Origin of the sequence: Cupriavidus sp. UYPR2.512 (assembly GCF_000379565.1) — a bacterium.
In the GTDB taxonomy this organism is placed as follows: Bacteria; Pseudomonadota; Gammaproteobacteria; order Burkholderiales; family Burkholderiaceae; genus Cupriavidus.
On the sequence record NZ_KB902852.1, the window covers coordinates 169,125 to 283,985 of the forward strand.

At 66.8% G+C, this 114,861-nt stretch carries 97 protein-coding genes and 2 pseudogenes (2 of these 99 running past the window's edge); 53 read left to right on the top strand and 46 right to left on the bottom strand.

Annotation, left to right across the window (positions count from 1 at the left end; all coding sequences use genetic code 11):
• Positions 1-548, bottom strand: the 5' end (the start) of a protein-coding gene (locus A3A5_RS0100785) for an alkene reductase (protein ID WP_018308759.1). It extends 556 nt beyond the left edge of the window; 548 of the gene's 1,104 nt are visible here — the first part of the coding sequence; its start codon is at positions 546-548; its stop codon lies beyond the left edge, outside the window.
• 133 nt (positions 549-681) lie between these two features.
• On the opposite strand from A3A5_RS0100785, the gene A3A5_RS0100790 reads away from it, so the two are divergent.
• Positions 682-1,596, top strand: coding sequence for a LysR family transcriptional regulator (locus A3A5_RS0100790; protein ID WP_018308760.1), 915 nt, complete (start codon positions 682-684; stop codon positions 1,594-1,596).
• A 63-nt stretch (positions 1,597-1,659) separates the two neighbouring features.
• Here the strand turns inward: A3A5_RS0100790 and A3A5_RS0100795 are convergent, their stop codons facing one another.
• Together A3A5_RS0100795 and A3A5_RS0100800 are read right to left on the bottom strand one after the other, a co-directional pair.
• The gene (locus tag A3A5_RS0100795) at positions 1,660-2,643 is read right to left on the bottom strand and encodes a tripartite tricarboxylate transporter substrate binding protein (RefSeq protein ID WP_018308761.1); all 984 of its coding nucleotides are present in this window, start codon (positions 2,641-2,643) and stop codon (positions 1,660-1,662) included.
• 107 nt (positions 2,644-2,750) lie between these two features.
• Positions 2,751-3,719: a LysR substrate-binding domain-containing protein gene (locus A3A5_RS0100800; protein ID WP_018308762.1), complete on the bottom strand. Its 969-nt coding sequence runs from the start codon at positions 3,717-3,719 to the stop codon at positions 2,751-2,753.
• 124 nt (positions 3,720-3,843) lie between these two features.
• On the opposite strand from A3A5_RS0100800, the gene A3A5_RS0100805 reads away from it, so the two are divergent.
• Both A3A5_RS0100805 and A3A5_RS0100810 read left to right on the top strand, forming a co-directional pair.
• Positions 3,844-5,016: a CaiB/BaiF CoA-transferase family protein gene (locus tag A3A5_RS0100805; protein WP_018308763.1), complete on the top strand. Its 1,173-nt coding sequence runs from the start codon at positions 3,844-3,846 to the stop codon at positions 5,014-5,016.
• Between the two features lie 11 nt (positions 5,017-5,027).
• Complete coding sequence (locus A3A5_RS0100810) at positions 5,028-5,849, top strand: CoA ester lyase (protein ID WP_018308764.1); 822 nt, start codon at positions 5,028-5,030, stop codon at positions 5,847-5,849.
• 10 nt (positions 5,850-5,859) lie between these two features.
• On the opposite strand, the gene A3A5_RS0100815 is transcribed toward A3A5_RS0100810, so the two are convergent.
• Both A3A5_RS0100815 and A3A5_RS0100820 read right to left on the bottom strand, forming a co-directional pair.
• Positions 5,860-7,185, bottom strand: a complete 1,326-nt coding sequence (locus A3A5_RS0100815) for an MFS transporter (RefSeq protein WP_018308765.1) — start codon at positions 7,183-7,185, stop codon at positions 5,860-5,862.
• Positions 7,186-7,251: 66 nt separating this feature from the next.
• Entirely contained in the window at positions 7,252-8,421 is a 1,170-nt protein-coding gene (locus A3A5_RS0100820; protein WP_018308766.1) for a M20 aminoacylase family protein, read from the bottom strand.
• 121 nt (positions 8,422-8,542) lie between these two features.
• Here A3A5_RS0100820 and A3A5_RS0100825 point away from each other — a divergent pair, with 121 nt between their 5' ends.
• On the top strand, positions 8,543-9,502 hold the full coding sequence (locus tag A3A5_RS0100825; RefSeq protein WP_018308767.1) for a LysR family transcriptional regulator: 960 nt from the start codon (positions 8,543-8,545) through the stop codon (positions 9,500-9,502).
• Positions 9,503-9,583: 81 nt separating this feature from the next.
• Here the strand turns inward: A3A5_RS0100825 and A3A5_RS0100830 are convergent, their stop codons facing one another.
• Complete coding sequence (locus A3A5_RS0100830) at positions 9,584-10,204, bottom strand: flavodoxin family protein (RefSeq protein ID WP_018308768.1); 621 nt, start codon at positions 10,202-10,204, stop codon at positions 9,584-9,586.
• Positions 10,205-10,515: 311 nt separating this feature from the next.
• Here A3A5_RS0100830 and A3A5_RS0100835 point away from each other — a divergent pair, with 311 nt between their 5' ends.
• Positions 10,516-12,714 (top strand): TonB-dependent receptor, encoded by a 2,199-nt coding sequence (locus tag A3A5_RS0100835; protein WP_026200326.1) that lies wholly within the window; start codon positions 10,516-10,518, stop codon positions 12,712-12,714.
• Between the two features lie 17 nt (positions 12,715-12,731).
• On the opposite strand, the gene A3A5_RS0100840 is transcribed toward A3A5_RS0100835, so the two are convergent.
• Genes A3A5_RS0100840 through A3A5_RS0100850 form a run of 3 tightly spaced genes read right to left on the bottom strand, consistent with a single transcriptional unit; the run spans position 12,732 to position 16,259 of the window.
• Positions 12,732-13,157, bottom strand: coding sequence for a universal stress protein (locus A3A5_RS0100840; RefSeq protein ID WP_018308770.1), 426 nt, complete (start codon positions 13,155-13,157; stop codon positions 12,732-12,734).
• 11 nt (positions 13,158-13,168) lie between these two features.
• Positions 13,169-13,354 (bottom strand): hypothetical protein, encoded by a 186-nt coding sequence (locus A3A5_RS43935; protein WP_018308771.1) that lies wholly within the window; start codon positions 13,352-13,354, stop codon positions 13,169-13,171.
• 58 nt (positions 13,355-13,412) lie between these two features.
• Positions 13,413-16,259, bottom strand: coding sequence for an AMP-binding protein (locus A3A5_RS0100850; protein ID WP_018308772.1), 2,847 nt, complete (start codon positions 16,257-16,259; stop codon positions 13,413-13,415).
• Positions 16,260-16,542: 283 nt separating this feature from the next.
• Here A3A5_RS0100850 and A3A5_RS0100855 point away from each other — a divergent pair, with 283 nt between their 5' ends.
• Together A3A5_RS0100855 and A3A5_RS44330 are read left to right on the top strand one after the other, a co-directional pair.
• Positions 16,543-17,109 carry a hypothetical protein gene (locus A3A5_RS0100855; RefSeq protein WP_018308773.1) on the top strand — a complete coding sequence of 189 codons (567 nt, stop codon included), beginning with the start codon at positions 16,543-16,545 and terminating at the stop codon, positions 17,107-17,109.
• Positions 17,110-17,141: 32 nt separating this feature from the next.
• Entirely contained in the window at positions 17,142-17,438 is a 297-nt protein-coding gene (locus A3A5_RS44330; RefSeq protein ID WP_232431237.1) for a metal-dependent hydrolase, read from the top strand.
• Here A3A5_RS44330 and A3A5_RS44335 read toward each other — a convergent pair.
• Complete coding sequence (locus tag A3A5_RS44335) at positions 17,416-17,889, bottom strand: FAM174 family membrane protein (protein WP_232431238.1); 474 nt, start codon at positions 17,887-17,889, stop codon at positions 17,416-17,418. The two genes, A3A5_RS44330 and A3A5_RS44335, sit on opposite strands and share 23 nt — an antisense overlap.
• A 167-nt stretch (positions 17,890-18,056) precedes the next feature.
• Positions 18,057-18,563, bottom strand: coding sequence for a hypothetical protein (locus A3A5_RS0100870; protein WP_018308776.1), 507 nt, complete (start codon positions 18,561-18,563; stop codon positions 18,057-18,059).
• A gap of 1,616 nt (positions 18,564-20,179) precedes the next feature.
• On the opposite strand from A3A5_RS0100870, the gene mdtD reads away from it, so the two are divergent.
• Entirely contained in the window at positions 20,180-21,565 is a 1,386-nt protein-coding gene (gene mdtD, locus A3A5_RS0100885) for a multidrug transporter subunit MdtD (protein WP_018308779.1), read from the top strand.
• A 106-nt stretch (positions 21,566-21,671) separates the two neighbouring features.
• A complete protein-coding gene (treF, locus tag A3A5_RS37460; protein ID WP_018308780.1) occupies positions 21,672-23,459 on the top strand; it encodes an alpha,alpha-trehalase TreF in 1,788 nt (595 codons plus the stop codon).
• A gap of 154 nt (positions 23,460-23,613) precedes the next feature.
• On the opposite strand, the gene A3A5_RS0100895 is transcribed toward treF, so the two are convergent.
• A complete protein-coding gene (locus A3A5_RS0100895; protein WP_026200328.1) occupies positions 23,614-25,578 on the bottom strand; it encodes a ligand-gated channel protein in 1,965 nt (654 codons plus the stop codon).
• Between the two features lie 250 nt (positions 25,579-25,828).
• Between A3A5_RS0100895 and A3A5_RS0100900 the strand changes: the two genes are divergently transcribed.
• The 11 genes from A3A5_RS0100900 (at position 25,829) to A3A5_RS0100950 (ending at position 43,905) form a co-directional block, all read left to right on the top strand.
• A complete protein-coding gene (locus A3A5_RS0100900; protein ID WP_026200329.1) occupies positions 25,829-26,548 on the top strand; it encodes a response regulator transcription factor in 720 nt (239 codons plus the stop codon).
• Entirely contained in the window at positions 26,545-27,987 is a 1,443-nt protein-coding gene (locus tag A3A5_RS0100905; protein WP_018308783.1) for an ATP-binding protein, read from the top strand. The genes A3A5_RS0100900 and A3A5_RS0100905 overlap by 4 nt, the downstream gene beginning before the upstream one ends.
• A 291-nt stretch (positions 27,988-28,278) precedes the next feature.
• On the top strand, positions 28,279-28,821 hold the full coding sequence (locus tag A3A5_RS0100910; protein ID WP_018308784.1) for a fimbrial protein: 543 nt from the start codon (positions 28,279-28,281) through the stop codon (positions 28,819-28,821).
• Positions 28,822-28,919: 98 nt separating this feature from the next.
• Positions 28,920-29,690, top strand: coding sequence for a fimbria/pilus periplasmic chaperone (locus tag A3A5_RS0100915; protein ID WP_018308785.1), 771 nt, complete (start codon positions 28,920-28,922; stop codon positions 29,688-29,690).
• A gap of 109 nt (positions 29,691-29,799) precedes the next feature.
• Positions 29,800-32,370: a fimbria/pilus outer membrane usher protein gene (locus A3A5_RS0100920; RefSeq protein ID WP_018308786.1), complete on the top strand. Its 2,571-nt coding sequence runs from the start codon at positions 29,800-29,802 to the stop codon at positions 32,368-32,370.
• Positions 32,371-32,660: 290 nt separating this feature from the next.
• Entirely contained in the window at positions 32,661-35,990 is a 3,330-nt protein-coding gene (locus A3A5_RS0100925; protein WP_018308787.1) for an ATP-binding protein, read from the top strand.
• A 137-nt stretch (positions 35,991-36,127) separates the two neighbouring features.
• Complete coding sequence (locus tag A3A5_RS0100930; protein ID WP_018308788.1) at positions 36,128-36,769, top strand: response regulator transcription factor; 642 nt, start codon at positions 36,128-36,130, stop codon at positions 36,767-36,769.
• A gap of 234 nt (positions 36,770-37,003) precedes the next feature.
• Entirely contained in the window at positions 37,004-37,660 is a 657-nt protein-coding gene (locus tag A3A5_RS0100935) for a response regulator transcription factor (RefSeq protein ID WP_026200330.1), read from the top strand.
• 90 nt (positions 37,661-37,750) lie between these two features.
• Positions 37,751-41,071: a hybrid sensor histidine kinase/response regulator gene (locus A3A5_RS0100940; protein ID WP_026200331.1), complete on the top strand. Its 3,321-nt coding sequence runs from the start codon at positions 37,751-37,753 to the stop codon at positions 41,069-41,071.
• A gap of 811 nt (positions 41,072-41,882) precedes the next feature.
• Positions 41,883-43,409, top strand: a complete 1,527-nt coding sequence (locus A3A5_RS0100945) for an MFS transporter (protein ID WP_232431251.1) — start codon at positions 41,883-41,885, stop codon at positions 43,407-43,409.
• Positions 43,410-43,443: 34 nt separating this feature from the next.
• The gene (locus A3A5_RS0100950) at positions 43,444-43,905 is read left to right on the top strand and encodes a MarR family winged helix-turn-helix transcriptional regulator (RefSeq protein WP_018308792.1); all 462 of its coding nucleotides are present in this window, start codon (positions 43,444-43,446) and stop codon (positions 43,903-43,905) included.
• Positions 43,906-43,931: 26 nt separating this feature from the next.
• Here the strand turns inward: A3A5_RS0100950 and A3A5_RS0100955 are convergent, their stop codons facing one another.
• Together A3A5_RS0100955 and A3A5_RS0100960 are read right to left on the bottom strand one after the other, a co-directional pair.
• Positions 43,932-44,597 carry a response regulator transcription factor gene (locus A3A5_RS0100955; RefSeq protein WP_018308793.1) on the bottom strand — a complete coding sequence of 222 codons (666 nt, stop codon included), beginning with the start codon at positions 44,595-44,597 and terminating at the stop codon, positions 43,932-43,934.
• 400 nt (positions 44,598-44,997) lie between these two features.
• Positions 44,998-45,957, bottom strand: a complete 960-nt coding sequence (locus A3A5_RS0100960) for a LysR family transcriptional regulator (RefSeq protein ID WP_018308794.1) — start codon at positions 45,955-45,957, stop codon at positions 44,998-45,000.
• 839 nt (positions 45,958-46,796) lie between these two features.
• Here A3A5_RS0100960 and A3A5_RS42960 point away from each other — a divergent pair.
• The 4 genes from A3A5_RS42960 to A3A5_RS0100980 all read left to right on the top strand — a co-directional run bounded on the left by A3A5_RS42960 (position 46,797) and on the right by A3A5_RS0100980 (position 49,790).
• A complete protein-coding gene (locus A3A5_RS42960; protein ID WP_018308795.1) occupies positions 46,797-47,087 on the top strand; it encodes an IS3 family transposase in 291 nt (96 codons plus the stop codon).
• 69 nt (positions 47,088-47,156) lie between these two features.
• The gene (locus A3A5_RS0100970; protein WP_018308796.1) at positions 47,157-47,531 is read left to right on the top strand and encodes a hypothetical protein; all 375 of its coding nucleotides are present in this window, start codon (positions 47,157-47,159) and stop codon (positions 47,529-47,531) included.
• Between the two features lie 48 nt (positions 47,532-47,579).
• Positions 47,580-48,926 carry a DUF3300 domain-containing protein gene (locus tag A3A5_RS0100975; protein WP_018308797.1) on the top strand — a complete coding sequence of 449 codons (1,347 nt, stop codon included), beginning with the start codon at positions 47,580-47,582 and terminating at the stop codon, positions 48,924-48,926.
• Positions 48,927-48,929: 3 nt separating this feature from the next.
• Positions 48,930-49,790, top strand: a complete 861-nt coding sequence (locus tag A3A5_RS0100980) for a DUF2950 domain-containing protein (protein ID WP_018308798.1) — start codon at positions 48,930-48,932, stop codon at positions 49,788-49,790.
• Between the two features lie 32 nt (positions 49,791-49,822).
• Here the strand turns inward: A3A5_RS0100980 and A3A5_RS45535 are convergent, their stop codons facing one another.
• Both A3A5_RS45535 and A3A5_RS45540 read right to left on the bottom strand, forming a co-directional pair.
• Positions 49,823-50,239: a Crp/Fnr family transcriptional regulator gene (locus A3A5_RS45535; RefSeq protein WP_369797724.1), complete on the bottom strand. Its 417-nt coding sequence runs from the start codon at positions 50,237-50,239 to the stop codon at positions 49,823-49,825.
• Positions 50,240-50,405: 166 nt separating this feature from the next.
• Positions 50,406-50,600, bottom strand: coding sequence for a hypothetical protein (locus A3A5_RS45540; RefSeq protein ID WP_369797725.1), 195 nt, complete (start codon positions 50,598-50,600; stop codon positions 50,406-50,408).
• A 240-nt stretch (positions 50,601-50,840) separates the two neighbouring features.
• On the opposite strand from A3A5_RS45540, the gene A3A5_RS0100990 reads away from it, so the two are divergent.
• Positions 50,841-51,929 carry a PHB depolymerase family esterase gene (locus tag A3A5_RS0100990; RefSeq protein WP_018308801.1) on the top strand — a complete coding sequence of 363 codons (1,089 nt, stop codon included), beginning with the start codon at positions 50,841-50,843 and terminating at the stop codon, positions 51,927-51,929.
• Between the two features lie 334 nt (positions 51,930-52,263).
• Positions 52,264-56,256, top strand: a complete 3,993-nt coding sequence (locus A3A5_RS0100995; protein WP_018308802.1) for a DUF748 domain-containing protein — start codon at positions 52,264-52,266, stop codon at positions 56,254-56,256.
• A gap of 79 nt (positions 56,257-56,335) precedes the next feature.
• Here A3A5_RS0100995 and A3A5_RS37470 read toward each other — a convergent pair.
• Together A3A5_RS37470 and A3A5_RS0101005 are read right to left on the bottom strand one after the other, a co-directional pair.
• Positions 56,336-56,827, bottom strand: a pseudogene (locus A3A5_RS37470) (Fe2+-dependent dioxygenase); the annotation flags it as partial.
• Positions 56,827-57,414: pseudogene (locus A3A5_RS0101005) on the bottom strand (TonB-dependent receptor); the annotation flags it as partial. The pseudogenes A3A5_RS37470 and A3A5_RS0101005, both read right to left, overlap by 1 nt.
• Before the next feature lie 323 nt (positions 57,415-57,737).
• Between A3A5_RS0101005 and A3A5_RS0101010 the strand changes: the two are divergent.
• Positions 57,738-57,920 carry a rubredoxin gene (locus tag A3A5_RS0101010; protein WP_018308805.1) on the top strand — a complete coding sequence of 61 codons (183 nt, stop codon included), beginning with the start codon at positions 57,738-57,740 and terminating at the stop codon, positions 57,918-57,920.
• A 34-nt stretch (positions 57,921-57,954) separates the two neighbouring features.
• On the opposite strand, the gene A3A5_RS0101015 is transcribed toward A3A5_RS0101010, so the two are convergent.
• The 3 genes from A3A5_RS0101015 to A3A5_RS0101025 are packed head-to-tail and all read right to left on the bottom strand — an operon-like array spanning position 57,955 to position 61,561.
• Entirely contained in the window at positions 57,955-59,196 is a 1,242-nt protein-coding gene (locus A3A5_RS0101015; RefSeq protein ID WP_018308806.1) for a Zn-dependent hydrolase, read from the bottom strand.
• A complete protein-coding gene (locus A3A5_RS0101020) occupies positions 59,193-60,224 on the bottom strand; it encodes a histone deacetylase family protein (protein ID WP_018308807.1) in 1,032 nt (343 codons plus the stop codon). The genes A3A5_RS0101015 and A3A5_RS0101020 overlap by 4 nt, the downstream gene beginning before the upstream one ends.
• A gap of 26 nt (positions 60,225-60,250) precedes the next feature.
• On the bottom strand, positions 60,251-61,561 hold the full coding sequence (locus A3A5_RS0101025) for an MFS transporter (protein WP_018308808.1): 1,311 nt from the start codon (positions 61,559-61,561) through the stop codon (positions 60,251-60,253).
• Between the two features lie 132 nt (positions 61,562-61,693).
• Between A3A5_RS0101025 and A3A5_RS0101035 the strand changes: the two genes are divergently transcribed.
• On the top strand, positions 61,694-62,710 hold the full coding sequence (locus tag A3A5_RS0101035; protein ID WP_018308810.1) for a LysR family transcriptional regulator: 1,017 nt from the start codon (positions 61,694-61,696) through the stop codon (positions 62,708-62,710).
• 34 nt (positions 62,711-62,744) lie between these two features.
• Here A3A5_RS0101035 and A3A5_RS43940 read toward each other — a convergent pair whose 3' ends face one another.
• Together A3A5_RS43940 and A3A5_RS0101045 are read right to left on the bottom strand one after the other, a co-directional pair.
• The gene (locus A3A5_RS43940) at positions 62,745-62,909 is read right to left on the bottom strand and encodes a hypothetical protein (protein WP_010811070.1); all 165 of its coding nucleotides are present in this window, start codon (positions 62,907-62,909) and stop codon (positions 62,745-62,747) included.
• A gap of 43 nt (positions 62,910-62,952) precedes the next feature.
• Positions 62,953-63,132 (bottom strand): hypothetical protein, encoded by a 180-nt coding sequence (locus A3A5_RS0101045; protein ID WP_018308811.1) that lies wholly within the window; start codon positions 63,130-63,132, stop codon positions 62,953-62,955.
• 282 nt (positions 63,133-63,414) lie between these two features.
• Here A3A5_RS0101045 and A3A5_RS0101050 point away from each other — a divergent pair, with 282 nt between their 5' ends.
• From A3A5_RS0101050 to A3A5_RS0101080, 7 genes are all read left to right on the top strand, one after another.
• Positions 63,415-63,918, top strand: a complete 504-nt coding sequence (locus A3A5_RS0101050) for a membrane protein (RefSeq protein WP_026200332.1) — start codon at positions 63,415-63,417, stop codon at positions 63,916-63,918.
• 264 nt (positions 63,919-64,182) lie between these two features.
• On the top strand, positions 64,183-65,541 hold the full coding sequence (locus A3A5_RS0101055) for a cytochrome c oxidase subunit II (RefSeq protein ID WP_018308813.1): 1,359 nt from the start codon (positions 64,183-64,185) through the stop codon (positions 65,539-65,541).
• A gap of 10 nt (positions 65,542-65,551) precedes the next feature.
• Complete coding sequence (gene ctaD, locus A3A5_RS0101060) at positions 65,552-67,309, top strand: cytochrome c oxidase subunit I (protein WP_018308814.1); 1,758 nt, start codon at positions 65,552-65,554, stop codon at positions 67,307-67,309.
• Positions 67,306-67,953 (top strand): bb3-type cytochrome oxidase subunit III, encoded by a 648-nt coding sequence (locus A3A5_RS0101065; protein ID WP_018308815.1) that lies wholly within the window; start codon positions 67,306-67,308, stop codon positions 67,951-67,953. Before ctaD ends, A3A5_RS0101065 begins: the two co-directional genes overlap by 4 nt.
• 23 nt (positions 67,954-67,976) lie before the next feature.
• Positions 67,977-68,684, top strand: a complete 708-nt coding sequence (locus A3A5_RS0101070; RefSeq protein WP_026200333.1) for a heme-copper oxidase subunit III family protein — start codon at positions 67,977-67,979, stop codon at positions 68,682-68,684.
• A gap of 7 nt (positions 68,685-68,691) precedes the next feature.
• Positions 68,692-69,078 (top strand): cytochrome C oxidase subunit IV family protein, encoded by a 387-nt coding sequence (locus tag A3A5_RS0101075; RefSeq protein WP_026200334.1) that lies wholly within the window; start codon positions 68,692-68,694, stop codon positions 69,076-69,078.
• A gap of 71 nt (positions 69,079-69,149) precedes the next feature.
• Positions 69,150-70,343 carry a DUF2252 family protein gene (locus A3A5_RS0101080; protein WP_018308818.1) on the top strand — a complete coding sequence of 398 codons (1,194 nt, stop codon included), beginning with the start codon at positions 69,150-69,152 and terminating at the stop codon, positions 70,341-70,343.
• A gap of 62 nt (positions 70,344-70,405) precedes the next feature.
• Here the strand turns inward: A3A5_RS0101080 and A3A5_RS0101085 are convergent, their stop codons facing one another.
• Positions 70,406-71,833 carry an NAD-dependent succinate-semialdehyde dehydrogenase gene (locus A3A5_RS0101085; RefSeq protein ID WP_018308819.1) on the bottom strand — a complete coding sequence of 476 codons (1,428 nt, stop codon included), beginning with the start codon at positions 71,831-71,833 and terminating at the stop codon, positions 70,406-70,408.
• 112 nt (positions 71,834-71,945) lie between these two features.
• Positions 71,946-72,746, bottom strand: a complete 801-nt coding sequence (locus tag A3A5_RS0101090) for an MHYT domain-containing protein (protein WP_018308820.1) — start codon at positions 72,744-72,746, stop codon at positions 71,946-71,948.
• A 228-nt stretch (positions 72,747-72,974) separates the two neighbouring features.
• On the opposite strand from A3A5_RS0101090, the gene A3A5_RS0101095 reads away from it, so the two are divergent.
• From A3A5_RS0101095 to A3A5_RS0101110, 4 genes are all read left to right on the top strand, one after another.
• Complete coding sequence (locus A3A5_RS0101095) at positions 72,975-74,465, top strand: MATE family efflux transporter (protein ID WP_018308821.1); 1,491 nt, start codon at positions 72,975-72,977, stop codon at positions 74,463-74,465.
• 446 nt (positions 74,466-74,911) lie between these two features.
• Positions 74,912-75,373 carry a tripartite tricarboxylate transporter TctB family protein gene (locus A3A5_RS0101100; RefSeq protein WP_018308822.1) on the top strand — a complete coding sequence of 154 codons (462 nt, stop codon included), beginning with the start codon at positions 74,912-74,914 and terminating at the stop codon, positions 75,371-75,373.
• A gap of 12 nt (positions 75,374-75,385) precedes the next feature.
• Positions 75,386-76,888: a tripartite tricarboxylate transporter permease gene (locus tag A3A5_RS0101105; RefSeq protein ID WP_018308823.1), complete on the top strand. Its 1,503-nt coding sequence runs from the start codon at positions 75,386-75,388 to the stop codon at positions 76,886-76,888.
• Positions 76,889-77,111: 223 nt separating this feature from the next.
• On the top strand, positions 77,112-77,414 hold the full coding sequence (locus A3A5_RS0101110; RefSeq protein ID WP_018308824.1) for a helix-turn-helix transcriptional regulator: 303 nt from the start codon (positions 77,112-77,114) through the stop codon (positions 77,412-77,414).
• Between the two features lie 98 nt (positions 77,415-77,512).
• Here the strand turns inward: A3A5_RS0101110 and A3A5_RS0101115 are convergent, their stop codons facing one another.
• From A3A5_RS0101115 to A3A5_RS0101150, 8 genes are all read right to left on the bottom strand, one after another.
• Positions 77,513-78,292, bottom strand: a complete 780-nt coding sequence (locus tag A3A5_RS0101115) for a DUF4397 domain-containing protein (protein WP_026200336.1) — start codon at positions 78,290-78,292, stop codon at positions 77,513-77,515.
• Positions 78,293-78,630: 338 nt separating this feature from the next.
• Positions 78,631-79,650 carry a diguanylate cyclase domain-containing protein gene (locus A3A5_RS0101120; RefSeq protein ID WP_018308826.1) on the bottom strand — a complete coding sequence of 340 codons (1,020 nt, stop codon included), beginning with the start codon at positions 79,648-79,650 and terminating at the stop codon, positions 78,631-78,633.
• A gap of 54 nt (positions 79,651-79,704) precedes the next feature.
• A complete protein-coding gene (locus tag A3A5_RS0101125; protein ID WP_018308827.1) occupies positions 79,705-80,724 on the bottom strand; it encodes a chemotaxis response regulator protein-glutamate methylesterase in 1,020 nt (339 codons plus the stop codon).
• Positions 80,721-82,976, bottom strand: a complete 2,256-nt coding sequence (locus tag A3A5_RS0101130) for a hybrid sensor histidine kinase/response regulator (RefSeq protein ID WP_018308828.1) — start codon at positions 82,974-82,976, stop codon at positions 80,721-80,723. Before A3A5_RS0101130 ends, A3A5_RS0101125 begins: the two co-directional genes overlap by 4 nt.
• Entirely contained in the window at positions 82,973-83,659 is a 687-nt protein-coding gene (locus tag A3A5_RS0101135) for a chemotaxis protein CheW (RefSeq protein ID WP_018308829.1), read from the bottom strand. Before A3A5_RS0101135 ends, A3A5_RS0101130 begins: the two co-directional genes overlap by 4 nt.
• A complete protein-coding gene (locus A3A5_RS0101140) occupies positions 83,652-84,920 on the bottom strand; it encodes a CheR family methyltransferase (protein WP_018308830.1) in 1,269 nt (422 codons plus the stop codon). Before A3A5_RS0101140 ends, A3A5_RS0101135 begins: the two co-directional genes overlap by 8 nt.
• The gene (locus tag A3A5_RS0101145) at positions 84,917-85,393 is read right to left on the bottom strand and encodes a chemotaxis protein CheW (protein ID WP_018308831.1); all 477 of its coding nucleotides are present in this window, start codon (positions 85,391-85,393) and stop codon (positions 84,917-84,919) included. The genes A3A5_RS0101140 and A3A5_RS0101145 overlap by 4 nt, the downstream gene beginning before the upstream one ends.
• Before the next feature lie 18 nt (positions 85,394-85,411).
• Positions 85,412-87,028, bottom strand: coding sequence for a methyl-accepting chemotaxis protein (locus A3A5_RS0101150; RefSeq protein ID WP_018308832.1), 1,617 nt, complete (start codon positions 87,026-87,028; stop codon positions 85,412-85,414).
• Between the two features lie 284 nt (positions 87,029-87,312).
• Here A3A5_RS0101150 and A3A5_RS0101155 point away from each other — a divergent pair, with 284 nt between their 5' ends.
• The gene (locus A3A5_RS0101155) at positions 87,313-88,641 is read left to right on the top strand and encodes a bifunctional diguanylate cyclase/phosphodiesterase (protein WP_018308833.1); all 1,329 of its coding nucleotides are present in this window, start codon (positions 87,313-87,315) and stop codon (positions 88,639-88,641) included.
• Positions 88,642-88,928: 287 nt separating this feature from the next.
• On the top strand, positions 88,929-91,760 hold the full coding sequence (locus A3A5_RS37475) for a DUF6600 domain-containing protein (RefSeq protein ID WP_018308834.1): 2,832 nt from the start codon (positions 88,929-88,931) through the stop codon (positions 91,758-91,760).
• Positions 91,761-91,866: 106 nt separating this feature from the next.
• Here the strand turns inward: A3A5_RS37475 and A3A5_RS0101165 are convergent, their stop codons facing one another.
• From A3A5_RS0101165 to A3A5_RS0101185, 5 genes are all read right to left on the bottom strand, one after another.
• On the bottom strand, positions 91,867-93,039 hold the full coding sequence (locus A3A5_RS0101165; RefSeq protein WP_018308835.1) for an ABC transporter substrate-binding protein: 1,173 nt from the start codon (positions 93,037-93,039) through the stop codon (positions 91,867-91,869).
• A 134-nt stretch (positions 93,040-93,173) separates the two neighbouring features.
• A complete protein-coding gene (locus tag A3A5_RS0101170; protein ID WP_018308836.1) occupies positions 93,174-93,881 on the bottom strand; it encodes an ABC transporter ATP-binding protein in 708 nt (235 codons plus the stop codon).
• Complete coding sequence (locus tag A3A5_RS0101175) at positions 93,868-94,632, bottom strand: ABC transporter ATP-binding protein (RefSeq protein WP_018308837.1); 765 nt, start codon at positions 94,630-94,632, stop codon at positions 93,868-93,870. The genes A3A5_RS0101170 and A3A5_RS0101175 overlap by 14 nt, the downstream gene beginning before the upstream one ends.
• On the bottom strand, positions 94,625-95,656 hold the full coding sequence (locus A3A5_RS0101180; RefSeq protein WP_018308838.1) for a branched-chain amino acid ABC transporter permease: 1,032 nt from the start codon (positions 95,654-95,656) through the stop codon (positions 94,625-94,627). The genes A3A5_RS0101175 and A3A5_RS0101180 overlap by 8 nt, the downstream gene beginning before the upstream one ends.
• Before the next feature lie 13 nt (positions 95,657-95,669).
• Complete coding sequence (locus tag A3A5_RS0101185) at positions 95,670-96,533, bottom strand: branched-chain amino acid ABC transporter permease (RefSeq protein ID WP_018308839.1); 864 nt, start codon at positions 96,531-96,533, stop codon at positions 95,670-95,672.
• 972 nt (positions 96,534-97,505) lie between these two features.
• Here A3A5_RS0101185 and A3A5_RS0101195 point away from each other — a divergent pair.
• Positions 97,506-98,795, top strand: coding sequence for a M20/M25/M40 family metallo-hydrolase (locus tag A3A5_RS0101195; RefSeq protein WP_018308841.1), 1,290 nt, complete (start codon positions 97,506-97,508; stop codon positions 98,793-98,795).
• A 596-nt stretch (positions 98,796-99,391) separates the two neighbouring features.
• On the opposite strand, the gene A3A5_RS0101200 is transcribed toward A3A5_RS0101195, so the two are convergent.
• Positions 99,392-100,159, bottom strand: coding sequence for a ParA family protein (locus A3A5_RS0101200; protein ID WP_013953615.1), 768 nt, complete (start codon positions 100,157-100,159; stop codon positions 99,392-99,394).
• A 259-nt stretch (positions 100,160-100,418) separates the two neighbouring features.
• On the opposite strand from A3A5_RS0101200, the gene A3A5_RS0101205 reads away from it, so the two are divergent.
• Complete coding sequence (locus A3A5_RS0101205) at positions 100,419-101,366, top strand: pseudouridine-5'-phosphate glycosidase (protein WP_018308842.1); 948 nt, start codon at positions 100,419-100,421, stop codon at positions 101,364-101,366.
• Between the two features lie 196 nt (positions 101,367-101,562).
• Positions 101,563-101,901, top strand: coding sequence for a hypothetical protein (locus tag A3A5_RS0101210; RefSeq protein WP_026200338.1), 339 nt, complete (start codon positions 101,563-101,565; stop codon positions 101,899-101,901).
• A 108-nt stretch (positions 101,902-102,009) separates the two neighbouring features.
• On the opposite strand, the gene A3A5_RS0101215 is transcribed toward A3A5_RS0101210, so the two are convergent.
• From A3A5_RS0101215 to A3A5_RS0101230, 3 genes are all read right to left on the bottom strand, one after another.
• A complete protein-coding gene (locus A3A5_RS0101215) occupies positions 102,010-102,489 on the bottom strand; it encodes a hypothetical protein (protein WP_018308844.1) in 480 nt (159 codons plus the stop codon).
• A gap of 277 nt (positions 102,490-102,766) precedes the next feature.
• On the bottom strand, positions 102,767-102,970 hold the full coding sequence (locus tag A3A5_RS0101225; RefSeq protein WP_013953610.1) for a cold-shock protein: 204 nt from the start codon (positions 102,968-102,970) through the stop codon (positions 102,767-102,769).
• A 249-nt stretch (positions 102,971-103,219) separates the two neighbouring features.
• Positions 103,220-103,594, bottom strand: coding sequence for a hypothetical protein (locus tag A3A5_RS0101230; RefSeq protein WP_010812735.1), 375 nt, complete (start codon positions 103,592-103,594; stop codon positions 103,220-103,222).
• Between the two features lie 964 nt (positions 103,595-104,558).
• Between A3A5_RS0101230 and A3A5_RS0101235 the strand changes: the two genes are divergently transcribed.
• From A3A5_RS0101235 to A3A5_RS42965, 6 genes are all read left to right on the top strand, one after another.
• Complete coding sequence (locus tag A3A5_RS0101235) at positions 104,559-105,128, top strand: phasin family protein (RefSeq protein WP_018308846.1); 570 nt, start codon at positions 104,559-104,561, stop codon at positions 105,126-105,128.
• A 367-nt stretch (positions 105,129-105,495) separates the two neighbouring features.
• Positions 105,496-105,699: a hypothetical protein gene (locus A3A5_RS0101240; RefSeq protein ID WP_018308847.1), complete on the top strand. Its 204-nt coding sequence runs from the start codon at positions 105,496-105,498 to the stop codon at positions 105,697-105,699.
• 119 nt (positions 105,700-105,818) lie between these two features.
• Positions 105,819-106,058, top strand: coding sequence for a hypothetical protein (locus tag A3A5_RS0101245; RefSeq protein WP_018308848.1), 240 nt, complete (start codon positions 105,819-105,821; stop codon positions 106,056-106,058).
• Between the two features lie 209 nt (positions 106,059-106,267).
• Positions 106,268-106,729, top strand: a complete 462-nt coding sequence (locus tag A3A5_RS0101250; protein WP_157637113.1) for a hypothetical protein — start codon at positions 106,268-106,270, stop codon at positions 106,727-106,729.
• A gap of 281 nt (positions 106,730-107,010) precedes the next feature.
• Entirely contained in the window at positions 107,011-107,322 is a 312-nt protein-coding gene (locus A3A5_RS40680; protein WP_081623790.1) for a hypothetical protein, read from the top strand.
• A 67-nt stretch (positions 107,323-107,389) separates the two neighbouring features.
• A complete protein-coding gene (locus tag A3A5_RS42965) occupies positions 107,390-107,533 on the top strand; it encodes a hypothetical protein (protein ID WP_018308850.1) in 144 nt (47 codons plus the stop codon).
• A 54-nt stretch (positions 107,534-107,587) separates the two neighbouring features.
• On the opposite strand, the gene A3A5_RS0101265 is transcribed toward A3A5_RS42965, so the two are convergent.
• A complete protein-coding gene (locus A3A5_RS0101265) occupies positions 107,588-108,562 on the bottom strand; it encodes a tripartite tricarboxylate transporter substrate binding protein (protein ID WP_026200339.1) in 975 nt (324 codons plus the stop codon).
• Positions 108,563-108,858: 296 nt separating this feature from the next.
• Between A3A5_RS0101265 and A3A5_RS0101270 the strand changes: the two genes are divergently transcribed.
• A complete protein-coding gene (locus A3A5_RS0101270; RefSeq protein ID WP_018308852.1) occupies positions 108,859-109,161 on the top strand; it encodes a DUF1330 domain-containing protein in 303 nt (100 codons plus the stop codon).
• A gap of 123 nt (positions 109,162-109,284) precedes the next feature.
• Here A3A5_RS0101270 and A3A5_RS0101275 read toward each other — a convergent pair whose 3' ends face one another.
• Both A3A5_RS0101275 and A3A5_RS0101280 read right to left on the bottom strand, forming a co-directional pair.
• The gene (locus A3A5_RS0101275) at positions 109,285-109,776 is read right to left on the bottom strand and encodes a polyhydroxyalkanoate granule-associated phasin (protein ID WP_232431240.1); all 492 of its coding nucleotides are present in this window, start codon (positions 109,774-109,776) and stop codon (positions 109,285-109,287) included.
• Positions 109,777-110,100: 324 nt separating this feature from the next.
• Positions 110,101-112,119 carry an aconitase family protein gene (locus tag A3A5_RS0101280; RefSeq protein ID WP_018308854.1) on the bottom strand — a complete coding sequence of 673 codons (2,019 nt, stop codon included), beginning with the start codon at positions 112,117-112,119 and terminating at the stop codon, positions 110,101-110,103.
• A 182-nt stretch (positions 112,120-112,301) separates the two neighbouring features.
• Between A3A5_RS0101280 and A3A5_RS0101285 the strand changes: the two genes are divergently transcribed.
• Positions 112,302-113,213 carry a LysR family transcriptional regulator gene (locus A3A5_RS0101285; RefSeq protein ID WP_018308855.1) on the top strand — a complete coding sequence of 304 codons (912 nt, stop codon included), beginning with the start codon at positions 112,302-112,304 and terminating at the stop codon, positions 113,211-113,213.
• A 105-nt stretch (positions 113,214-113,318) separates the two neighbouring features.
• Positions 113,319-114,305, top strand: coding sequence for a tripartite tricarboxylate transporter substrate binding protein (locus A3A5_RS0101290; RefSeq protein WP_018308856.1), 987 nt, complete (start codon positions 113,319-113,321; stop codon positions 114,303-114,305).
• A gap of 54 nt (positions 114,306-114,359) precedes the next feature.
• Here the strand turns inward: A3A5_RS0101290 and A3A5_RS0101295 are convergent, their stop codons facing one another.
• Positions 114,360-114,861: the 3' portion of a LysR substrate-binding domain-containing protein gene (locus A3A5_RS0101295; protein WP_018308857.1), read on the bottom strand. It continues 434 nt past the right edge of the window; the window shows 502 of its 936 coding nt (coding positions 435-936); the start codon falls outside the window, past its right edge; it ends in the stop codon at positions 114,360-114,362.

Sequence of the window (114,861 nt, forward strand, 5' to 3'; positions counted from 1 at the left end):
GCACCGTGGATTTCCACGCCGTCAAAGCCGGCGCGCATGGCGTTGGCGGCGCCGCGGCGGAAGTCTTCGATCACGGCGCGGATATCGGCCCCGGTCATGGCGCGCGGCACCGGGCAGTCGACCATGCGGCCGACGCCGTCGTCGCCGGCGACCCAGACCTGCGCATCGGGCGACAGCGGCGACGGCGCCACCGGCAGTCCGTCGGCATGGAAGCTCTCATGCGACATCCGGCCCACATGCCAAAGCTGCAGCACGATGCGTCCGCCGGCATGGTGCACCGCGTCGGTGACGCCGCGCCAGCCCTGCACCTGCGCCTCGCTATGGATGCCGGGCGTGAAGCTGTAGCCCTGGCCCTGGGGCGAAACCTGGGTGGCCTCGGTGACGATCAGGCCGGCGCTGGCGCGCTGGGCGTAGTAGGACGCCATCAGCGCATTGGGCACGTTGCCGGGCTGGCTGGTGCGGGCGCGGGTCATCGGTGCCATCACCATGCGGTTGGGCAGCGAGAGCTGGCCGAGGGGCAGGGGGCTGAGCAGGTGTTGTGCGGTCATGGTTGGGCTCCTGATGGGTGTGGTGTGTGGATGCACCATCGTCCCACTGGCCTCTTATTTGAAAAACCCCGCAATATTTGCTGCAGCTATCAATTAATATTTGAAAATCACAGCCCATCCCGGGAATCGACCGATGAAGGCCCTGCAAGACCTGGATATCTTCGTGCGCACCGCTGACAGCGGCAGCCTGTCGGCCGCCGCGCGGGCGCTGGACCTGACGCCGGCCGCCGCCAGCGCCGCGCTCAAGCGGCTGGAAGCAGAACTGGGCGCCCAGCTGTTCGTGCGTTCCACCCGCACCATGCGCCTGACGCAGGCAGGTGAACTGCTGCTGGCACAAGGCCGGCCGGCGCTGGACGCGTTGCAGCAGGTCGGCCAGCAACTGGCCACCGGCGTGCAGGCATTCCGCGGGGCGCTGAAGCTGTCGGCAACGTCGGATTTCGGCCGCAACCTGCTGCTGCCGTGGCTCGATGCCTTCCAGGCCCGGCACCCACAGGTGGAGATCCGTCTGCACCTGACCGACCGCATCGCCAATATCTACAGCGATCCGGTGGACGCGGCGTTCCGCTATGGCGAGCCGCCGGACTCCAACCTGGTCGCCTTGCCGGTGGCGCCCGACAACCGCCGCGTGCTGTGCGCGTCACCGCAATACCTGGCGCAGCACGGCACCCCGGACACGCCGCTGGCGCTGTCGGAGCATAACTGCCTGTGCTACATGCTCGGCGACGAGGTGCATGACCGCTGGCGCTTCTGGCGCCATGGCACCGATGCCGTCACGGTGCGCGTGCGGGCCTTCAATGTTTCCAACGACGGCGATGCGGTGCACCGCTGGACGCGGCTCGGCAAGGGCATCGCATACAAGGCCTATTTCGATGTGGCCGAGGACCTGGCCGAAGGGCGCTTGCAGGCGCTGTGCACGGACTGGGGCACCGAGGCGTCGCCGCTGTACATGGTGGTGCCGGGGCGGCGGCAGGTGACGCCGCTGCTGCGGGCGCTGCGGGATTTCGTGGCCCAGCGCACGGCGGAGCTGGCGGCGCTCGTTGGCCGATAGGGCGGGGGTGTGCGGGCGTGGCGGCATGCCCACTGGCGCACCGCCTGGGTGCCCGTTCTGCGCCTAGTCCACCTGCGCGCCCGATGCCTTCACGATGCGGGCCCACTTGTCCATGTCGGACGCCAGCATCTTGCTGAACTGCTGCGGCGTGCCCGTCATGACTTCGGCGCCCTGTGCCGCCAGCTTGTCGCGCAGGGTCTTGTCCGCCAGGATCTCCTGCATGGCCTGCCCGAGCTTTTGCGTCACGTCCTTCGGCGTGCCCTTGACCGCGAACAGGCCGACCCAGAGGTCGCCGCTATAGCCGGGCACGGTTTCGCCGATCGCCGGAATGTCCGGCGCGAACGGCGAGCGCTTGGCGGAGCTGACGCCGAGCGCGCGCACCTTGCCCGCCTTGATATGGGCCAGCACCGACGGCAGGCTGGCGAAGGCCAGCGGCACCTGGTTGCCCAGCACATCGTTCAGCGCCGGCGCGACGCCCTTGTAGGGCACGTGTTCGAGCTTGATGCCGGCCATGCTGTTGAGCATCTCGCCCAGCAGGTGGTTCAGCGTGCCATTGCCGGCGGAGGCATAGCGGTAGTAGTCGGGCTTGGCCTTGGCCAGCGCGATCAGCTCGGGCAGCGACCTGGCGGGGAAGGCGGGGTTGGCCACCAGCACGTTCGGCACGCTCGCCACCGGTGCGATCGGCTCGAAGTCCTTGACCGGATCGAACGGGATGCTCCGGTACAGCGACGGGTTGATGGCCTGGGTGCTGCTGATGGTCATCAGCAGCGTGTAGCCGTCCGGCGTGGCGCGGGCCGCGGCCTGGGTGCCGATATTGCCGCCGGCGCCCGGGCGGTTTTCCACCACCACCTGTTGGCCAAGCCGTTGCGACAGGGTCGCGGCGACCAGGCGTGCGACGATATCGTTAGTGCCGCCCGGCGCCTGCGGCACGATCATCTGGATGGGCTTGGACGGATAGGGGTCGGCGGCGAGGGCCCTGGCGCTGAACAGCGGCAGGCAGGCGGCCAGGGCAGCGGCGGCTGCCAGGGCGCGGCGGGTGCGTTGCATGGTGTCTCCTGGAGTTGCGGGGCCGTGAATGCCGGCCCAGGCTGGTGGCAACTCTAGCCGACTGCCGCGCCGGCGTGAAATTCAATCGCCGACTACGGGCATAAGTTTTATTGATCGGCTGCAGGCGGCGGCTTCAGCGACCCGCCCGCCGCGATGCGCCCGGCCACCAGTTCACGCAGCACCTCCGCCACGGCCTCGGCCGCGCTGGTCCGCGGCAGCGCGCGTGGCCAGCACAGCGACAGCGTGCGGCGCAGTTCCGGCACGATCAGGTGCCGCGGCACTTCGCTGTCCGCCTCGGACAGTGACGACGCGGGCAGGATGGTGCAGGCCAGGCCCTCGCGCGCGGTCGCCAGCAGGAAGGGCAGCGAATCCAGGTCGGCCACCACGTTCAGCGGCACGCCGGCCTGGGCGAAGGCAAGCTCGACCACTTCGCGCAGGCCCTGCGAGCCGCTTGGCAGCACGAGTGGCAGCTCGCCCAGTGCCTTGATCGCGACCTTAGCGTCTTGCGTACCGGCCTGCGCCCGGGACTTCGCTTGCGCCTTTGCGCGCCCGCGCGTCACGGGAAGCGTCCCGACCAGGTATAGCGGTTCGCTTGCCAGCCGCTCCAGTTCCACCGCGCGCGACGGCACATCGCGGAACAGGATGGCGAAATCCAGCCGGTTGTGATCCAGCAGCTCCGAGATATAGCCGCTCATGCTCTCGAACAGCTGAAGCCGGATCTGCGGATAGCGGGCGCGCACGGCGCGGATCAGCGGCATGCCGAATGCCGCTGCCGCCGTGGTGGGCAGGCCGATGGCAACCATGCCGGTGGCATCCGTGCCCGCCACCCGGACCTCGGCGCCGGCGATCTCCACCTGCCGCAGGATATTGCGGGCGTGGCGATAGAGCGTGCGGCCGGCTTCCGTGGGCTTGACGCCTTTGGCGCCGCGGTGGACCAGCGGCACGCCCAGCTCTTTTTCCAGCGTCGCCAGTTGCTGGCTGAGTGCGGGCTGCGCCACGCAGACCACTTCGGCGGCCCGCGTCAGGCTGCCCTGGTCGACGATGGCGATGAAATAGCGCATGGCGCGCAGGTCCATGGCGGGCTCCGGGGATTTTCAAAGTATTCATTTTACTTATGATCCCCTCGGCAATCGGTATTTCCCAGGTGCGGCCCGGTCCGGTAGATTGCCGTCAGGACATTGCGCAAAACCGGATACCACCATGCCCCATCCCCTCGAAGGCATCACCGTCGTTTCCCTGGAGCAGGCGATCGCGGCCCCGTTCTGCACCCGCCAGCTGGCGGACCTGGGCGCGCGCATCATCAAGATCGAGCGGCCTGGCAGCGGCGATTTTGCCCGCGCCTACGACACGCGCGTGCGCGGCTTGTCTTCACACTTCGTCTGGACCAATCGTTCCAAGGAGAGCCTCACGCTCGACGTCAAGCACGCCGCGGCCGCCCCCGTGCTGGCCGGACTGCTCGAACGCGCGGATGTGCTGGTGCAGAACCTCGCGCCCGGCGCGGCCGCGCGCCTGGGCCTGGATTTCGACAGCCTGAGCGAAAAGTACCCGCGCCTGATCGTGTGCGATATCTCGGGCTATGGCAGCGACGGCCCGTACCGCGACAAGAAGGCCTACGACCTGCTGGTCCAGAGCGAATCCGGCTTTGTCTCCGTGACTGGCACGCCGGAGGACGGCGTCAAGGCCGGCGCCTCGGTGGCCGATATTGCGGCCGCCATGTATGCCTATACCAATATCCTGGCCGCGCTGCTCGAACGCGGCAAGACCGGGCGCGGCAAGCGCATCGATATCTCGATGCTGGAATCGATGGTGGAGTGGATGGGCTTCCCGCTCTACTATGCCTTCGATGGCGCCGAGCCGCCGCCGCGCGCGGGCGCGGCGCACGCCACCATCTATCCCTATGGCCCGTTTCCAACCGGCGATGGCAAGACCGTGATGCTGGGACTGCAGAACGAGCGCGAGTGGGTCGTGTTCTGCCAGGCGGTGCTGGGCGAACCCGATCTGGCCGCGCATCCCGACTTTGCCAGCAACAGCCTGCGCAACCAGAACCGCGCGGCGCTGCGCGCGCGCATCGTCGAGAGCTTCTCGGGCCTGACCGCCGCCGAGGTGGTCGACCGGCTGGAGGGCGCCAGGATCGCCAATGCGCGGGTCAATACCATCGCTGACGTCTGGGACCACCCCCAGCTGGCGGCGCGCCAGCGCTGGCGCCAGGTCGATACGCCGGTGGGTCCCGTGCCGGCGTTGCTGCCGCCGGGCATGACCGAGGCACGCATGGACCCGATTCCGTCGCTCGGCGCGAGCACTGATGCCATCCTGGCCGAGCTGGGCCAGACCGCGGACCAGATTGCCGCATTGCGCTCGTCCGGCGCAGTCTGAAAGAAGCCGCCATGCCGATCGCCAATCCGCGCAGCTACCTGTTTGTCCCGGCCTCGCGTCCGGAGCGCATCGCCAAGGCGATCGGCTCCGGTGCCGATGCCGTCATCGTCGACTTCGAGGATGCAGTCGCGCCCGCCGACAAGGGGCACGCCCGCGACGGGCTTGCCGGCCCATGGGCGGCGCTGGGCGAGCAGGCAGCGGCGGCGGGCGTCGCCATGCTGGCGCGCATCAACGGTGCCGATACCCCGTACTACGAGGACGATCTCGCCTGGTGCCGCGCGCAGGGGGCCGCCGACATCGTGCTGCCGAAGGCGGATCCGGCCGACGTTCATGCGCTGGCTGCGGCATTGCCGGGGGTGCGCTGCTGCCCGCTGGTCGAGAACGCCGCCGGCTTCGCCGGCTTGCGCGAACTGGCCCGCGCCGGCAGCGTGGTCCGGCTGCTGTTCGGCAGCATCGACCTGATGTTCGACCTCGGCGTGCATGACGATGGCGAAGCGTTGCACTACTTCCGCAGCCGGCTGGTGCTCCATTCCCGCGCGGCGGGTTTGCCCGCGCCCGTGGATGGCGTTTGCACCGCGATCGGCGATGACGCCGCGCTTGCCGCTGAAACGCGCCGCGCCCGGGCCTTCGGCTTTGGCGCCAAGCTGCTGATCCATCCGGACCAGGTCCGCGGCGTGCACGACGGCCTGGCGCCGTCGGCCGATGAACGGCATTGGGCCGGGCGCGTCATGGCCGCGGCCGCCGCTGCCGATGGCGCCGCGGTGGCAGTGGACGGCAAGATGGTGGATCGCCCCGTGCTGGAGCGCGCACGCCGGATCTTGGCCGGCGCCTAGTCCACCGGCGTCAATCCAGCCGCTTGCCCGCCGTCTCCGGCACCATCGCCAGCCCCAGCAGCGAAATCAGGCCGCAGCCGATCACATACAGCGCCGGCGCGCTGGCATTTCCGGTCAGCTCAATCAGCCAGGTGGCGATCAGCTGGGCGAAGCCGCCGAACACCAGCACGCCGATGCAATAGACCACCGACAGCCCGCTCGCCCGGATGCGGCGCGGGAACAGCTCGGTGATCAGCACCACCGACGGCACCGTATTCAGCACCAGCAGCAGGGCCAGTACCGCGACCACTGCCAGCAGCATCCCCAGCGACGGCCGCGCGTTGAGCAGCATGAAGGTGGGATAGACCAGCACCAGCATGGCCACGCGCGACCACAGGATGGCGGGCTTGCGCCCGATCCGGTCCGACAGCCGGCCGGCATACGCGGCCAGCGCCACCTGTACCAGCGCGGCGACGCAGCCGGCGGCCATGCTGAGCCCGAGCGGGATCTTCAGCACCGTCACCGCGTAGCTGGTCATGTAATGCAGCACGATATAGGTCGCCGAGGTGCCGCCGATCGTCACCAGCACGCCGGCCACCACGACGCGGCCGTGTCCGCGGAAGATCTCGGCCAGGCCGGTGCGTTCGTGGCCCGGCGCGCAGACGGCCGGCGCCTCGGCGGTTTCTTCCAGGTGGCGGCGGATATAGAGGCCCAGCGGGATGACCAGGATGCCGATGGCGAACGGCACGCGCCAGCCCCAGCTTTGCAGGGCATCAGGCGACAGCCCGTTGGTCAGCGACAGCCCGACCACCGCACCCAGCAGCACGCTGACGCCCTGGCTGAACAGCTGCCAGCTGCCGTAGTAGCCGCGTGAATGGTCATCGGCGTACTCCATCAGCAGCGCCGTGGAGGCGCCGACCTCGCCGCCCAGCGCAAAGCCCTGCAGCAGCCGCGCCAGCACGATCAGCAGCGGCGCGGCCAGGCCGGCCTGCGCATAGGTGGGCGTGACCACGAACAGCAGCGAACCCAGCCCCATCAGCCACAGCGTCAGCGCCATGGCCGGCTTGCGCCCCACGCGGTCGGCATAGAGCCCGATCATCAGGCCGCCGAGCGGGCGCGCGACAAAGCCCACGCCAAACGTGGCCAGCGACAGCATCAGCTGGCCGAAGCTGCCGGTCACGGGAAAGAACAGCTTGCCGATCAGTACCGCGAAGAAGCTATAGACGGTGAAATCGTAGAACTCCAGGCCGTTGCCAATGGTGATGGCTGCGATCACGCGACGGCGCGGCGCGGCGCGGCTGGCCGGGGGCGCGGCATAAGCGCCGTCAAGCGGCTGCGCGGGCAGGGAAGTGGACATTCGGTGTCTCCGTGGGTGGGGTGGCGCCGGCCTCGGGGCCGGTCATTGTCGATGGCGGAGCGTGGCTCAGCGCAGGTAGCGCTCGACCAGCCTGACCCAGTAGGTGGCCGCAAGCGGCAGGCAGGCGTCGTTGAAGTCGTAGCCCGGGTTGTGCACCATGCAGCCGCCCTCGCCATCGCCATTGCCGACGATCAGGTAGCAGCCCGGGCATTGCTCGAGCATGAAAGAGAAGTCCTCGCTGCCGGTCAGCGGCACCATGTTGTCGATCAGGCCGTCCTCGCCCAGCCATTCACGGGCGACCTCGCGAGCCATCTCGGTGGTGGCCGGGTGGTTGACCAGCACCGGGTAGCGGCGGTCGTAGTGCACCTCGGCGCTGGCGCCAAAGCTCTCGGCCTGCGCATGTGCCAGCGCGGTGATGCGGGCCTGCAGCAGGTCGCGCACCTCGGCCTTCAGCGCGCGCACCGACAGGCGCAGCTCGGCGCTTTCCGGAATCACGTTGGGCGCCTTGCCGGCTTCGATCGCGCCGACGGTTACGATGGCCATGTCGAGCGGGTTCACGTTGCGCGCCACCACGGACTGCAAGGCCATCACGATCGATGCGCATGCCACCACCGGATCGACTGCCCGGTGCGGCACCGCGCCATGGCCACCGCGGCCGGTGACGCGGATCGTGACGGTATCCGACGAGGCCATGAACGGCCCGCCCAGGAAGCCGAACTTGCCGGTCGGGTGGCCGGGCATGTTGTGCAGCGCGAACACCGCATCGCACGGGAACAGGCGGAACAGGCCGTCCCGGATCATCTCGCGCGCGCCGCCCATGCCTTCCTCGGCCGGCTGGAAGATCACGTGCAGCGTGCCCTGGAAGGGCTTGTGCTCGGCCAGGTAGCGGGCCGCGGCCAGCAGCGTGGCGGTGTGGCCGTCGTGGCCGCACGCATGCATCTTGCCGTCGATCTTGCTGGCATACGGCAGGCCCGTGGCTTCGCGGATCGGCAGCGCGTCCATGTCGGCGCGCAGGCCGATGGCGCGGCCCTCGCCGTGCCGCAGGGTGCCCACCACGCCGGTGCCGCCCAGGCCGCGATGCACGGCATAGCCCCAGGCCTGCAGGCACTCCGCCACCAGGTCGCTGGTGGCGAATTCCTCGAAGCCGAGTTCGGGGTGGGCGTGGATGCGGTGGCGCAGGTCCACCATCTCGGCTTCGATGGCGCGAATGCCGGGCAGGACGGGATCTGGATGCATGGGGTCTCCGGTGGGCTTTGTCGGGGGATGGCGTGCGGCGATCATATGCAGGGCGCCTGCGCGCCGATAGCCGCAATGCTGTTATCCTGACAACCACTGGTTGTCACCACCGCGAACCGCCATGATGATGAAACTCCACCAGATCCAGGCGCTGGTCGCCGTTGCCGATGCCGGCAGCATCCGCGCCGCCGCGCGGCTGGTCGGGCTGTCGCAGGCGGCGGTCACCAAGGCGCTGCGCGAGCTCGAAAGCGAGGCGCGGCTGCCGTTGCTGTCGCGTACCGCTAGCGGCGTGGCGCTGACCGAGGCGGGGCAGCGCATGCTGGGCCACGCCCGCCTGGTGGTCGGTCAGCTTGCCCGAGCTAGTGAGGAGCTGGCCACGCTGCGGGGCGAAGGGGTGGGGCGGCTGAGCATCAGCGTCACGCCGTGGGTCATGCTGACGTTCCTGCCGCGCGTGCTGCTGCACTTTCGCGAACGCATGCCAGGCGTGCAGGTGGAGATCTTTGAGGGCCTGACCGCGGTGGCCCTGCCCCGCCTGCGCGAAGGCACGCTGGACTTTGCGGTGGGCCCGTTCACGGCGGCGATGTCCACGCAGGAATTCGAATGCGAGCCGCTGCTCGCCTACACCTCGTGCGTGATCGCGCGGCGCGGGCACCCGTGCGCGGATGCGCGCTCGCTGCACGGACTGCTGGAGCAGGACTGGGTCGTCAACTACACCGCGGCCAGCTACGAGTCCTTTATGCGCAACCTGTTCTGGCAGCATGACGCGCGTATCGACCCGGCGCGGCTGCATTGCGCGCACTCCACCGCGCTGCTGCTGGAGTTGATCCGCAATGCCGGCATGATCAGCTATTGCCCGCGGCCGCTGTTGCTGACCGAGCCGATGCGCGGCTGGGTCCACGCCTTGGCGCTGGCCGAGCAGTTCGAGACCGGCCGGCTCGGCATCATCACGCGCCATAACGCGGTGCGCAGCCCCGCGGCGCAGTGCTTCACCGACTGCCTCCTGCAGGAAATCCGGCGCCGCGCGCGCTCGGCGGCGCAGAAGGACAGCGAGTTGTTCGACCAGCTGGAAGTCTTGTACTGAGTGTCAGGGCGCGCGTCTGCGGTGCTGCCGGATAAAGAAAATCGGCCCCCGAGGGGGCCGATCAGTCAGCGTGTGAGGGGCTCAGGCGGCTTCTTTCAGTGCCGCCAGCGCGCGCCGGCCGGCGACCAGTTGCTGTGCCACTTCGGCCACGCGGGCACCCAGGTGCTCGGCGGTGCGCAGGTCGGCCAGCGGCGGCACCACGTCGGCGCTTTCATCGGCGTTGGACTGCGCGGCGGCGCCCAGGAAGAAGCCGTGGCGGTTCAGCGAGTCCTCGGTCGACTTGGAGTTGTTATGGCCCGGGGGCAGGCCCAGGTTGACCCAGTGCATGCCATGCTGCGCCGCGAAGATCGCGATCTGCTGCAGCGTGGCCAGCTTGTCGCCCGAGCGCGAGGCCGCGTTGGTGAAGCCGGCTGCGACCTTGTTGGCCCATTTGCCGCCCTTGGCAAAGACATTGCGCGAGGTGGCGTCCATAAAGCCCTTGAACTGTGCCGAGGCGCTGCCCATGTAGGTCGGCGCGCCGAAGATGATGGCGTCCACCTGCTCCAGCGTGTCCCAGTGCTGGTCGATGTCCTCGACCGGGATCAGCAGGCTTTCAGCGCCTGCGACATTACCGGCGCCGCGCGCAACGGCCTGGGCCTGCCTGGCGGTGTGGCCGTAGCCGCTGTGGTAGACGATGGCGACGCGGGTTTGTGCGGTGGTCATGATGGCGGATCCCTTGGTAGTTGCGAAAATCTGAATACCCTTATGCTGCATCGCGTGATGAAGTGGTGCGGTTGCGGCGGGTGGTGAAAGCAGTGTACGGAGCCGTTGGGTTGGCTGCGTGAGCATCCATGCAATCAGTTGTTGAATTTTTCTGAACATCTGGAATTCGGTGCCGGCATCGTCTCTTCCGCGGGTTTTCCCCGCAGCCATGCGCATGGCAATAGTGCTGTGGAAACGATAAAGTTGCGACACATTCACCTGTCCCCGGCGCCCCACACTCTGCGCCAGGACCCGCAACCCGCTTCCGATCCATGAAACCAGGCGGCAGGCAGATTTTGGCGGTCCGGCGGCAGCGCCGTTCCGGTATCCCCCGCATCCCGTTGGCGAGCTCCTCCGCACTGGCGTTCACCGCGCTGGTCCTGGCCAGCGCCGGCACGCGTGCCGCCGACCCGCCCGGCACGGCAGTGGCCGCGGCCACCGCCGAAACGCTGCCCGACGTGGTGGTCAGCGCCACCCGCAGCGAGCAGCGCCGCTTTGATGCGCCGGCGGCAGTGGACAGCGTGCCGGTCGATCCGCTGCGCAGCGCCACGCCGCTGGTGAACCTGTCCGAGGTGCTGGCCGGCGTGCCGGGCGTGGCGGTGCGCGACCGGCAGAACTACTCGCAGGACCTGCAACTGGCGGTGCGTGGCTTTGGCACGCGCTCTACCTTCGGCGTGCGCGGCGTGCGCTTGTATGTCGACGGCATTCCGGCCACCATGCCGGACGGGCAGGGCCAGGCTGCCACTGCCGACCTTGCCAACGCGAGCCGCGTCGAGGTGCTGCGCGGGCCGTTTGCGCAGATGTATGGCAATGCGTCGGGCGGCGTGGTGCAGGTGTTCACGCCTGATCCGCCCAGGGATGGCTTTAGCGGGCGCGCGTCGACGGGCTTCGGCTCGGATGGCCAGTGGCAGGCGGGCATCGCGCTGGCCGGCGGCAACGACCGGCTCGGCGGCTCGCTCGATGCCTGGACCTACCAGACCGACGGCTACCGCGACCACAGCGCGGCGCGGCGCTACCAGCTCAATGCCAGGGTAGTGGCGCAGCCGGCCAGCGGCACGCGCGTGACCGGCCAGTTCAACTATTTCAACCAGCCGCTGGCGCAGGACCCGCTGGGGCTCACGCGCGCGCAGGCCGATGCCAACCCGCGCCAGGCGGTGTCCGCCGCGACCCAGTTCGATACTGGCAAGAATGTCGAGCAGACCCAGGCCGGCGTAGTGGTGGACCACCAGCTGACCGGGATCGACAGCTTGTCGGCACGCCTGTACGGCGGCACGCGCAACCTGTACCAGCAGCTGGGCTTCAGCGGTGCCGCGCCCAATTCGGCCGGTGGCATCGTCGACCTGGACCGCACCTACGGCGGCGCCGCGCTGTCATGGAGCCGGCGCACCACCACTGCCGCCGGCCTGCCGCTGCTGTGGAGCGCCGGGCTGGAAGCCAACGGCATGCGCGACGGCCGCAACGGCTACGTCAACCAGAACGGCACGCAGGGCGCGCTGCGCCGCGACGAGACCAATACCGCGACCGACCTTGGCGCCTTTGCGCAGTTCGACTGGACCTTCCACCCGGCGTGGCAACTGGTGGGCGGCGTGCGCGCCAGCCGGGTGCGGCTTGGCATTGACGACCATTTCATCAACGCGGCCAGCCCCGATGACAGTGGCAGCGCGACCTACAGCAACGTCAGCCCGGTGCTTGGTGTGGTGTGGCACGCGCTCGATTCCCTCAACGTCTACGCCAACCTCGGCCGTGGCTTCGAGACGCCGACGCTGACCGAAGTTGCCTACGGCCCCGGCGGCGTCGGCAGCAACCTGGGGCTGCAGGCCGCCACCAGCCGCCAGGGCGAGGTCGGCATCAAGTGGCAGGCGGCGGGACAGCGGCTTGAGGCGGCGCTGTTCGATGCCGACAGCCACGACGAAGTGGTGCCCCAATCGAACAATGCCGGGCGCACCGTCTACCAGAATGTCAGCGGCGTGCACCGGCGCGGCTTCGAACTGGGCTGGCGCGGCGGCTTCCTCGGCGAGGTGGGCACACCGGGCAAGGGCGGCGGCAGCCGTATCGAGGCAGGACTGGCCTATACCTGGCTCGATGCATACTTTGGCGACAGCTTCGTCAACGCGCAGGGCCAGACCGTGGCGGCCGGCAACCGCCTGCCCGGCACCGCGCGCCACAGCGTGGGCGCCGACTTGTCATGGCGGCCGGCAGCGCCGCTGACGCTGGGGGCCGAGATGCGCGTGGACAGCCGCGTCTACGCCGACGACCTCAACACGCAGGCCGCGCCAGGCTATGCGGTGTTCAACCTGCGCGCCGGCTATGAGTTCCGCATCGGCCCGACCCGGCTCTACGTCTTCGGCCGCATCGACAACCTCACCGACCGGCGCTATATCGGCTCGGTGATTGTCAATGAGGCCAACGGGCGGTATTTTGAACCCGCGCCCGGGCGGCGCTTCTTCCTGGGCCTGCGCGCGGCCCTGTGAGCCGCGCCGGATAGCGCTCAGCTCCTGACCAGCAGCACCGGGCAGTGCGCGTGGGCAAGGACTCGCCTGGCCACCGAGCCGATGATGGCCTCCAGGAAGCCGCCGCGGCCGTGCGAACCCATCACGATCAGGCCGGCGCCGATGCTGCCCGCGTACTCGACGATGCGGGCCGGCGCGAAGCCGACGAAGCCATGGCACTCGAAAGCGATACCGGCCTCGCCCAGGATGCTGGCCACGGACTGCATCGCCTTTTCATTCTGTTCGCGATGCCAGGCATCAAGGGTGGACCGGTCGACGAAGGTCTTGATGTCGCCAGCCACATCCGGCTCGCAATGCACCAGTTGCACCACGAAATCGCGGCTGAGCAGGGGATTCTGCACCAGGTAGCGGGCGGCCGCGTCGCTATAGGCCGACCCGTCGGTCGCAAGCAGGATCTTGTTCATGGAATCGCTCCTTATGTGCGCCGGTTCCCCGCCCGGCGCTCGCGCGACTGTCGACCAGGCCAGGTCCAGCCCAGCGCCTCGCGCGTCGAAACGCGGTGCGCGTGCCGGCGGCCAAGGACGAACACGTCCACCACCAGCGTTCCCAGCACCAGGACCAGGAAGCCGGCCCACATCGGGGCGGTGGCAAAGGTATCCACGCCGCTAGAGTCCTGCTGCGCCGGCAGATGTCATGGCAAGTTCCTCGCGGCGCGCAGTCTAGGCCCGCCTTGCATCCCGGTGCGTCATGCGCCGGGCGTCCGGCTCGCCGCAGTAATGCAGGATTTCGGCGCGGGCGGTGTTGCGCAGGCGCATGGCGGCCGGCCAGTCTGCGCCGTCCGGCCAGAGCGGGCTGCCGATGACCACGCCGATCGGCCCCCGGCGCGGCAGCCACTGGCCGTCGCGCAGCACCGAGCGGGTGCCGCGGATGGCGACGGGCACCACCGGCGCACCGGCCCGCGCGGCCGCCAGGAAAGCGCCCGAGCGGAAGGCCTGCAGCCCCGGCGCGCGCCCGAAAGTGCCTTCGGGGAAGAACAGCGCCGAATGCCCGGCGCGCACCGCCGCCACCACGCGCTCCACGTCCTCGTGCTCGCGCACGCTGTCGAAGCGGTCGATGAAATCGGCGCCGATGCTGGCCAGGTAGGTGCCGGGAATGCGCTGGCCCTGCAGTTCGCGCTTGGCGACCATGCATACCGGCGTGGGCAGCGCCGCCACCAGCACAATGCCGTCCAGGTAGCTGGCGTGGTTCGAGACCAGGATGCAGGGCCGGTCGCGCGGCAGGTGCTCAAGCCCTTGTACGAACCAGGGCACCGCGCCCAGCCTGAGAAACAGCCGGGCGGCGTGGTGGCTGAGCGCCCAGCCCAGTGCCGGCCGGTGCAGCGCAACCGATGCCAGCCAGGTCGCCGGCGCCAGCGTTGCGAACAGGAGCCAGGCATAGAGGGCGTAGGACAGTCCCGCGGCGGTCTGCCGGCCGCGCCGCAACTCCGGCCGCAGCGCCCGCCAGCCAAAGCGCGCGATCTGCAGCCAGGGCGCTTCCACGCCACGGCCCGGGCGTCCGCGCTCGAAGCGCTCGCGGCAGGCGGCGCGCCGGATCTTGCCGCTCGACGTCTTCAGGATGCTGTGCGGCGGCACCAGCGCGATATGGTCGGGCGGCATGCCCAGCACGTCGAGGGCGGTCTTCAGTGCCTGCCGGTGCAGCGCGCGGCGCGCCTGCACATTCTTCTCGGCGGTTTCCGCCATCACCACGATGCGTTCAGTGCCGCTATCCGGATCGGGACTGCCGAACACGGCCACGCAGCCCTTGCGTATGCCGGGGATGGCGCCGACCGCCTGCTCCAGTTCATAGGGATAGATATTGCGGCCGCCGCGCACGATGGTTTCCTTGGCGCGTCCGGTGATATAGACCTCATCGGCGGCGATGTAGGCATAGTCGCCGGTGTTCAGCCAGCCGCGGTCGAACAGCTGGCGGGTCTGCACGGGATTGCGGAAATAGCCGCTGGTGGCCGAAGGGCCGCGGAACTGCAGCAGGCCCTCATGCCGCTCGCCCAGTTCGCATCCGGTGGCGTCGACGATGCGGACTTCGTGGCCGGACAGCGGCCGGCCGCAGGACGGGAATTCCAGGGTCTCGCGCCCGCCAGTAGGCTCGTGTTCGCCGGCGGGCACGGCCACGGCAGTGCGCGTGAATTCGGCGCGGTCGATGCGGTCGGCCGCCAGCCCGCGGCCCAGCGGCGGAAAGGTCAGGCCCAGCGAAGCCTCCGCCAGGCCATACACCGGCGCGGCGGCCTGCGGGTGCAGGCCGTAGCGGGCAAAGCGCTCCATGAAGGCGCGCATGGTCTGCAGGCTCACCGGCTCCGCGCCATTGAAGACGAAACGCCAGCTGGACAGGTCCAGCCCGGCCAGGTCGGCATTGGCCAGCTTGCGCAGGCACAGCTCGTAGGCAAAGTTGGGCCCGCCCGAGAGCGTGCCGCGGTACTTATGGATGGCCCACAGCCAGCGCTCGGGCCGCGCCAGGAAGGCAAGCGGCGACATCACCACCAGCGGGTAGGCGTAGTACAGGCTGCCCAGCCAGGCGCCGATCAGGCCCATGTCGTGATAAAGCGGCAGCCAGCTGACAAAGACGTCCTGCGAGCCGACGGCCAGGGTCTTGCCCATGGCGCGCAGGTTGGCCAGCAGGTTGGCATGGCTGAGCACGACCCCCTTGGGCGAGCCGGTGCTGCCCGAGGTGTATTGCAGCAGGGCGATGTCGTGCGTGCGCAGTATCGGAGGGGCCAGGGCGCCGCCGCCGTCCTCCAGTTCCTGGGGCGTGAGCGCGCTTTGCAGTGTTCCCGTGCTGGCCTTGAGCAGGGCCGCCAGCGGCCGCGCCTGGGCCACCGTGATCAGGATCGGCGCCTGGGCATTGGCCAGGATGCCGGCGTGGCGCTGCAGGTGGTCGCCGATCTGCGCCAGCCGCGCCGGCGGGTAGAGCGGCACGGGAATCCCGCCCGCCAGCAGGATGCCGCAGAAGCTGTAGAAGTACTCGGGGCTGGTGGGCAGCATGATGGCCACTGCCGTGCCCGTCCGCACGCCGCGGGCGACCAGCCCGGCGGCAATGGCCGCAGCGCCGCGGTGCAGCTGCGCAAAGCTGATCTGCGTGTCTGCGCCGTCGCCGTCCTGCAGGACGATGTGGGTGCGCTCCGGGTGTCTGCGCAAGTGCCAGCGCAGCACGTCCGGCAAGGTGTCTGCGCCGTCGGGCGCGTGTGCCGCCGGCGCAGGGCGGGCCTGACGCAGGTGCGCGCCGCTGGCGCCGGGCGGCAGGTCCTGGGCGGCAAGCAAGGCACGCAGCAGGGCGCGCGGGGTGTCGGCCTGGGCCAGCACCTGCTCTGGCAGGCTGACGCCGAAGCGGTGTTCAAGGCGGGTCAGCAGCTCGGCGCGCGTCAGGCTGTCGAAGCCCAGTTCGCCTTCGAGCGTGCTGTCCAGCGCGACCGTCACTTCGGACTCGGCCGGCGGGCGCATGGCCGAAGACATCTCCCGCACGATGCCGAGCAGGGCATCCTCGTAGTTCTGCTTCGGGGGAGAATCCGCTTTCATGCGCGTACGGCCTCTGTCCACGCGATGCCGCGGCCGCCGCCGGATTCTGGCTGGCGCGGCGGCCGTTCCGGATGGCGCCTGGACTGACACCCTAAAGATAGCCCGCGTGCGGAAATTGTCGAGGCAGGTGCCGGGCCGGGCACAGGCCGGCAAGCCCCCGGCTGCACCCCGATCCTGAGCGGCAGCATCGCGCACATGGCACAGAAATCCGCGCTCGCGTGCTGGCTGCCTCGCTATGCTGGAAGGTAGAGCGCGGACGCGCATTACCGAGGATGGCAAAGCGATGAGCGACGATGCAGCCCTGGCTGGCCGGATCCTGGAGGTTGCCCTGATGCTGGGCGAGCGCAGCGGCTGGGACGCCCTGCACCTGCATGACGTCGCCGACGACATGGGCATAGGCCTGGACGAGATCCATCGGCATTACCGGCACAAGGACGACCTGGCCGAGGCCTGGTTCGAACGGGCCGACCTCGCACTTCTGCACGCTGCCACGCGTGAAGGCTGGGCCGCCCTGTCCCACCGCGAGCGCCTGGAGCAGGCCATCCTCGCCTGGCTCGAGGCGCTGGCCCCGCATCGGCAACTCACCGCCCAGATGCTGCGCTACAAGCTGCAGCCAGAGCACGTGCATCTGCAGGTGCAGGGCCTGCTGCATATCAGCAGCACCGTGCAGTGGCTGCGGGAATCGGCCCGCCTGCCCGAATCCGGCTGGCGCCGCGAAGTGGGGGAGGCCGTGCTGACCAGCATCTTCCTCTCCACCTTCGGCTACTGGCTGCGCGACCGTTCGCCGGATGCCGGGCGCACGCAAGCCTGGCTCGAACGGCAACTGCGCTGCGCCGAGCGCCTGGCCTAGCGCCGCCCTGGCGACAGGGGAGCCCGGTCCGGATGGACACGATCACCCATGCCTTGATGGGAGCGCACGCGCTTGCCATCCCCATGGCCGAGGTCCCCGGCCGGCGACTCAGCACGCGCGAGCGCCTGCTGCTTGGCGCTGCCGCCGGCGCCTTTCCGGATATTGATTTCCTGGGCTTCCTGGTCCATCCGCTGCATTTCCTGGCGCAGTGGCATTCTTCTGGAGCACGCTCGTGTCACATGAAGCGGGTACCGGCGCCTACTAACGTGCTTATGCGAAAGCAGCGAAGCTTCTGTCGGAAAGCGGTCATTGACGCTGACTTACCGTGACCGGGACGATTTTTTCCAGTTGGTCCAGCAACAGCTCCTTTTGCTGGACCGGCAGATTGACCAGACCGGGATACATGTTAATCAATGCCAGCCGTTGCGAAGACGACTTGGAGGGCAGTAGCATGAGCAACCCCGCCTTCTCACGGTCGGACAGCGATGACAGCTGCGGTAGCGCGCTGAGTTGCACCATACTGGCGGACCCTGCCGAAGGTACGGCAGCTTCGTCCGTCACGGCCGACGGTGCCGATTTTTCCCCTCCTGGCGACGTGCTTTGCGCGGCCAATGGGCTCGGTCCCGACCAAGCTTGCTGCGGGGCTGCCCTTGATGCCGGGGCGGAATCCCCTCCGCCGCATCCGGCAAGCAGCAGACTGAACAGCAGCATCCACCGAGCATGCAAAAATTGGCGCGGTGCATGCCACCCGTGGCAATTAAGGTGAACGTCTTGTTGCATGGTCAAGCATCCGATGATTCAGGAGAAAGTCGGCGTGGTACCGCACGAAATGCTGGTACCAGCCGCCACCGATTGCAGACGTGCCAGTGGATGCTGGCACGCCCATCGCTATGGCTTAGGACGCCCTCGCATATCAGTCGAATGTGCCGAAGCCTGTGCCAAGTCAATCAAGGACCCACGATGCTGATATAAGGCTGGGTGAAGCCCGCGAAGGTGACCGTATACACGAAACCCGCAAGGGTTGGGCCCGCGATCAGCTGCTTGGTCCAGTTCCCGTTGGGGCAGGTGGCGGCGTTTAGTAACTCCTGGGCGGTCGGCGCCGTCGTACTGAGCGGCGGCACTACCAGCTGGCCATTCTTGGAAGGTCTCAGGGTTCCCGACGAAGTAGCGTCCGTGAACTTCGTCTTCACCTCGACGATCTGGCCGCCATGGTTTGTGCACTGCACGGTGCCTGAGTAACTCACTGACAGAATCGCTGTCGCATTAGTGTGGCCGACCCCACCGATGGTAGTCCCGGTACAGCTGACATTCAGGCTGGAATCTACGGTGCATTGCGGCTCGGCAGAGCCGCTTGCATAATGCGCTCCGCTGGGCCCGTTGGCGGCAATTGTTTCCGCCCAAGCTGCGGGAGCGACCAGCACCGCCGCCAATGTGACTAAAGCTAGATTCTTCATATTTTTCTCCAGAATCCATTTAGCCCCCAGATGAGAAAAATTGGCTTGTTGTTTACCTTTTTCTTCGCTCCGCAGAAGTCAGCAGATACTTAAAGCCTTGATGGTTACCTCCTTGCTTCGTATTAAGAATATGCGCTTCAGAATTGCTGCAAAATTTACAATCTGGTATTGTATAAACTTTCTCGAAAGTATAGTTAAAGCAAGGCGTCGAACTGGAAATTTCTTTTTGGTCGGAGGCAGTTGCGCGCTGTATTTTGGTGCGCAATGGCTGCCTCAGTCGATCTATACTTATCTTTTTGCCGCGCTGCAGATCCACAAAGTTGTCGTCGCATTAGGCAGCAACATGCGCTGATAGCGGCCCACCGAGGCTGGCTGCCCGATAGGCATGACCAAGTGCGGTTCTCAATTCTTATTAATAGAAAAATAACAAATCGTCCTACGGTTTCAGCACTGTGCGTTTGACATGCTTGCCGGCAAGGGAAAGGATTCGCGCCGGCAGTCGCTGGAGCGTCCACTCCGTCGACTTCTGGGCGAGCCGCGTGCAGGGCTTCTTTACGCGGATAGCGTCGAGGATGGCGCGCGGCAGTATGGCCATGCGCTCTCACTGGGGTGGCGGGCGTGGTGGGGAAGCGCGCCGGCTCGCTGTATCAGGGTGGGGAGCGCTCGCGCGACTGGATGAAGATCAAGCGTCCCGGCGCGGTGCCGCCGCAGAGATTCACCCGGTAATCACGTCTCTATAGGCAAGTAATTGCCCTATTCGCCGTTGAAACACACTTAATGGCGCAGTGGTTTAAATACTCTGGCGGATGCCGATTCAACCACCATCGTTCAGCATGGAATGCGCGGGGCTGCTGTTTCGCCTCGCATTTATGGCCCTCGGGGAACCCCCCGGTCCCCGGGGGCTCTTTTTCCTCATTAGTGGGCGACACTGAATGATGCATTGGCATATTCTTTTTCCGCCAGGTTTCAAGCGAAAAAGTGTCGAAGTCACGCGCTGATGCTCGCGCTGACTGTGGGTAGTCGCAAAGCGCGCGGGGTCAGTCTACCTGCCCGGCGAGCGGCGGCGCGACTGGATAAAGATCAAGCGTCCAGGCGCGGTGCCGCGCCGGGTTTGCGCGCTAGTACGCAGCCAACGCTGTAAGCAGCAGCACAACGGCAACGTCGTCAAGCGTGCCGCCAAAGCCTTCCTCACCTGCTGCATCGTCACGCTGTCGAGCGTCGCGGCAACGACGCCGGTGATTGGAGGCGTGCCTTCGTCAAAGCGGCAGCACAGTCCCGCACGCCGTGGTCACCTCTACAGCGGAGCAATAGAACGTCTGATTACTTGCCGATTGATAGGCCGGCCGGGTTCCCGCGCCCCATCGCGCGCGGCCTACTCGCTGTCGAAAGCAGCGCTGATGCGCTGTCCCTTCATGCGAACCAGGGCACGAACCGTGTGCCCCCGTTGCTCGAGATTAGCTATTTTGATGCACCCCTATATGTGTGTTTTTGGGACGGATATACTAGCTCCGCAGTGCCCCAAAGCGTCGGTTTGGGGCACATTCTTTTCCACCTGCGCACACTGAAACCCCATGTTTTCCAGCCGTTTTCGTACTGATAACCGAGATTCCAATATCATGCTGTGGGTGGTGGCGGTCGGCTTCTTCATGCAGACGCTGGACTCGACCATCGTCAACACCGCGCTGCCGTCGATGGCGCACAGCCTGGGCGAGAGTCCGCTGCGGATGCAGTCGGTGGTGATTGCCTACTCGCTGACCATGGCGGTGATCATCCCGGCCTCGGGCTGGCTGGCTGACCGCTTCGGCACCCGCACTATCTTCCAGACCGCCATCGGGCTGTTTGTGGTGGGCTCGCTGCTGTGCGCCTATGCGCCGACGCTGAACTTCCTGGTCGGCGCGCGCGTGGTGCAGGGCGTGGGCGGGGCCATGCTGCTGCCGGTGGGGCGGCTCGCGGTGCTACGCACCTTCCCGCGCGAGCAGTATCTGCAGGCGCTGAGCTTCGTTGCCATCCCCGGCATGATCGGCCCGCTGATCGGGCCGACGCTGGGCGGCTGGCTGACGCAGGCGCTGTCGTGGCACTGGATCTTCCTGATCAACGTGCCGGTCGGCCTGCTGGGCGCACTGGCGACGGTGCGCTATATGCCCAACGCGCGGCTGACCGGCATCGGGTCCTTTGACATCGCCGGCTACCTGCTGCTGGCCATCGCCATGCTGGCGCTGTCGTTCTCGCTCGACGGGCTGGCCGGGCTGGGCTTCCAGCACGCCACCGTGCTGATGCTGCTGATCGCCAGCATGGCCGCGCTGACCGCCTACGGGCTGCACGCCAACCGGCGCAGGCAGCCGCTGTTCCCGCTGCGGCTGTTCCGCATCCACAGCTTCAGCGTAGGGCTGCTGGGCAACCTGTTCGCACGGATCGGCAACGGCTCGATGCCGTTCCTGATCCCGCTGACGCTGCAGATCAGCCTGGGCTATTCGCCGTTCAATGCGGGCCTGATGATGCTGCCCGTCACCGCGGCCGGCATGGCCTCCAAGCGCCTGGCCACGCGCCTGATCCAGCGCTACGGCTACCGCCGCGTGCTGGTGGCCAATACCTTCGTGGTGGGGCTGGTGATGGCAGCCTTTGCGCTGATCACGCCGCAGTTGCCGCTGTGGCTGCTGGTCCCGCTGCTGGCCGTGTTCGGCATGGTCAATTCGATCCAGTTCACGGCCATGAACACGGTCACGCTGAAGGACCTGAGCGGGGCCGGCGCCAGCAGCGGCAACAGCATGTTGTCGATGGTGCAGATGCTGTCGATGAGCCTGGCGGTGACCTCGGCGGGCGCCTTGCTGGCGACCTTCCAGTACCGCTTTGGCGGCGATACCGCGGCGGTGCTGCCGGCGTTTCATGCCACCTTTGTCTGCATGGGGCTGATCACGTGTGCGTCGGCCTGGATTTTCATGCAACTGGGCGTGCGCGAGCCCGCGCCGGCGATATCGGTGCAGCATGGCGAGAAGGAGGTGTGAGCGCCTGTGTGACACATGGGCCGCTTTGGGGGCGGCCGCGAACTTACCCGGCACTTCCCGGCTCCTATCCACATGAGCCGGCAGCGCCCGGTGCAAGGAGGCGTCCATGCAGCCGACAGGCAAAGCCGGGCCCGCACCCACCATCCCACCGCCGCCAGGCCCCCCTGCCGGCGGCAGCACGGTGCCGCGCACGGCCCCGGCCACCCCTGACGGCGCCGGCGCGGTGCCGGGGCCATCGGCGGCGCCCGACAAGGTCCATGCGGCGGCGCGGCCAGCGCTGGTCACGCACCGGGACTGCCCGCCGCCGCACACGTTGCCCGGCTGTGCCTGCGCCGACATGCTGTCGCCCGCGGCGCGCTACTGCGAGCTGTTCGTCGATGTCCAGCACAGCGGCCTGTTTGCCGACAGCAAGACCTTCCCTGACTGCATTCCCAACTGCGATCCGGACCTGATCGTGGCGCGCTACCGCGAAACGCGCGACACGCCCGGCTTCTCGCTGGCCGATTTCGTGCAGGCGCATTTCACCCGCGCCACCGTGCCGGAGAGCCACTACGTGTCAGACCCCGCCAGCACCCTGCGCGAACATATCGACGGCCTGTGGCCGGTGCTGACGCGCGAGCCCGTGGCTCATCCGCCGCTGTCGTCGCTGTTGCCGCTGCCGTACCGCTACGTGGTGCCGGGCGGGCGCTTCGGCGAGCTGTATTACTGGGATTCCTACTTCACCATGGAGGGCCTGGCCGGCAGCGGGTGCGGCGACCTGATGGTGGCGATGGCGCGGAACTTCGCCTATTTGATCGACACGTATGGCCTGGTGCCGAACGGCACGCGCAACTACTACCTGAGCCGCTCGCAGCCGCCGGCATTTGCGCTGATGGTGGACCTGCTCGAGCGCGAGCAGTTGGCCAGCGCCATCGACTTCCTGCCGCAGCTGCGCCTTGAATACGCCTTCTGGATGGACGGCGCCGACTGCGTGCGGCCTGGCCACGCGCACCGGCGGGTGGTCTGCCTGCCCGACGGCGCGGTGCTGAACCGCTACTGGGACGACCGACCGTGGCCGCGCGAAGAAGCCTTCATGGAGGACATGGAGACCGCGATGCGCAGCGGCCGGCCGCATCATCTGGTGTTCCGCGACCTGCGCGCCGCGGCGGAATCGGGCTGGGACTTCAGTTCACGCTGGCTTGATTCGCCATCCACGCCCACCGGCCAGCCCGCGGACCTTGCCACCATCCGGACCACGGCGATGTTGCCGGTCGATCTCAACGCACTGCTCTGGCACCTGGAAACGCGCCTCGCCGCGCTGTGCGAGCAGGCGGGCGATGCCGCGGCAGAGGCTTACCGCGCGGCGGCGCAGCGGCGCGAGGCAGCTATCCTGCAATACATGTGGGACGATCCCGCGGGCGTCTTTGTCGACTACGACTGGTGCCGCGGCGCGCCGCGCCTGTGCCTTACCGCGGCAACGGTGATGCCGCTCTATCTCGGCCTTGCGCGGCCGCCGCAGGCGCAAGCCGTGGCGCAGGCGGTGAAGGACCGGCTGCTAGTTGACGGCGGCCTGGCCACCACGGAATGCGCTTCGGGCCAGCAATGGGACCGGCCCAATGGCTGGGCGCCGCTGCAATGGCTGGCCGTGCGCGGGCTGGCGCGCTATGGCCACGACGACCTGGCGCGCGAGATCGCGCAGCGCTGGCTGGCGACCGTGGCCAGCCTCTACATTCATGAATGCAAGCTGGTGGAGAAATACCGCATCCGGAATATCGAAGGGCGGGCCTTGGGCGGGGGCGGGGGCGAGTATCCGTTGCAGGATGGCTTTGGCTGGACCAATGCGGTTGCCGGTGCGTTGATGGTCCTCTATGGAGAGGTGCCGGCAACGTGCCGGGCGGATGATGTGGCGACCTGAGGTGAGCACACTGAGCTCGCATCGCGTTGGGGGATTTGGCATTGCTGCTCAATGCGGTCGGTGTGTCGCTCTTGACGAGCGTAGCCGGCGAAACAGCCCACGCTAGTCAAGAGCCACAGACCAATCGCATGGCCACAGCAAGAACAGCCACAATTCAAAACTTCACCGCCACACTCATCCAGTAGCGGCGGCCGTCCTCGACATAGCCGTAGTCGGTGTAGTTCACCTGTTTGTCGAAGAGGTTGTAGATGCCGGCAAACACCGACACATTCCTGGTGACCGAATAGGTCGCGCCCAGGTCGACAAAGGTGTACGACGGCGCCACCACGGTGCTGGACGACGGCCCCGTGATCGGCTGGCTTTCCTTGCCGCGGTAGTTGACGCGCGCCCAGGCGTTGACCTTCTCGCCCGGCCGCCAGTTCAGCGTGGCCACCAGCAGGTGCATCGGCAACTGGTTCAGCGGCTGGCCCTGGTACTGGCCGCTCTTCTGCTCCGACCTGGTATAGGTATAGCTGCCGGTCAGCGACCACGCTTGCGCGATCGGCCAGCGCAGGCTGGCTTCCACCCCGCGCGAGTAGGCGCGGTCCACGTTCATGTAGGTGGTCGGGTTGGCGCCGAACCGGTTGGGGCCGTCGGTGCACTGCGTGGTCGGGCAGGCGACGCGCGTGATCTTGTCCTTGAAGTCGTTGTTGAAGAGCGTCACGCCCGCCTGCAGGCCGTTGCCCTTGTCATAGAGCAGGCCCAGTTCCTGCGATACCATGGTCTCAGGCTTCAGGTCCGGGTTGCCGTACATATTGCCGCCGCGGCTGGTCTGGCCCCAGCCGGCCACGGTCTGGCGCAGGTCCGGTGCGCGGAAGCCGGTTGACACGCCGCCCTTGACCGTCCAGCGCTCGGCCGCATGCCACACGCCGTACAAGCGCGGGCTGTAGTGCTGGCCGAAGTTCTGGTCGTGGTCCATGCGCACGCCGCCGGTCAGGGCAAAGCTCTGCGCCAGGCGCCACTCGTCCTCGGCAAACAGCGCCCACTGGTAGCGCTCGACCTGGTTTGGGCCGCCAGCGATCTGGTTGCCGGTCTGGTCGTTCAGGCGCTGGTTCAGGTATTCGCCGCCGACCGACAGCATATGGTTGCCCAGCGGCATCGCCCAGCTGGTGCGCAGGTCCAGGTTCTTGATCTTCATCTGGCGGCTGCGGTTGTCGAACGCCTCTTGCTGGATATAGCTGTCGGAGACGCCGAAGCCCCAGCGGCCGGTATGCGACAGCGCGTACTTCTCGCTGCGGTAGTCGGTCTCGGAGGAGGTGGGGCAGCCGGTGCGCGGGCAGGCGGTGCCGGGCGGCAGCGGCGGCACGGTCTTGCCCACGGTCTCGCTGCGCAGCTGGCGCATCCCCGTGGCCTCGAACACGATGTCGTGGTTGCGCGTGGGCGTGAGCGCCAGCTTGGCGGTCAGGCTCTCGGCGCGGCGCCCGCGGAAGCCGTAGTCGATATCGTCTTCGATGCGGTGCGTGCTCTGGCCGTACAGTTGCAGGCCCAGCAGGTCGCTCTTGAGCGGCCCGGCCAGGTAGAAGTTGCCCTGGTAGAGATTGCCTGAGTCATTGTTCTCCTGCAGCGTGGCGTCGCCGCGCAGCTCGCCTGTCCATGTCTTGGGCACCTTGCGCGTGATGATGTTGACCACGCCGCCCATGGCGTCGGAGCCATACAGCGACGACATCGGGCCGCGCACCACCTCGATGCGCTCGATCGCGGACAGCGGCGGCGTCCAGCTGCTTTCCACGCCGGACGAGTCGGAGTTGGTGCGGGTCTCGCGCGAGCTCTGGCGCTTGCCGTCGATCAGGATCTGCGTGTACTTGGCGCCCATGCCGCGCAGGCTGATGTCGGTCCGGTCGCCGCCGCCGCTGACGATCACGCCGGGCACTTCCACCAGCGCATCGTTGATGTCGCGATAGGCCTTGTTCTCCAGGTCTTCGCGCGTGACCACGCTGATCGACGCGGGGGCGTCGCGGATGTCCTGCTCACTGCCGGCCGCCGTCACCACCACGGTGGCGAGGGTCGCTTCCGCCTTCGGCTCCTGCGCCCAGGCTCCCGTCATGCCGGAGGTGGCGCATACCGCCGCCAGCATCCGCATCCATTGCCTCTGTCGTACACCCGCCGGTGCTGCCAATCCTGCCGCCGCCCTTGCTGCCGACCCAACCCCGGCGACCTTCCTGAACGTCATCATTTTCCGTGTCTTTTGTAAATAACAATCATTCGCATATTAGAATTCCGGATACAAAGTGCTTACCAGTCACTTTGGAAAGCTTTTGTTTCCTTGACGTTTCTTGACGGAACCGGGGGCCGGCGGCATCGTCCACGCCCGCAAGGCCCCGGCAAGCTGCATGCTGATGTGCTCCCACACGCGCGCGCGCGTGCTGCTGATCGACGACGACCTGGAACTGGCGCAGATGCTGCGCGAGTACCTGGAGCCCGATCACTGCACTGTCACGCTGGCGCATACCCGCGAGCAGGGCGAGACCCTGCTGGCCCGCAACGACTACGACGTCGCCCTGCTGGACCTGATGCTCCCCGACGGCAACGGCCTGGACCTGCTCAGGCTGCACCGCGCGCGCTCGCAGCGTCCGGTGATCATGTTCACCGCGCATGGCGATGAAACCGACCGGGTGCTGGGGCTGGAACTGGGCGCCGACGACTACCTGAGCAAGCCGTTCAGTCCGCGCGAGCTCAAGGCGCGCATGCATGCGGTGCTGCGCCGCTTCCACAGCGCCGCGCCCGCCGCGCCCGCACAGACCCCGTGGCTGGAGGCTGGCGCGCTGCGCCTGAACCTGGCGTCCGGCGTAGCCATCCACGGCAACGCCGAGGCGCCACTGACCGGGGCCGAGCAGCGCGTGCTGGAAATCCTGATGCGGGCGCCGGGCCGGGTGGTCGCGCGCGCCGAGATCGGCCGGTTCGCGCTGGGCCGCGCGCCGGCACGCTACGACCGCAGCCTCGATACGCATATCAGCGCGCTGCGCCGCAAGCTGGCGCTGGACGGCATCACTTCGCCGCTGCGGATCCGCAACCTGCGCGGGCAGGGCTATATGCTGGTGCAGGCGCCGTGAACTGGCGGCGCCGCGTGCGCGCGTTGTTTCCGCTGCCGCTGTTCTGGCGCAACTTCCTGACCTTCTGGCTGGGCATCGCCGCGATCGTCGGCATCGGCATGACACTGACGGCCGCGGTGGCCTGGTACCGCTTCGACGCGCTCGATGGCCTGAGCCCCGCGGCGCTGACCGAGGATGCGCTGGAGGTCGCCCAGGCCCAGGGGCGCCCCGGGCTCAGGCGCTGGCTGACGGCGATGGATTCGCACGCTTCGGCGCTGGACATCTACATTGTCGACCACACGCTGCAGGAACTGCTGGGCCGCCCATTGCCGGCGCGGCTGCGCAACCGCCTGGCCGACCGGCTGGTGCCGATGTGGCGCGCGGGGTTGATCGGCCATGCTGTCGCGCATGAGCCCGGGCCCGGCGCGCGCGTGTCATGGTGGGACCCGCAACCCATCGCGCTGCCGGAAGGCGGCGAGCTCCTGATGCTGTTCCTGCCGTTCGATTCGTCGCGCTGGGAGGTGCTGCACCTATCGCCCGTGGTGCTCGCGCTCGGCCTGTTCGCGCTGGCCGTGTCGGCGCCCCTGTGCTGGGCGCTCACGCGGCATGTAACCGGCCCCGTGCGGCGCCTGCGCGAAGCCACGCAAGCGCTTGCCGACGGCGAGCTGGCCACGCGCACGCCGCCCTTGCTGGCCCGCCGCGCCGACGAGCTGGGTCAGCTCGCGCGCGATTTCGATGCCATGGCCGACCGCCTGCAGCGCCTGATGGACTGGCGCGAGCAGCTGTTGCGCAATATTGCGCATGAACTGCGCTCGCCGCTGGGGCGGCTGCGTCTGTCGCTGGAGCTGGCGCGGCGGCGTGACGCCACGCTCGACCTGCAGTTCGAGCGCATCGAGCGCGAGACGGAACGGCTCGATGCGCTGGTCGAACGCACGCTGCAGCTGGCGCGGCTGCATGCGATGGCGCCGGTGCGCAATCCCGTTGACCTGGCCGAGCTGGTCGACGTCATCGTCACCGATGCCCGTTTCGAAGCCGCGGCCCGCGATGTGGCAATCCACTGGGCGCAGCCACCGGAACTGATCGTCGATGCCGATGCCGCGGCGCTGGGCAGCGCCATCGAGAACATCCTGCGCAATGCGATCCGGTACAGCGATCCCGCAGCAGCCGTGACCGTAACACTGCACGCCAGTGAGCTTGCGATCCGGCTCGACATCGTCGACGGCGGGCCCGGCGTGCCGCAAGACGCATTGCCAAACCTGTTCGAGCCCTTCTATCGGGTACGCAACGGTCCCGGGCATCCGACGGGCGCGGGGCTGGGGCTCAGCATCGCGCAGGCAGGCATCGCCGCGCATGGCGGCACGGTGTCGGCGCACAACGTGATGCCGCGCGGGCTGGCCGTGCGGGTTTGCCTGCCGCGCAAGATGTCAGGCACTGCTGTCCTTGATGCGGATCAATTGTGAGTCGCGGCGCAAGCATGCTGCGCATCTCCTGCTGTGGTAGATGCGCCGGAGCAAGGCTGATTCGCGGCGCGTACGCATCATGGCAACCCGCCGTGCAGGCAATGGGATAGATTCTGGGTCGGATCTAAGGCTTGCCTTATTGGTGGCATTAAGCGTCATCCCTATATTGCGGTTGTCCCTGTGACACTGGGTGACTGCGAAGCCAATGCAGTCGAACGCAGACGTGGGGCGCAGCGGATTCCCCTGAAAAGGGATCACCGTTCAACCATCAACTTATCTGACCAAGTCATCATGAAGCACACCAAGCTCCTCGCCGCTCTGATCGTTGCCGGCACCGCCATGGGCGCGCAATTCGCACACGCCGCCGACGGCACCATCACCTTCAATGGCCAGATCACGGCCCAGACCTGCACGATCAACGGCAACGGCTCCGGCGCCAAGGACTTCGCCGTGACGCTGCCGACAGTCTCTTCCTCGACCCTGTCCGAGGCTGGCTTCACCGCCGGCCGCACCGGCTTCAATATCGCACTGACCGGCTGCACGCCCAACACCGGCAGCGTGCACACCTTCTTTGAACCCGGCCCGACCACGGACACCACCACCGGCAACCTGATCGTCAACTCCGGCGGCGCCACCAATGTACAGATCGGCCTGCTGAACTCGGACTTCAGCCCCATCAAGGCAGGTTTTGCCGATGCATCGCAGAACTCCAAGGTCGTCACCATTGCCAGCGGCTCGGCCACGCTGTCGTACTACGCCCAGTACGTGGCCACCGGTGTGGCAACGGCCGGCGCAGCCAACTCGAGCGTGATGTACACCATCGCTTACCAGTAATCGCCAGTACGCAGGGTGCGGAGCGTGTTACCGGCGCGCTCCGCGCCTTTCGAATTCCGAAGTTTGCCGGTTCACCCGATACAGGCGCCGCTAACACGATGAAAACGACCACCAAGACCCTGATCTCCGCCGGCGCCATTGCGCTGGGACTCATGGGCGCGCTGCACGCGCAAGCTTCCGTGGTCATAGCGGGCACGCGGGTCATCTACAACGCCAAGGACGCTGAGACCACCATCAAGCTGACCAACGAAGGCAGGTCACCGGCGTTGACGCAGGCTTGGATCGACAAGGGCGACGCCAGGGCTTCACCAACCTCCATCGAAGTGCCGTTCACGGTGACGCCGCCGGTGGCGCGCATCGATCCGGGCAAGGGCCAGACGCTGCGCATCATCTACACCGGCGAGCCGCTGGCGCAGGACCGCGAATCCGTGTTCTGGCTCAATGTGCTGGAGATCCCGCCAAAGCCCACCGCCGAAGAAGCTGATGTCAACAAGCTGCAGCTGGCCTTCCGCTCGCGCATCAAGCTGTTCTTCCGCCCCGCGGGCCTGAAGGGCAACGCCAACGACGCTCCTGGCAGCATCAGCTGGCGCCTCACTCAAGCCGGCGGCAAGGTGGCGCTTGAAGCGAGCAACCCCAGCGAGTACCACGTTTCCTTCGCCGGGCTCGAACTGGCCGGTGGCGGCAAGACCGCGAAGTTTGAAGAGGGCGGAATGGTCGGTCCGGGCGAAACCAGGGCATTCCCGCTGACCGGCGAGGTTGCGCAGGGCTCCGACGCCAAGGTGCACTACCACGCCATCAACGACTACGGCGGCGCCGTCGACGGCGAAGCCGCGCCGGGCAGCGCCGCCAGCCAGGCCGCTTCGCGCTAGCCATGCGCCGGGCAACACCCGGCGATCTTCCATGATTTCCTGATTGACGATGCCGCGCAAGCGGCAGGGGCAAGTCTTGCCCGCGCATGGCCAGATCCGGCATAAACCAATGAGAATCCAGAAGACCTCTTCCTTTCCGTCCCGGCTGCGTCCGGCCAGCGCGGTGGTGTTGTCCTTGTTCGCGAGCGTTGGTGCATGGGCGGCGCCTGCCGGCACCGGCGCCTCGAACCTCCTGGCCGAGGTGGAATTCAACGACACGTTCCTGCAGCAGCCCGGCGGCAGCCGCATCGATGTGAGCCGCTTCAACAAGGGCAACGTGGCCTTGCCGGGCAACTATCGCGCGGAGCTGTATGTCAACGAAGCCTGGTTGGGCCGTGCCGAAGTGACGCTGCGCCAGGTGGGCGAAGACAGCCGCAACGTGCAGCCGTGCTTTGACCGTGCCGCGATCCAGCGCATGGGCGTGGACCTGACCAGGTTGTCGCCGGAGGCGTCGGCGCGGCTGGACACGGGCTGCGTATCGCTGCCCGACCTGGTCCCCGATGCCACAGCCGCCTTCGACAACGGCGAGCAGCGCCTGAATGTCTCGGTGCCGCAGATCGCCATGTCGCGCTCGGCGCGCGGTTATGTCGATCCCAGGTACTGGGACGAAGGCGTTACCGCGGCGCGGCTGCAATACAACGCCAACGTTTATCATTCCGATTCGAGCGGGATCTCGACCACGCAGAGCTATGTCGGGGTGAACGCCGGACTCAATTTCGGTGGCTGGCGCTTGCGCCATCTGGGCAACCTGACGCACGGCGACGTCGAGGGCACGCGCTACCAGAGCGTGCAGACCAGCCTGCAGCGCTCGATTGCGCAGATCAGGAGCCAGCTGATCATCGGTGACGCCTTCACCGACGGCACCATGTTCGACAGTTTCGGCTTCCGTGGCGTGCAGATTGCCAGCGACGACCGGATGTACCCGGAATCTCAGCGCGGCTACGCGCCGACCGTCCATGGCATTGCCAACAGCAACGCTCGCGTGCAGATCCGCCAGAGCGGCAACATCATCTATGAAACCACGGTTGCCCCCGGCGCATTCGAGATCAATGACCTCTATCCGACCGGCTACGGCGGCGATCTCGAGGTGGTGGTCACCGAAGCCGATGGCAGCGTGCATACCTCGCGCGTGCCCTATGCCGCAGCCGTCAATGCGCTGCGCCCGGGCGTCACGCGCTACAGCATGACCGTCGGCCAGTACCGCAATACATCGATCCAGAGCAAGCCGATGATGATGCAGGCGACCGTGCAGCACGGCCTCAGCAATATGGTGACCGGCTACGGCGGCGTCATCGCGGCGCAGGACTACACGGCGGTGATGGGCGGCGGGGCGCTGAACACGGACTTCGGTGCCTTCGGCGCTGACGTGACCCAAGCCTGGACCACCCTGCAGAATGCGGCCAACCGGAGCGGCCAGAGCATGCGGCTGTCGTACAGCAAGCTGGTGGCCCCGACCAATACCAACCTGACGCTGGCCGCCTACCGTTATTCCAGCAGCGGCTACCTGAGCATGACCGACGCCATGGCGCTGCGCGACCTGGACCAGCGCGGCCTGGGCCCTGGCATGCTCCTGAGCGGCATCCAGCGCGGGCGCCTGCAGATGACCATCAACCAGATGCTGCCGCGAGGCTACGGTTCGTTCTACCTGTCCGGCTCCACGCAGAACTACTGGAACCGCGGCGGCTCCGATACCCAGTTCCAGGCGGGCTATAACAACAGCTACAAGCGGATCAACTATGGCGTCTCGGCGTCGCGCCAGTTCAACGTCGGCTCAGGCAAGTGGGACACCCGGGTGATGCTCAACGTGGGTATCCCGCTGGGCAAGGGCCAGCACGCGCCGTACTCGATGACCAGCCTGAGCCACGATTCCACCGGCGGCACCTCGCTGCAGGAAACGGTGACCGGCACCCTGGGCGAGGACAACGCCTTCACCTACGGCGTGAACGCCGGCTACACCGGTGGCGGCAACACCAGGGATGCAGCCTCTGTCGGCGCCAACGTCGGCTATGTGTCGCCGATGGCTACCATGACGGCCAGCGCCAGCACGGGCCGCAACTTCTCGCAGGCAGGCCTGGGCATCAGCGGCGGCATCGTGGCCTATGCGGGCGGCGTGGCGTTCACCCCGACGATGGGCGACACCATGGCCATCGTCGAGGCCAGGGATGCCGCGGGTGCGCGCCTGGCCAACGGCAGCGGCCTGCGCGTGGACCCCTGGGGCCGCGCCGTGGTGCCGACCCTGACGCCGTTCGCCACCAACCAGATCGAGATCGACCCGAAAGGGCTGCCGATGAGCGTGGAGCTGAAGACCACGCAGCAGAACGTGGCGCCGACCGCGGGTGCGATCGTGAAGATGAAGTTCGAGACGGACAACCCAGGGCGGGCGGCGATTCTGCGTGCCAATGGGCCGGATGGGAAGCCGCTGCCGTTTGGCGCGGAGGTGTCGGATGCGCAAGGGCAAAGCATTGGTACCGTCGCTCAGGGTGGTCGTGTCATTGCGCGCGGTCTCAAGGCAGATTCCGGCCGGTTGATGGTGAGCTGGGGCAAGGGCGCTGCACAGCGCTGTGGTTTGGACTATGTCTTGCCGAAGGTTGGCAGCGAAGCGGGCACGTCTTACCAGGTCGTGGACGCAAGGTGCCGTTGATCTAGCCGGAAACAAGTCTTGCCCGACCGCGGGCTGCGTACTGACATTGCTCACAATGCCATATTTGGCTCCTGGGCATGACAGCCTTGTATCAAAGGGCGGGGACAGTGGCGATGACGTTCACCATGACCTGTCTGTGACGCGAGGCGGCCAGAAAGACACCGTCTGACCCCGACGATCCGGAATGTTGATGCATAATCCGGAGGCATTTCCATATCCCATCGTGGGCGCTTTCTGATGCCCGGTGCCCGGACCGGCGTCACGCAGGTTGCCGAGCAGGAGCGTCGCCAATGGTCAACTGGCTGTCTCGCGCGAACACGCAGGTTCACGGCCGCCTGCTTGCCGTTGTCGTTGCCCTGCTGATCGTCGTGATCAGCAGCTTCCTTGCCCTGTTCTTACATAGCCTGTTCGAGCGCATCCTCTGGGAACAGGCGTCGGCCAGCCGCCTGCATTTGGGAGCGGTGCTGGAGGTAAAGTCCACGCACGAGTATTTCATCCGGCGCATGGCGGACATCTCCGGGCCGGAGTATCGGCTGGCGCGCAGCGACCGGCTGGCTGGCCAGCTCGAAGCCATGCTGACGGGCTTGCCTCCAGGCAGTGCCCGTACCGTCGAAGTGCCTGGCCTGACCAATCAGGCCACCATGCTGACGGGCACGCCCGCGCCAGCGGCGGAGCATCCCGACACGATTTCGCACATCGTTCGATTCGCCATCTTCGAGCGCGCGTACTGGGGTAAGGCGCCAGAGGGGATGCGCTCGGCTTTCCTGGCTGCCGACGGGAGCCAGGCATTCGTGACACCGGCGCTTCCGGGCGCGCTGGCGTTGAGCGGGCCGCTGGTCGATGCTGTTGTCAGCAACTGGGCCAAAGCGCTGGCGAACCGGTCGCGCGAAGCGCAACCTGAGACGCCGGTCGCCTCACCGCTGTGGGCCGGACCATACCAGGGCACCATCGAGCGGGGCCCGATCCTGAGCTGCTTCCTGCCAGTCCGTGACGCCAGCGGAAATCTCGTGGCGTATGCCGCGACTGCCATTCCTGCACGCGCGCTGATGGGCGACGTCAGCGTCCCGGATGCCACGCACGCCGCGTCAGGCAGGCGCGCAATGTTCTTCGATGAGCAAGGGCGGCTGCTGTACCAGGGCAGCGACGCCGGGTGGCTGCGCCCGCAAGCGCTGGGTGAGCGGGTGGCGCGTGAGTTGGGCAGCAGCCGGCAAAACGTAGCCTACTGGTTCGAGCAGGGCAGCCTGATGATTGGCCTCATGGCACGCGACCATGGCTGGCGCGCGGCCTACGCTTATCCGCTGTCGCAGGCGCTGGCGGATCATGGCCCGGCGCTGGCGGCTGCGCTTCTGCTCTATGGGCTTGGTGTGCTCGCGGTGCTGACCGGTGCCGGCACGCTGCGGCGCCGGGTGTTGGTGCCGCTGCAGCAAAACGCTGAACGGATCGAGGACAGCGAACGCTTCAACCGTACCGTGATGCAGGCCGCGCCGGTCGGCCTGCGGGTGGTGCGCACAGCCGATGCGCATGTACGGGTCGAGAACGCGCTGGCCGCGCAATGGCTGCCGCTCGACACGCGCACGGCGGGCCGGCCATGGCTGGACGAGATGCTGGCGCGGCGGGGTGACCAGCCCGCGCGGCTGGAGCTGCAGGTGCCATCCGACCACGGGGCACCGCGCGACTTGCTGGTAGTCGGCCGCCACACCCGCTTCGAGGGTGAAGACGTACTGCTGTGTGCGATCCATGATGTCACCGACGAACGCGAAGCGCACCGCGCGCTCTCGCGCGCACGCCAGCTGGCGGATGAGGCAAGCGCCGCCAAATCGCAGTTCCTGGCCGCCATGAGTCACGAAATCCGGACGCCGCTGTACGGGATGCTGGGCACGCTGGAGCTGCTGTCCCTGACAAAGCTGGCGCACAGCCAGCGCGAGATGCTGTCGACCATCCAGTCCTCGTCGCAGGTCTTGCTGCAGATACTGGATGACCTGCTGGACTACTCCCGCGCGGAAGCCGGCCAGATCGAACTGGACGCCGTGCCGTTCGATCCGGTCGACCTGCTGGAATCGACGGTTCGCGCGCAGGCGCCGATCGCGCTGCAAAAAGGCATTGCGCTGCCGTTCTATCCACAGCCCGGCTTGCCTTGCCTGGTCGGGGATCCGGTGCGGGTGCGCCAGATTATCGATAACCTGCTCGGCAACGCGCTGAAATTCACGGCAGAGGGCCATGTCATCGTGCGCCTGCAGCGCGCGCCACAGAGCGAAGCGCCGGATGCCGACGGCAGGATCGGCATCCGGCTTGAGGTGGCGGATACCGGGCCAGGCATTGCGCCAGAGGTCCAGGCGCGACTGTTTGAGCCTTTCGTGCAGGCAGATGCTTCCACCGCAAGGCGGTTTGGCGGGTCGGGCCTGGGCTTGTCGATCTGCAGGCGCCTGGCCGCCCTGATGGGCGGCAGTATTTCCGTGCAAAGCGAACCGGGCAAGGGCAGCGTCTTCCGGGTATTGCTCAGGTTGCCGGAAGCCGGGCCGCGCGAACAGGTTGAGCCCGTGCTGCCGCCGGTGGCCGTGCTGTCGGAAAATGACGAGATCCGCAGCCATGCCATCGACAATCTGCGCGCCATGGGCTGCAGGGCAGTCGCTTGCCGTGGGCCGGCGCCGGAACCGGGCATGGTATTGCTCGTTGCCACGCGCCACATCGAGGCCATTCCCGAAGGCTATGCCGGCGTGGTCTTTACGCGCGTCGACGGTCCGGCGGAACCACAGCTGATCGCCGGCAGCTGGCTGGTCAATGCCTATCATCAGGCGGGCATCCTGCGGGCGTTTTGCAAGGCGGCCGGCATGACGCCGGTCAGTGCGCCGCCGCTGGCTGCGCCTGCCGACCCCACGCCGCAGCTGGGGCTGGAGATACTGGTGGTCGACGACCATCCCTACAACCGGCTGCTGATGCAGCAGCAGCTTGAGCGCCTTGGCTGCCGGCCGACGCTTGCGGCCAGCGGCGAAGAAGGGCTTGCAGTGTTGCGCCGGCACAAGTTTGACCTGATGCTGACGGATGTCCACATGCCCGGCATGGACGGCTACGCACTGAGCCGCAGGCTGCGCGCGCAGGGGGCAACGCTGCCCATCGTCGGGCTTACCGCGAGCATCGCGCAGGGTGAGGCCGAGCGCTGCCTGGAAGCCGGCATGAATCGCTACCTGTCCAAGCCGATCCTGCTGGGCGACCTGGCCGAGTGTCTGCGCGCCGCGCTGCCGGCGCATGTACCCGGCCTGGCACAAGGGGCCGCGGGCGCGGCTGGCTCCGCCGGCGTGGAGGATAAGGTTGCCAGCATGGCGTTGCTGGAGCGCACCATGCGTGAGGATTTCAAGCAACTATCCGCCGCGGCAGCCAGCGGGGAACTGAAGGCAATCCGCGATCATGCCCATCGTATGAGGGGGGCCATGGCGCATGCCGAAGATGGCGAGGACATGGTCGAACTGTGCCGGGAACTGGAGCTGGATGCCGCCCAGGCGCTGGCAGCCGTGCAAGCCCATGTCGACAACCTGGCGTTGTATCTTGCCGCATACTTTGACGATCCTGAAAACCATGAAGGCAGCCCGGATGCGGCCCGACGCGATTGGCCGGATACTATTTAAGGAATACCTTAATTCGGGTTTTTCGGAAGACTCCTAATATTCAGATCAGCGAAGATGACCGGCATTGAATGCCGGCACGGTTCGGCGGCGCACAGGTAGGCGGCCGGCAGAACCGATAAAAACAAGGGGGATCGTAAATGATCAAGGTAATCATCGCAGATGACCACCCCGTCGTGCTTGACGGGATGAGCCGGGTGCTGGCGAACGAAGTGGGCACGCAAATCGTCGGAAGTGCCGCAAATTCCACCCAATTGGTGGAATTGCTTGAAAGCACGGATTGCGACGTTATCGTGACCGACTACTCCATGCCGGGCGGCCAGTTTGGCGACGGCCTGCCGATGCTGCAGATGTTGCGCCGCCGTTATCCCACCACCCGGATCGTCGTAATGACCATGCTGGATAATCCGGCGCTGATTCGCAATATCCAGAAGGCCGGCATTTCCGTGATCCTGAACAAGACCGATCCGGTCCAGGAACTGGTGCCGGCGGTGCGTGCCGCGTTCAGCGGGCTGAGCTACCAGCCGGCATCGGTGCGCGCGATCCTGGCTTCGGGCGGCCTGGATGAGCCGTCGCACCGGCCGGTCCTGACGCGCCGCGAACTGGAAGTGATACGGCAGTGTGCAGCCGGTGTCCCGGTCATCGAGATTGCGCGCCAGGCCAACCGCAGCAGCAAGACCATCAGCGCGCAGAAGAGCATTGCCATGAAGAAGCTGGGCCTGACCAACGACTACGAGCTCTATGAGTACGCCAGGACAAACGGCCTGCTGGGCGGCACCTGATCCTGGCGTCATCCCTGCCTTGCGGGCCGGTCGGGCCGCGTCGCATTTTCCCTCCCTCCGCTGAATAGCACGCCAGGCGGCGCTGACGCCGGCCCTCTCCTGCCGTGCGGCGGCACCTGCGCTATCCATCTGCTCGGAAGTTTCCCTGCTCATTTCAGGCTTGGCTGATTTCGAAAGCCAGGCGCATGGTTCATCCTGAATGCAGGAATGACAACGCTGGAGCGTAAGGTGGCCATGGAAAATATCCGGGTGCTCGTCGCGGACTCGCAACCTGTCATGCGGCGCCTTCTGGGCCGGCGGCTCGCGGCCAGCGCCTGCATCGAACTGGCTGGCCTGGTGGGCGACGAACCGAGCCTGGTGCAAGCGCTGCAGCATGGCTCGTGTGATGTCGTGGCACTGCGTTACCCGCTTGGGGACACCAATGAGCCCGAGCCTTGCGGCTACGCACGCCTTGGCACGCGGCTCGCCGAGCTGGGCGGGCAGCGCGTGGTTGCGATCGCCAACGTCGCCGACCGTGCCGGCGTGCTGCAGCTGCTCAGGGACGGCTGCCGCAATGTCGTGACCGCCAGGGACAGCCTCGACGAAGTCATGAAGGCGGTCTGGATGGCATATCTGGGGCTGGCTTCCGTTTCGGAAATCGCTTGCACGCTGATCTGGGGCAGGCCCTGCAGCGGTCCGTCGGACGGCGGCGATTGGGCGGAGTTGCTGACCAGGCGTGAAAGCGAAGTGCTGCGGCTCTACCTGTCGGGCATGTCCGTTACCGGGATCGCCGTACGCACCGGCCGGACCGTCAAGACGATCAGCACGCAAAAGCAGAGCGTCATGCGCAAGATCGGCGCCGAGAACGACGTGGAGCTTGCCGCCTTTGCCATCCAGCGCGGCATGTTGTGAGGCGCGGCACGCGGCTTGCCGCCACGCGCACTACGACCCATGCACTGGCCGGATGCTCCGGGCAGTCGCGATACTGAGACGAGGTATGCAATGAAACGGCTGATGTCGATCGACAGCAGCTCTGCGTTGCCGTTGAGCATTCGCCAGATACGTTATCTGGTCTGCCTGTTCTCGGCCTGTGTGCTGGGGCTGACCGTACTGTCCTGGGGGATGCTGCTGCGCTATCGCCTGCACGAGGCGGTCGAGCGGCAGGAGATGGTGCTGCAGTCGCAGTCCGAGCAATTGCAGGCAAAGCTGCATTGGGCCGAGGCACTGGCCGTGCGCGCGCAGGGGTCGCTGACGCGGCTTGCCGATATCGGCCTGGCCGATGAGCTGGCTGCGGTCAGCGATGAGCAATGGACCGACCGCCTGCAACGCCGGGGCGACCGCCAGTACATCCCGTTGCTGGTCCCGCCTGCCCACGCCAAGGCGCCCGGCGCCAGGCTGAAAAGCCTGGCCGACATGATGACGTTCACTTTCCGCGTCAACAACCTGCAATACCGCGAGGTGCAGAACGCCTACCTGGTCGACCTGCGGGCCGATCAGCTCTATGTCATCCCGCGCCGGCTGGACCCGGCACGCGCGCGCATGCAGCGCGACGACGTGCGCCAGACCTTCCTGCGTGACACGCTCACGCGCCTGCGCAATGACGCGCTGGTTGCACGACTGCGCGCCCACCCGGGCCAGGCGGTGGTGCTGCCACCGGCGCAGGACTGGGTCAGCGGCATGCGCACCGTGACCTTCGCCACCCTGGTGCAAGCCGGTGGCGAGCCGGCCGCGATCCTGGCCATGGAGTTCCCGCTGTCCCCGATGCTGCCGGACGGGCAGACCATCGATGGCGATTTCATGCTGGTGACCGATGCCGGCATGGTGCTGAGCGCGGACGGCATGCCGGCCGCCGCCCTCGGCCAGCCGGTCGCGGCATCGCTGGCAGCGCAGGGTGCGCGCCCGGGCAGGGTGCGTTCGGCGCTGGTACGGCAAGGGCTGCTGGACCATGTCGTCGTGCTGGAATACCAGCTGGACGCGTGGGGCTGGCGCACGGTCGGCGTGGTCGGACTGGGCCACTTATGGCAGCAGTTCCGGCGGAACGCCTTGTGGATGCTGGGCCTGACCGGCTCGCTGTCGATGCTGATCCTGGCGTGGATCTGGCTGATCGACCGCCGCATCATGCGCCCGGCGCAGCGCCAGTCCTTGCGCCTGCAGGAAAGCGATGCCCTCGGGCGCTTCGTGATTGAAGTGGCCGGCGTGGGCCTGATGGTCGTCGAGCGCAGCACGCGGCAGGTGCTGCTGGCCAATGCCGCCGCCAAGTCGATCATCGATCAGGCCAGCGCCGCCGGCCTGACGCAGCTGCAGGATGCCTGCGGCGCGCGCTTGACCAGCGGCCACGTCAATGCCGAAGGCCCGCCACAGGTACTGCCCCGTTTCGATGTGGACATGGCCGGCCGCAACGGCGAGATGCGGTCGCTGGAGGTGCGGCTGGTAGAGATTACCTACGAAGGCCGTGCCGCCGTCCTGTACGCCCTCAACGACGTCACCGAGGGGCGGCGCAGCGAAGCGCGCTTGCGCGAGGCGATCCGCGCGGCGGATGCCGCCAACCACGCCAAGTCTTCGTTCCTGGCCACCATGAGCCATGAAATCCGCACGCCGCTCAATGGCATGCTGGGCAGCATCGAGCTGCTTGGCATGACCCGGCTCGATTTACGCCAGCGCGACCAGCTGGCAGTGATGCAGCACGCGTCGCAGTCGCTGATCTACATCATCAATGACGTACTGGACTTCAGCAAGATCGAGGCCGGGCAGATGTCATTGCAGCTGCGGCCGTGCCGCGTCGCGGAAGTCGTCGAGGACGTGACCCGGCGCTTTGCGGCAGAAGCGGCGCGCAAGCAGTTGTGGCTGCTCTGCATCAATGATCCTTCGCTGGTTGAGCCGGTGATGGCTGACGTGGTCAAGCTCGAGCAGATACTGACCAACCTGGTCAGCAATGCGGTGAAGTTCACCGAGCAAGGCAAGGTGATCGTGGCGGCCATGCGCAAGCCGGGCGGCGGCGTGGAAATCCGCGTCATCGACACCGGCATCGGCATCGCCGGGCGAGACCAGATCCGGCTGTTCGAGCCCTTCGTCCAGGCCGAGCAGCCGGATACGCGCCACTACGGCGGCACAGGCCTCGGGTTGTCGATCTGCCGCCGGCTGGTCGAACTGATGTCTGGCGAGATACGGGTGGTCAGCGAGCCCGGCCTGGGCAGCTGCTTTACCGTCAGCCTGCCGCTGGCCAGCGCCGGTGCCGCGGCGTCAACCGACGCCTGGCCGCGGACCGCGCTGCGTGGACTGACGGTCGGCTTGAATGTCACCTTGCGCGAGCTCTACCAGGGCGTGGAGCAGTTGCTGCAGTTCTATGGCGCACGGGCGGTCAAGTATGACCCCGACGCGCCGCCGGCCACGCCGGTCGATGTCCTGGTGTGCGATGAGCCGGCCATGTCGCGCTGCAACGACGCCGATGTGGTGGTGTCGGCCATGGCGCCGGCAGTGCCGGACCTGACGCAGACGCCGGTGGTGGCATCGCCCTATGCATGGCGCGGCTTGCTGGCGGCGATCGCGGCAGCGGCCGGCGTGGAGGTGACGCAAACGCAAGCGCCACTGTCGGCGCGCGAGTATGCGCCTGCGGCGCAGCTGGCGCTGTTGCTGGTGGAAGACCATCCGATCAACCAGGTGGTGATGCGGGAGCAGCTGGAAAACCTGGGGCAGAAGGTCGATCTGGCCAGTGACGGGCCCGAGGCCCTGTTGATGGCATCGGGCCGGCACTACGACCTGGTCCTGACCGATCTGCAGATGCCTGGCATGGACGGCTTCACGCTGGCGCGGCGCCTGCGCGATGCCGGCCTGGCCACGCCGATCGTTGCCGTCACCGCCAGCGTGGCGCCCGATGTGGCCGAGCGATGCCAGCAGGCCGGCATCGACCGATGCCTGACCAAGCCGGTGGGGCTGGTGACGCTGCGCAAGCTGCTGGAAGACCTGTCCGGCGCCCAAATGGCAGCGCGGGCAGCGCCGGGCCAGCATGCAGGCGGCGACACGTCGCTGCATGCCGACGCGCTGCGGCGCGACCAGCGCGCGCTGGTCGAGGCGCTGCTGGCGGGGGACGCCGAAGCGTTTGCCCAACGTCTGCACGGATTGGCCGGAGCGCTGTCGGTGATGGGCCATGCGCTGCAGAGCCAGGCGTGCCGCTGGCTGGAGCAGGCGGTCCGGTGCTCGGGGCTGGTAGCCATTGGTGCGGACTGGCAGGCCTTCCATGCCGAACTGGAGCAGCTGGCAGATGGGCTGGAGTCGCAGGGCGGCACGCAGGGTGCCAACAATACGACGGATTTGAGGCATGCCTGATGGAGCGGTCACGCGCCGGGCGCGATACTGCTTCCGTGGAGCGTCTCCCTGGTCCCTCCGTTCCTCTAGGGGCGGCGACACCTACCACTCTGGCACATCGATGCCATTCGGTCCTGGGGGGCCACAGATGCATGAGGCCTCAGCTTTCTCGCTACGGCTCGGGACGGGGCTTGTTCATACCATCTTCGCCGATTAGCGGCGGTGATTTTTTGCTTTGGCACTGCGGGTGGTTGTCGTGCTTGACGGACGTGGGCTGTTTCGCCGGCGTAGCCGGCGACCTACTTCTTGTCCGAGCGACAAGAAGTAGGCAAGAAACGCGTCGCCTGGGCGGCTGGCCATAAATTGCGATTATTGGACGAACCCGACTTTAGGTTGTTGGCAGCCTACTAACCAGGTTATCGGTGGGACGCCTTCGGCTGCGCTGCGCGCACGCTTCATCGCAGGTCGGAGGCACGGGCACGGGCACGGAGTGCATCGCTGCGCTCGCACACGTTGTCGCGGATGACGCCGAACCTAACGCTGTTAGGACGGGGTCGTCGCTGTGCTTAGGACGGGCGCGTAGCGCAGCCCCCGATGCGCGGATCTGCACAACGACACGACCGCCCGCGATCTGGAGCCAGCTCCGATTGACCTACCTGCGGACTTCCCAGCAGATGAGGCATTAAATTTGGTCGCGCCATGACGAGGCCGGCCAATCTGTGTCTATAATGCTTGACAATACAATGATTGATTGGGCAATAAAGTGACTCCACAGCCAGAAAGGTCCGAGGCCAACGCCCAGGTGCTGCCATTTCGCGAGTCCCTGCTGGCCATGCTGGGCGTGGCCTTTGTGGTGATGCTGGTGGCGCTGGACCAGACCGTGGTCGGCACGGCGCTGCCGACTGTGGTGGCCGAGCTGCAAGGCTTCGAGTACTACGCCTGGGTAGCCACGGCCTATCTGCTGACGTCGGTGATCACCGTGCCGGTATTCGGGCGGCTCGGGGACTATTACGGGCGCAAGCCGTTCGTGCTGGCATCGATCGTGGTCTTCTCAGTGGCCTCGGCGCTGTGCGGCATGGCGCCGAGCATGCCGTTCCTGGTACTGGCGCGCGCGCTGCAGGGGATTGGCGGCGGCATGCTGGTCGGCACCGCCTTTGCCTGCATTGCCGACCTGTTTCCGGATGCGCATGTGCGGCTGCGCTGGCAGGTGATGCTGAGCGCGGCATTCGGCATTGCCAATGCGGTCGGGCCGTCGCTGGGCGGGCTGCTGACGGAGTGGTACGGCTGGCGCGCGGTGTTCTATGTCAACCTCCCGGTGGGCGTGCTGGGGCTGTGGTTTGCGTGGCGCTACCTGCCGCACCTGCGCCAGCAGGCGCACAGCGGGCCGATCCGCGTGGACTGGCTGGGTGCCTTGCTGATCGCAGCCGGGCTGGGGTGCGTGCAGCTGAGCGTTGAACTGCTGCCGGCGCGCGGGTTCGACGCCTATACCAGCGGCTTGTTGGTGCTGGCGGCGCTGGCACTGGTGGCGCTATGGCAGTGGGAGCAGCGTTGCGCCAACCCGATCCTGCCAGTGGAGATGTTCCGCAACCCGGGGCTGGCGCCGCTGTTCCTGCTGGCGGTGTTTACGGGCTTCACCATGTTCTCGCTGCTGCTCTATGCGCCGCTGCTGTTCCAGGGCGGCTTTGGCTATTCGCCGAAGGAGGCGGGCATCCTGATCACACCGCTGGTGGTCTGCATCACCGCGGGCAGCATTCTCAACGGCCGCATCGTCACGCGCATTCGCCGCCCGAACACCATGCTCTATGCCGGCTTCGGCATGCTGGCAGTGTCCTGCGTGGGCCTGTCGCAGGCCACGCGCAGCATGCCGCATGGCGTCTTGCTGACGATCATGCTGATCGGCGGGTTCGGGCTCGGCTTCATCATGCCGAACCTGACGGTGTTTGCGCAGCAGACGGCAGGGCGCGAACACCTTGGCATTGCCACGGCCATGCTGCAATCGCTGCGCATGGTAGGCGGTATGGTGGGCACCGCGATCGTGGGCACGCTGGTCACGCGCAGCTATACCGGTGGCGTGGAGCATGCGCTGTCCGCCGTCAATGCCGGGCAGTGGACAGCGCGCATGGCGGACCCGCAGGTGCTGATCGACAAGGCGTCGCAAGTCGCGTTGCTCGGCCAGCTGGAGCAAGCCGGGCACAATGGCGCCCTGCTGCTGGAGCAGGCGCGCGTGTCGCTGGTCAGTGCCATCCACCTCGGCCTGGTGGTGGCTGCGGTGGCCGCCGCGCTGGGCGTGTGGTGCGCCCGCCGGGTACCGTCGATCAAGCTGGGCCGGGCGCCGGCGCCCGCCATGGCCGCCGACTGAAGCGCCGGCCTGCAACCTAACCTGAGGAATACGGATGGAACTGGAGCGACAAAGCGTGGCCGTACTGCAGCAGTTCGGCCGCACCTACCGCGCTTACGCGGCCGCATTCGAGCAGCGCCTGGGGCTGCCGCTGCCCCGCTGGCGCATCTTGCATGCGCTGCATCACCAGGAGGGCGCGATCGGCCAGAAGGCGCTGGCTGACCTGGTCGGCATGGACCCGGGCGCGCTGACGCGCCAGCTCAAGGCCATGCAGGAACTTGGCTGGGTGGAGCGCAGCACCTCGGAACGCGACAACCGCGTGACGCATGTCACGCTGTCACGGACCGGCCAGCAGGTGGTGGCGCACGCCATGCCGCTGCGCTCAGCTTTTCTGGAGGATGTGCTTGCGGAGGTGTCGCCGTCGACCATGCGCGAGCTGTCGCGCGGCCTGGCGCGGCTGGAGGCCGGCATCGCATACGCGCAGGCCAACGCGGCACAGGCAGCCGACGCCGCCTGACGCGGCTGCGCCCGTGCCGCTGGCGCTCAGGCAGTCAGCAGCATGCCGTTAAGCGCTGCAAATTCGAACAGTTCCCGATCGTTGGTGACGCCGAGCTTCTGCATGGCGCAGTTCTTCTGCCGGCTGATGGTCTTGACGCTGCGGCAGAGCAGGATGGCGATCGCGCTCACGGACCGGCCGGTCAGGTACAGCCGCAATACTTCCATTTCACGCCGGGACAGGCGCTCCGCGCTGGCCTGGCCAGGTGCGACCGGGTTGCCCGGATCGGCCTGCGACAGTATTTCCAGCGCGGATTTGCCGATGTAGTGGAAGCCCCGCTGGATACGGCAAACCACGGTCACCAGTTCTGACAGCGGCGAGTCCTTGAGCAGCAGGCCGTGCACCTGCGTGTCGAGGATGGAGCGCAGTACCAGCGGATTGGTGATCATGGTCAGCACGATCACGGCCAGCGACGGATGCCGCCGCCGCAGGCTGGCAAGCAGGCGCAGGCCGTCGCTGTTGCCCTCGCCCTGCGCGGGCATGTGGTAGTCGGTGATCACGACATCGGGACGCAGGCTTTCCACGCCGTTCAGCAAGGCCGCCGCGCTGGTCACGCTGCCGCACACCTCCCACCCGGTCTGGGTATGCAGGCGGTCCGCGACGGCCGCGCTGACCAGGGGGTGGTCGTCGGCAAGCAGGATCCTCAATGTCATCTGGTTGCTCCTCGATTCAGGTTCGTGGCAGCGCCGGCATCAAGAAAACGCCGCACGTCAGCGAGACGTGCGGCGCAAAAACGACGCCAAACAATACGACGCCAGACAACTGCGCGCATTGCCCCGGGACCGGGCCAAACGGGAGACGGCCGGACCGCAGCAATGCCCTTGCAGGGTATCGGCTGCGCGGTCTGGGGAAACTAGGAGGATTCGCAAAGCGCCGCCGTGGCACAACGGCCTGCACCGGCCGAAGCCGCGCGAGTGTAGCGCAAGGTCAGCGCTCGAAAAAATGTCTCAAGACTGTAATAAAAACGCCGCCATTGCTGCGCAGCCAAAGAAAAAGGCGCTGGCGCCATGTGGCTGCCAGCGCCTTCCGGGCGCCTGTGCTGCGGGAGTTGCGTCAGGCCAGAGCGGGCTGCGTATAGGCTGCGGGGCGCCCGTTGCGGCGGCCGTCGATGGCCTTGAGCGGGTCGCGCAGCACGGCGCTGCCGACATCCATGATGTCGCGCAGCACGCCCTTGTCGCCGCTGCGCTCCGGTGCCCAGAAATGCAGTGCGGCCCATTCCGGGAAGCTGCTTGGCGGTGCCAGCAGGCGCGTCTTGCGCTCGCGCGTGACCAGCGGCACGTTGAAGTCCAGCACCGGGCAGATGCCCCCGGCTGAATGCAGCAGCGTGATCTGGGTATGCCATGACGGGACCACGGTCTCGCGATGTCCCGGTGTGCTGGCCTGGCGGCTCAGGAAGGTCCGCAGCGGGCTGCCGGCCTCGCAGTCTTCCTGCAGCAGGATCCAGTCGCTTTCGCCTTCGTCATGGCTGCCGCCGCGCGTGGCGCTCACCAGCCGGCGCGGCGTGGCCATGATGTTGTGCTGGCGCACGCGTTCGGGATCGTGGCCGCTGTCGACGACGAAGGCGCAGTCCAGTTCGCCGCTGCCGAGATGGCCGGCAAGGACGGCGTCGGCAATCACCGGACGCGTGACAAAGCTGTCTTGCGGAAACTGCTCGCACAGTGCCGTCAGGATTTCGGTGATGACCGGGTCGCCGATCGACGATGAGAAGCCGATCGAAACGCGCCTGCCGTCGTCACGGCGCTTGCTCAGGCCAGAGTCGCCGGGGCGCACCAATTGGTTCCATTTGGCCAGGATCTGCCGCGCCGTCTGTTCCAGGCGCAGGGCATGCGGAGTGGGTTCGAGCATCCCGTTGCGCTTGACGAACAGCGGATCGCCGGTGATTTCGCGCAAGCGCGCGAGGCTGTAGGCCACCGTGGGCACGCGTCCCTGCGTGCAGGCCGCCACGGCGCTGAGGTCCCGGTATTCCATGACGAGGACAAAGACATGCAACAACTTCGTGCTGACGTGACGCATTGCGACTTCTCCCGATCCATGACTTTGTTTTCGCTTTTTTCTTATTTGTCCGGCGCGTACAGCGCTGCGTCGGACATGGGGCGCAAGAGCCGCCAGATGTCAGGGCAATGATTCGGCCCCTGACAGGGGCAGGCGCAAGCGGCATGCACGGCGCGCGATGCGGGCATGTCCGGATGAAGACCAGGGGGGCAAAGGCCCGGGCAGGATGCTGCGAAAACGCATGGCACGACTCCTAAATGTCCGACTTGCGTCGACAAATGGCGCAGTGACGACTCGATCCTTCAGGCCCGGTACAGGTTGGCAGCGTGGAATGCGCACCGTACCACGTCAGGGTGGTGCCGGCTGCCTGGCCGCTCTTCTGCCGGCGCCACCCAGGGCGCCGCGCGAAGGCGTGCGAAATTTAGTTGTGCCGAAGAAGCTTAATACATGCTCAGCGAAAGTCATAGAAACTTGAATTGATGGCAGTCTTCTAATTTGGTTCAGCCCGTTCTTTGTCTGTACATCAATACATAGCTTGAAATCGGGGTTTCGGGGCGATTCATGCGCGACCACCGCCGCGCACAAGGCCATCATGCCCATGTTTTACGGGCGGCTGGCATCTCCGTTTCCGCGATGCGCAGCGCTAATGGTCTAACTAGATTCCAAATTGGTTTAACGAAATTTGGCAATCCGCGCCAGCGCCGGCGGCAGCGTGCGCAGAGATAATTTTCTTAACTCGCGCAGCGAAGACACTGAATTGCCTTTTGGCGCGGCCCTGGGCTAACGTAGGGCCAGAGTCGGCACGGTTGGCGGCGCGGCTGGTGCCGCTTGTGGCCCGCTGTTGTGATGCGGAGAGATTCGTGAACAGACGGTATTCGGAAGAGCAGATCCGCAGCTACCTGGCCGAGGCGGCCAGCGGCGTGCCAGTGCGTGAGCTGTGCGCGCGCTATGGTTTCAGCGATGCTTCGTTCTACGGATGGCGTGCCCGTTACGGCCAGCCCAACCAGGGTGAGGCACGTGAGGGCCGCAAGTTGCGCGAGCTGCAGGAAGAGAATGCCCGGCTGAAGAGTATGCTTGCGGACGCGCTGCTCAAGCTTGAGCTGATGCGCAACCGTACCGGCCGCCGCAATGGCACTGGCAAGGATCGCTAGCGGCGGACGGTTCTTGCAATGCGCCGCGGTGTCGGTTCCACGTACCGCGGAGGGTTCTGGAGTATTGGTTTGACGAAGTTTCTGAGCAAGGCGGGCGTGCTGGCATGCGCCGCCATGGTGGTTGTCCCGGCATGGGCGGCCGGTGCTGCATCGGCGGCCGCGGCCGCCGGCACTCCGATGGTGGCCCCGCCGCCGCCGCGGATGCTGGACGAAGCCACGGCCGTGGTGGAAGGACCTGATGGGACGTTGTCCGCGTCACAGCGGCAACACTGCCAGTCATTGCTGGACCAGATCAACGCGCTGCCCGGCGGGTCGCAGTGGTCCTCCGGCAAGTCGTCGGTAACCACGGCCGACGGGCGCACATATCCGACACTGGAACGCCAGGCAGATCGCAAGCGCCTGGAAGAGGCTTATCGCCAGGAATGCGCGCAGCAGCGCCGCTGAGGCGCCCCCGGCAGCAGGCCGTCACCTGGGTATTTGTGGGGAGCCGATATGCACTGTTTCAAACACCTCTTCGCATGGTGCCTGGCACTGATGCTGATGGCGCCGCACGGGCCAGCGATGGCGCAGTCCAGGCTGAGCAATGCCCAGCTTGACCAGCTGACCGCGCCGATTGCGCTGTATCCCGATGCGCTGCTGTCACAGGTGCTGATGGCGGCCACCTATCCAGCCGATGTCGCGGCCGCGGCGCAATGGTCCAAGGCCAATCCCAGTCTGTCTGGCGATGCCGCGACCAAGGCGGTCGCCAGCCAGGCCTGGGACCCCAGCGTGCAGTCGCTGGCCGCGTTTCCGTCCGTGCTCGACATGATGGGCCGCCAGCCGCAGTGGGTGCAGTCGGTCGGCGACGCGTTCCTGGCCCAGCCCAACGACGTGATGGATTCGGTGCAGCGACTGCGGGCGCAGGCGCAGAAAGCCGGCACGCTGAAGACGACCGAGCAGCAGAAGGTCGTTACGCAGACCACTGGCGGAACCACGATCGTGCAGATCGAGCCGGCCAATCCGCAGGTGGTGTACGTGCCGGCCTACAACCCGACCACGGTCTACGGCACCTGGGCGTACCCCGCGTATCCGCCGGCCTACTACCCGCCGCCGCCCGGATCCGTGTTTGCCACGGCATTGGTAGCGGGCATCGGCTTCGGGCTTGGCGTGGCGGCGGTCGATGCGATGTGGGGCGGGTTCGACTGGCATGGCCACGACGTCAACATCAATGTGAACCGCTACAACAACATCAATGTCAACCAGCGCCTGGACGTTAATCGTGCCAACGTGAACTGGCAGCACAACCCGGCCAACCGCGGCAACGTGCCCTACAACAATGCGGCGGTGCGCGGTCGCTATGACCAGCAGCGCCAGTCTGGCCTCGCCAGCCGGCAGCAAGGTGCGCAACCCGGCCAGCGCGTGGGGACCGCTGGCGGCGGGGTGCAGCGCCAGCCTTCGCAGCGCGACCAGGCGCGTGAGCGCGCCGCGCAATCGTTCGAGGGCCGTACCGGACAATCCATACCGGGCCATGCGGGCGAGGCGGCAGAGCGCTCGCGGCCGGGTGCCGCCGGTGGTGGCGTGCAGAATCCGCGGCCAGCCGGTGCCGACCGCCAGCGCGCAGACCAGGCCCAGGCCCGCGACCGTGCCCACAGTGCCAACCGGGACAGCGCGCTGCGCGATGCCGGCAACGGCGACCGCGTGCGCCAGCAGACCCAGCGCGCGGCGACGCCGCAGCGGGAAGCGCCGCATGCGCGCCCGGCCGGGTTTCACCAGGACGGCGGCGCGCGCCAGGGTGGTGGGTTGGGCGGCGGTGGCGGCCAGCCTGGCGGCGGCGAACATTTCGGCCATGGTCGGAGGTAAATCATGATGTACATGACCGGAAATCCCTTCTCTGCGGCAGCCGGAGCGCGCGCGCTGGTGGCGGCCGCGGCCCTGTCCCTGGGCCTGCCGGTGATGGCCCAGCAGGTCTTTCCGAGCCCTGACGCGGCCGCCGAGGCACTGGGTGATGCCATCGCGCGCAGCGACGGCGGCGCCCTGCAGCGCGTGCTGGGCAAGCAATACCAGTCGCTGGTGCCAGAGGGCTCCATCGACCGGGACGACGTCTACGAATTCCTTGGCGCCTGGGCGCGCCACCATGCCGTGCAGCCCGATGGCGAGCGCCGCGCGCTGATCGCGGTCGGGCAGAGCGGATGGACGTTCCCTGTGCCACTGGCGAAGCAGAAGAACGGCTGGCAGTTCGACCTGCGTGCCGGCCAGCAGGAAGTGCGCCGCCGCCGCCTCGGGCGCAATGAACTGGTGACGATGGAAACGCTGCTGCAGCTGGCCGATGCCCAGCAGCGCTACGCGGAGCAGGTGGGGCAGGGGCGCTACGCAACCCAGTTGATCAGCGCGCCGGGCAAGACCAATGGCCTGTACTGGCCCGCGGCCAGCGAGCAGGACGCGAGCCCGATCGGCCCCGACGCGCTTGCCATGAGCCCGGATACGCCCGCCGCAGACGCTTTCTACGGCTACCACTACCGGATCCTGCCGCCGGCCAAGGGCAGCGACGCCAAGTACGGCCTGATTGCCTGGCCGGCCCGCTATGCCGATACCGGCGTGCATACCTTCATGCTTGGCAGCGACCGCGTGTTCTATGAGCGCGACCTCGGGCCCGGCACGGCATCGCGCGCCAAGACCATCCGCAGTTTCTCGCCGGCCGGCTGGCAGCGCGTCGTGGACCGCTGAGCCCTCTCGGCACTTGCGCTCCGGCCAGCCGTCTAGGCCAGCCGGGGTTCGCCGAGCTCCACGCCGCGGGCGTCTGATCTGGCCACCGCCTGGCGCGGGGCCGGATCCAGGTCGGCATAGACCGAGGCCAGCCCGTCGCGGTCGATGATGCGCAGGTGCCGCTGGCGCACCGAGATCAGCCCGACCGAGGCAAAGCGCGACAGCAGCCGCGACACCGTTTCCAGGGTCAGCCCGAGCAGGCTGGCGATGTCCGTGCGCGACATGGCCAGCGTCAGCGCGCCGTCGCGGTTGCCGTCGCGGCGCGCCTGCTCGCCGGCCAGGTCAAGCAGCAGCATGGCCAGGCGCTGCGCCGCCTTCATCGATCCCACCGCCACCAGCAGCACGCGTTCGCGCTCGGCATTGCGGCGCATCGCTTCCAGTACCGTTTCACGAAATGGGGCGGCCTGCATGAGCGTGCGCAGGGATTCGACCGATACCGCACAGACCACGGCATCCTGCAATGCGATTGCACCAGTCCCGTGGACCGGGCCTTCGTGCGGCTCAAGCCCCAGCACATCGCCAGGCAGCGAAAAACCCGTTACCTGCCGCCAGCCCAGCGGCGATTCATAGACCTGCTTAGCGCTGCCATGGCAGGGGGTAGACCGTCAGCGCAGGGCGGCCCTGGCGGAACACATGCTCGCCCGTGCGCACCTCAACCCGCTCCGGCAGCAGCGCCATCGGCGCGTGCGACAGAGTGGCTTGCGCTTCGGCGCTGTGGCAAACGTGGCGAAAGAGGCAGAGCAGGCAGGCTGGGGCGCCGCTTTCTGGCATGGTGTCATTGTCCTCCGGTGGCGATGGCCAAGTATAAGATGCCGGCAACGCAAGCCATCTCGCTGCGATCTGCATTCTTTCGTATGGCTAATTTAGAAATTTCGCATCGCGAGCGCGAGGCGTGTTGCATTTGTGCCATCACGGCGGGAGCACGCCGGCGGGCGTAAGGCGGGTTGTGATATGCTGCAACGCAACAATAAAGGTGTAGGGGGAGATTCCGTCACACGACCAGGAGTCCTCATGACCAAAAGCCTTGCCGCTGACTGGCACGCGCGGATCCGGCGACTGAGCCGGGTGCAAGCCCGCACGGAAGCCCAGGTGAAGTCCTGGCTGGACCGCATGGATTCGCTGAATCCGCTTACACCGGCTCGCCCTGCCGGCGCGCCGGGCAAAGTCCGGCCCGCCCGTCCGGCACCCGCGCCGGGTTCCCTGCCCGGTACCTGGCAGGCGCACAGGCTGCGCCTGGCGCCGCTGCCGGGTGAACTGGTGCCGCAACTCTCGTATTACCTCTACATACCGTCCAAGGCGCATCGCGGCCCGTTGCCGGTGGTGGTGCTGCTGCATGGCTGCCGCCAGACGCCGGATGACCTGTCGGCCGGCACCCGCATGAATGCGCTGGCCGAGCGCGAGGGATTTATCGTGGCCTACCCGCAACAGCCCTTGCGGCGCCAGGTGCAGCGCTGCTGGCAGTGGTTCGACCTGGGTGCGGCCGAGGGCGGACGCGAGGCGCAGGCGGTGGCCGCGCTGATCGATACGCTGGCTGCGCGCCACGACGTGCGCGAGCGCGAGATCTACCTGGCCGGCATGTCCGCCGGCGCGGCCATGGCCGCGGTGGTGGCGTTGCGCTACCCGGGCAAGGTGGCGGCCGCGGCTCTGCATTCCGGCGTGGTCATCGGCGCGGCCGACAATCCGCGCGCCGGCCTGCGGGCCATGCAGCAAGGCTCGGCCGCCGATCCGTCCTGGCTGCTGGATGCCGCCGGCGTGACGCCGGGCGGTCCCGAGGTGCCCGCGCTGGTGATCCACGGCCTGGCCGACGATGCCGTGCATCCGGTCAATGGCCGTCTGCTGGCGCGGCAGTTCCTGGCTTACAACGGCCTGGAAGACCGGCTCGCCGGTCCGCCCGCGCAGTCCGACCCGGAAGACGAACCGCCGGGCCGGTCCCATGAATACCGCTTCGGCCGCTGGCGCCGCGACCTGGTGACGCTGGTGGAAGTAGAGGGCCTGGACCACGCCTGGAGTGGCGGCGACGCCAGCTATGGCTACCACAGCGATATCGGCCCGGATGCCAGCATGATGATGTGGCAGTTCTTCAGCCAGCACCGGCGTTGACGTCCGGCAGCACAAATGTGGACGAAGCAAAAAATTAAACCCACAGCCATCTGCACTGGCTATGCCGTCATCGGGGCATAGCCGGCGGGCTCTATGTCTTATGGGACTCTCATATCTCGCATGCGAAGCGCGCAGCACGGGGGTTGCAGGGGAGAGCAGCACGATGTGGCGGGCAAGCCGCAGGCTTGCGATGAAACGCTTCGCAACGAACGTAAAGATGCCAGATCGGCCCATGCGGCGTTGGTCCATTCTGATTTCTTTGCTTTGTCCGAAACCGTTGCCATAATGTCGGAAAATGTGAAATCCGGGGCACAAACCGTTGTGCAGCGCCGGAATGCGGGGTCAGATCTTCCGGAACGACATGGCTTTCAAGCAATCCATCCAGGCAGTGGCTGCCACGCCTCGCGGTCGGCTGGCGGCGCGAGTCGCGGGCGGCGTGGTCGCGGCGCTCGCGGTATTTGGGCTGGCGGGGTATTTTGGCGGCCCGCCGCTGCTCAAGTACCTGATTGAAAAGAACGCGACCGAGGCGCTGGGGCGCAAGGTCACGCTGGGCAAGGCCCACGTGCGCCCATTCGAGCTGGCGGCTACGCTGACTGACCTCACTATCTATGAGCGCGACGGCAAGACCCCCGCGTTGACGCTGGGCGAGACCGAGGCCAATACCTCGCTGGCCTCGGTCTGGCACCTGGCGCCGGTGGTGGACAACCTCCATGTCGACCGGCTGGCCGTGCATGTGGTGCGCGGCGCCGACGGCCGCCTGAGCCTTGCCGATATCCAGGACAAGTTAGCGGCCATGCCGCCCAAGCCGCCGGATGCCAAGCCGGCGCGCTTTTCGGTCAACAACATCGCGGTCACCGGCAGCAGCTTCAGCTATGACGACAAGCTGCTCGGTTCCAGCCTGCGCATCGACAATCTGACGCTGACCCTGCCGTTCCTGTCGAACCTGCCACATGACGTCGAGATCGTGACGCGGCCCACGCTGAGCGCACAGGTCAACGGCACGCCGCTGGCGCTGGACGGCGAGGTGCTGCCCTTTGCCGATTCGCGCCAGACCCGGATCAACGTCAACCTTGACGGCCTGGAGGTCGCGCGGCTGATGGCGTTCGCGCCGCCGCTGCGCGATGCCGAGGTCAAGTCCGGCAAGCTCGATACGCGCCTGACCGTGGCCTTCCGCCAGCAGAAGGACACGCAGGAGATGCTGGTGATGGGCACGGCCGCGCTGCGCGATGCCGAGGTCGTCACGCGCGCCGGCCAGCCGCTGCTCAAGAGCGGCCGCCTGGCGGTGGATATCGGCAAGCTCGAGCCGCTGGCCCACCGCGTGCAACTGCGCAGCGTGGAGATTGAAGGGCTCGGCGTGGAAGCCGCGCGGCGCGCGGATGGCTCGCTGAACCTGGCCACGGCGTTCCTGCCGCAGGCGGTCAGCAAATCCACGGATGGCGTGGTGCCCGCACCGGCGCCTGCCTCGGCGCCCGCAGCGCCCGCCGCCTCGGGGGTGCAGGCGGCGCCGGCCAAGACGGCGCCAAAGGATGTGCCGTGGCGCTATGCGGTCGACCGCATCGTGGTCAAGCAGGCCCGGCTGGGCTTTGAAGATGCGCTGGCACCGTCCGGCCCGGGCAAGCTTGCACTCGGCCCGCTCGATGCCGACGTCAAGGGCTTTGCCGGCACCGACGGCGACAAGCCGGCCAGGATCGAGGCCACGCTGGCCGTGGCCGACGGCCAGACCCTGACCCATACCGGAGACCTGCTGCTGCGCGACGGCACGCTGGCCGGCACGGTGGAAACCAACGGCCTGCGGCCGCAGGGGTTTGCCGCATGGTGGCCGCGCGAGCTGCGCAGCCAGTTCGGCGCGACCGCGGTCAATGCCGAGCTCAACTACCGCATGTCGTGGGGCACGCCGCAGTTCCAGTTCGTGCTGGAAAAATCGCGGCTGGAACTGGCGCCGCTCTACGTGGCCACGCGCGATCCGGTGACGATGCCGGTTTCGGCCGCCGCACGCGATGCCGATGCCAGCGCAAAACCCGCCGGCAACGACAATGCCGCCCCGCGCACCGCACGCCGCGCGCGTGAGCGCGCCGCCGACCGCGAGGGCGCCAACCTGCCGCTGCTGCAGGCTGAAAAACTGGTGCTGGACGATATCCAGTTCGACCTGGCCAAGCAGACCTTCGCTACCAGCCAGGTCACCCTGGCCAAGCCGCAGATCGCAGCCACGCGCGACTATCGCGGCGAGCTGATCGAGATGGCGCGGCTGTGGGCCACCGAATCGGCGCAGCAGGCGCGCGCCACGCCGCGCGGCAATGCAACAGCAGCCGCGCCCGCCACCAACGGCAAGCCAGCGGGGGGCGGCTGGAAGGCAGACATCGGCAAGGTCACGGTTGACGGAGGCAGCGCCCGCCTGGCTGACTACCTGCCGGCCGGGGCCAACCGCGGCCGCCCGGTGATCCACGAGTTCCGCAATATTGCGCTGAGCACCGGCGCCGTCGCCTGGCCGCTGACGCCGGCGGCGGTGCCGCTCAAGCTGCATGCCGAATCCGGTCGCCGCGGCGTGATCGGCGTCGATGGCACGGTGTTGCCGGCCGTCCCTGGCAGCCGGCTGCAGCTGGACCTGCGCGAGGTGGAGGTGAGGCCGCTGCAGCCTTACCTGGCTGACCGCTTCAACGCCGCCCTGCGCACCGGCACGCTGACGGTAAAGGGCAAGCTCAATGTCGATGCGCCAACCGGCAAGCCCATCGCCGCGCAGTTCAGCGGCAACGTGCAAACCGGCAATGTACGCACGGTGGACCGCGTCAGCGGCGACGACTTCCTGCGCTGGCGCTCGCTGGCGGTGTCGGGCATCGACTTTGCCATGGACGAGAGCAAGGGCCCGATGCGCGTGAGCCTGGGCAATATCGCGCTGTCTGACTTCTATGCCCGCGTGATCCTGAACGCCAACGGCCGCCTGAACCTGCAGGACGTGATGGCCGGCGGCACCGCGAAGGGCGAGGCCGCGCCATCCACCAGCCTGACGCAGGCCAACCCGGCATCGGCGCCGGCAACGCCGCCGGTGCAGGCGGGCGATACGCGCACGGCCCAGGTCGAGCAGAAGCCGGGCGGGCCCAAGCCGCAGGTGCGCATCGGCGGGGTGTCGGTCGAGAAGGGCAACATCAATTTCTCGGACTTCTTCGTCAAGCCCAACTACACGGCCAACCTCACCGGCATGAAGGGCAAGGTGTCCCAGGTGTCGTCGGGCGACCCCACGCCGGCCGACCTGGTGCTGGATGGCCGCATCGACGACGATGCGCCGGTCAATATCAGCGGCAAGCTCAATCCGCTGGGCGAGCAGCTGTTCCTGGACATTGCCGCCAAGGCCTCGGGCGTGGAACTGACGCGGCTCACGCCGTATGCGGCCAAGTACGCCGGCTACCCGATCACCAAGGGCAAGCTGACGGTGGACGTGGCCTACAAGATCGAGAACGGCAAGCTCGATGCGAGCAACCACCTGTTCCTGGACCAGCTCACCTTCGGCGAGCGCGTCGACAGCCCGGATGCGACCAAGCTGCCGGTGCTGCTGGCGGTGTCGCTGCTGAAGGACCGCAACGGCGTGATCGACGTGAACCTGCCGGTGTCGGGCTCGTTGTCGGATCCGGAGTTCAGCATCGGCGGCGTGATCGTGCGCGTGATCGTCAACCTGCTGACCAGGGCGATCACGTCGCCGTTCTCGCTGATCGCCTCGGCCTTTGGCGGCGGCGGGGGCGAGGAGCTGGGCTATGTCGAGTTCGCGCCCGGCACCGCGACGCTGACGCCGGCGGCCAAGGAGAAGATCGCCAAGCTGGGCCTGGCGCTCAATGACAGGCCCTCACTGCGGCTGGAAATCAGCGGCCGTATCGACCCGGCCACCGACGAGGCCGGCGCGCGCCGCGCGTGGCTGGATGCGCGCGTGGCCGAGCAGAAGCGGCGCGACCAGCGCGACAGCGCGCAGGCAGGCAGCGAGGCCGGCAACGACGAAGCCGCCGAGCAGGGCGCCGAGATCAAGGTTTCGAAACAGGAATACCCGAAGTACCTGGAGCAGGTCTACAAGCGCACTTCCATGAAGAAGCCGCGCAATTTCGTCGGCTTCACCAAATCCCTGCCGCCCGAGGAAATGGAAAAGCTGCTGATGGCCAACGCCACGGTCACCGAGGCCGACCTGAAGCGCCTGGCCGAGCAGCGCGCACTGGTGGTCAAGCAGTCGCTCGAACGCGAGGGCAAGGTGCCGGAAAGCCGGCTGTTCCTGACCGCGCCCAAGCTCAGCGCCGAGGGCATCAAGGACAAGGGCGCGCCCAACCGCGTGGACTTTTCCATCCGCGGATAGACGCCGGGGAAGACGTTTCGCAATGCCGCCCGCCGCATGGCGGGCGTGTCATGCCATCACACCGCGAGGCGCCCCGATCTCACGTTTCGCCCCACTGCCTCAGCAGATTGTGATAGCACCCCACCAGTGTCCTCCGGGCGCCCTCATCGGCGCCGGTCTGGTTCAGGGTCTGGATCGCATTGTCCATATCGAACAGCATCGCACGCCGGGCATCGTCCCGGACCAGGCTCTGGATCCAGAAGAAACTGGCCAGCCGCACGCCGCGCGTGATCGGCGTGACCTGGTGCAGGCTGGTGGCGGGATAGACCACCATGTCGCCGGCTTCCAGCCTGACCGAATGGGCACCGTAGGTGTCCTGCATCTGCAACTCGCCGCCGTCGTAGCTGTCCAGCTCCGACAGGAACAGCGTGGCCGAGATGTCGGTGCGCAGCTTGCGGCCGTCGTACGGATGGATGCGCACGCTGCCGTCCACATGGGCGCCGAAGGTCATCCCTTCGCTGTATCGGTTGAACATCGGCGGATAGACGATGTTGGGTAGCGCCGCGCTGATAAACAGCGGATTGCGCTCCAAGCCGAGATGCGGAACGCCGAGGTATCGCCCGTGGGCGTGTTGTAGTCGGCGGTGGCGCGCACCAGGCCGTTGGTGGTGACCGAGCCGGTCACCTCGGTGGCGGCCTTCAGCGTCGGCTTCTTGCTGACCTGGTTGATCACGCCGCCGGTGGAGCCGCGGCCGAACAGCATCGACGACGGCCCCATCAGCACCTCGACCTGCTCGAGCGCGAAGGTATCGCGATAGTACTGGCCGCGGTCGCGGAAGCCGTCCAGGTAAATGTCGGTCCGCGCCGAGAAGCCGTTCAGGTTGATGTTGTTGCCGATCTGGCCGCCTTCGGCACCGCCGATAGTGATACCCGGCACGTTGCGCAGCGCATCGGCCAGCGAGCTGACGCCTTGCGATTCCATCAGCGCCTTGTTCACCACGGTGACCGATTGCGGCACGTCCCGCAGGTCGGCGGGCAGCTTGCTCAGCGACCCCTTGCCGGCGTTGAAATCGCCGCGGGAGGCCTCGCCGTTGACCACCACTGCCGGCAGCGTGGCGGCCTGCTGTGTTGCCGACACAGACAATTCAGATCTTGGGTCAATGTATGGATTAAGAGCCATTGGCAATATTAAGTGCTGTATTAGGTACTTCTTAATAGGCCCCGTTTTTGAGAGACGCCTGCGGCGGCGCAAAGGCGACCCCGGCGCAAAACAGCGACCATACATTTGCTCGCAAACCGGAAATAACGACTGAAGAAAATATGCGGTGGATTCGGGATGCACCCGCTCAGGGCGGATTTCCTGCTCGTGAACGATTCTCGGGCTGACTGGCCGGCGGCGTACCGCGCGGCGGCGCAGCAAGCAAGGCCACGAAAACCGGTATGATTCGGCCCGGACAATCCGTTCTATAGCCGATTCAGGAGTGTGTTTTGCAGCAGGATCAAATGGAAGCCGCCGTCGCCTACAAGACCTGGGTGTGCGTGATCTGCGGCTGGGTCTACGATGAAGAACTGGGCTGGCCGGAAGACGGCATCGCCCCCGGCACGCGCTGGGAAGACATCCCCGAGGACTGGCGCTGCCCGGAATGCGACGTCGGCAAGGCTGAATTCGCCATGATCGAGCTGTAACGCCGCAGGCACGGTCCGGCTGATCCTTGCAGGCTCAGCCCTGGGCTTGCGCCAGCATGGCGGCAAGCAGCACATTGGCGCCCGCCTCGAGATGCTCGGGCCTGGCGTCCTCGACCTCGTTATGGCTGATGCCGTCCTTGCACGGCACGAAGATCATCGCCGCCGGCGCCACCCTGGCCAGGTAGACCGCGTCGTGGCCCGCGCCGGTGACGATATCGCAATGCGTGTAGCCGCGCGCCACGGCCGCCTGCCGGACATGCGCCACAAGCTCGGGCGCGAACGGGGTCGGCTCGAACCGCTGGATCGCTTCGACTTCCACCGCCAGCGCGGCACCTGTCGTGCTGCCGCTGGCCAGCGCCGCGCACGCTGCGCGCAGCCTTGCTTCCATCCGGTCAAGCTGGCCGCCATCGAGATGGCGAAGGTCGACGCTGAATTGCACTCGCCCGGGGATGACGTTGCGTGAAGACGGGTGGACATTGACCACCCCGACCGTGCCCCGGCCATCGGGGGCAAAGTCGTTCGCGATCTTCGTCACTTCCTGAAACAGGAACGACGCGCCATGCAGGGCGTCCCGGCGCAGCGGCATGGGGGTGGGGCCGGTATGCGCCTCCATGCCCGTCACCGTGACGTCATACCAGCGCAGGCCAAGCGACCCTGTCACCACGCCGATGACCTTGTCCTCGGCCTCGAGGATCGGGCCTTGTTCGATATGCGCCTCGAAGTACGCGCCAACCTTGTGGCCGACCGGCGCGGTGCCCGCATAGCCGATCGCCGCGAGTTCGCCGGCAACGGACTTGCCGGCGTTGTCCGTTGCCGTCAACGCGGTGGCTTCCGGGAAAACGCCGGCGAACACGCCCGATCCCATCATCACCGGCACAAAGCGCGCGCCTTCCTCATTGGTCCAGATTGCCAGTTCCAGCGGCGCCTCGGTGGTCACGCCGTGCTGGTTGAGCGTGCGCATGACTTCCAGCCCGGCCATGACGCCATAGCATCCGTCGAACTTGCCGCCGGTGGGCTGGGTGTCGATATGGCTGCCGGTCGTGACCGGGGCGAGCGCGTCGTTGCGGCCCGCCCGGCGCCCGAAGATGTTGCCCACGCGGTCGATGCGCACCGTCAGGCCGGCATCTCGCATCCAGCCGGTGACGAGGTCGCGCGCCTGCCCGTCCAGCGCGGTCAGGGCCAGGCGCGCATTGCCGCCCTTGGGCGTGGCGCCGATCTGCGCCAGTTCCATCAGCGCTTGCCACAGGCGTTCACCATTGATCGTGATTGCGTTCATGCGCCCGTTCCTGACTGTTGGACGCCGCCGAAGAATGCCTTTGCATTGGCGGCGAGCGAATCGAGGTGATACCCGCCTTCCTGCACGATCAGCGTGGGCAGGCCCAGTGCGGCAACCGCGCGGCCGAGGCGGCCGAAGCCTTCGGTGGACACGTCCACCAGCGACTGCGGATCCTCGCGGTAGATGTCGAAGCCGAGCGACAGCACCAGCGCGTCTGCCTGGAAGCGTTCGACGGCGCCGCGCGCCTGGTCCAGCTTGTCGAAGAAGACGGACTCGGGCGAACGGTGCGGCATCGGCAGGTTGAGGTTGTGGCCGGCGCCCGCGCCGCGGCCGTGCTCATCGTCGAAGCCCGCGACCACCGGATAGAAGTTGGTCGGGTCGCCGTGGATCGATACGTAGAGCACGTCGGCCCGGTCGTAGAAGATCTCCTGGATGCCCTGGCCGTGGTGCATGTCGGTGTCGAGGATGGCCACGCGGCCAAAGCGCGCGCGCAGGGCCTGGGCGGCGATCGCGGCATTGTTCAGGTAGCAGAAGCCGCCCGCCGCGCCGCGCCGCGCATGATGGCCCGGCGGCCGGCATAAGGCATAGGCGCGGCGTTCGCCGTCCAGCAGCGCCCCGGCGCCGGCCACCGCGCTCTGCGCCGACCAGTAGGCCGAGCGCCAGGTGTTCAGGCCCACCGGGCAACTGCCGTCGGCGAGATAGCGCGCGGCCTGCGCCAGCACGCCGCGCAAGGCGTTGGGCTCGCGCACGAAGATGTTGGACATGACCTCGTCGCCCCAGTCCTCAGGCAGCTCGCGCCAGCTGGCATGGGCGTCCTGCAGGAACTGCAGGTAAGGATGGTCGTGCACGGCGGCAAGCGGTGCGAGGCCGTGGTCAGCGGGGGCGTGGAGCGCGAAGCCAAGCGCTTCTGCCGCCTGGACCAGCCGCTGCGCCCGCGCGGGCAGCTCCTGCGGCGAGCGCATCTTGCCGCGCGAGTAGTAGCTCTGCGGATGGTGCAGCAATTGCTCGGGATGGAAAAACGTCAGCATGGGTTTGCAACCTCTGTGGAAAGCCGTCAGGCCTGCGCGGCTTGCGCGGCGGGTTGTTGTTGCTGGCGCTGGCGTGCATCGATACAGGCAATGCACAGCAGCGACACGCCGGCCAGCAAGGTGTAGAACACCGCCAGCGGCCACCATTGGCCCTGGAAGCGCTGCGCGAGGATGGTCCCCACCAGCGGTGTCAGCCCGCCCGCCACCGCGCCGCAGACCTGGTAGGACAACGAGATCGCCGAGTAGCGCACGCGCGTTTCGAAGACACCGCTGACAAAGCCCGCGATCACCGAATAGAAGCTCGCCATGCACACCACCGCCAGCGCGATGCCGAGCACGATGGCCGGCGCCTGGCGCGTCTGCACCAGCAGGAACATCGGATAGGGTGAAGCCATGGCCAGCAGCGCAGCCAGCTTGAGGAAGCGCGCGCCGCCAAGCTTCTCTGCCAGCCAGGCGGCCAGCGGCTGCGCCAGGAACTGGATGATGGCGACGGCGAACAGGCAGTCGAGAATCAGCGTCCTGGACAGCGACAGGTATTGCGTGGTGTAGGCAATCATGAAGGTGTTGGTGAAGTACACCCCCGCAATGCCGATGGTATTGGCGCCGATGCACAGCAGCACCGGCACGCGGGCCGTGCGCCAGACTTCGGCAATCGGGAGCTTGGCGGTCTTGCGCTGCGCCTGCACCTGCGCGAACTCGGGCGATTCATTCACGCCCAGCCGGATCGCCACGCCCACCAGCAGCAGCGCCGCGCTGGCCAGGAATGGCAGGCGCCAGCCCCAGTCCATGAACACGTCGTGCTCCATCGACGTCACCGCGCGGAAAGCCAGCAGCGACAGGATCAGGCCGGCCGGGCTGCCGAGCTGCGCGAACGAAGCGAAGAAGGTGCGGCGGCCCCTGGGGGCGTGCTCGCCCGCCATCAGCACCGCACCGCCCCATTCGCCGCCCACGGCGATGCCCTGCACCACGCGCAGCAGCACCAGCAGCACCGGCGCGATGGCGCCCGCGGTGGCGTAGGTCGGCAGCAGGCCGATGCCGATGGTGGCCACGCCCATCATCATGAGCGTGACCATCAGCGCCTTCTTGCGGCCGATGCGGTCGCCCCAGTGGCCGAACACGATGCCGCCGAGCGGACGGGCAAAGAAGCCGACCGCGAAGGTGCCGAATGATGCCAGCGTGCTCAGGAAGGGATCGCCGCCGGGAAAGAACAAGGGGCCGAACACCAGCGCGGCGGCGGTGGCGTAGATGTAGAAGTCGTACCACTCGATCATGGTGCCGACAAAGGCGGCCGTGGCGGCGCGCACGGGCTGGCGCGTGCCGGAAGGGGACACTTGCATGGACTGGCTCCTCACTATGTTTGTGCCGCTGCATCAGGGGCAGCTGTGGGAGCAGTTATCGCCCGTTGACAAACATCAGTCAAATTTCTAATATTTATTTTTCACATAATCTGAATTTATATGGGGGGCGGGATGGAGCGTTCTGCGCTGGACCGGGCCCTGCTGACCGACCGGCTCGACTGGAACCTGCTGCGCACCTTTCTGACCATCGTCCACGAGCGCAGCCTGAGCCGTGCCGCGGTGCGGCTGCATATCACCCAGCCGGCGGTGAGCCTGGCCTTGCGCCGGCTCGAAGAGCATCTGGGACACACGCTGATCGAGCGGCGCGGCAGCAATTTCCGCCTGACCCGGGCCGGCGAAGAGGTGCTGCGCATCGCCACCGATGTCTATGGCAGCGTGGCGCGGCTGGGGGCTGAACTGGCGGAGCAGCAGGATGAAGTTAGCGGCCTGCTGCGGCTGCTGACCGTGAGCCGGATCCATTCCGGCGTCTATGACGAATGCCTGGCGGCGTTCCATCGGCAGCATCCGCGCGTCACGCTGCAGGTGGACGTGATGCGCAGCACCGAGATCGCAGACGCTCTTGCGCAGAAGGCTGCCGGCGTGGGCCTGAGCCTGTACCGGCAGTCGGGCCGGCAGTCGGGCGACGGGCTTGAGCACATGCTCTTCCTGCGCCAGCGCTACGCCATCTTCTGCGGGCGCCATCACCGGCTGTTCGGGCGCACCGGGCTGGCCATTGCCGACCTGCTGGCCGAGAACTTCGTGTCGTTCAGCAGCGACCAGCTTGGCGACGTGCTGGCGCCATTGGCCGTATTCCGTGACCAGCACGGTTTTTCGGGCCGCATCGTCGCGACCTCGCCCAGCCTCGATGAAATCCGGCGGCTGGTGTTCGCGGGCTATGGCATTGGCTGCCTGCCGGAACACATCGTGGCCGACGATGTCGCCCAGCAACGGCTGTGGCGCCTGCCGCCCGAAGAAGGCGTGGCCGATATCGACATGTACCTGCTGTGGAATCCGGAGCGGCGCCAGACGCCGGCCGAGGCGGCGTTCCTCGAACACTTCCGGCACTACGTGGCGCGCTATTCGCTGATGGAGCGGCTGGGGGAGTCAGTGAACGCGCCGCTGGCGGCGTTGCGCGTGCCGACGGCGTGACGGGCTGTTGCCCGGTTCGCGTGCCTTGTTGCTGCTAGCCGTGCCGTCGCAGCGTATGCCGGCACAGCCCCGCGCGTTGCCGTTGTGCAGCGCAGCGCCGGTAGCGCATCCGGTACGGATGGCTGCAGCGCCAGATGGCCCGCAACACGGTAATGAACAGCAGCGCAGCCATGACGGCAGCGAGCAGGCCGATCGACATAACGGCCCTCCTCCCGAAAAACCGTCTGTCCGACCTCTGGGGGTCAGATCAGCAGCGGTAATGCCTCTAGCACCAACACCGCAACCAGTGCGCCGATCAGGGCGCCCAGGGTCCGGCAACTGATGCGCAGGAATTTGGCGGTCACCGGGATCGAACCCATGGCGATCACGCCTACCAGCGCCATCGGAATCAGGAATACAAGATCATGCGCGTTGAAGTGCATGGCGGTCTCCTGTCTCTCTTTTGTGATTCCAGTATAGGCAGTGTGTGCCCGATGCATGGCTGCGTGCATCGGGATTGTCCCGAACCGGGGCGATGCGGATGCCACCCAGGTACTGATGCGTGCACATAGGGCCTTCAGGTGTTGCGCTGCGTACGCATGCCTCACGTTTTTCGCCATGCGAACCCCGAAGCGGGAAACACGTGTCCTATGCTGATCAGAGACGCGGGGCCCCGTTCCCATTTAAGTCCAATGCCCCGCGGACCGAGAGAGACGGAGGTGGCTATGGAACTTCACATGCAATCGCACCACTACGTGCGGCGGCAGCCGGACTGGACCGCGGCAGCGGTCTCGGGGCTGGCGGCCGGGGCGTTGCTGCTGGTGCTGGAGCTGTTCTGGTCGTCGATGGTGTCGGGCGTGAACCCGTGGGTCGCGACGCGCATGATCGCGGGGATTCTGATGGGCCAGAGTGTGCTGCAGAGCGCAACGTTCACCGTCGGCACCGTGGCCGCGGCGCTGGTGATCCATTTCGTGCTGGGTGCCGTGCTGGGCATGATCCTGGCGGCCATCATCGCGCCATTCACGCTGGATTCGAGCCTGGGCATGGCAATGCTGGCGGGCGCCGTGTTTGGCCTGGTGGTGTACTTCTTCAATTTCTATGTGATGACGCGGGCCTTCCACTGGTTTGTCGAGGTGCGCGGATGGCATACGTTTATCGGGCACCTGATCTTCGGAATGACCGCGGCGGCATGCTACTGGAAGCTGGAGAGCAAGGACGTATCGCACTGACAATCGCATCGGGGCAGGGCGCTGTGAGCGCCCGCACATGACGGTTGCATTGCGCGCGCCAGCCTCTGGGCGGATACGCGCGCAAGGCCCGCGGCGGCCGGAATCAAGGGTTCCCGCCGCCGCTTTTTCCCGCGCTGCGCGCTTGTGCAGTGCGACACCAATGCATTGGCATGTCGCCTTGCAGTGACCTGACGGCATGCACTAGTCTTATGTCTACCTGCGTGACTTGCGCATCCCTCGCCGCGCGCGAGGAGGAGGGTGGATATGGCGTTGGCCATCGCACTCGTAGTCATGGTCGTCGCTTCGGTGCTCTTCCATTTCCTGAGCCCGTGGTGGGCGACCCCGCTGGCGTCCAACTGGAAGCAGATGGACGACACGCTGACCATTACCCTGGTCATCACTGGCATTTTCTTCATCGGCATCAACCTGTTTGTCGGCTACATCGTCTGGCGCTACCGGCATGAGGCGCCGCATCCCAATGGCGGCACCGGCCACCGCGCGTCCTACCACCCGGAGAACAGCAAGCTTGAGCTGTGGCTGATCGGGGGCACCACTCTGGGCGTGGTGGCATTGCTGGCGCCGGGCCTGTTCGTCTACGCCGACTACGTGCGCCCGCCGCGCGACGCGATGGTGATGGAAGTGGTGGGGCAGCAGTGGTCCTGGGCCTTCCGCTTTCCCGGCAAGAGCGGCCAGCTGGGTGCGTCCGATCCGCGCTTTGTCACCGGCGCGAATCCGCTCGGGCTGGACCCCGATGATCCGCGCGGCCTGGACAATATCGTGATCATCGGCCCGGAGGTGCACCTGCCGCTGAACAAGCCGGTCAAGGTGCTGTTGCGCTCCAAGGACGTGCTGCATGATTTCTATGTGCCGCCATTCCGCGCGCGCATGAACATGGTGCCGGGCATGGTGACGTCGTTCTGGTTCACGCCGACGCAGACGGGCCGCTTCGACGTCCTGTGCGCGCAGCTGTGCGGCGTGGGGCACTACAACATGCGCGGCACGGTAGTGGTGGAAGAACCGGCTGCGTACGAGGCATGGCTGGCGAAGCAGCAGACCTTTGCCATGACGCTGGCGAAGGCCGCGGCACCGCCGGCGGCAATGGCCGCTGCCGCACCCGGCGCCGCGGGCGACGCCGGCATCGTCGAGAAGGGCCGCGCGCTGGCGCAGAGCAAGGGCTGCGTCGGCTGCCACAGCATCGACGGCAATCCGGGCGTGGGGCCGACCTGGAAGGGCCTGTACGGCAAGACCGAGACCTTTGCCGACGGCAGCAGCGCCAAGGTGGACGATGTCTTCCTGCACGAGGAGATCACCGACCCGCATGCGCGGCTGGTCAAGGGCTTCGGGCCGGTGATGCCGAAGTTGCCGGTGAGCGAGGACGAGGTCGCGGCGCTGATCGCCTATATCAAGTCAGCCGGCAGCGGCGCGGCCGAGGCGGGAACCGTTGCGCCGGTCGCTCCCGCGGACGTGCCCGCCGGCCCGGCTGCCGCGACCAGCGCCGCCACCACGGCAACCGCTGGCTCCGGCGCGCCCGCTGCCACGCCCGGGGCCGCGTCCGGCACCTATACGACTTCGACGGCCGTGGCCGTGCCGCCCTCGGCGGCGCCTGCGCCCGCCAGGAAGTGAGGAGACCCGCATGGCTTACGCCGACGATGCCGCCCATCACGCGCCGCAGAGCTTCTGGACCCGCTATGTCTGGAGCCAGGACCACAAGGTGATCGCCGTGCAGTACACCATCGTGGCGATCGTGGTGGGCCTGGTGGGCGTGGCGCTGTCCAACCTGATGCGACTGCAGCTGGGGTTCCCGGGGCGCTTCGAGTTCATCGACGCCAACCGCTACTACCAGTTCGTCACCATGCACGGCATGATCATGGTGATCTACCTGCTGACCGCGCTGTTCCTGGGCGGCTTCGGCAACTACCTGATCCCGCTGATGGTGGGCGCGCGCGACATGGTGTTCCCCTTCCTCAACATGCTCAGCTTCTGGGTCTACCTGCTGTCGGTGATCGTGCTGCTGACCAGCTTCTTCGTGCCCGGCGGGCCCACCGGCGCGGGCTGGACGCTATACCCGCCGCAGGCCATCCTGGCCGGCACCCCAGGCCATGACTGGGGCATCATCCTGATGCTGGTGTCGCTGGCGATCTTTATCGTCGCGGCCACCATGGGCGGCCTCAACTATGTCACCACCGTGCTGCAGGCGCGCACGGAAGGGATGACGCTGCTGCGCATGCCGCTGTCGGTGTGGGGCATCTTCATGGCCACCATCCTGGCGCTGCTGGCGTTCCCGGCGTTGTTCGTGTCGGCGGTGATGATGCTGCTGGACAAGACGCTGGGCACCAGCTTCTTCATGCCGGCGATGGTGTCGATGGGGCAGCAGCTGAACTACAAGGGCGGCAGTCCGCTGCTGTTCCAGCACCTGTTCTGGTTCTTCGGCCACCCCGAGGTGTATATCGTCGCGCTGCCGGCCTTCGGCATCGTCTCGGACCTGGTCAGCGTGCATTCGCGCAAGAGCATCTTCGGCTACCGCACCATGGTGTGGGCGATCCTGGCGATCGGGGTGCTGTCGGTGGTGGTGTGGGCGCACCACATGTTCGTCAGCGGCATGAACCCGTACTTCGGCTTCTTCTTTGCCACCACCACGCTGATCATCGCCATCCCTACCGCGATCAAGGTCTACAACTGGGTCATCACGCTATGGCGCGGCGATATCCATTTCACCGTGCCGATGTTGTTCGCGATCGCGTTCATCAGCACCTTCGTCATCGGCGGCCTGACCGGGCTGTTCCTGGGCAATGTCAGCGTGGATATCCCGCTGTCCAACACCTACTTCGTGGTGGCGCACTTCCACATGGTGATGGGCGTGTCGCCGATCCTGGTGGTGTTCGGCGGCATCTACCACTGGTACCCGAAGGTAACTGGCCGGATGCTGGACGACAACATGGGCCGGATCCATTTCTGGGTCACCTTCGTCGGCACCTACGCCATCTTCTTCCCGATGCACTACCTGGGCATACTGGGCATGCCGCGCCGCTACTACGCCTACGAGAACTACGCCTTTATCCCGGAGTCGGCGCATGTGATGAACATGTACATCTCGGTGGCGGCATTCATCGTCGCCACGGCGCAGCTGCTCTTTGTCTTCAACCTGGTGTGGAGCCTGTGGCATGGCCGCAAGGCCGACGCCAACCCGTGGCGCGCCGCCTCGCTGGAATGGCAGACGCCGCAGACGCCGCCCGTGCACGGCAACTGGGGACCGCATCTGCCGGTGGTGTACCGCTGGGCCTATGCCTACAGCGTGCCGGGCGCGCGCGAGGACTTTATCGCGCAGAACGCGCCGCCGGAAGAGGGTGGGGCCGAGCCTGAACCGCATGCCAGCCGCGGAGCCGTCGCATGAACGCCGAAGCCCTGTACAAGGTCAGCCGCGACGATTTCGGCGGCAACCCGTCCGACGAGAATGCCGCCAACCACCGGCCGCGCGGGCGCGCTCCCGCAAGCATCGGCCTGTGGGTGTTCATGGGCGTGGTGAGCTCGCTGTTCGCGCTGTTCCTGACCGCCTATGCGCTGCGCATGGACAGCCCGGACTGGCACCGCATCGGGCTGCCCTGGCAGGTGTGGCTGTCCACCGCGCTGCTGGCCGCGGGCAGCGTGGCGATGGCGGTGGCGTCGCGCGCCGCGGGCCGGGGCGAGATGGCCGTGGCCAGGCAAGCGCTGCGCCTGGGCGGCTTGGGCGCGGCCGGCTTCGTCGCCTCGCAGCTGTGGGCCTGGCAGGCGCTGGGTGCGATGCAGGTGATGCCTGCCGGCAATCCGGCCGGCAGCTTCTTCTACCTGCTGACCGCGATGCACGGCTTGCACGTGCTGGGCGGCCTGGCCGGCTGGGGCTTTGCCGTCTCGACACGCGGCAGCGGCGAGGCCGCGGTGCTGCGCATGCGGCTGTGCGCGCGCTACTGGCATTTCCTGCTGGCGGTGTGGGTGGTGCTGCTCGCCGCGCTGGGCTGGCTCACGCCTGAACTGGTGCGCTATATCTGCGGCACGGCCTAGCGCCGGCAAGAAGGAGGACCGGCATGTCAACGCAACTGTCTTCACCATCGCCTGCACCCGCAGGGGTGCCCGCGTCGCCGCTGGGCGGCGTGCGCGGCCTGCTGGCCGACTGGTCGTCGGACCAGCAGGCCTTCAAGGTGTCGTGGGGCAAGACCATGATGTGGATCTTCCTGCTGTCCGACACCTTTGTCTTCAGCTGCTTCCTGACCGGCTACATGACCGTGCGCATGTCGACCACAGTGCCATGGCCGAATCCCAGCGAAGTGTTTGCGCTGCATGTGGGTGGCGCCGATATTCCGCTGCTGCTGATCGCCATCATGACCTTCGTGCTGATCACCAGCAGCGGCACCATGGCGATGGCAGTCAACTTTGCCTACCGGCGCGCGCGCCGCGAGTGCGCGATGCTGATGCTCGTCACGGCGCTGTTCGGCATGATGTTCGTCGGCATGCAGGCCTTTGAATGGACCAAGCTGATCGTGGACGAGGGCGTGCGGCCGTGGACCAACCCGATGGGCGCGGCGCAGTTCGGCTCGACCTTCTTCATGATCACCGGCTTCCACGGCCTGCACGTATCGTGCGGCGTGGTGTACCTGCTGATCGTGGCCTCGCGCGTGCTGCGCGGGCGCTACGAAGCCACCGGCAACTACCAGATCGTCGAGATCGCGGGCCTGTACTGGCACTTCGTTGACCTGGTGTGGGTGTTCATCTTTGCATTGTTCTATCTCTGGTGAGGCGGCCATGGCATCGAATCCGGCAACTCCAGTGGCCCCGGCGCAGGGCACGCCGCACGGCTCCGGCCACGATGCCGGGCATGCCGCGCACACCGGCCAGCAGCATCCCATCGGGCTATACCTGAAGATCTGGCTGCTGCTGTTCGTGTTGTCGACGCTGTCTTACCTGGTGGACTATTTCAATTTCACCGGCTACCTGCGCTGGACGTTGATCCTGCTGCTCATGGCGATGAAGGCGGGGCTGATCGTGGCGGTGTTCATGCATATGGCATGGGAGCGCATGGCGCTGATCTGCGCCATCCTGGTGCCGCCGCTTTGCCTGCTGGTGCTGGTCTTCCTGATGGCCGAGGAAGCGAATTACACTTTCATCACGCGCGGCCTGTTCTTCCGCTGACCCGGACGCCGGGGCGCGCGCTGACCGGTTGCGCCGCTGCCGGGTTCCAAGTCTGAATGGAAGCAGAGCCCATGCACGCTGCCACACAGGAAATCCTGATCTTCAACCATGGGCGCGATCCCGAACGGCTGACCCGCAAGCTTGCGGTAATCGCCGCAGATCCGTTTGCCTTCTTCCGAGGCACCAACCATCTCTATGCCGCATCGCTGCGCCATGAGGCATCATTGCTCGATGCGCCGACAACCTACGTCTGTGGCGATCTGCATCTGGAGAACTTCGGCAGCTTCAAGGGCGATAACGGGCTGGTCTATTTCGACCTGAACGACTTTGACGATGCCCTGGTCGCACCGCTTACCGTGGATGTGGTCCGGGTACTGTCGAGCGTGCTGGTGGCCGCCGGCACACTGGGCCTGTCCGAGGCCAATGCCATGCAAGCATGCGAAGCCATGCTGTCCACCTATGCGGCCGTGCTCCAGACGGGCAAGCCACGCTGGCTCGAGCGCGCCACGGCGGTCGGCATGGTGGCGACGTTGCTGCGCCGGGTCAAGCGCCGCAGGCGCGGCGAGTTGCTGGCCGAACGCACCGCGCTGCGCAAGGGCAAACGGCGACTGCTATGCGATGGCCGCCATGCGTTGCCGGCCGACAAGGCGGCCCGTGATCAGGCCCGCGCCATCCTTGTCGCCTACTCGAAGCAGAGCCACCATGGCCACCGCTTTGCCGCCGACGATGCCGCGCGGCGCGTGGCGGGCATCGGCAGCCTCGGGCTGGAGCGCTACATGGTGCTGGCCAGGGACAAGCTGGGGGGCATGCAGCGCCTGGTCGATATCAAGCGTGCCGCGCCCAGTGCCTGGCAGGACGTGGCCAGCCGGCCCCAGCCGCCCTGGGACAGCGATGCCATGCGCGTGGCGGCCGCGCAGCAGATCATGCAGGCGGCCTCACCCGCGCTGCTGTCGGCGGTCGACATGGGCGAGGCTTCCTACCTGGTAAAGAGCTTGCAGCCAACCGCGGACCGCGTCGACCTGGCGCAATGCCGCGGGTTTGCCTCGCTGCGCGAGGTGCTGGGCACCATGGCGCACGCCGCGGCATGGGCGCATCTGCGTGGGTGCGGGCACCATGCCGCAGACCGGATCGAGCAGCTGCAGGCGTTTGCCGCCGGCACCCGCTGGCGCACCAATGTCCTGCGGCTGGCGCGGCATGGCTGCGCGGTGTCGGTGGCGCAATGGAAGGCGTACGCGGACGATTACCGCAAGGCGCGGGGAGGCTGAGCGGGCGCCGACAGGTGCAAGCGCCGTTTCCGCATGCGGGAACGGCGCCAACGTCGAAACGCTCAGGCCTGGGTGATGAACTTGGTCACCAGGTAGCCGTCGAAGGTCTCCTGGCCGCCTTCGCTGCCGATGCCCGAATCCTTGATGCCCCCGAACGGGGTCTCGGCCAGCGCCATGCCGAAGTGGTTGATATTGACCATGCCGGCCTCCAGGCCGTTGGACACTTCGGTCGCGGTCTTCAGCGAGTTGGTGAACACGTACGACGCCAGGCCAAAGGGCAGGCTGTTGGCGCGGCGCAGCACCTCGGCCGTGTCCTTGAAACGCGTCACCGGCGCCACCGGGCCGAACGGCTCGTCGGTCATCAAGCGCGAGTCGTCGGGCAGGTCGGTGACCACGGTGGGCGCGAAGAAGTAGCCCTTGTCACCCAGGCGCGAGCCGCCGGCCACCACCTTGCCGCCGCGCTGGCTGGCATCGTCCAGGAACTGCTCCATCGACAGCACGCGGCGCTCGTGCGCAAGCGGCCCCATCTGGGTGCCGTCTTCCAGGCCGTTGCCCACCTTGATCGAGCCGATCACCTCGGTAAAGCGCGCCAGGAAGCGGTCATAGGCCTTCTCCTGGACGTAGAAGCGCGTCGGCGACACGCATACCTGGCCGGCATTGCGCAGCTTGAAGCGCGCCAGCATCTCGGCGGCGGGGTCGATGTCGGCGTCGTCGAACACCAGTACCGGCGAATGGCCGCCCAGCTCCATGGTCACGCGCTTCATATGCGCGCCGGCCAGCGCCGCCAGCTGCTTGCCCACCGGCACCGAGCCGGTGAACGAGATCTTGCGCACGATCGGCGATTCGATCAGGTAGGTCGAGACCTCGCCGGGCACGCCCCAGACGATGTTGAGCACGCCCGGGGGCAGGCCGGCATCATGGAACAGCTGCGCCAGCGCCACCACCGCGCTGGGCGAGTCTTCCGGGCCCTTCAGGATCAGCGTGCAGCCGGCGCCCAGCGCCGACACGATCTTGCGGATGGCCTGGTTGAACGGGAAGTTCCACGGCGTGAAAGCGGCGCACACGCCGATCGGCTCGCGCACCACGATCTGGCGCACATTGGGCTGGCGCGGCGGGATCACGCGGCCGTAGATGCGGCGGCATTCCTCGGCGTGCCAGTCGGCGTGCTCGGCGCAGACCATCACTTCGCCGACGGCCTCGGCCAGCGGCTTGCCCTGGTCCAGCGTGATATTGCGGCCGATCTCCTTGGCGCGCTCACGGGTGAGCTCGCCCACGCGGCGCAGCACTTTGGCGCGCTCCAGCGGCGAGGTCTTCTTCCAGGTTTCAAAGGCGCGCTGCGCGGCGGCCAGTGCGCGGTCCAGGTCGGCGCGGCTGGCATGCGGCAGCTTGCCCAGCACTTCCTGCGTGGCCGGGTTGATGACATCCTGCTCGCGCCGGTCGCCTCCCTTGATGAATTCCCCGTCGATATAGAGGGCGAGATCCTGGTACATGCGTGTTCTCCTGGTGGGCGGTGAAACCGCAAGCTTAACCCGGCGGCCGCGTTCATGCAGCGCGCCGGGTGCGTTCCCAGGTGGAATGTGCGGGAATGTCCCCGCGGCCGGATCAGCCGATATCAGGGGCGGTATCGCGCGTGCGCGCCACCGGCACGACTTCAGCCCCGGTGCGGGTGGCTTCCACCACCAGGATCACGAGCAGCGTGATCAGCGTCAGGCCGAACACCGCATAGCCGATGCTGTCGCCCTCGATGGCGAACAGGCCGGGCGCGTAGGTCGGGCTGGTGCAGATCATCGTGCCCGCCAACATGCCGGTGTAGTGCATGCCGCAGACGGCAACGCCCATGACCACTGCCGCCGCCAGCTGCTTGCCTCGGGTTTTCACCGTGGTGGCCAGCCACAGCGCGACCACCGACACCACCACCGCGATCACCACCGACAGCCCGATGACGGCCAGGTCCCAGTCGAAGCGGGTATTGGAGCGGATCGCCGCCATGCCGGTGTAGTGCATCGCCACCACGCCCAGCCCGGTCAGCACGCCGCCCTTGACGACGTTGTTGGTACGGCTGCCGCGCGGACGCGAGGCGATCGCCAGTCCGGCGCCGGCCAGTACCATCACGACGGCCAGCGAAGCCAGCGTCATGAACAGCCCGAACTCGCGGTGCGTGGGGGTCCGGTAAGCCACCATGCCGATGAAATGCATCGACCAGACCGCGCCGCCGCCGAGCGCCACGCTGGCGCACAACAGCCGGTCTACGTCCAGGCGGCCGTCGGGCAAGCGCACGCGCCGCGACCAGCGCAGGCCCACGTAGGCACCGCAGACCGAGATCAGGAACGACAGGCCCACCATCGGCCAGTCATAGGCAAACGGCACCACGGCGCCGGAAACAGGCTGGAAACCGACAAACATGACCCCACCTCCTCGTTTTGACTGCGACTGAAGGGCGCACTCGCATGCCAGGCATTCCGTCCGGCAGCCGGCCTGGGACGCGGTGGTCCCGCGCCGAGTATGCAGGGGGCCGCAACCGGAGGGGAATAACTCATTCAGGTAAAAAGCACTGTGCCATGCCGGCCATGTGTCCTTGTTGCCGCCTCCGGGCAGGAATAGACTGGGCGGATTTCCCATGCGCGACGCCTCATGAAGCCAGACGCCAGACTGACCACCGGCCCGATCGGCCGCACCCTGCTGCTGTTCTCGCTGCCGGTGCTCGGCAGCAACATCCTGCAGTCGCTGAACGCCTCGATCAACTCGGTCTGGGTCGGCCGCTTCCTGGGCGAGGCCGCGCTGACGGCAACCTCCAACGCCAACATCATCCTGTTCTTCCTGCTGGGCGTGGTGTTCGGCATCAGCATGGCCAACACCATCATGATCGGCCAGGCCGTGGGTGCGCGCGACCTGGACGAGGCGCGCCGCGTGGTCGGCACCAGCACCACCCTCTTTGTCGGGCTGTCGGTGCTGGCCTCGGCGCTGGGCTATTTCTATACACCGGTCATCCTGGCGGCGATGCACACGCCGGAAGACGCCGCGCCGCTGGCAGTCAGCTATCTGCGCATCATCTTCCTGGCGCTGCCGTTCATGTACTTCTACAACTTCGTGATGATGACGCTGCGCGGCGCGGGCGATTCCCGCACGCCGTTCTGGTTCATGCTGTTGTCCGTCGTGCTGGACGTGGTGCTCAACCCGGTGCTGATCTTCGGCGTGGGCCCGATCCCGCCGCTGGGCATCGCGGGCTCGGCGCTGGCCACGCTGATCGCGCAGCTGGTGAGCCTGGCGGCGATGATGGTGCTGCTGTACCGGCGCCGCCATTTCCTGCTGCTGCACCGTGGCCAGCTTGCACTGCTGCGGCCCGATCCGGCAATCCTGCGGGCGCTGGTGGTCAAGGGCTTGCCGATGGGCCTGCAGATGGTGGTGATCTCGTCGTCGGCGATCGTGATGATGGCGCTGGTCAATGCCTATGGCTCGCAGACCACCGCCGCCTACGGCGTGGCCTCGCAGTTGTGGACCTATGTGCAGATGCCCGCGCTGGCGGTAGGCGCGAGCGTGTCGTCGATGGTGGCGCAGAACGTCGGTGCCGGGTTGTGGCAGCGGGTGTCGCGCATCACGCGCGTGGGCCTGCTGATCAATGTGGTGATGACCGGTGCGCTGGTCGCGCTGATCTATCTGTTCAACCGGCATTCGCTGGGGCTGTTTCTGGGCACCGACGGCGTGGCCATCGGCATCGCGCAGCATATCAATGTGGTGGTGCTGTGGTCATTCATCCTGTTTGGCTTCACCATCGTCATCTTCGGCACGGTGCGCGCCACCGGCGCAGTGATGGCGCCGCTGGTGATCCTGTTCCTGTCGATGTGGGTGATCCGGTTGCCGTTCGCGTGGGTGCTGGGCCCGCGCATCGGCGCCGAGGCGATCTGGTGGAGCTTTCCGCTGGGCTCGGTGGTGTCGCTGGTGCTGGCGGCTGGCTACTACCGCCTCGGCAACTGGCGCCGCAGCCATATCCTGCCCACCGTGCCGCACCCGGCGGAAGCCGTGGGGCTGGCGCCCGACACCAGCATGGGAACGCCCTGCGAAGATGCGGGCGAGGTCGTCGAGGAGACGGCTTCGGCAACGCCCGAGCCCGAAGGCGTGCGCTGACCGGCAGCGGCCCGTCATCGTGCCGCCGGCTTTGAAAGCCATTCGAAAGACCGGTGTGTCATCGTGTCACCGCTGGCACTCCCTCCCAGCGCACGCGTCGCCAGCCCAGCCAGAGCAGGCGCGCGTCTTTCCGGCCGCGCCTTGCCTTGATGCAAGCGCGCGCGCCGTCTTGTTCGTCTGACATTCCCGCCGACTTTACTCCCGGATTCTTCACGAATAGATACATCACGTTGTGATGTATCTATTCGTGCGCATCGATTGGATTTGCCTTGTTTTTAAGGGCGATCGGTGAATACCCCTAAACCAAGACAAATGAAAGGCACCTGAAAGATCACGTCTCTAAGGTTCGGGTCAACCGTCGGGGAGCATGCCTTGTGCATGTTTTGCCGCGCCCGAGCCAGTGCGCCCCCCGGCACGGCATTTCGTGAACTTTGAGGAGAATCGTTTTGCGCATACGCAGCCAAAAGGACTTTGCCTCCGGCCTGATGTTCGTTCTGGTCGGTCTGGGCTTTTCCTGGGTCGCTCGCGGCTATTCCATGGGAACAGCCGCCAAGATGGGACCCGGATATTTTCCATTCCTGCTGGGACTGGTGTTGGCCTTGCTTGGGGCGGTGGTGCTGCTGGCCTCGCTGTCGTCCGGGGGTGAGGAAGACCATCTCGCCCGCTGGGACCTGAAGACGCTGCTATGGATCCTCGGCTCGGTGGTGCTGTTCGGCCTGCTGCTCAAGCCGCTGGGCATGGTGCTGTCGGTGTTCGTGCTGGTGATGGTGTCGTCGATGGCCAGCCATGAGTTCAGCTGGAAGGGTGCGCTGCTCAACGCCGTGGTGCTGGTGCTGATCAGCCTTGGCGCATTCGTCTACGCCATCAACCTGCAGATGCCGGTGTGGCCGGCCTTCATCACCGGTTAAGGAGCGCCGACCATGGAATTGATTGATCACCTTGCGCTGGGCTTTTCCACGGCCCTGTCGCTGCAGAACCTGGCCTACGCCTTCCTGGGCTGCGTGCTGGGTACCCTGATCGGCGTGCTGCCGGGCCTGGGGCCGCTGGCCACCATCGCCATGCTGCTGCCGGTGACCTACACGCTGCCGCCGGTGGCCGCGCTGATCATGCTGGCCGGCATCTACTACGGCGCCCAGTACGGCGGTTCGACCACCGCCATCCTGGTGAACCTGCCGGGCGAATCGTCCTCGGTGGTGACAACCATCGACGGCTACCAGATGGCGCGGCGAGGGCGCGCGGGCGTGGCACTTGCCACCGCCGGTCTCGGCTCGTTCTTCGCCGGCTGCGTGGCGACGCTGATCCTGGCCGCCTTTGCCACGCCGCTGTCGGAACTGGCGTTCAAGTTCGGCCCTTCCGAATACTTCTCGCTGATGGTGCTGGGCCTGATCGGCGCCGTGGTGCTGGCTTCGGGCTCGCTGCCGAAGGCGGTGGCCATGATCGTGCTGGGCCTGCTGATGGGGCTGATCGGCACCGACGTGAACTCGGGCGCCGCGCGCTTTTCGTTCGACGTGCCGGAACTGACCGACGGCATCGACTTCGTGGCGCTGGCCATGGGCATGTTCGGCTTCGCGGAAATCATCGCGAACCTGGAGCAGAAGGAAGCCCGTGAGACGTTCACCGATAGCGTGACGAACCTGTGGCCGACGAGGGAAGACTTCAAGCGCATGATCCCGGCCGTGCTGCGCGGGACGTTCCTGGGCTCGGCCCTGGGCATCCTGCCGGGCGGCGGCGCGGCGCTGGCCTCGTTCGCGGCCTACTCGCTGGAAAAGAAGACCTCGAAGTACGCGCATGAATTCGGCAAGGGTGCGATCGAAGGCGTGGCCGGTCCGGAGTCGGCCAACAACGCCGCGGCGCAGACCTCGTTCATCCCGCTGCTGACGCTGGGCATTCCGCCCAACGCGGTGATGGCGCTGATGGTCGGTGCCATGACCATCCACAACATCCAGCCCGGCCCGCAGGTGATGACCAGCAACCCGGCGCTGTTCTGGGGCCTGATCGCCTCGATGTGGATCGGCAACCTGATGCTGATCATCCTGAACCTGCCGATGATCGGCGTGTGGGTGAAGCTGCTGACCGTGCCGTACCGCTTCCTGTACCCGGCGATCCTGGTGTTCTGCGGCATCGGCGTGTACTCGGTCAACAACCAGACCTTCGACGTGTTCATGGCTGCGGGCTTCGGCATCATCGGCTACCTGTTCCTGAAGCTGCGCTGCGAACCGGCACCGCTGCTGCTGGGCTTCGTGCTGGGGCCGATGATGGAAGAGAACTTCCGCCGCTCGCTGCTGCTGTCGCGCGGTGACTTCAGCGTGTTCGTGACGCGTCCGCTGTCGCTGGGTCTGCTGGTCGCAGCCGCTGCGCTGGTTGCAGTGGTGGCGCTGCCGTCGATCAAGGCCAAGCGCGAAGAAGCGTTCCAGGAAGAATAGCGCCACGCGCGCTCCCCGGAGTGGCGCCGGCCTGGCTCATGCCAGACGGCGCACGCAACGCAAGCAAACGGGGTGCCTTCGCGCACCCCGTTTGCTTTCGCGGGCCGTTCGCGCTCTCGCGTGCGCCCGCCAACAAGACCAGAGAGTGCCCGACTGCGGCAGCAGTCATGGGCTGCGCATGATGATCAGGATTCCCGCACCGTCGGGTGCGCCGACAGCGCCCATGAAACCGCCTATCTTTGACCGGTTTTTCTCACGTATCTATGTGCTCAAGCTCGTCCAGTCGAGCCCGTCCACGGTCCTGAGCCTGGTCGACCGGCTGCGCGAGCGCGGCATCGACAAGAATATCCGCTCGTTGCGGCCGATCCTGCGCAGCCTGATGATGGCGCGGGCCATTACTGCCGAGCTGGTTGAAGGCAGTGGCCGCGTTTATTGCATCACCGAGCAGGGGCGGGCGGAGCTGGAGGCTTATATATCGCACCTGGCGGTGCTGAAGGCGGAGCTGGAGCCGGGGGAAGAAGAGTAGGGGGCGGTCAGCCGCCACCCCTCAAACAAAAAAGGCCGATCCTTTGGACCGGCCTCCTGCATGCTGCCCGCCTGCCGCAGGCAGCTGCAAGCACCCTGTTACTGCGTTACGAGCTCAAGCCCAGCCTGCGACTCATCATCGCCACGTGCCACCAGCACCTTGATCTTGTTCGGCGTGAGCCCGCCGATGCCGTCCACCGGGATCGTGGTGATCAGCCAGTCGGCATTGTTGGCAAGTGTCAGCGCGCCGGAATCGAAGATCACGGTCTTGGTCCCCGCAGTGGTGATGCGCAGGCGGTAGGTGGTGTTGCCATCCACGTCGATCGAGTCGGCGCCCGAGGCTGGCACAGCCTGCTTGTAGCCCACGCTGGCGAAGGTCGGGCCCACCGAGTTCAGGTCGATGGCCGGCATGGTCAGGTAGATGTCAACGTTCTGCGCATTGAACGAGGCGTTCAGGCTGCGCACGCGTGCCTTGGTCGACAGCAGGCCCTTTTCGAAGGGGTCGTCAATGGTCAGTGTTTCCGCGGCGGTCGCGCCGGGCAGTGCCACTACCGTGTACTTGTGGCCAGTGGCGGCAATGATGGTGGCGCGGCCGATTTCGGTCTGCGTGCCGGTGCGGTTGAACGAGATCAACTGGTTGCCGGTCTCCACGTTGAAGTAGGTGGAGACGAACTTGTAGGGCTCGTTCACGAACTTGGTCAGCACCCCGTTCTGCAGCACGTCGACATTGGGGCCGCCGGTGATGGCGTGTATCACGCGGACGCTCGGCTTGCTCAGCCCGATGCGGTCGCCGAGATCGTCGTCACCGCCGCCGCAGGCCGACAGCACCGCCGTGGCGGCCAGCGCCAGGCCTATCAAAAGTGTCTTGGATCGGAACATGGATCACCTCTTACCGTTCATTGGATTCAGGGACGTGCTGGCCCATGCCCGCGCGGGGGCGCCGGTAGCGAGGCCAGTTCGCTATCTGCTTGCTTGGCGTGCAGGCGCGGCAAAGCGCTTGCCGTGATGCAACGATAGGTATCAACCCAGGGGCGAGACAGACGCGGGGTTCCTAATCGTTTGTCGGACGATTCCGACAAGCGATGACGCGTGCGTGCGCGGGGGGCAGCCAGGCCAGCAGGCGCGGCGCCCGGCGGACGTGGGCGGGGCAGGTGGCGCGGTTGGCCGGGTGGCTGCCAGTGTGTAACTGGTTGTTGCTGCTGTGCTGCCGCAGTGACTCAGTCTTGCGACATCATTACCTGGTTGCGCCCATTGCGCTTGGCCTGGTAGAGGCCTGCATCGGCTGCTTCCACCACCTGGCTCGGCGGCTGGTCCGGCTGGGGTACCAGCACGGCGCCGCCGATGCTGACGGTGACACAGTCGGCGGTGGGGGAGCCGCTGTGGGCAATGGCCAGTCCCTGCACTGCGCGGCGCACCTTCTCGGCCAGCAGCCGCACGCCGCCGGGCGAGGTCGCCGGCAGCACCATGGCGAATTCTTCACCGCCGAAGCGCGCGGGCAGGTCGGTGGCGCGCACGCAATTGTCGCGGATCACCGTGGCTACGCGGCGCAGCACCTCGTCGCCGGCGACGTGGCCGTAGGTGTCGTTGTAGGCCTTGAACGCGTCGACATCGATCATCAGCAGCGCCACCTGGGTCTGCTCGCGCAGCGCGCGGCGCCATTCCGCGCTGAGGTATTCATCAAAGTAGCGCCGGTTGGACAGGCCGGTCAGGCCGTCTGAATTGGTCAGCCGCTGCAGCTCCAGGTTGGTTTCCAGCAGCTGTTGCTGGCTTTGCCGCAGCGCGCGATAGGCTTCGTCGCGCTGCAGCTGGTTCAGGTACGAGCGCGAGTGGTAGCGGATGCGCGCAATCAGCTCGATGCTGTCGGGCAGCTTGACCAGGTAATCGTTGGCGCCGGCGGCAAATGCCGCACCCTTGGTCGCGGCTTCTTCCTTGGTCGACAGCACAATGATCGGGATATCGCGCGTGGCGGGGTTCTCGCGATAGCGCTGCACCAGCGTCAGGCCGTCCATGCCCGGCATGACCAGGTCCTGCAGGATCACGGTGGGCTTGGTGCGCTGCGCCACCGCCACGGCCTCATCGGGCTGCGAGCAGTAGTGGAAGTCGATGTCGGGTTCGGTGGAGAGCGCGCGGCGCACCGCTTCGCCGACCATGGCCTGGTCGTCCACCAGCAGCACCATGGCAAGGTAGCCCTTGTCGGCTGCGGGCGCTTCAGGTTGGTTGGGTGATTCGGGTTGCATGTTCAATTCCTGGGTGTCACGGTCCCGGTCCCGGCCGGGACGGATTGCATTGGGTCAAAGCAGCACGGTGCCGCCGCATGCCTGTACCAGCCGCGGCGCAATGCGCGGCAGCGCCAGGATCTCCGCCGCCGCGCCCATGGCTGCGGCGGCCTTGGGCATGCCGTACACGGCGCTGGTGGCGCGGTCCTGGGCGATGGTCAGAAAGCCGCGCTCGCGCATCGCCTTCAGCCCCAGCGCGCCGTCGCGGCCCATGCCGGTGAGCAGCACGCCGATCACGTCGCCGCGCCAGTGCTCGACCACGCTTTCGAAGAACACATCGATGGAGGGGCGGTACAGGTAGTCGCAGGGCTGCTCGGTGTAGGCCATGCGCGTGGGGCCGGCCAGGCGCAGGTGGTCGTTGGTGCCGGCCAGCAGCACCGTGCCGGCCTGGGGCGTGTCGCCGGCGCGGGCAATGCGCACTGGCAGCGCACACTGGCCGTCGAGCCAGTCGGCCATGCCGGCGGCAAAGGCCTCGTCCACATGCTGCACGGTGACCACCGCGGCGCCGAAGTCCGCCGGCAGCGCGCCCAGCAGGGTGGCCAGCGCGGCCGGGCCGCCGGCGGAGGCGCCGATTGCTACCAGGCGTGGTGCGGCCACTGCGCGCGGCGCCGCCGTCAGCGTGTGCTGCGGGGCCACCCGGCCCGCCAGCAGGCGGCCGATATTGCGCAGCTTGCGCAGCAGCGGCCCGGCGGCAAGCTGCGCGTCGGGTTCGGCCAGCGTGGGGGTGTCGACCGCGTCGATGGCGCCGTGGCCCATCGCGTCGAACACCTGCGAGGCGTTGCGGCCCAGGTCCATGGTCACCACCACGATCGCGCAGGGCGTCGCGGACATGATGCGCCGGGTCGCCTCGACGCCGTCCATGACTGGCATCAGCAGGTCCATCAGGATCAGGTCCGGGGTCTGGCGCGCGGCCATCTGCACCGCCTGTTCGCCGTCGCCGGCGATCCAGGCGATCTCGAACGACGGATCCAGCGCAAGCGCGCGGCGCAGCGCGGCTACCGCAAGCGCCGAGTCATTGACGATGCCGATTTTCATGGACGTGCCTCGCCGATCAGGTCCTGGACCGCGTCGAGCAACGCGGCGTCGTGGAAACTGCCCTTGGCCAGATAATAGTCCGCGCCGGCCTCCAGCCCGCGCTGGCGGTCCTGTTCGCGGTCCTTGTATGACACCACCATCACCGGCAGCTGCCGCAGCGCGGCGTCCTGGCGGATCCGGCGCACCAGCTCGATGCCGTCCATGCGCGGCATGTCGATATCGGTGATGACCAGGTCGAAGGGCTCGGCGCGCAGCACGTTCCAGCCGTCCATGCCGTCGACCGCCACCGCCACATCATAGCCGCGCCCGGCCAGCAGCTTGCGCTGCAGCTCGCGCACGGTGAGCGAGTCATCCACCACCAGCACGCGCCGCGCGCGCGCCTGGACGCTGGCCACGGCCGCCTGCCGCACGCCTTCGATGCGGCCCTCGGAGACCAGCTTCTCGACCGAGCGGATCATGTCCTCGACATCGAAGATCAGCACCGGCGTGCCGTCGTCGGTGAGGCTGCCGGCGGCGATGTCGCGGACCTTGCCCAGTGCCGCGGGCAGCGGCTGCACCACCAGCAGGCGCTCGCCCAGCATGCGGTCGACGGCAATGCCATAGATGCGCTCGGCCTCGCCGATGACCACCACCGGCACTTGCTCGCGCACATTGGCAGCGTCAGCCTCGGGGCGTTGCAGCACCTGCGTCGCGCTGACCAGCCCGATGGCGCGGCCTTCGTGGCGGAAATGCTGGTGCCCTTCGGTCTGCTCGATCTCGCTGCGCGCCACCGCGGCCGCGCGCAGCACGCGGCCCAGCGGGAAGGCATAGGCTTCGCCCGCGACCTCCACCAGCAGCGTGCGCACTACCGACAGCGTCAGCGGCAGCTCCAGCCGGAAGTGCAGGCCCTGGCCCGGCTGCTGCGTCAGGCGCAGGCTGCCGCGCACGCGGCGCACCATCTCCTGCACGGCATCCAGGCCCACGCCGCGGCCGGAGACCTCGGAGACCGTGTCGCGCATGCTGAAGCCCGGCAGCAGCAGGAAGTCGAGCAGCTCTGCCTGCGACAGCCGCGCCGCGGTCTCTTCGGACGCCAGCCGCCGCCGCACGATAGCGCGGCGCAGGGCATCCAGGTCAACGCCCGCACCGTCGTCGAAGATCTCGATGACCAGGCGGCCAGCATTGTGGCGCGCCTGCAGCGTGACGCGGCCCTCCGCCGGCTTACCCTGCGCGGCGCGCACCTCGGGCGGTTCGATGCCGTGATCCACCGCGTTGCGCAGCAGGTGCGCCAGCGGCGCGTCCAGCGCTTCCAGGATATCGCGGTCCACCTGCGTGCCGGCGCCGATCAGCGCCAGGTGCGCCGGCTTGCCCAGCGTGCGCCCGAGGTCGCGCACCATGCGCGCATAGCCGGTCAGCGCGTCCGCCAGCGGGCGCATGCGCGAGGCCAGGGCGCTGTCATAGAGCCGGCGCGCCAGCCGCGTGGCGCGGTGATCGTATTGTTCGAACTCTTCCAGCCGCGCGGCCAGCTGGTCGTGGCCTTCGTCCAGCAGCTGGCGCAGTTCGGCCAGTGCGGTGTATGCAGCCGCGCCCGCGTTGCCGTCCGGTGCGTCCTGCAAGGCTTCCTGCAGTGCATCGGCGGCGCGCAGTGCGCGTGCCTGTTGCCGCCTTGCTTTCTGCAGCGAGGCGCCGAAGGGGCGCAGCCAGTGCGACTCGACCATGGCCTCGCCGGACAGCGCCAGCAGCTGGTCAAGCGCATCGGCATTCACGCGCAGCATGCGCTCCTGCGTGTCGTCTGCCGGTATCGCGGGCGCTGGTTCCGGTAACGAGGGCGCGGCCGGCGCTGGTGGTGCCAGTCCGACCGGCGCCCCGGCACCGCCATCGACCGTGCCCAGCCGATGCACCACTGCATCGATCTCGGCGCGGCCCGCATGCTCGGCCCAGCCCGGATCGCCGCCGGGCGGATGGCCGATGCGCAGCAGCAGGTCGGTGCCTTGCAGCAGCGCGTCGATATGCGCTGCGGTCAGCGGCATGCCGCCCTGTGCGGCGACCAGGCAGTCTTCCATGGCGTGTGCCACCCGCACGCCGCCATCGAGCCCGACGATGCGGGCCGCGCCCTTGAGCGAGTGGGCGGCACGCATGCAGGCTTCGAGCTGCTCGGCGGCTGCCGGGTTGCGCTCCAGCGCCAGCAGGCCGGCATTGAGGACTTCGGCCTGGGCATCGGCCTCAAGCGCGAACAGTTCCAGCAGCGAGGCATCGCGCAGTTGCTCGGGATTCATGCCAGGCTCCTGGCCAGCGCCTGGCGCACCAGTGCGGCATCGAGCAGCCCGACGCTGCGGCCCTGGTCAAGGAAGAGCGCCTGCGTATAGCGCGCCGACGCCCGCGCAAGGGTGGCGGGCAGCGGCTGCAGCGCGGGCGCCGGCACGCGGGCGATGCCGGACACCTCGGCTACCGGCAGCGCGATCGCGGCGCGCCCCTGCCCGAGGATCAGGAAGCGGCTGCTGCCGGCACTTTCACCGGCACCCGCGTCGAACAGCCGGGCCAGCGACAGGCAGGCCAGCAGGTTGCCGCGCACCGCGGCCAGTCCCAGCACGGCGGCATCGCGCCGGTGCGGCAGCGAATGGATCGGGCAGGGAGCGGTGACTTCGCCCAGCGCAGCGGTGGGCAGGGCCAGCCACTCATCGCCGATGCGGAAGACCAGGCAGGCCAGCGCGGTGCCGCGTTCGGCCGGCAAGGCCCCGTTATCGTCGGTGAGCGTGGCGGCATCGGGCAGTGCGTCCGGCTCGACGTCCAGCCGTTGCGCGTCCAGCAGCATGGCCGCGGCCTGGGCGTAGGCCGGGCAGTTGCGGCAGTGCGCATGCTCGGCCAGCGCGGGGCATGAGCCGTCGCCGCGCACGCCGATGCGCCGCCAGCAGTCGTCGACGTTTTCGGTGCGCAGGAGAATGCCTTGGGGCTCAGCCATGGTGCTTGCGGGTGTGGCGTTGCGCGCGCTGGCGCAGGCGCATGGCGCCGTCGTGATCGCCTTCGGTATCGAGCAGCGCGGCCAGGTGGTACAGGCTTTCCTGGTGCGCCGGGTCCAGGTACAGCGCCTTGCGGTAGGCGGCATGGGCCTGCGCGGTGCGGCCGGCGGCGTCGTGCAGCACGCCCAGCATGCAATAGGCGTCGGCATTGGCATCCGGGGTGCGCTCGAGCAGCGCCAGGCAGGCGGCGGTGGCGGCCTCCAGCTCGCCGCGGTCGGCCTGGGCGGCAATGGCAGCCAGCGCGGCGCGCTGATCGTTGCCAGGCGCGGGCGCTGCGGGCAGCGGCGGGGGCGTGACTGGGGCAGGCCGCATCGAGGCTGGTGGCCTCGGCAGCCGTGGCGGTGCGGCCATGCGGGGCGGCTGGGCCGCGTGCACTGGCACACGCGGCGCCGCCCTGGCGGCTGGCACGGCGGACGGCTTGCGGAAGGCAAAGGTCAGCGGCAAGCCGACCGGCTCCAGGCCCTGCGCGCTCAGCATGCTGGCCTCGGCCGGCCCGACAAAGAGCAGGCCGTCGGCGGCGGCCAGCCGCGCCAGCGTCCGCACCGCATGCCGCTGCCCCGGCGCGTCGAAATAGATCAGCAGGTTGCGGCAGAACACGAAGTCATAGGGCGGCTCGCCGGCCAGCAGGCCGGGATCGACCAGGTTGCCCTGCAGCAGCCGCACCTGCGCGCGCACGCGTGCATCCAGCACATAGCCGGTGGGCGTGGCCGTGAAATAACGGTCGCGGAAATCCAGCGGCGCGCTGCGAAAGGCGTTGGCGCCATATTCGCCCTGGCGTGCACGGGCCAGCGCGCGCGCGCTGATGTCCATGGCATCGATGGCAAAGCGGCTCGCCGGCACGCCCGCATCGAGCATGGCTATGGCGATCGAGTAGGGCTCTTCGCCGGTGGAGCAGGGCAGGCTCAGCACGCGCAGCGTGCGCCTGCCGTCGGCAAAGGCGCGCTCGGCGGCAAGGCGGCCCAGCGCCAGCAGCGCTTCGCGATGCCGGAAGAACCAGGTCTCGGGCACCACCACGGCCTCGATCAGCGCCTGGAATTCATCGGCGGTGCCGTGCAGCAAGTCCCAGTAGGCCTGGGTGTCCGGCGCCTGCCGTGCCTGCTGGCGCTCACGCACGGCGCGTGCCACCGCGCCGGTGCCGATGGCGCCCGCGTCCAGGCCGATGCGGGCCTTGAGCAGGGCCTCGATGTGCGTGGCAGTGCTCATGGCGCGGCCTCCCCGGCGGGGTCGGCAAACAGCATGGCATGGACGTCGTCCGGCAGCAGGGCATTGACCCGAACCCACTGCAGCAGGCCGCGCGCGTCGTGCCGCACCGGCCCGAGGTAGCGCGGGCTGGCCCCGGCGATGCCGCCGTCGACAAACGATTGCGCCGGGCAGCGCAGCGTCTGGGTGGCCGATTCCAGGCGCAGGCCCAGCAGCCGGCTGGCCTCGCCGCCATGGCGGCGGTAGTGGACCAGCACCGTGCGCGTGCTGGTGCGCAGCGCCGCCGGCACGCCGGTGGCCAGCGCCGGCAGGTCGATCACCGGCACCGGCTGGCCGCGGCGCTCCATCAGGCCCGCCACCCAGGCCGGCGCGCCGGGGATCTGCTTGAGCCGCGTGAGCGGCAGCACCTCGGCCACCTCGGCGGCATCGAGCGCATAGTGGTCAGCGCCAAGGCGGAACAGCAGGAAGAGTTTCATGGCGGCGGGGCGCAGGCCCTAGACCTTGAAGCGCGATACGCCGCTGCGCAGGTCGTTGGCCACCAGCGTCAGTTCGTCGATCGCCTGGCTCGACTGGCGCAGCGACTCCACGGTCTGCTGCGCGGCCTCGGACAGCTGCATCAGCGCCTGGTTGATCTGCTCGGCGCCGCCGGCCTGGGCCTGCATGCCCTCATTGACCATCAGCACGCGCGGCGCCAGCGATTGCACCTGCGCGATGATCTGCGACAGCTGGTCGCCCACCTGCGTGACCTCGGACATGCCGCGGCGCACTTCCTCCGAGAACTTGTCCATGCCCATCACGCCCGCCGACACCGCCGACTGGATCTCGCGCACCATCTGCTCGATATCGTAGGTGGCCACCGCGGTCTGGTCGGCCAGGCGGCGGATCTCGGTCGCCACCACGGCGAAGCCGCGGCCGTATTCGCCGGCCTTCTCGGCCTCGATCGCGGCGTTCAGCGACAGCAGGTTGGTCTGGTCGGCCACCTTGGCGATGGTGGTTACCACTTGGTTGATATTGCCGGCCTTTTCGTTGAGCGTGGCGAGCTTGGCATTGACCGAGCCGGCGGCGTCCATCACATGCTGCATGGTGCCTTCCATGCGCGACAGCCCCACCTGGCCGGTGCCGGCCAGCCCGGCTGCCTGCTCGGCGGCGCTCGAGACTTCATGGATGGTGCGCACCAGGTCGCGCGCGGTGGCCGAGATCTCGCGCGAGGTCGCGCCGATCTGCGTCGTGGTGGCGGCGGTCTCGGTGGCGGTGGCCTGCTGCTGGCGCGCGGTCGCGGCGATCTCGTTGACCGAGGTAGTGACCTGGATCGCGGTGCGCTGTGCCTGGCCCACCAGCGAGGTCAGCTCGCCCGTCATCTGGTTGAAACCTTCCTCCACTTCGTGGAATTCGTCCTTGCGGCGCAGCGCCATGCGCAGGCGCAGGTCGCCGCCGCGGATGCCGGACAGCAGGTTGACGATCGACTGCATCGGCACCGTGATCGCGCGCAGCAGCAGGTAGCCGCAGATGAGGGCGACCACCAGGGCCACGATCAGCGCCGCTTCGATGCCGGTCTTGGCTGCACTGACGGCATCGTCGATGCCCCGCGCCGCCCGCGAATTGACCGCGCTGTTGTCGTCCACCAGGTGCTGGGCCGCCTTGCGCGCCTCGACCCAGTGGTCATGCGCCTCGCCGCGCAGCGCTGCCGCGGCGGCGGCGCCGTTCCACTCGCCCTGGTGGGACAGGATCTGGGAGGCCTGTTCGTAGCGCGCGCGCATGTCCCGATAGGCCTTGAAGGCGATGCGGTCTTCGTCGCGCGTGATCGAGGTCTCATACTGCTGCTCGAGCTTGTCGAGGCGGCCGGCGGCGTCCTGGCTTTGCTGCTGGAAGCCGCGGCGCTCAGCCGGGTCGGCGGCATTGATGGTCTGCCACGCCAGCACATAGCGCTCGCCCCAGACGCCACGGATGCCGGTGCTGTAGTTCAGCCCGGGCAGCGCGTCCTGCAGCATCAGCGTGGTTTCGCGTTCAATGGCGCTCAGGCGGGTGTAGGCGACAACGCCCATCAGTGCCATGACAAGCAGGATCAGCGAGAAGCTTGCCAGGATGCGCGTGCGGATGGTCCATTCGTTCACGGTGAGGTGCCGGTGAGGTTCTTGTTCAGGAGCGGCCGTTCCCCGCAAAGCCGCCTCAGGGGCGCCGCTCCGGGCAAGCAGGAGGTTGCGGGGCGGCGGGGGACGGCCCGATGCGCGGTAGGGTACTGTAAGCCGGGAGCCGATTCAACGCGCAATGCGGCGCCGTTGCGCCGCCGCATAGTTGTTCCCGCCACAATCGGAACTGCTTGATTTTTTCCAAGTTTTCGTCACACTTGCTAAATTGCTAGCAGGTAACAATGTCGACAATTACAGATGGGGCAGGGATGGTGGCCAAGTCGGGGGCGAAGGCGACTGGCGCCTCGCCAGGCTCGGATCTCGATCCGCTGACCGGCGTTGACAATCGCCAGGGATTTCTGAAGCGGCTGGAGGCACGCCTGCACAGCGAGGCGGTGCCCCGCTGTGCTTTGCTGTTGATCGGCATTGACGATTTCCGCGCCTTCAACGACATGCACGGGCATGCCGAAGGCGACCTGATCCTGCAGCGCGTGGCCCGCCGCGTGCGCGACGCCTCGCCGCGCGACGCCGCCATTGGCCGCATCGGCAGCGACGAGTTCGGTGTGTTGCTTCCCTCCATTGCCGATCCCACGCTGGTGCGCCATGTTGGTGCGGCAATCCTCTCGATGCTGTCCTCCCCGCATGAGAACGCAGGTCGCCGCCACCATGTGCTGGCCAGCATCGGCGCCTGCGTGATCCCCGCCGCCGGCGAACAGGGTTCAGACGTACTGGCCGCGGCCAGCCTGGCGCTGGCCCGCGCCAAGCACGACGGCGGCCGCACCATGCGCTTCTTCAAGCCGCAGATGCGCTCGGACGTGACCACGCGGCTGTCGCTGGTGCAGGCGTTGCACGAAGCCTATGCCCAGCGCCAGTTCGAGCTGCTGTACCAGCCGCAGGTCGACCTGCGCGACGGCCGCGTGCACGGTGCCGAGGCGCTGATGCGCTGGCGCCATCCAACCCGCGGGCTGCTGGCGCCCGCCGCCTTCATCGACGCGCTGGCCGGCAGCAGCATCGCCAGCGATGTCGGCATGTGGCTGCTGCAGACCGCCTGTGCCCAGGCGCGCGCGTGGTCGCTGGCCTTTCCCCAGCCGCCGCGGGTGGCGATCAACCTGTTCGCGGCCCAGCTGTCCGAAAGCCGGCTGCTGACCGAGGTGCGCCACGTGCTGCGCGCGCTGGAACTGGCGCCGGACTGCCTGGAGATCGAGATCACCGAAACCATCGCGCTGCAGCAGGGCGACGAGGTCGCGGACCAGTTGCAGGCGCTGCGCCGCGACGGCGTGACGCTGACCTGCGATGACTTCGGCACCGGCTATGCCTCGCTCAGCTTCCTGAAGTCGTTCCCGGTGGACCGGCTCAAGATCGACCAGTCCTTTATCCGCAACGTGACCGAAGACCCGGTCGATGCCGCAATCGTGCGCTCGGTGATCAACGTGGGCGCAAGCCTGCACATTGGCGTGGTCGCCGAAGGCGTGGAAACGCCCGAGCAGCGCGACTTCCTGCTGGCCAACGGCTGCCATGAGGCGCAGGGCTACCTGTACGGCCGCCCGATGCCGGCCGAGCGCCTGACTGAAATGCTGCGCCAGCAGTCCGGCCGCTGAGCCGCCTCTGCTCCCGGTTTCGCCCCCCCTGTCAGGGAAGTTGTTTCCACCTTTGACGGCGAGCCTGCCCGTCCCGGGCACCCGCTGACCCCCCGCCCGCCCGCAGCCTGCCTGGGATAGCGCGCCGGCCTGCGCTGCACTGCCGCATGGCGAAATACGAACTTACAAAGTCTGCCGCGCCGGGCGTGCCGCGGCATCCCGGGGCAATGTATGGTGACATTAGGGTTGCCGCTGACATCGGCCGGCCGCCCCCATGCGTTATGCCTTTTGTCCCGGTCCTGACTTCCATGTTCGATTCTTCCCAATCTGTCCCCCGTGCTCGTGGCCAATTCCGTGGCAGGCTGGCGCTGACGGCCCTGGCCGCAGCCGCCGGCCTGGCGGTGGCGGCTGCTGCACTGGCCCAGGTGCCCGCCGGCCCCCCCGGCGAGGCCTATCTCGATGCGCCGGGGGCTGATGCCCCGATCCAGCAAGCCGATCCTTCCTCGCGCATTGCCACGCTGACCGCTGTCGACGGCAACCTCAGCTTTGCGCCGGCAGGCTCGGACGACTGGGCTGCCGCAGGCCTGAACCGGCCCGTCACCACCGGCGACCGGCTCTGGCTGGACCATGGCGGCCGTGCCGAGCTGCATGCCGGCACGGTGGCGGTCCGGCTGGGCGGCGCCACCGCGGCCAGCATCCTGAACCTGGACGACAGCGCCACGCAGGTCAAGCTGACCCAGGGCACGCTGCAACTGCGCGTGCGCGCGCTGCCGCCGGGCCAGACAGTCGAGGTCGACACCCCCAACCTGGCCTTCGTGCCGCGTGAGCCGGGCGACTACCGGCTGGACGTGGCGCCGGACGGCAGCACCACCACCGTGACCATGCGCCACGGCAGCGCCGTAGTCTATGGCGACAGCCGCTCGATCGAGCTGCAGCGCGGCGACCGCATGCGCTTTGCCGGCACCGACCTGGCCGACGCCGGTGGCGGCGGCGCGCCGGAAGACGCCTTCGACCGCTGGACCGCGGCACGCGACGCGCGCGAAGATGCCTCGCCGTCCGCCCGCTACGTGCCGCGCGAGATGCCGGGCTACGCCGCGCTGGACGGCTATGGCGACTGGCAGGAAGACCCCGGCTACGGCGCGGTCTGGTTCCCGCGCGTGGTCAGCGCCGGCTGGGCACCGTACAGCGCCGGGCACTGGGCCTGGATCGCCCCGTGGGGCTGGACCTGGATCGATGACGCGCCCTGGGGTTTCGCGCCGTCGCACTACGGCCGCTGGGCCTATGTGGGTTCGCGCTGGGGCTGGGTGCCGGGCCCGCGCGTGCGCCCGTGCTACGCCCCCGCGGTGGTGGCCTTTGTCGGCGCCAGCGGGCCGAACTGGAGCGTGCGCGTTGGCAGCGGGCCGGGCGTGGCCTGGTATCCGCTTGGGCCGAGCGACGCGTACCGGCCGGTCTATCGTGCCAGCCCGACCTATGTCGCCCGCATCAACCGTGTCACGGTCAACAACATCGTGATGGGCGACCGCCGGCCTGCGCCTTACGCCAACCGCAACGTGCCCGGCGCCATCACCGGCATGCCGGCACGCAATTTCGTCGAAGGGCGCCCGGCGCGCGGCATGCATCGCGACGAATGGCGCAACCTGCCGGCCGGCGAGGCCAGGGGGGCGCCGCCGGTGGCGCCGGTCAAGGGCAGCCTGGTGGGATCGGCCCCGATGCGGCCGCTGCCGCCGCAGGCCCGCCATGGCTTCGAGCGCGAGGCCATCGCCGCCCGCGCGCCGGGGCGGCCCGCCACGGACGACCTGGCCCGCCGCTTCGCGCGCGAGGGCGGGGTTGTGCCCGGCGCCGGCCCTGCCTGGCGCGGTGGCAATGAACGGCGGCCCGGGCGCGACGTGCAGCGGGCTCCCGATGTGCGCATGAGCCAGGCGGCCATCGCCGCGCGCGACCAGGCGCAGCCGCGCGCCGGCCGCGGCGATGCCGATGGCCCCGCACGTGGCGATCGCGGTGATCGCAACTATTCGAACGCCCCGGGCGAACCCTGGCGCGGCAACGGCCGCGGCCAGAGCAGCCGGCCCGACGAAGCCCGCGGCTTTGTTGGCCAGCCGGGCGGACCGGCCGACGCGCAACGGCAGGCGCAGGGGATGCAGCGCGAACCGCAGCAGGCTTTGCAGCGCCAGCAGATGGAACAACAGCGCGCGCTGCGCGAGCAGCAGCGGCAGGGGCCAGATCTGCAGCGGCAACAGCAGGAGGCCCAGCAACGCGACGCCCAGCAACGCCATTGGCAGGACCAGGCCCGCGACCAGCAACGCCAGCAGGATCAGCAGCGCATGCAACAGCGCCAGTGGGCGGATGGGCAGGACCGTCCCGATCCGGGGCGGCAATCGCAGGAAATGCAGCGGCAGCGCTTTGAGCAGCAACGCCAGATGCAGGAGACCCAGCAGCAACGGCAGATGCAGGAAGCGCGGCAGCGCCAGGCGCAAGACGCCCAGCGCCAGCAGATGGAGCAACAGCACCAGTCCGAAGCCCAGCAGCAACGGCAGATGCAGGAATCGCGGCAACGCCAGGCGCAAGACATCCAGCGCCAGCAGATGGAGCAACAGCGCCAGTCCGAAGCCCAGCAACGCCAGGCCGCCGACCAGCAGCGCCAGCAGGTGGAGCGCCAGCGCCAGATGGCCGAGCAGCAGCGGCAGGGCCAGGAGATGCAGCGCCAGCGTTCCGAGCAGCAGCGGCAAATGCAGGAGGCCCAGCAGCGGCAGGCCGAGGCGGCCCAGCGCCAGCAGATGGCGCAGCAGCGGCAGATGCAGGAGCAGCAACGCCAGGTGCAAGAGCAGCAACGGCAGCAGGCCATGCAGCGCCAGCAGGCGGAACAGCAGCAGCGCCACATGCAGGAGCAGCAGCGTGCGGCGCAGGAGCAGCAGCGTGCGGCGCAGGAGCAGCAGCGTGCGGCGCAGGAGCAGCAGCGTGCGATGCAGGAGCAGCAGCGGCACCAGCAGGACCAGCAACGGCAGATGCAGGAGCGCCAGCGGCAGCAGATGGAGCAGCAGCGCCAGCAGCAACAGCAGCAACAGCAGCAGCAACAGCGCGCCCAGAACGAACGCGGCCAGATGGAAGCGCGCAACGGGCGCGACGGCGATCGCCGTCAGTAGCGCGGCCCGCTTGACGGAGCCCGGAAGGCAGAAACCCCCGGCAGGCCTCGCGGCCTGCCGGGGTTTGTTCTTGCGTGGCGCCGCGCGGGCGCCGCCGCGGCCTGGCTTACTTCGCCAGCTCCGACAACCGGACCTGCGAAATCTTGCCGTTCTGCACCCAGCCGACAATGGTGTCGGCCATCGACCCGCCCTTGGCGTCGATGCCGTCGACTTCGTTGGGGTTGACCTCCTTGGCCAGGCCCTTGACCGCGTCGGGCATCTTCGCCCGGATCGCGGCCGCGTCGCTGGTGGTGCCGGCCAGCTTCATCGCACCCGCCAGCGCGTACACCATGGTGTAGTTCAGCGACATCTCGGTGGTGGCATCGCGCCCGTCATGCAGCTTCTTGTATTTGGCGTTGAAGTTCTGCGCGGCGGGGCGGCCGTCGTTGACCAGGGGCAGCACGCCGATGGCACCCTCCAGCATGCCCAGGCCGTTGGTGACCTTGGCCATTTCGTCCATCTTGGCCTGGTCCATCACGATAAAGCCGCCCTTGAAGCCCAGTTCGCGCGCCTGCTTGACCACCAGTGCGGTCGGCTCCGACGGGCCGCCGACGAACATCACGTCCGGCTTCTCGCTCATCGCGCGCGACACGCCGCTGTAGAAATCCGTGGCCTTGGTGTACGACATCGGGTTGTTGGCCACCACCTTGCCGCCGGCCGATTCCCACGCCGGAACGAAGGCCTGCACCCAGGCCTTGGCGTAATCGTGGTCGGCCGGGGCCAGCGCCACGTTCTTGCCGTAGCGCTTCATCTGCGCCTTGATGAAGGGCTCGATATAGCCGGTGTACGCGGGCGGGATGCGGATGGTCAGCTTGTTGCCGGCGTCGGTGATGCGCGGCACGCTGGAGTAGGCCATCACCAGGAACTTCTCCTGCTCATTGAAGGCCTGCAGCGCGAAGATGCCGCCCGAATGGGGCACGAACACCGCCGGGGTCTTGTGCTGCTGCACCAGGCGGCGCCCGTTGATGGCGGCCTCGGCCGGCGAGTACTTGTCATCCAGCGCCACCACCTCCAGCTTGACCTTCTTGCCCTTCACTTCCAGGCCGGATGCATTGATCTCGTCCACCGCCATCTGCACGCCCGACAGCACGTTCTTGCCATACAGCGCGGCGCCGCCGGACAGCGGGCCGGTATAGCCGATCTTGACCACTTCCTGCGCCAGCGCGGTGCCAGAGGCCAGCATGGCGGCCACGGCGGTGGCGGCCAGCGGGAAGATACGGCGCATGATCTTGCTTTGCATTGCTATGTCTCCTGAATGTACTGCGCTTGTTATGCCTGATATCCGTTGACGACCGCTTGGTTTGCCCCCTCTCCCGCTTGCGGGAGAGGGGGCATGCTTGCGGTACAGCGAGCCCATCGTGTCGAGCCTGTCCGCTACCCCCCGATATACGCCTTCCGAATCCCCTCATCCTTCAGCAACGTATCCCGATCCCCCTCCATCACGATGCGCCCGCTCTCGATCACGTAGGCGCGATGCGCGATCCCCAGCGCCGCATACGCGTTCTGCTCGGCCAGCAGCACGGTGGTGCCGGCGCGGTTGATGCGCTGGATGATCTCGAACATCTGCCTGACCACCAGCGGCGCCAGCCCCAGCGACGGCTCGTCCAGCAACAGCGCGCGCGGGCGGCTCATCAGCGCGCGGCCCAGTGCCACCATCTGCTGCTGCCCGCCGGACAGCGAGCCGGCCGGATCGTCCTTCTTCTGCCGCAGGATCGGGAACAGCTCATAGACCTCTTCCAGCGTCTTACGGATGCCCGCGCCATCGCGCCGGTGCACGTAGGCGCCAAGCACCAGGTTCTTCTCCACGCTCATCGCCGGGAACAGCTTGCGGCCCTCCGGGCAGTGCACCAGCCCGGCCTGCACGATCTGCGACGGCTTCATGCCGGACAGTTCGCGCCCGTCAAAGCGCATGCTGCCGCCGCTGACGCGGTGGATCGCGCTCATCGCCAGGAAGATCGAGCTCTTGCCGGCACCGTTTGCGCCCAGCAGCACCACCAGCTCGCCGGCGCCGGCGTGCAGGGTGATGTTGTCGAGGGCGCGGAAGCTGCCGTACGACAGCGAGACGCGTTCAAGCTGCAACATGGTCGGCTCCCAGGTAGGCCTCGATGACATGCGGATCCTGCTGGATCTGCGCGGGCGTGCCTTCGGCAATCTTCTCGCCGTAGTTCAGCACCATGATCTTGTCTGCGAGGCGCATGATCATGTCCATCTTGTGTTCGATCAGGCAGACGGTCTTGCCATGGCGCACCATCTTGCGGATCAGCTCGGCCAGGCCCACGGTCTCTTCCGGATTCACGCCGCCGGCGGGTTCGTCGAGCAGCAGCAGTTCCGGATCGGTCGCCAGTGCCAGCGCAAAGGCCACGCGCTTGCGCGCCTCTTGCGTGATGTCGGCGGCGACCTCATGCGCCAGGTGCGACAGGCCGACGAAGTCCAGCGCGGCTTCGGCCTTGTCGCGGCACAAGCGCTCTTCTTCACGCAGGCGGCGCGTGTTGAACAGCACGTCGCGCAGGCCCGAGCGGGTGCGCAGGCGGTGGCCGACGATCAGGTTGTCGAGCACCGTGGCGCGGTCGAACAGCGCCGTGGCCTGGAAGGTGCGGGCCACGCCCAGGCGCGCGATCTGGTCGGCGCGCAGGCCGGCCACGTCCTGGCCCTTGAACAGGATCTGGCCGGAGCTGGGCGCATGCGTGCCTGCCACCAGGTTGAAGAAGGTGGTCTTGCCAGCGCCGTTGGGGCCGATGATGGCGTTGATATGGCCTTGCTCGAAGGTCACCGAGACATCGTGCACCGCGGTCAGGCCGCCGAATTTCTTGGTCAGGTTGCGGATCTCAAGCATGGTCGGCTCCGGCGCGGGTGGTCGGGACAGCGGTGGCGGGTTGTGCGGGGGACTGCGCCGCCAGCTTGCCGCGCCGTTCGGCCGCGGCCTTGCGTGCCTGCTTCTTCAGCCAGGAACCCACGATGCCGTCCGGCACGAAGATGATCAGCAGGATCAGCACCGGGCCGAACACCAGCATGCGGTAGTCCTGCATGAACTGCAGCGACTGCGTGATCCACGGCACCAGCACCGCGCCCAGCAGCGGCCCGAAGATGGTGCCGATACCGCCCACCAGCATCGACATCACCATGTCGAAGGTCAGGTCGGTGCGCGCGATGTCCGGCCCCAGGAAGCGCACCTGTCCGGCATACAGGGCACCGGCAAAGCCGGCGTAGCCCACCGACAGCACGAACGACAGCACCTTGGTGCGCATCAGGTTGATGCCCAGCGCCTCGGCCAGCGCGTCGCTGTTGCGCACCGCCATGAAACTGCGGCCCAGCAGCGAGGTGACGATGCGGTGCATCAGGAAGGTGCCGACCGCCAGGAAGAACAGCACCAGGTAATACTGCGCCTGCACGCTGTCAAAGCTGAGCGGCCCGATCGCGGCCGGCACCGGGATGCCGATCAGGCCCACCGTGCCATGCGTCAGGCTTTCCCACTTCTCGATCAGCAGGTAGATGATGTAGCCCACGCACATGGTGAAGATCGAGAAGTAATGGCCCTTCAGGCGCAGCGACACCACGCCGACCACATAGCCGAGCACCATGCAGATCACCCCCGCCAGCACGAAGGCCAGCCAGAACGGCACCTGGTGGTCCACCGTCAGGATGCCCAGCGTATAGGCGCCGATGGCCATGAAGCCGCCATGGGCCAGGTTCAGCTGGCCGGTGTAGCCGGTGATCAGGTTCAGCCCGAGCGTGGCGATGGCGTAGATGAAGGCCAGCGTCATCACGGTCAGGTAGTAGCTGTTGGGCGTGATCAGCGGGAAGGCGATGGCCAGTGCCAGCAGCAACGTCCAGCCGGTTTTTCCTTGCAGTGCTTTCATGTCTGGTGACTCCTCAGGCTGCCTTGCCGGCAAACAGGCCCTGCGGCCGGATCGACAGGATCACCACCAGCAGCACGAAGGCGATGATGTCCTTGTAGTCGGTGGAAACGTAGAAACCGCCGAAGCTTTCGGCCATGCCGATGATCAGCCCGCCGACGATGGCGCCGGGGATGCTGCCCATGCCGCCCAGGATGATGATGACGAAGGCCTTGGTGATCACCAGGTTGCCCATGCTGGGGTAGACCAGGTTGATCGGGGCGTAGAGCGTGGCGGCGATCGCGGCCAGCGCGCCGGAGATGGCAAACACCAGCAGCGTCACGCGGGTGGCGTCGATGCCGACCAGCGCGGCGCCTTCGCGGTTCTGCGCCATGGCCATGATGGTGGCGCCGGTCATGGTGCGCGTCAGGAACAGGTGCAGCAGCACCATCAGGGCAAAGGCGGCGCCGATGATGAGCAGGCGCTGCAGCGGCGCGGTCAGCCCGAACACCTCGACGATCTGGCCATAGGGCGTGGGCATGCGGTGGAAGTCCGCGCCCCACAGCGCCTGCGCGCCGGCTTCCAGGAACAGCAGGATGCCGATCGCGGCGATCATGTCGTGCAGCTCGGGCGCGTTGCGCAGCGGGTGGAACACCAGCCGGTCGGCAGCCATCGACAATACGGCCACCACCAGCGCCGCGCCCAGCATCGCCAGCCAGTAGTTCACACCCAGCGATGTCATCAGGAAGTACGACACATAGGCGCCGGCCATGTAGAAGGCGCCGTGGGCGAAGTTGGGCACGTGCAGGATGCCGTAGACCAGCGTCAGGCCAAGCGCCACCAGGCTATATACGCCGCCCAGCGTCAGGCCGTTCAGGAACTGTTGAAGGAACAATGCCACAGGGGTACCTCGTGCGGTTCGGGAAACCAGGCACGCAGCGGCAAAGGCCGTGCGTGTTCCGTCGCGGCGGCGCCAGGCGCGGCCACGGTCAGGAAGTCGGGGGCGGAACTCAGGCGGGCGGCAGCGCCGGCTCGCGCGCGGCGATGCGCGGGCGGAATGGCCTGGCCCAGGGCGCGCCGTGGCGGTCACGGCGCGGGTGCGCAGATGCGTGTTGCAGGTACTGCATGCTTGTCTCCTGTGCGATGCGGCGCGCTGGCCGCCCGGCAAGCCGGGGCACTGGCCGCGTCGGCGCGAACGGCGGCGTTGCGACCCGGTGACGAGGTGTCGGGAGTGTTCCCGCACGATCGTTCGTTTTCACCGACTGTTGCATAGGCGTCGAGGCATCGTCAAGGAAAGCGGCGGAGTATTCCGCACGGCGAAATAGCAAGACGCTGGCCTCCGGGTATGTCCGGAGAGGGTCTGCCCGCCGCCATCGACGGGGCATATGACCCCTATGTTTTCCCTGCATGAACTGCTGTACATGGATGACACCGGTGCGGCCGCTGCTTGATTGCCGAGGCACTGACCACTGGCGGCTTCAGCGGCATCGGCGTGCGACTCGCCGAGCCGACGGCCGGCTCCCTGTACATTGATACGCCAGCTGGTCCAGCTGGAGGTGCCTGTCTCGGAAATCGGGCTTGCCCCGATCGTGCGCAAGAGCGGGGGGGCATCCGGCGTCGGCTGCATGTGTGGCCTGCGCCCAAGTAGAGAGCCGCCATGCTATCGAACTGGCCTGCTGATTGTGCTACGCCGCTTTCGGCGCGCTACCTGGCGCTGTGCGAGGCCTGCGCGGATCCTTCCATGGCTGCGTACCCGCCGTTGTGCGCCATACGGCGACGCGCTATGCTCGTGCGCGCTGTATCCCGGCCGTTGGGACATTGCCTGCTTTCCCGCCTTTTCGCACCGTAACCTGCAACCCAGGAGACCCTACCCATGCCTTGCCGCATTTTTTCTCTGCGCGCTGCCGTCCTGTTCATCGCCGGTGCCACGCTTGCCGGCACCGCCGCAGCCACCGCGGTCGAGCCGGTTCATCAGCTCGCACAACAGGAGAAGCCCGCACTCATTGCGACCTTGAAAGACCTTGTGTCGATCGAGTCCGGCAGCAAGGACATCGAAGGGCTGGACCGCATCGGCACGCTGATCCGGGACCGGCTGGCGGCGCTGGGAGCCACCGAAGCCAAGCTGGTCGAGCCAGCCGAAATCTACCGGATGGAAGACACGCCCAAGCAAGTGGGCAAGATGGTGATGGCGCAGTTCAAGGGCAGCGGCAAGCGGAACATCATGCTGATTGCCCATATGGACACCGTGTACCTGCGCGGCATGCTGGCCCAGCAGCCCTTCCGCATCGAGGGTGACCGCGCCTACGGGCTGGGCATCGCCGACGACAAGAACGGCGTGGCCGTGATCCTCCACACCATCGCGCTCCTGCAGAAGATGAAGTTCAAGGACTACGGCACGCTGACGGTGCTGATCAACGGCGACGAGGAAATCAGCTCGCCCGGTGCGCGGGCCGTGCTGGCCCGGCTGGGCGCGCAGCAGGATGCTGTGTTCTCATGCGAGGCCAGCCGCGTCACCGGCGACCGCCTGTCGCTGGCGACTAGTGGCATCGGTTCGATCTATCTCACGGTGCAGGGCAAGGCGTCGCACGCGGGCAGTGCGCCCGAGCAGGGCCGCAATGCGCTCTATGAACTGTCGCACCAGGTCCTGCAGATGCGCGACCTGTCCAATCCGGCCACCGGCCTCAAGGTCAACTGGACAGTCTCCTCGTCCGGCACCAATCGCAACGTGATCCCGGCCACCGCTACCGCGCAGGCAGACGTACGCGTGCTGCGCACCGCTGACTACGATAGCCTCGAGAAAACGCTGCAGGAACGCATCCGCAAGCAGCTCATTCCCGACACCAAGGTTGACGTGAAATTCGAGCGCCGCCGTCCACCGCTGGAGGTAAGCGACGCAGCACGCAAGCTCGCCGCGCATGCGCAAGGCATCTATGCGGAGATCGGTGAAACGCTCCAGGTCCACGACACCGCGGAAGGCGGAGGCACCGATGCCGCCTTCGCGGCTGCGGACACCAAGGCGCCGGTGATCGAGCGCTTCGGGCTGCGAGGCTTCGGTGCTCACTCCAATGATGCCGAGTATGTCGATCTGAACTCGGTCACGCCGCGGTTGTACCTGCTGACGCGGATGATCATGGACGTCTCGCAGGACAAGGCTGGGCGTTAAGGGAGCGATAGCCCTCAAGGTCATTGAGGGCGATTCGCCGCAGGCATGATCACCGAGTCGGGCGGGCTGTGATGCACGCCAGTGCACCGGCGTGCAGCTTCCGCGCATGCGAGGGATTTTTCGGTCATTTCATTCAGGCAATGCATCGCACAGAAAACCACCGGCGTTGAGGCTTTTCAGCAGTTTGAAGCGCCCTTTTCCGGGGCGCTTGTCTCATATTGAGACACCCTCTGCATCGATCTGAGACAACATCGGCGGCCTGGTGGCTTATCACGCCGGCACCGGAGACAAGCTGTGGCAGGTGCCGACCGGCTCCGGCGTGGTGGCCGCGCCGGTGACCTACGTGCTCGACGGCACAAGCAGTACGTTTCGATTGCAGTGGGCTGGGGCGGCGTGTATGGCTTGAGCCAGTATCCAGGGCACCGCTGACGCCGTCCGGCCACAGAAGCCCTGACAGCCTTTGCCGTGCAATGGCGGCGCCGGCGTGGCCGGCGCCACCTGGCCACGCGTCGGCCAGGCGGGGCCAATTGGCATCCGGCTCACGCCGGCAGTGTCCTTGCGTGGGGAAATCTATCTCAGCGCGCCTTGGCGATTCTTCAACCAGCCAGCTCGCGGTGCAACGCCACGTATTCCTGCGCAAGCTTGTGGCGTGGATCCAGATGGATCATGGGGGTGGCATGCTGATGCGATTCGCGGATCTTCACCGATGCAGATAGCCGCGATTCAAGGACTGGCAGGCCCTCGCTTACCAGTTCATCGACCAGTTTCTGCGGCAAGCTGGCTCGCGGCTGGAACTGGTTGATCACGATCCCCTCGACCTGCAGCCCGTCGTTGTGGTCCTGCTGGATTTCCTTCACGTTATCGAGCAGCGTGTAGAGGGCACGGCGCGAGAAGTCATCGCAATCGAATGGGATCAGGCAGCGCTCCACGGCGATCAGTGCGGAGCGGGTATAGAAATTCAGGGCCGGTGGCGTGTCGATGTAAATGGCGTCATAGACTGCCTCCAGCTCGAGCAAGGCGTCGCGCAGCTTGTAGATCTTGTAGCGGGATTCGAGCTTGCCGTGGAGGGAATCCAGGTCAGGATGCGCCGGCATCACATCGAGGTTCTCGAACGGCGTCGGGTGGACAAAGGACGTAAATTCCACCGGCCTGAAGTTGTAGGTCAGCGAGGTCTCGAAAAAGTTCGCCGCGGTCGGACTTGCCTCAGCGGCCTGCGCGCCAAGCAGGTACTGGGTGGAGTTACCTTGTGCATCCAGGTCGATGACCAGGGTGCGCAAGCCCTCGCTGGCGCTGATCGCCGCGAGATTGCATACAATGGTCGATTTTCCGACCCCACCCTTCTGATTGAACACGACGCGCCGCATTTGCCCCTCTGGAGAGAATCGATCCGAAAGCGGCAGCATACCTTAGCGTGAGGCTCCCGGCAGCACCCCCGCCCGGCTATGACAACGATATTCCAGGCCGCGATGAGGTGGCACCTGCGGGCAGGCGATTCAGGGTGCCAGAGTCAGCCGTCCCAGTCCTGCCCGCTGTACCATTGACGTCTTGAGGTGGCCCCAAGCTTGCGCCTCATGGACCAGCCTCTTGCTGCACACGATGTGACTCGCCACCGAAAGCATCGACATGGTTGCCGACCTTGCCCGCTCCTGGTTGACCTTCAGCGCGCCTGTGGCCGCTGCACAGGCTGCCGGCCGCCCGCTCGTTGCGCTGGAATCGACCATCATCGCCCACGGCATGCCCTACCCGGAGAACGTTCGCACGGCGTGCGAAGTGGAGGCCTTGATCCGCGACCTGGGAGCCGAGCCTGCGACGATCGCGCTGATTGGTGGGCGAATCCGCATCGGGCTTTCGAACGACGAACTGGAACTGCTCGGGCGCTCGGACCGCGTACACAAGGTGAGCCGCCGCGACCTGCCAGCCGTGCTGGCCAGCGGCGGGCTCGGCGCCACGACGGTGGCTGGCACGATGATATGTGCCGCGCTGGCGGGCATTGAGGTCTTCGTCACCGGCGGGATTGGCGGCGTGCACCGCGGTGCGCAGGAGACCTTTGACATCTCGGCCGACCTGCAGGAACTCGCCAGGACCTCGGTGGTGGTGGTCTGTGCCGGGGCGAAGTCCATCCTGGACATCGGCCTCACGCTGGAATACCTGGAAACACACGGCGTGCCGGTGCTCAGTTGCGAGCAAGACAATGTTGCAGCGTTCTACACGCGCGACAGTGGCTTTCGTGCTGACTTCAGGCTGGACCATGCGGCGGAGCAGGCACGCTTCATCCGCACCAAGTGGGACCTGGGCCTGGCGGGCGGCGTGGTGTTGAGCACCCCGGTGCCGCAAGCGGCAGCGATGACGTCCGGGGAGATCGACGCGCTGACTCAGCAGGCGCTCGCCGAGGCCACGGCGCAGGGAATCACCGGCAAGGCCGTGACGCCTTTCCTGCTGGCTCGCATCAAGGCGCTGACGAGCGGACGCAGCCTGGCGACAAACATCGCGCTCGTGAAACACAACGCCGAGGTGGGCGCAAGGCTGGCGCTGGCATTGGCATGCGCGGGGCGCGGGGCGGGCGCAGCCTAGTTGCCGCTGCGTCGGCTCTGCGGCGCACTTCGCATTAGCTTGCAACGACGGCCAGGGTGCGGGCGCGCACCTGGCAGGCTGTGTCTATGCGCCAGCGTCGCCTAATCTTGTGTCTTAGCGATCAGCGAGTGGAAAACTCGCCTGAAGTCGCAACGCGTACATTTTCGATCCGGGGCTGACGGAAGGAGTCATCATCATGCGACTCTCACTGATAGTCAGCGGCGCCATGCTGGCGCTTTCGGCATGTACTTTGGATCCGGCCGGAACAGGCGCCTTTACGGTCATGGGCCCGGCCAGCTTCGATCGCACCTTCACCGCAGCAGCTGGGGCCATGCGCGACCAGGGCCTGGCGATCAGCGTCGAGGACCCGGTCAATGGCGTGGTCGTCGGCAGTCTGGATACCAGGACGGTGATGGCCGGTGTTCATCAGCAGGCAGACGGCTACGTGCGGGTGGAATTCGACAGCATGGCTGCACAAGATCCAGCGTTGATGGCGCGCATTTCGCGCAGCTACAACCGCCGCATGGGCCGCTGAATCGCGTCTGCGGTCAAGCGATTGCTCCACTACCTCAGCCGCGCGACGCGGTTAAGAGCGCGATGGTATGGATGCCCAACTGACGGGCGCCATCGCGCGTCGCCTCGCTCAGTCGTCGTGACGATGCTTCTTTTGGCCCTTGTGCTTGCCGCGATTGCTGTTCTTGTCATCGCCATAGCTGTTGCGCGACACATTGCCGTTCCTGTGGTCATCGGCATAGTTGTTGCGCGACACATTGCCGCCCAGCGCCGAACCCGCTGCACCACCGGCCGCGGCACCGACGATGCCGCCGGTTCGGCCGCCCAGGGCATTGCCGGCCGCCGCGCCGGCGCCACCGCCCAGCGCGCCACCCACGACGGCGCCAGTTCGTTCCTTCTTGTTGGCAGTCACCGCGCCGCCCGCACCGCCGCCCACCGCGCCGCCGATCACGGCACCCGTGCTGCCGCCCAGTGCGCCGCCAACGGCCGCGCCCGCGGCACCGCCCAGGCCGCCTCCCGCGGCGTTCTTCAGGTCATCGGCAAATGCCGGTGCGGTGGCAGCGGCTAGCAGCAGGGTCAGGCACAGCGTACGAAGTGATTGTCGAGTCATGTTCTTCCTCAATAGGGGGATGGTTGGCGATCCGCCGATGCAGGAGTTTACACGGGGCGGCAAGCGGCTCCGTTTGAAACTCGCAACGGTGGTCGACTACCTCCGTCGCCATGAGCCCGAGGTCTGTCGCACTTAGCCCGAAATGCTGTTGTCAGTCGATATTGGCGCAGGAAATAGCGACCCCCAGGATGGGGCCGCCACGAGCCGGAAAGCAGAAAAGCCCTTCGCAATTCGTGGAGGGCTTTGTCAATTCAGGCCGTCAGGCGGCCCAGGGCGACTATAGCGGGCGGATCTGTGACGCTTGTGGGCCTTTCTGGCCTTGCGTGACTTCAAATTCCACTCTCGCGCCTTCCTCCAGCGATTTGAACCCGGTGCCTTGGATTTCGCTGTGATGCGCAAACAAGTCCTTGCCGCCATCATCCGGCGTGATGAACCCATAGCCCTTTTCACTGTTAAACCACTTCACGATGCCAGTCGCCATTTCGTCCTCGACATTTGGTGCCTACAGGTTGCGTGCTGAGAAGCCCCGCCCCAGAATCGCCGCGTCGCCAAAATAGGGTTGAATGCGGTGCGGCGCGCCGAACCCCTAGCATACCGAAGAGGAGGGCGGGCAGCATCTGCGGGTTAACCTCTGGATCAGAGGGCTGAAGATGAGGCGGGCGAGTCGCGATACGGGCTGAGTGCGCAAATTTCCGACCGCCGGATCTGAGAAAGTCCCCTCGATCCAGGCTTACTCAGTCCAAACGGCATCGACGTCCCGCAGCAGGTGCCCGGCCAGAATGTAATCGCCAGCCTTCATGGCTTTTGTCTCCAGGGCAACTAACTCGTTGGCTGCCAGCTGGTCCAATGCAAACTGGCAGTAAAGGTTCCGTTGCCGGAAGGACACCTTTGGCCGGCTGAGGCCTGCAATGAGCGCCGCGAGGGACTTCACGGCAATGCTTTCGTGTCCGCGATACTCCACCCGTATCCCTACCTTATTACCAAGGCGCCCGAGCTCAATAGCATCTTGCCAGCCTGACTCATAGTCGAGCTCGACCAGCGCGACCCCCTCTGCCTCCAGGAGCCTGATAGCTTCCCCTTTGGTTCCAGCCCGAGCCGTTGTCATTTTCTGCCTCCACTCACACCTTCCCGCGCGCGGGACTCTTGGCTTCAGATTTGGAGTCAAGATCCTGCTTAATTCTGACGTAAGAAAAATCTAAGTCAATATAGAATCGCCCTGAAGTCCTGCTACTACCCCCCGCGTCACCGCTCCGGCGACGCGGGTTTTTTTTGACACAGCGCGGTCCTCATATGGCCTGCAGCTCCATGCCTTTCCCCAGCAGCCACATATCGGTAGCGGACCTTGGCGAGTGGCGCTAATGCAAGCCGTCCGGCCGGTCGGCGAATGGATGCTCCCGAACCTGGATGCATATCATGTTGCGATATTCGCTGAGCTGCCCTGCGCGCGTTTTTGGGCGACGGAGAAAATACCGGGATTAGGGCAGACATGCTTCCAATCACATTGAACACAAGGTGGCCAGCAACTAAGATGAACGTTCCGGGTGCGAGAACAAGCATCCGCCAGCCAGAACCTCGCGTCCGAGACGAAACAAGCGGTCTGTGCAAACCAGGCGGCTGTCACGGACGGTAGTGAAGTCCCGTAGCAAATGCAGACCTACAGCTTGGGAGACGACTGTGCTGAGTCATCATGAATTCGCCACGCTTGTGCTGGTAAATGGCAGCTCTGACCCAACGGAGCTGGATCGCGCGGATATGGACGCGCTGCTCGCATATCAACTGGTTACGCTTGAGCGCCTGGGGCCAAAACACAGCCGCCCTCAGGTGACAATCCAAGGCTACGCTTTTCTGAAAGCCTTCGGGCGAGTTCGCGCAAGGGAATGTCAGGCTGGCCAGGCCTCCTTATGAGCGTATTGCTTTAGCCGGTAGCGCCTGCCGGCGTTGGTGTGCTTTGGTCTGATCGGCGTGGCCTGCCAGGGGCACGATGCAGCAATCATTATCCACTCGATTCCCGTCCCGTCGGAGCTCTCATCGGAAGGCTCAGGTAGCGGGTCGCACTTAGGAGACGCAAGATGACTCAGTGGTCCCCCGAGCAATTCATTAAGGTCCAAATGGCAGGCATTGAAGCCTTGACCGGGCTGACCGGCAAGGCCTTTGAAGGCTTCGAAAAACTGCTGGAGTTGAATCTGCAAACCATGAAGACGGCCTTGGCTGAGACACAAGACGGCGCAAAGAAAGCGCTCTCAGTCAAGGACCCGCAAGCATTGCTCGAATTGCAAATCGAATTATTTCAACCCGCAGCCGCCAATGTATTGGCGTATCGCCGTCAACTGTACGACATCCTCGCCGCCACTCGGGCGGAGTTCGAGAAGGTCGCCGAAGTCCAATACACGGCAGGCAAGCAGGGTCTGCACGACTTCCTTGGCAGCGTGGTGAGCCAGACGCCAGCGGGTGCGGCGGCGGCGCCATTGGCTGCCTGGCAGGAGGCCGTCAACGCGACCACTACGCTCTATGAGTCGATGCAAACGACGGCAAAACAAGCCATGCAAGTGGCCGAGAGCAGCTTCAATACTGCTGCGGAGGTGCCCTCGAAAGGCATGCAACGTCGTGCGGCGCAGGCCTCAAAGGCAGCTGCAATGTAAGTCGGCTTTGGCTCCCCGGCATGCGGCTTCACGGTGCGCAGATGCTCGAATAAGGGCTGACGATGGAAGCGTTGGAGGCGGCCGGGTGCTTTGCGCCGCCGCCGATCCCTCGCCTGCCCTGTGCCGCAATGCCGAGGGGCCGTGAAGCGCCGGCCTAAACTTCCTTCGCTTGATGCATAGCGCGCCCTGCAGGCAGCGGGTGATCGTCAGTCTGATGAAGGCGAGGCTCGGGTTGCTTCAGACCCACTCGCGCCAGAGGCGGTAGCGGTATGGCTCGCCGGCGCAGAGATGCAACCGGTCTCGCCGTCGAGAGTCGGATTGACCCGTTTCTTCATGCTACGATCTTCTGTCTAAATCGGAGGTCGTCATGACAATCGAAAGCTACAAGGGCTACACCGTCCGCGGTTTTGCAAAGCAGCTTGGTGACGGGTCCTTCGAGGCATCCGGTGCAGTTGAGAAGGAGGGCCGCATCGAGGAAGGGTCGGATCCCTTGGGGTACTACCCCTCGTTCGAGCGGGCTGCGGCAGCCGGCATTGCCTGGGCGAAAGCGTGGGTAGATGATCACGGCTGAACCCCTCTGAAATCGACCGCCCAGACCCACGGATTGGCAGTCTACGCGCAGCCGCAGTAGATGCCGGCTGGGGCGTTCTTTCGTCATGCTAGGATTCCTCGAAACGATGGGAGGTCGCCATGTCGAGCCATGTCTGGGTCGAAGAAGGGGAGTACTACTGCCACTGCACGGTCTGGAAGTCTAAATCCGGGACCTGGGAGGCATCGGTATTGTTCGAGCGAAGAATCGATCACGCAAACGAGTTTGTCCCAGGCTTGCGACACAAGATCAAAGCCTCGTTCAGTAGCGAGGACGAGGCAATGACCGAAGCAATCGCTTACGCAAAGGCTTGCGTCGAGAACACCAAGACCGGCTTGTAGCCTCATGCGGCTACGCCGAAGCGTTTCGATTCCTTCACCGACTAGCTCGCCATCTCAGGCACGTTGACGACCGGTGCTGCCGTCATCGGCGCGGGTTGACGGCTACAGCTAGCTCCGCCCCCGCGCTGTGGGACACGATTTCTTACAACCGGGGGAGGTGCCCGTCGGTATCCTTGCGCCAAATTCGCCAATTGCAAGCGCAGGTCACCATGAAATCCCTATTTGTGCTCGCCGTAGCCACGGCAGCACTTCTCACCGGCTGCGCCATCGCTCCCTATGATGACGGCTACTACCACGGCGGTTACTCGCGTCCGATTTACGGCGGCGGTTACTCCGATTGGGACGGCGCGAGGTACTACGGCGGCAACCGAAGGTGGGGCGGTGATTGGGATCGAGGCTGGGACCGGGACGAGAAGCGAAACAGGGGCCGTGATTGGAGCGACCGTGATAACCGCGGCTGGAACCGTGGTGGAGATCAAGGCGAAAACCGCGGCGAGAAGCGTGGATGGAATCGCGGCGATGAGCGAGCGGAGAATCGCGGCCGGGACCGGCGAGGCGAGCGTGGCGAGGACCGGGGCAATGACCGTGGCGGTAACCGCGGTGATGACCGTGGGCGGAGTCGTGATGCCGACGGTGGCAACGGTCGCGGCAGAGACCGTAACAAGGATTGATGCGCCAGCCCCTGACTTCTGCCCGCATCGCAGGGCAGGCCTGCGAGCGCAGCTGCGACGCGCTGACCGATAGCACTACCCGTTGACGGAAGGATCTCCACCGCTTGACTGAAGCGTCAGCCTACGAAGGAGTGGATACAAAGCCTTACAAGACTCTCAAGCGCAGTGGTCAACTGTCGCAAGCTGTCGCCGTTACACGAGGTAACCAGCTTTAGGTTCTGCTCATACCAAACAGGGCGAGAACCCTTTAAGGTATTGGCAACAGTCGACGGAACAGCATCATGCAGAAGATCTTGGCAGTTTGTGCAATCGCAGCCGCATCCATGCTTGCGTCAGGCGCCGCCCAGGCAAGGGTAGACGTCGGAATTGGCATCGGTATTCCAGGTGTCGTAGTTGCAGCGCCTCCGCCCCCGGTGTACTACGAACCGGCCCCTGTCTACGTTGCTCCGCGCCCGGTGGTAGTGGCGCCAGGTTACTACGACGATTGGCAGGCACGCGAATGGCGTGAACAACAGTGGCGTGAGCGGCGGTGGAGGGAACGCGAGTGGAGAGAGCGCCATGGCGAGTGGCATCGTTGGCACGATGACGACTAGGACTAAAGCCATCGGGTTCTACGCTACGACGTGGCGCTGAAGATCACCTCCCAGCCGCCGGAAAGGCGTGGGCGACAGCGTCTACATGCTGACCGCACCAAACCGCTATCCGACGCTGGCAACGCGAACGCTGATGGACTTTATCCGCCTGCATCTGGAGCGGCAGGCAGAACTGGGGGCGCCGCAACCTGCCTGCGGCAGCGCTCAATGAAAGCAAGGCCGCCCCAACGCCTTGACGGATGGGGCGGCATGACGGAAGCCGCGATTACTTTTCCTGCATCTTGGCAGCCTTGACGATCTCGCCCAGCCGCTTGCGCTCAGCATCGACAAACTTCACAAAGTCGGCACGCGTGCCGCCGACCGGCTCGATGCCCACGGCCTTCAGCTTGGCGGCGGCGGCCGGGTCCTTCATGGCCTTGTCGACCGCGGCGGCCACCTTGTCCAGGATCGCGTCGGGCGTCCCCTTGGCTGCATGGACGCCGGCCCAATGCGCGATCTGCAGGTCCGGGAAACCTTGCTCCACGGCGGTGGAGAGTTGCGGGTAGGCCGAGATGCGTTGCGTCCAGGTGGTGGCGAGCGCCTTGAACTTGCCATCGTGCAGGATATGCGGAAGGGCGATGATGCTGGCCTCGGAGGTTCCTTCCACCTGGCCGCCCAGCACTGCCGTGGTGCTTTCCGACCCGCTCTTGTAGGGCACCGGCTGCAGCTTCGCACCGTACTTCACATTGAGGATCTCCGCCACGAAGTGCGGGGTGCTGCCGGTTCCCGCGGTAGCGAAGTTGAAACCGTTCCCCTTCTTTGAAGCCTCGACAAAGTCGCGCAGATCCTTGTAGGGCGCGTTCTTCGGCACCACGATGACCGAGGGCGCAAGGCCGATCATGGCGACGGGGACGAGCGCGTCATCCTTGAACGGCATGGACTTCTTGATCATGCTGTTGGAGATGACGCCGGCGGCGCTGATCAGGAAGGTGTAGCCATCCGGCGCGCTCTTGGCCACGATATCGGCGCCCACGGTGCCGCCCGCGCCGGGCCGGTTCTCGATCAGCACGGTCTGGCCCAGCGCCTTGGTTGCGCCCTCGGCCGCGGCGCGCGCCATCAGGTCATTGGCGCCGCCGGCGGCAAAGGGCACGACAAAGCGGATCGTCTTGCTCGGCCATTGCTCTTGTGCGCAAGCTGGTGTAGCCGCGATAACGCTTACCGTCGCCAACAGGCCCAGGATGAATCGGTTCTTTATGTTCAAGGCATGTCTCCGTCCGTGGATGTTGATATGGGCTGGTGAGTGCTACGAGAATCAGTCGATGCCGTGCTCGCGGATGAATGCTGTGGCGACCTGCATTCTACCGGCGCGGCGCCGAGCAGGCTTGACCGTTTACGGAGGCCGTGATTCCCGGACTTGTGGAGTTGCTGCCGTTCCTGGAGGCGGGGCGGGCAGGGCAGGCGCGTGGCGTTGATGGGGATCTCGCTCGCGTCCCGGCCTGTACTGGCGATTGTGGCAACTACAATCAACCGGGGAACTACCGCAGATAGGAGCGTGCCATGGCTGCATACCTGATTGCCGATGTTGACGTCACGGACCCCGCCGTTTTTGAAGAGTACAAACGAGACGTACCTGCTACCGAGGTGCGCTATGGTGGGAAATATCTGGGCCGTGGCGGTGCAACCAAAGTGCTCGAAGGAGACTGGCAGCCGCATCGTCTCGTCATCGTCGAGTTCCCGGACATGGATGCCTTGATGGCCTGGTATGACTCGCCAGAGTACGCCCGCCTCAAGGCGATTCGGGAAAGGTGTGCGACAACAAGGATTATCGCGCTGGAAGGCGTCGCGGCCGTCACCGTCTAGGAAATCGGCGCAAGCGTTGCCGGCGTCTGGCTCCGACCGGGTCCGCGGTTTCCTGTTCGCGCGCCCGCGTGCGGGTGCTGTCTGATTCGGTCCGTGGCGATGCAACCGCGGGCCTGGCGCCCTTCACGCTGCGCCCAGGCGCTTCGCATTTGCCATCGCACGGCCGTGGATCGGCGCGAGGATCTCCTGCATCAGGTTTGTCGCCAGGTCTGCCAGCTTCAGCGGGTTGCCGGGGAACCCGGCGGCCAATTGCAGAAGGTCGGCCTGGCGTTCGAACCATTGCGCAGCGGAACGACTGCACGCCAGCGTGGCCGCGGCCGCGGATGTCGCCCAGAGATGATCGCTGGTGTCCTTTGCGAGGCTCATGGTCAGGTTGATCCATCCCGAACCCATCGCAAGCAACGATTCCGATGCGGCCTCTCCCTTTTCAATGCTCATCAGGCTGAATTCGCGCTGGTCCTGCTCGTCAGGCGCCGGACCGGCGATCGCCATGCGCGTGGTGCGAATGCTGACGACATGTATTGCCGCCTGGAGCAGTTCGCACATTTCACTAAAGAGGCGAGAGGAGTTTGCAGAAGCGTCGAGGACAGGTTGCTGAAGAACGGAGGGGGGCACGGGGTTTTCCTTCGATATCCGATGAAAACGGACACCTGGCAAATTCTGGCAAATGGGAGGCGAGCGGCGTCTGGATCGCTTTTCGAAAGCGTGTCCGGCCGGCATTCCCCAAGCATAGGCGCATTTATGCTGCATTGCACCATTTCTTTCGGTTTTTTGCGCTGGGTTGGGCACGACACGACAGGATCCGGCGCCTCAGCTCCCGCAAGCGTGAATCAGGAATTCCCTCAGCGCATCCGCCGGCTTGCCCGGGGATACAGGCGCCGGCCAGCGGCGGGTTTGCGGGGCGGGCGCTGGCCATGGCGCCGTAATTCCCCCGCGCCATCAGCGGCAGCTCTGCGATGCCCGTCCTATCTGCCATGACGCGATTATCCCATTCCCTTCATAGCGCTGTTGCAACGCATGGAAGGAAGCCAATTCCCCGCAAATGGCGCTGGCGGCCACCGTTGGCGGGCTGGCAAGCCAGACCTGGCCGGGGCCCGAGCGCCCGGGAAAGTTCCGGTTGATCGAGCTGACCGTCACCTGCTCGGCCCGCTCCGAGGATCCCGGGCCACAGTTGGCGCAGGCGCCGCAGGAAGGCTGGAGGATCCGTGCGCCGACCGCCTCGAACGTTTCCAAGTAGCCCTGGCGGACGCAATAGTCCCTGACGTCGGTCGTGCCGAACTGAAGGTAGAGGGTGACGTGAGGCGCAATGCGCAAGCCTCGCTCCACGGCCCAGTGCAGGACCTCGTGATACCAGTCGAAGTCCTCGCGCTTGCCGGCCGTGCAAGAGCCGCCGTATGCGATATCCACTGGCACGCGCTGGTCCAGCGCGGCCAGCGGCAGGCCGTTGCCCGGATCACCGGGGCGGGCCACCATGGGGCTGAGCGTGCCGCAGTCGATGTCGATCGTGGTGGCAAAGACAGCGTGGTCGTCGCTTTGCATCCATGGCTCGACCTTGAAATCGATGCCGCGCCGTTCCTTGAGGAAGCGGACGGTCTCGGCGTCGGGCGCGACGATGCCGGTGAAGCCGCCGAGTTCGGCGCACATGTTCGTCAGGGTGGCGCGCTCGTCGATGGACATCGCGCGGACAGCCGTCCCGGTGAACTCGAACACCTTGCCGACGCCCGCGCCAGCCTTGATCTCGGCTTGTGCCAGCAGGTGCAGCACGACATCCTTGGCCGTGACGCCTGGCGGCATGACGCCGTCCAGCCTGACCAGAATGCACTGCGGCATGGTCATGCGCACGGCGCCGGTCACGAACGCATTGGCCATGTCCGTCGTGCCGACACCGAACGCCACGCATCCCAGCGCGCCGCTATGCGGGGTGTGAGAGTCGGTGCCCACCACGACTTGTCCGGGCAGGGCATAGCGTTCGGCCATCATCGCGTGCGAGATGCCCGCGGCATGGCTGCCCGGAGCGCTGCGGGACTCGTCCTCGGTCAGCGTGCGGTGGCAGCGGAGCTGGTAGGCGCGAACGAAATCCCGTTGCGCCGCGCACATCCTGGCGACGTTGCCGACCAGCCCGCCGCGCACGTGGGCCGGGCTTTCCGTGACATAGGAGGTGTGATCCTCAAAGACAACGATGTGGTCCGCATCCTTGAGTTGACGCGGTGTGCCGAAGGTGGCGTGCAGCAGGTGGGCGCACATGCCTGTGTAGTACTCGTGGATGAAGCGCCAGTCGGCCCGCACGAAGATGCCGTCGCCCGGAGCCGGGCTGGCCGGCGTCACCGGCGTCGCAAGCAGATGCCGGTGGACGATCTTTTCGAACAAGGTCAGCGGGCCCGTGGGCAGGGCCGGGGCCGCGGGTTCCACCTTGCTCAGGTATGCCTGCCCGAACTTCAGGAGCCCACCGTGCCGCAGGATGGATGCGGCCAGCGCGTCGCGCCCGGCGACGAGCGCGTCCGGTTCGATGGGTTCGCCTTTCTCCAGGCGGGCAAGCAGGCTGAAGTCGGTCGAGGTGAACAAGCCGATGTTGTCGGCGTTCTGGCGGTAGATGCGCTCGAAGCTGCGGGCGATGACCAGCTGGATGCCCGCCAGCTTCTCTGCTGCCGGACTGTGCTCGCGCGAGGATCCCTTGCCGTAGCGGTTGCCCGCGACCGTCACCGAAAAGCCCCCGTTGCGGATGGCGTTGGCGGTGACCGGGCAGGTTCCCTCTACCTTGTAGCCCGTATAGGGATAGCGGCCGAGCGCGTCGTCATAGTGCGTCAGGATCGGCACGGGTGTGATTTCGTCCGTGGAAACGTCGTCGCGCAGGGTGCCAGCCTGGTCCAGGGTCATGGCCTGGCCCTGGAACTGTTTTTCCATGACCGCCGCTGAGTCGGCAAGGAACAGGATGCGGCCTGTGGCATCGATGGCGCTCATGCGAGTCTCCGGTGGCATTGCGCGGGACTTTACTGCCCATTGCGCGCGGACACGAAGCGCTGATGCGGCATGGCGGCTATCTGTCCGCGGCATATTAAGGTAAACCCTTGTGCATGCGCAGGACGCGCGGCAAGGTTAGTATCAGGCGACATTCCGGATCGCCCGCAGGAGCCCACTGACCCATGCATCGCATCGATCCCGTCAATATTCAACTGTTCCTGGCAGCGGCGCGCGAAGGCTCCATCAAGCGCGCGGCCGAGACCGAGCATATTGCCCAGTCGGCGCTGAGCCGGCGCATTGCCGAGCTGGAGCGAAGCCTGGGGGTGGTGCTGTTGGTCCGCTCGCCCGCGGGCGTGGTGCTGACCGATGCCGGCGCCCGCGCGCTGGAACTGGGTCGCAAGCTGAACGCGGATATCGCCAGCTTCGCGCGCGAGGTGCAAGACCTGGGCGACCGGGTCGCCGGCGTTGTGCGCCTGTCAGCCAGCCCGTCGGCCATCATCGGTTTTCTGCCGGAACGGCTGCACGCATTCAAGGCGGCGCACCCGCTGGTCGAGATTGCGCTTTATGAGCGCTCCACCGCCGAAACCATCCGGGCCTGCCTCGATGACCGGGTCGACATCGGCATCGGCGTCGCGGCCAAGGCGCCCGGCGGCCTGGAAACCTGGCCCTTTGCCAGCGATCCGCTCAACGTTGTGATTCCGTCGTCGCATCCGCTGGCAAGGCGCAAGCGGATTCGTTATGCCGAGGTGCTTGAGCATCCGCTGGTCGTGGTCCAGCCAGGCGGCGCGCTGGACCAGGACTTGCGCGAGCAGGCGGCAAACCTGCGCCTGCCGTTCAACCAGGGCGTGGCGGTGTCCAGCTTCGAGGCCGCTTGCCGCATGGTGGAGGCCGGCCTGGGCATCGCCGTGCTTCCGGCCAGCGCCAGCGCCGCCTATGCGGGAACCCGACGCTTTGTCCGCGTGCCGCTGGATGAGCGGTGGCGCGAGCGCCAGCTGCTGGTCTATGCCCCGTACAAGCAACCGCGCTTGCGCGCGATTGCGGCCATGATCCGCGCGCTGCAGCCAGATGGGGGACCGGAAGATATGCCAGGCTGAGATACCCGGTCCAGCGGATTAGCACTCGGCCACCGCGGCGCCGCAACACTACACTCCGTCCCAAAGCCACCGCCCACGGTGCGATTCGACAAACGGAGACAAGATATGCGGACTTCGCTGTTTCGACAGGCGTGCAATGCGCTTGCGGCCCTGACCACTTTGGCATTGCTTGGCGGCCAGGCCGTTTCAGTCAGTGCGCAGGAGGCCACGCCGGTCAGGCTGATCGTACCGACCCAGCCGGGTTCGCAAGCCGACGCCGTGGCCCGCGCGCTGAGCCAGCCGCTGGGCAAGCAGCTCGGTCAATCGGTGGTGGTCGAGAATATCGCCGGCGCCGGCGGCGTGCCGGGCACCCAGCAAATCGTCAGGGCGCCGAAAGACGGGTCGACGCTTGGCCTGATCTCGTCGAATCACGTCATCAATCCGTTCATCTACAAGAACCTGCCTTATGACGCGTTGAAGGACATCACCCCGATCACGGTCATCGGCACGCTGCCGCTGGTGCTGGTGGTGAATCCCGCGGTCGGCGCGCAAACGACAAAAGAACTGATCGCGCTGCTGAAGTCGAAACCGGGTGAGCTGAACTACGGCTCGTCGGGAAACGGCACGGTCCTGCATCTGGCTGGCCAGCTCTTTGCCAGTGAAGCGAAAGTCGATATCCGGCACGTGCCATACAAGGGCGCGGGCAACTACACCACCGACCTGATCGGTGGCCAGGTGCAGATGGGCTTCCTGACAGTGCAGGCAGTGTTGCCGCTGATCAAGGCGGGCAAGCTCAAGGCGATTGCCGTGTCCACTGCGCAGCGGGTCCCGGCGCTGCCCGATGTGCCGACGCTTGCGGAGTCGGGGGTTCCCCACTACAGCTTCGACGCATGGCTGGCGATCGTCGGCCCCGCGGGGATGCCGAAGCAGGGCGTGCACGACCTCCAGTCGAAGATCAAGGCGACGCTGCAGGAACGCGACGTGCAGGAACACCTGGCGGCGCAAGGCGTGGTCGTGACCGCCACGGGCGCCGACGCGGCGGTGCCGTTCTTCAGGAACGAACTGGACAAGCACGCGCGGATCGTAAAGCAGGCTGGCGCCACGCTGAACTGAGGCGTTGGGGGTTCCCGGCAACAGCAACGGGCGCCCGCAATCGCGTATCCCGCCTCAGCTCCCGCAAGCGTGAATCAGGAACTCCCGTAGCGCATCCGCCGGCTTGCCTAGCTTGCGCCCGGGCTGCCACAGCATGCCGACCTCCATGTCCGGCACCGCATTGGCAATCGGCCGGGCCTCGATCTGCTTTCCCTCCAGCGACCAGGGGCGATACACCATGTCGGACAGCACGGTGACGCCGAAGCCATGTGCCACCAGCCCGCGCAAGGCCTCCATCGAGCCGGTCCGGAACACGACATTCGGTGCGAGCCGCTGGCTGCGCCAGTAACGCAGGGTGGATTCCTCGGCCTCGTCCACGGTGATGAGCAGATACGGATAGGCCGCAATATCGCGTAGCGAAGGCCGCTCCACGGCCAGCAGCGGGTGGCTGGCCGAGGTCCACAACTGGCGCCGGGATCGCATCAGCGTATGGCGCTGGAAGCGCTGGGGCCGTTCCAGGTTCGACAGCAGTGCGATGCCCAGCTCAATCTCCCCCGCCAGCACGGCCCGTTCGATA

Coding starts and splice junctions, on each gene's coding strand:
- A3A5_RS0100820 (WP_018308766.1), bottom strand. CDS start 8,421: ATGCATCCAGATCCCGTCCTGCCCGGCATTCGCGCCATCGAAGCCGAG.
- A3A5_RS37475 (WP_018308834.1), top strand. CDS start 88,929: ATGTTCGATTCTTCCCAATCTGTCCCCCGTGCTCGTGGCCAATTCCGT.
- A3A5_RS0101075 (WP_026200334.1), top strand. CDS start 68,692: ATGGCATCGAATCCGGCAACTCCAGTGGCCCCGGCGCAGGGCACGCCG.
- A3A5_RS0101120 (WP_018308826.1), bottom strand. CDS start 79,650: ATGCAACCCGAATCACCCAACCAACCTGAAGCGCCCGCAGCCGACAAG.
- A3A5_RS0100945 (WP_232431251.1), top strand. CDS start 41,883: ATGCTGGGCGTGGCCTTTGTGGTGATGCTGGTGGCGCTGGACCAGACC.
- A3A5_RS0101200 (WP_013953615.1), bottom strand. CDS start 100,159: ATGCGGCGCGTCGTGTTCAATCAGAAGGGTGGGGTCGGAAAATCGACC.
- A3A5_RS0101110 (WP_018308824.1), top strand. CDS start 77,112: ATGAAACCGCCTATCTTTGACCGGTTTTTCTCACGTATCTATGTGCTC.
- A3A5_RS0101115 (WP_026200336.1), bottom strand. CDS start 78,292: ATGTTCCGATCCAAGACACTTTTGATAGGCCTGGCGCTGGCCGCCACG.
- A3A5_RS0101165 (WP_018308835.1), bottom strand. CDS start 93,039: ATGCAAAGCAAGATCATGCGCCGTATCTTCCCGCTGGCCGCCACCGCC.
- A3A5_RS0100830 (WP_018308768.1), bottom strand. CDS start 10,204: ATGACCACCGCACAAACCCGCGTCGCCATCGTCTACCACAGCGGCTAC.
- A3A5_RS0101155 (WP_018308833.1), top strand. CDS start 87,313: ATGGTGGCCAAGTCGGGGGCGAAGGCGACTGGCGCCTCGCCAGGCTCG.
- A3A5_RS0101230 (WP_010812735.1), bottom strand. CDS start 103,594: ATGACAACGGCTCGGGCTGGAACCAAAGGGGAAGCTATCAGGCTCCTG.
- A3A5_RS0100930 (WP_018308788.1), top strand. CDS start 36,128: ATGATCAAGGTAATCATCGCAGATGACCACCCCGTCGTGCTTGACGGG.
- A3A5_RS0101095 (WP_018308821.1), top strand. CDS start 72,975: ATGAAGCCAGACGCCAGACTGACCACCGGCCCGATCGGCCGCACCCTG.
- A3A5_RS0101240 (WP_018308847.1), top strand. CDS start 105,496: ATGACAATCGAAAGCTACAAGGGCTACACCGTCCGCGGTTTTGCAAAG.
- A3A5_RS0101080 (WP_018308818.1), top strand. CDS start 69,150: ATGCACGCTGCCACACAGGAAATCCTGATCTTCAACCATGGGCGCGAT.
- A3A5_RS0100920 (WP_018308786.1), top strand. CDS start 29,800: ATGAGAATCCAGAAGACCTCTTCCTTTCCGTCCCGGCTGCGTCCGGCC.
- A3A5_RS0100825 (WP_018308767.1), top strand. CDS start 8,543: ATGATGATGAAACTCCACCAGATCCAGGCGCTGGTCGCCGTTGCCGAT.
- A3A5_RS0101025 (WP_018308808.1), bottom strand. CDS start 61,561: ATGCAAGTGTCCCCTTCCGGCACGCGCCAGCCCGTGCGCGCCGCCACG.
- A3A5_RS0101280 (WP_018308854.1), bottom strand. CDS start 112,119: ATGAGCGCCATCGATGCCACAGGCCGCATCCTGTTCCTTGCCGACTCA.
- A3A5_RS0101130 (WP_018308828.1), bottom strand. CDS start 82,976: ATGAATCCCGAGCAACTGCGCGATGCCTCGCTGCTGGAACTGTTCGCG.
- A3A5_RS0101215 (WP_018308844.1), bottom strand. CDS start 102,489: ATGACTCGACAATCACTTCGTACGCTGTGCCTGACCCTGCTGCTAGCC.
- A3A5_RS0100840 (WP_018308770.1), bottom strand. CDS start 13,157: ATGAACAAGATCCTGCTTGCGACCGACGGGTCGGCCTATAGCGACGCG.
- A3A5_RS0101055 (WP_018308813.1), top strand. CDS start 64,183: ATGGCGTTGGCCATCGCACTCGTAGTCATGGTCGTCGCTTCGGTGCTC.
- A3A5_RS0101180 (WP_018308838.1), bottom strand. CDS start 95,656: ATGAAAGCACTGCAAGGAAAAACCGGCTGGACGTTGCTGCTGGCACTG.
- A3A5_RS0101235 (WP_018308846.1), top strand. CDS start 104,559: ATGACTCAGTGGTCCCCCGAGCAATTCATTAAGGTCCAAATGGCAGGC.
- A3A5_RS0100800 (WP_018308762.1), bottom strand. CDS start 3,719: ATGGACCTGCGCGCCATGCGCTATTTCATCGCCATCGTCGACCAGGGC.
- A3A5_RS0101020 (WP_018308807.1), bottom strand. CDS start 60,224: ATGCTGACGTTTTTCCATCCCGAGCAATTGCTGCACCATCCGCAGAGC.
- A3A5_RS0101090 (WP_018308820.1), bottom strand. CDS start 72,746: ATGTTTGTCGGTTTCCAGCCTGTTTCCGGCGCCGTGGTGCCGTTTGCC.
- A3A5_RS44335 (WP_232431238.1), bottom strand. CDS start 17,889: ATGCAACAAGACGTTCACCTTAATTGCCACGGGTGGCATGCACCGCGC.
- A3A5_RS0101085 (WP_018308819.1), bottom strand. CDS start 71,833: ATGTACCAGGATCTCGCCCTCTATATCGACGGGGAATTCATCAAGGGA.
- A3A5_RS0101195 (WP_018308841.1), top strand. CDS start 97,506: ATGCCTTGCCGCATTTTTTCTCTGCGCGCTGCCGTCCTGTTCATCGCC.
- A3A5_RS0100795 (WP_018308761.1), bottom strand. CDS start 2,643: ATGCAACGCACCCGCCGCGCCCTGGCAGCCGCCGCTGCCCTGGCCGCC.
- A3A5_RS0101050 (WP_026200332.1), top strand. CDS start 63,415: ATGGAACTTCACATGCAATCGCACCACTACGTGCGGCGGCAGCCGGAC.
- ctaD (WP_018308814.1), top strand. CDS start 65,552: ATGGCTTACGCCGACGATGCCGCCCATCACGCGCCGCAGAGCTTCTGG.
- A3A5_RS45535 (WP_369797724.1), bottom strand. CDS start 50,239: ATGCAGGCCGCCCCATTTCGTGAAACGGTACTGGAAGCGATGCGCCGC.
- A3A5_RS0100990 (WP_018308801.1), top strand. CDS start 50,841: ATGACCAAAAGCCTTGCCGCTGACTGGCACGCGCGGATCCGGCGACTG.
- A3A5_RS0101170 (WP_018308836.1), bottom strand. CDS start 93,881: ATGTTGCAGCTTGAACGCGTCTCGCTGTCGTACGGCAGCTTCCGCGCC.
- A3A5_RS0100960 (WP_018308794.1), bottom strand. CDS start 45,957: ATGCGTCACGTCAGCACGAAGTTGTTGCATGTCTTTGTCCTCGTCATG.
- A3A5_RS0100915 (WP_018308785.1), top strand. CDS start 28,920: ATGAAAACGACCACCAAGACCCTGATCTCCGCCGGCGCCATTGCGCTG.
- mdtD (WP_018308779.1), top strand. CDS start 20,180: ATGCTGTGGGTGGTGGCGGTCGGCTTCTTCATGCAGACGCTGGACTCG.
- A3A5_RS0100855 (WP_018308773.1), top strand. CDS start 16,543: ATGAGCGACGATGCAGCCCTGGCTGGCCGGATCCTGGAGGTTGCCCTG.
- A3A5_RS0100975 (WP_018308797.1), top strand. CDS start 47,580: ATGCACTGTTTCAAACACCTCTTCGCATGGTGCCTGGCACTGATGCTG.
- A3A5_RS0101225 (WP_013953610.1), bottom strand. CDS start 102,970: ATGGCGACTGGCATCGTGAAGTGGTTTAACAGTGAAAAGGGCTATGGG.
- treF (WP_018308780.1), top strand. CDS start 21,672: ATGCAGCCGACAGGCAAAGCCGGGCCCGCACCCACCATCCCACCGCCG.
- A3A5_RS0101125 (WP_018308827.1), bottom strand. CDS start 80,724: ATGAAAATCGGCATCGTCAATGACTCGGCGCTTGCGGTAGCCGCGCTG.
- A3A5_RS43940 (WP_010811070.1), bottom strand. CDS start 62,909: ATGTCGATCGGCCTGCTCGCTGCCGTCATGGCTGCGCTGCTGTTCATT.
- A3A5_RS0100810 (WP_018308764.1), top strand. CDS start 5,028: ATGCCGATCGCCAATCCGCGCAGCTACCTGTTTGTCCCGGCCTCGCGT.
- A3A5_RS0100940 (WP_026200331.1), top strand. CDS start 37,751: ATGAAACGGCTGATGTCGATCGACAGCAGCTCTGCGTTGCCGTTGAGC.
- A3A5_RS0100955 (WP_018308793.1), bottom strand. CDS start 44,597: ATGACATTGAGGATCCTGCTTGCCGACGACCACCCCCTGGTCAGCGCG.
- A3A5_RS0101065 (WP_018308815.1), top strand. CDS start 67,306: ATGAACGCCGAAGCCCTGTACAAGGTCAGCCGCGACGATTTCGGCGGC.
- A3A5_RS0100895 (WP_026200328.1), bottom strand. CDS start 25,578: ATGCGGATGCTGGCGGCGGTATGCGCCACCTCCGGCATGACGGGAGCC.
- A3A5_RS40680 (WP_081623790.1), top strand. CDS start 107,011: ATGCAGAAGATCTTGGCAGTTTGTGCAATCGCAGCCGCATCCATGCTT.
- A3A5_RS0100870 (WP_018308776.1), bottom strand. CDS start 18,563: ATGAAGAATCTAGCTTTAGTCACATTGGCGGCGGTGCTGGTCGCTCCC.
- A3A5_RS0100835 (WP_026200326.1), top strand. CDS start 10,516: ATGAAACCAGGCGGCAGGCAGATTTTGGCGGTCCGGCGGCAGCGCCGT.
- A3A5_RS0100910 (WP_018308784.1), top strand. CDS start 28,279: ATGAAGCACACCAAGCTCCTCGCCGCTCTGATCGTTGCCGGCACCGCC.
- A3A5_RS0100935 (WP_026200330.1), top strand. CDS start 37,004: ATGGAAAATATCCGGGTGCTCGTCGCGGACTCGCAACCTGTCATGCGG.
- A3A5_RS0101010 (WP_018308805.1), top strand. CDS start 57,738: ATGGAAGCCGCCGTCGCCTACAAGACCTGGGTGTGCGTGATCTGCGGC.
- A3A5_RS0100815 (WP_018308765.1), bottom strand. CDS start 7,185: ATGTCCACTTCCCTGCCCGCGCAGCCGCTTGACGGCGCTTATGCCGCG.
- A3A5_RS0101145 (WP_018308831.1), bottom strand. CDS start 85,393: ATGAAACTCTTCCTGCTGTTCCGCCTTGGCGCTGACCACTATGCGCTC.
- A3A5_RS0101045 (WP_018308811.1), bottom strand. CDS start 63,132: ATGCACTTCAACGCGCATGATCTTGTATTCCTGATTCCGATGGCGCTG.
- A3A5_RS0101285 (WP_018308855.1), top strand. CDS start 112,302: ATGCATCGCATCGATCCCGTCAATATTCAACTGTTCCTGGCAGCGGCG.
- A3A5_RS0100900 (WP_026200329.1), top strand. CDS start 25,829: ATGCTGATGTGCTCCCACACGCGCGCGCGCGTGCTGCTGATCGACGAC.
- A3A5_RS45540 (WP_369797725.1), bottom strand. CDS start 50,600: ATGCCAGAAAGCGGCGCCCCAGCCTGCCTGCTCTGCCTCTTTCGCCAC.
- A3A5_RS0100805 (WP_018308763.1), top strand. CDS start 3,844: ATGCCCCATCCCCTCGAAGGCATCACCGTCGTTTCCCTGGAGCAGGCG.
- A3A5_RS0100790 (WP_018308760.1), top strand. CDS start 682: ATGAAGGCCCTGCAAGACCTGGATATCTTCGTGCGCACCGCTGACAGC.
- A3A5_RS0101140 (WP_018308830.1), bottom strand. CDS start 84,920: ATGAGCACTGCCACGCACATCGAGGCCCTGCTCAAGGCCCGCATCGGC.
- A3A5_RS44330 (WP_232431237.1), top strand. CDS start 17,142: ATGGACACGATCACCCATGCCTTGATGGGAGCGCACGCGCTTGCCATC.
- A3A5_RS0100850 (WP_018308772.1), bottom strand. CDS start 16,259: ATGAAAGCGGATTCTCCCCCGAAGCAGAACTACGAGGATGCCCTGCTC.
- A3A5_RS0101205 (WP_018308842.1), top strand. CDS start 100,419: ATGGTTGCCGACCTTGCCCGCTCCTGGTTGACCTTCAGCGCGCCTGTG.
- A3A5_RS0101105 (WP_018308823.1), top strand. CDS start 75,386: ATGGAATTGATTGATCACCTTGCGCTGGGCTTTTCCACGGCCCTGTCG.
- A3A5_RS0100980 (WP_018308798.1), top strand. CDS start 48,930: ATGATGTACATGACCGGAAATCCCTTCTCTGCGGCAGCCGGAGCGCGC.
- A3A5_RS0100925 (WP_018308787.1), top strand. CDS start 32,661: ATGGTCAACTGGCTGTCTCGCGCGAACACGCAGGTTCACGGCCGCCTG.
- A3A5_RS0101175 (WP_018308837.1), bottom strand. CDS start 94,632: ATGCTTGAGATCCGCAACCTGACCAAGAAATTCGGCGGCCTGACCGCG.
- A3A5_RS0101210 (WP_026200338.1), top strand. CDS start 101,563: ATGCGACTCTCACTGATAGTCAGCGGCGCCATGCTGGCGCTTTCGGCA.
- A3A5_RS0101290 (WP_018308856.1), top strand. CDS start 113,319: ATGCGGACTTCGCTGTTTCGACAGGCGTGCAATGCGCTTGCGGCCCTG.
- A3A5_RS0101250 (WP_157637113.1), top strand. CDS start 106,268: ATGAAATCCCTATTTGTGCTCGCCGTAGCCACGGCAGCACTTCTCACC.
- A3A5_RS0101135 (WP_018308829.1), bottom strand. CDS start 83,659: ATGGCTGAGCCCCAAGGCATTCTCCTGCGCACCGAAAACGTCGACGAC.
- A3A5_RS0100950 (WP_018308792.1), top strand. CDS start 43,444: ATGGAACTGGAGCGACAAAGCGTGGCCGTACTGCAGCAGTTCGGCCGC.
- A3A5_RS0101035 (WP_018308810.1), top strand. CDS start 61,694: ATGGAGCGTTCTGCGCTGGACCGGGCCCTGCTGACCGACCGGCTCGAC.
- A3A5_RS0101015 (WP_018308806.1), bottom strand. CDS start 59,196: ATGAACGCAATCACGATCAATGGTGAACGCCTGTGGCAAGCGCTGATG.
- A3A5_RS0101270 (WP_018308852.1), top strand. CDS start 108,859: ATGGCTGCATACCTGATTGCCGATGTTGACGTCACGGACCCCGCCGTT.
- A3A5_RS0101245 (WP_018308848.1), top strand. CDS start 105,819: ATGTCGAGCCATGTCTGGGTCGAAGAAGGGGAGTACTACTGCCACTGC.
- A3A5_RS0100995 (WP_018308802.1), top strand. CDS start 52,264: ATGCGGGGTCAGATCTTCCGGAACGACATGGCTTTCAAGCAATCCATC.
- A3A5_RS0101070 (WP_026200333.1), top strand. CDS start 67,977: ATGTCAACGCAACTGTCTTCACCATCGCCTGCACCCGCAGGGGTGCCC.